This is a genomic window from Bordetella tumulicola (assembly GCF_965138755.1).
GTDB lineage: Bacteria > Pseudomonadota > Gammaproteobacteria > Burkholderiales > Burkholderiaceae_B > Bordetella_A > Bordetella_A tumulicola.
Window position 1 is genome coordinate 58,471 of record NZ_CBCSFP010000013.1, and the last position, 95,473, is coordinate 153,943.

Below are 95,473 nucleotides of genomic sequence, written 5' to 3' on the forward strand. Positions count from 1 at the left end.
TCCGAGGNCGCCTGCATGCGNCCGAGCCGAGGTGATGGGCCGGCCGGGCCACAGCGCGCTAACAGGAACTCGCGATGGTGACTTGCCTCGGCGGGGAGAGCGATGCCGCCCAGGTTGGGCGAGCCCGCTAGACCTTCATGACAAAGGGATCCTGAATCTCGTCGCTGGTCTCACACCACACGCTTTTGGTCTGCAGAAATTGGTCCACCGATTCCATCCCGTTGACGCGGCCGATACCACTATCCTTATAGCCGCCAAAGGGCGAATTGAACGCCAATGCCCGATAGGTGTTGACCCAAACCGTCCCTGCCTGCAATCGCTTGGCCATCGAATGCGCGCGACTGAGATTCTGCGTCCATACGCCCGCGGCCAAACCGAATTTCGTGCTGTTGGCCAAAGCCACGACCTCGTCATCGTCATGAAAAGGCGTGACAGCCAGCACGGGCCCAAAGACCTCTTCCTGCATGATCGGGTTATTCGCGCTCAGGCGATGCAAAATGGTGGGCTCGAAAAAGTAACCTCCCTCCAGCCCCGCCACGGACGTGCGCCGGCCACCATGCAGGGCCTCGGCGCCGGCCTGCAAAGCACTGGCTACCATCGTTTCATTTTTCTGTAGCTGCGCCGCCGTCGCGGCCGGACCCATTTGGGTATCGGCAGCCAGGGGATCGCCCAGGCGAATCTGCTTGACACGCTGCACCAGGCGGTCCAGGACCTGCTCATAGATGCTGTCATGCACATAGGCGCGCGACCCCGCAATGCAAGTCTGCCCCGCGGCCGCAAAAATGCCGGCCAACAGCCCGACGACCGCGTTATCGATCAAGGCATCGCCAAACACGATATTCGGGCTTTTTCCGCCCAGCTCCAGCGTGCAACTGGCCAGGCGCGCGCCAGCGCGAGACGCGATGTGACGTCCCGCTGCATCGCTGCCCGTAAAACAAATCTTGGCGACATCCTCATGGTCGACAAGCGCCGCACCGGCCTCGCGTGCGCCTGTCACCACATTGATCACCCCCGGCGGTATGCCTGCCTCTCCAGCCAACCGGGCCAACTCAAACGCCGAGGCCGACGTCACCTCCGACGGCTTCAACACGATGGTGTTGCCCGCGGCTAAAGCAGGTGCGCAACTCATGATGGTCAGAAACGTCGGCGAATTCCACGGCACGATCACCCCCACCACACCCAGGGGTTCGCGCAACGTGTAATTCAGCACACTGGCGCGCTCCAGCGGAATGACACGGCCTTCGATCTTGTCGGCCAGGCCGCCAAAGTAATACAGCCATTCTTTCACCACCGTCGCCTGCGCCTTCATCTCGGCCAGCAGCTTGCCGTTCTGTGCCGACTCCATGCGCGCGATCGCGTCGGCCTGACCGGCGATCTTGTCACCCCACGCCATCAGCAAACGTCCGCGCCGCGTCGCCGACAGTTTTCCCCACGGGCCTTCCAGTGCCTCGCGGGCCGCCTGTACCGCTGCGTTGACGTCTTCGCTGCCAGACTCGGCAAACGTGCCCCACTCCTGGCCATTCGCGGGATTGATGCTGGTAAACGTGCGCCCGCTTTGCGAAGGGATCTGTTGCCCTGCAATGAAATTCGTAAAAGACGCGAGCTGGGATTGCTGTGTTTGCATGTCAGTTGTCTCTCGAAAAGGGTTGGAAACGTCGGGGGCGCCACGCGTGCGGAAACAAAACCACCGGCTGCTTAATCTGGAACGATACCAGCAAGGCATTTTCACCACCTGACGTGTTGTTTGGGAATGGTGACTTGCCTTGTCGTGCGGGCGCTCCTTTTACAGCTTGCCGGAGATTCCCGCTTCTTGGATGATCTTGGTCCAGCGCGCCTCTTCTTGTTTCACATATTCTCCCAACGCGTCAGGTGAGCCCACATTAGCGACCAACCCTTCGAGCGCTAACGCTGCCTGAAAATCTTTGTTGTCGGAGACCTTCTTGATGGCGGCATTCAATTGATCGACAACGGTCTTGGGCGTGCTTTGCGGAACAAATACGCCGTACCAGCTATCGACAAAGTAACCTGGCTCGCCCGACTCCGCGACGGTCGGCACACCAGGATAGGATGGCGAACGATCTTTGCTCGTCACCGCCAGCGCGCGCAATTGTTCGTTCTTGACGTGGCCGCTGACACTTGCCGATGTCGAGAAGATCATGTCAATCTGCCGCCCCATCAAATCGTTGATCGCTGGGCCCGCTCCTTTATACGGCACGTGCAGAATGTCGACTTTGCCCAGGCTTTTGAAAAGCTCACCCGCCAAGTGCGCGGAGGTGCCATTTCCGTAGGACCCGAACGTCAGTTTGCCTGGATTGGCGCGAGCATAAGCCAGAATATCCTGCACGCTCTTGAACTTGGACTGGGGCGACACCACCAGGACGTTGGCCGATTTTCCGATCATCGCCACCGGCGCAAACGCCTTGTCCGTGTCGTAGGGCAATGTCTTTTGGATGGCAGGATTCACCGCGTGGGCAAATGTCGCCATCAGCAAAGTATAGCCATCTGGCGGGCTATTCGCGACATTTTCCGTGCCGATGATAGTGCTGCCCCCGGGCCTGTTCTCGACGATAACGGACTGACCCAACTCGTCCGTCAAACCCTTGGCCAGTTGACGAGCGACGATGTCGGTACCCCCTCCTGGCGTGAACGGCACCACAATACGCAAAGGTCGTTCCGGGAAGGCAGCTTGCGCCAGGGGGGCCACCATGGCGGCGACTGTCAATAGGGCAGCGGCAAGGCTTCGAACTCGTCGCGCCGAAGTTTGGTCGGTTTTCATGCGTTGTCTCCTGATTATTTTGCGCCGTTTGATCGCAGCGCATAAGAAAAGTGTAGGAATGACAGGACGGCCTGCCACCCTGGCAATTTCACCTGACGGAATTAGTCTGCTGCCTGTTTGAGAACCGCGATGCCGTCGGCAGCGCATACGCCTTGCCCCAGGGGCTTGACGAACAAGGGATTAATCTCCGCCTCGATCAGTTGGGCCTGCAATGCCTGTGCCATATGGGCAAAGGCAAGCACAGCCTCGATCAGTGCCGGGACGTCGGCGGGCTCGCGGCCGCGATAACCATTGAGCAAAGGCCAGGTTTTCAAGCGCTGTAATGCCGCCCTGACCTGCCCCGCTGTCAGCGCCACGCCGGCCTCCGGCAGTAGCAGCAGCGTGGTATCACGAACCAATTCAGCGACCACGCCTCCCATGCCCAACAAAATCGCGGTTCCCAGCGGGTCCTTGTGGACACCCACGATCACTTCGGCAGCTCCGGTCACCATTTCCTGTACGAGAAAGGCAGTGGGCGAGTGACCCGTATGTCGCTGCACATCAGCAGCCATCTGTCGCAATCGCGGTATGACGTCCTGCGGCGCAACATTGACAGCCACACCGCCAACGTCGCTCTTGTGAGTGATCTCGCTAGACAACAGCTTCAACACGACGCGAGACCCAAACCGTTTCGCAGCCTCGGCGGCCTGCTCTTCGGAGTGCACAACGATTTCCCTAACACCCGGCACGCCAAACCTGGCGAAAAGCGTCTTGGCCTGAACTTCGTCCAGCGAGCCGTGCTCGGCACAAATCAGAGGCGCCTGCGCCGCGGACGTGACAGGATCCGGTTCAGGCAATGACTGGCGTGTATGGACCTGCCACATGGCCGACAAGGCAGCGCTGACGCTCTCCGGTGAGTAAAACGCGGGAATGCCGTAGCGGCTGAGCACCTCGGCCGCCTGAGGCGCGTGCGGACTAATGTAGGCCATCAGCGGCTTACCGCTCAGCGCGAGTGAATCCTTCAACGCACCGGCCATCAACTCCGGCTGTGCGACTGCGGACGACCCCACGATGACCACCATCGCATCGTACTGATCGCTCTCCAACACAATACGGATCGCGCTACGCAATAAGTCTGGCTGCAAGCCCGCCAGCGTCACATCGATTGGGTTTCGATCCAGTGCGGCATGGTCGCCCGTTTGCAGCGCCCGCAATGCCTCACCGGTACGCGTATCAGGCGCAGGCAATTCGAAACCCGCCACACCTAGGCAATCGGCCACCAACGTACCTGCACCTCCCGTAGATGTCAGGATCGCCATCCGGCGCCCGCCAAGCTCACGCTCATTGGCCAGGGCGACAGGAATATCCAGCAAATCGGAAAACGTCTGCGCTCGAATAATCCCTGTTTCTTCGAATAGCGCGTCATACATGCCGTCGGAACCCGCCAGCGCGCCCGTATGCGACACGGCGGCCTGGGCGCCAGACTCTGACCGGCCGATTTTGAACGCGACAATCGGTTTGCCCAAACGGGCGGCCTTGCGTGCTGCGGCGCGGAACGTACTCGGATTGCGGATGCTCTCGACATAGAGCGCAATCACGCGGGTTGCGGGGTCGTCAGCCAGCGCATCGATAAAATCAGCCAGATCCAAATCGACTTCGTTGCTGGTGGATATCAGCTTGGAGAACCCGACGCCGCGCGCCGCCGCCCGCGACAACAGCGCACCCAGAATTCCACCACTTTGAGACACCAGCCCAATGGCGCCGCTCACAAACTGATCCACCTCCAACGCACCACTGGCTGACAGCGTGATTCGGTCCGTCAGGTTGACCAAACCAATCGTATTGGGTCCCAGTATTCGCATGCTGCCGGCCGCTGCGCGCAACTCGCGCTGTCTGCGAACGCCGTCTTCGCCAATCTCTGAGTAGCCACTTGCAAGAACAATAGCGGCACCGGTACCGATAGCGGCCAGCTCGCGAATGGCTTGCTGCGTGCGCTCTGCGCTCAACAGCACAATGGCCACGTCCGGCGCTTCTGGTAAGGCACCCACTTCAGGGTAGCAAGGCAGGCCATCGATCTCAGTTGCCCTGGGGTTAACGGGATAGATCCGCCCTTGGAAACCGTGCTTACGCAAGTAAGCAATCGGCCGCCCTGACGTCTTTGCCGGATCAGCCGAGGCCCCAACGACCGCCACACTGCGAGGCTGCAGCAATTTTTGCAGGCCGCTCATTTGGATTCCTTTTTTGCCTGGGCCATCTTCGCCAGGAATGCCGTCACAGACTCACGATGCTCGCTGCTGGTGTAGCAGATGCCCTGCGCCTGGCTACCCATGGCAAAGACCTGATCCGCCGTCAGTTCAGAACTCTGGTCAAGAATTGATTTGCTCAATGCAAGGGCCGTAGCTGAACCTTGCGCAAGTTCATTGGCCCAACTTTGTGCGGCGTTTAGCTCATCACCAGCGACCGCAAGCCGATCAGCAATACCCAGCTTGAGCGCTTCCTCGGCTTGCACTTTCCGGCCGGAATAGATCAATTCCTTGGCCCGGGCAAGGCCGACTCGGCGCGGCAGGAAATACATGCCGCCGCCATCGGGAATCAGGCCTCGGGCGATGTAGCTCCAAGTGAACGTTGCATTCTCGGATGCCACGATGAAATCGCAGCTCAATGCAGTGTCTGCACCTAGTCCGGCAGCAGCACCGTTTACCGCCGCAATCGTCGGCTTGGGCATGCGATACAGCAGGCTGACGGCATGATGCACGCGCTGTTGTCGAGACCAGCCATTAAACGCCACCTCACCTGTCGGCGCATCCATGCGGCGCTGCATCCCAGCAATGTCGCCACCGGCGCAGAATCCCTTTCCCTCGCCGGTCAACACCAGGGCCTTGACAGCACGATCCTGCGCAACGGCCTCCAACGCGTGGATCAACTCGGCACGCATCGGGTCGCTGATCGCGTTGCGCTTTTCCGGCCGGTTCAGCGTCAGTGTCGCCACTCCTTCTTGCGTTTGAAGCTTAATGAATTCGTAGTCCGCCATTTCTAGGCTCCGCCTCCGTGAGTTTGCCAGCCACAATCGTTACGTTTCTTGTGCTGGATATGACGACACAGTAAGCGTTACAGTGTGCGCAAACATCACCCCATTTCCATAGAATGGAATTGCATGAAAACCGTCCGCCAATCCAAACATCCGCCCGACGACGCTCGCCAACGCTTCGATGGCGTCAGCCAGAATCGCTCGCTAGAGCGTGGTCTGGAGATCCTTCGTGCCTTCAAGCCGGGCACTGATCTGCTGGGAAATGGAGACATTGCGGAACGCACCGGGCTGGCGGCGGCTACGGTCAGCCGCCTTACGCAAACGCTAGTCGTCAGCGGCTTTCTGGAACACGATCGCCGAGCTCGCGCATATCGGCTTGCTGCGCCGGTGCTCAGCCTCGGCCACGCAATGCGTGCGGCGTCCCCTATTCTGAAAGGCGCCACACCACTGATGCGTGACGCATCCAACAAGCTTCGCGTGAATGTTGGTCTGGCCAGCGCAGACCGCAGTGAAATGGTGTATCTGGAATCTATCCGCTACAACGTCAGAGCTTCCCTACGCACCATCGTCGCTGGCCAGCGTGTCCCTATCGAACTCACCTCGCTTGGGCGCGCCTATCTGGCTACGCTAGACGCGGCAGCCCGCAGCGTGTTGCTGGGTGGAATAATGCGCGGCTATCGCAGCGCGTCTTGGAAGCCGATTCGCGCAGAGATTGAAAGGGCGATCGAAAAAATCGCCTCTGTTGGCTATTGCCAAGCATCCTGGCAACCAGGAGTCATTGCGTTGTCCACGCCGCTAGAAACCCCTGGTGGGCAGCCGCTAGCGCTGAATTTAAGCCTTATTACAGCCGAAACCGCCTCATCCATTGAGCGGCAGTATGCGCCGACGCTCTTAGACCTGAAGAAGAGAATCGGCCATGAGCTTAGCCGCCAGGAACTGGCCGGATTAATCCCTTGATCTGACAGGCTGATATACGTTGATGCGGCGTAGCGCTATTGAGACGTCCCTGTCCGGTGCCATGGCCGCGTTGGCCTGTTTGAGGATCGGGCAGTCCCGCGCAGCGGGACCTCGGCCCGTGCTTATGGGCCGAGCCGAGCCGATCTGGCCANCGTGGCCATACCACCGGACAGGGACTCACAGCAGTAGCTTGCCCTCGATGCCGAATGCCCATGGTCAAGTCCAGTAAGGCATGACCATGACAAGTCAACGTGGCAGCACCAGTGTGAATGGGAAGATAACGCGAGCCGAGGTCCGTCGTGTGTAGGCGGCGCCGGCNTNNTNNGANACGGGCAGCCCCGCGCAGCGGGGCCGAGGCCCCTGGTTGGGCCGAGCCGTTTCGATTACGCCGGCGCCGCCTACACACGACGGACCTCGGTGCATTAAGAACCAACACCCTCTACGACTTAGCCATCCCCCGCATACAAGCAAGATAAGCCTGATCAATGCGCCCCCACAGCGCATTCCCACGATCCGCGCCAACCTTCTCAAGCGAGCGCTTTAACCGCAGCAAATTCCCACGACGCTGCCGATCAGAGACACCGCCCTCTGTACCGCGGTCGAAATCGATAAGCCAAACTTGCCCCTGCGGATCAAGCAGAACATTAAAAGCGTTCAAATCCGCGTGCCAGACACCCTGGCGGTGCATCGCGGCGATCGCAGTCGCCACAGGCTCCCAGACGGGCTCCTCCAAGAGATGAGCTAGCGGGCGGACATCAGGAATGCGTTCAACGATGATTGCGGCCCGATATGTCAGGCCCTCGCGCCAATAAGCCGCCGCGAGCGGCGTCGGGACCTTTAGGCCCCTTGCTCGCATCGACGCCAGCAAACGGTACTCGCGGAAACTGCGGGTGCGGGACTCGCCTTGCCACAAATAGGCGTCCCGGCTGACGCGAGCGGCCAGGCCGCCGCGCCGGTAGCCACGTAACACGCCTTGCCAGCCCTCACCGTCGACAAACCAGGCGGCCTGGCGGCCACCCGCATCGACGGGGCGGGCTCGGTCACCGTAACTGGCGGGATCAAGTAAATGCGGATCAGGGGGGCCCAGGCGCGGGTCACACAGCATCGCGCCTGTGGACGGTGCGTTTTGCCACGCCAGGCGTTGGGCACCGGACGCATCTTGATCGTGTTCAATCGTCACGATTGCGCATCCAGTCGGCCACGCCATAAAACGCCTCGAGCAGACGATCGACTAGTTCGGGCGAAAATCCCTCGTCTTGCATCGCGCGTCCCATGCAGGCCACCCACTGGTCTCGCTCGACCCGGCCGATAGAGAATGGCAAATGACGTGCTCGCAGCTTGGGATGGCCGTACTGCTCTATGTAGTAATTGGGACCGCCAAAATAACCGCACAGGAACAGGAATAGCTTGTCGCGGGCCGAGTCCAGGCTGGGGCCATGGACGCCCCGCAAAATAACGAAATCGGCCTCCATGTCCATCAAATCGTAAAAACGATCGACCAGAGACCGAATCGCGGGCTCGCCGCCCAGCGTTTCAAATAGCGTAACGGAGGTCTCGAGCGTCTCGGCCTTCGGTTGAACACGACTGGCAGTCATCAGATTTCTCGCAGAGCCGGCACAAGGCAATAGTCCCACCGGCAACAATTCAGAACAGGATAGATCTCCATCAGGCCTCTCTCAGCGTCAATAGGGGCGGCGTACGCAGCACGCCGCGCAGGGCCAAGGCGGCACCGCCCCAAGCGGCCAGCATGCCGACACCGATACCGACCAGCCAGGGCCAGAGGCTCAGCGTGATCTGGAAATCAAACACATAGACAGAGAGCGCCCAACCGATGGCGCTGGCCCCGGCGGCCGCCAGCAGGCCCGCAAGGCCGCCCACGGCCAGCACTTCCAGTCGTTGGGTACGCGCCAATTGGCGACGTGTGGCGCCCAGCGAGCGCAAGACGGCAGCCTCGCGGATACGTTCGTCGCGGGTAGCGGTCAGTGCTGCCGCCAGGACCAGGATGCCCGCCGCGAGCGTAAAGATGAATAGCACTTGTACCGCGGTAATCACTTGATCCAGCACAGACTGCAGCTGATTCAGGATGGATCCCACGTCGAACACGGTCAGGTTCGGGAACTGCCGGACGAGCTCGCGTGGCAGCGTGGCCTGCTCGGGTGGCAAATGAAAGGACGTGATCCAGCTTTGTGGCATACCCTCGAGCGCCGAGGGTGACAGCACGGCGAAGAAATTCACTTGCATGGAATCCCAGTCCACGCTGCGCGTGCTCGCCACGGTGACCTCGACCTGCTGGCCGGCAATATCGAAGGTCAGCACATCCCCCACCGCCAAGTGCAAAGACTCCGCCAGACCCGACTCCAGCGACACCTCGGGGGCATCCGGATTCAGCCAGCGGCCCTGCTCGATCTGATTCGCGGCGGGCAGATTTTCCCCGTATGAAAGATTGAATTCGCGGTCGACGAGCCGTTTCGCACGCGGGTCTTCGTAGTCGTCGGGGCCGATCGGGCGACCATCGACAGCTATCAGGCGCCCACGGATCATCGGCCAGAGCGTCACGTTATTTAAGTCATGTGCGCTGAGAAAATCCTGCACCGCCTGGCGCTGATCCGGTTGGATGTTGATCAGAAATCGATTGGGCGCATCCGGGGGCAAGGTGCGTTGCCAGCCTGCGACCAAGTCGGTACGCGTCATGGTCAACAGCAACAGGGCCATCAAGCCGATCGCCAGTGCGCAGACTTGGGTGATCGTTGCCGCGCGTCGCCGCACGACCCCCGCCAGTGCGAAACGCAGGGTAGGCATGCCCGTTACCAGGCCGCGCAGCCGCGCCAGGCCCAGGACACAAAGCCAGGCGACCAGCGCAAAGGCGCCAAACGCCCCCAGGAAACCACCGGCCACCACGGCACCCAAGCGGACATCACCGGCAAACCACGCGATCAGTAAAGCGAACCCCACGGCCCCCAAGGCATAACCGATAGCACTGCGCGCCCGCACCATGTCGGCATCGCGACGCAGTACTCGTGCCGGCGGGACGTGGCGCAACTGCGCCAGCGCGGGCCACGCAAAGCCCAGCAACAGCAATACGCCCGTCACCAGGCCCTGCAAGGCAGGTATCGCCGACGGCGCGGGCAGTTGGGTATCAATCAGATTGCCCAGCGCCAGCACCAGGCCCTGATGCACGGCAAATCCCAGCAGACCGCCCACGGCCGACGCGAACAGGCCGACCAACGTGAACTCCAGCAGCAACATGCGCGTCACCTGCTGCTGAACCGCCCCCAGGCAGCGCATGATCGCGATGCCATCACGATGACGCGTCATAAAACGCCCCGCCGCCAGCGCGACGGCCACCGCGGAAATCAGTACCGCCAGCAAGGCCACCAGAGACAAAAACCGCTGCGCGCGGTCCATCGTGCGCTGGACTTCGGGGCGACCGGACGCCACGGTTGCCAATTTTTGTCCGCGTTGCAGATGCTCGTTCAACCACTGGGAATACGATGTCACCGCGTCGGGCTCGCCCGCCGCCAATAGGGCATAACCGATGCGACTGCCCGTCGCGATCAGGCCAGTGGCGGGCAAGTCGTCGGCGCGCATCATCACGCGCGGCGCCACGTTCACGAACTGCATGCCCCGGTCGGGCTCATAGGTAATGACACGCGTCACCCGCAACCGGCTATCGCCCAGGCCGATCGTGTCACCTACCTCAATGCCCAAGAGCGCCAGCAACTGGGCATCCGCCCAGACCGTTCCCGCCGCCGGGATATCGCGCGTGTCGGCGCCCCCGGTATAGGGGTCGTCGGCGACCTTCAGGCTGCCGCGCAGCGGATAGCCCGGCTCCACCGCTTTGAGCGAGACCAATTGTGCGGCATCGCCGACGCTGGCCATCGACGGAAACTGCCAGGTGCGGGACACCTCCAGCCCCCGTTCGCGCGCGGCGTCGAAAAAATCCGCCGCAATGGGTTCGTCCGCATCCAACAGCAGATCCGCACCTAACATCTGGCCGGCGTCGCGCTCCAGCGCCCGGCCAACCCGGTCCGCCAGGAATCCTACGCTGGTGACCGCGGCCACCGCAACCACCAGCGCCAGCACCAGCAGGCGCAGCTCACCCGCGCGCGTGTCGCGCATCATCATGCGGGCGCCCTGGCGTAATGTGGCCAAAAAACCGGGACCGCGCCGACGGGAAACGCGCTCGGTGGACGGCAAAGAAGAGGAGGAGTCAGGGAAATCCATCATTTCGCAATGGTAACCAATCGGCGTTTCAATGGCCGATTGTCAGGTGAATGCCGCTATGATGCGCGCTGGGCGTAACATGCGACCGAGAATATTAGATCTCATTAACACAAGGAGAAGACACCATGCGCAAGACTTGGCTTGCCGCCACGATTTTTGCTGCCTGCGCCGCTACCGCTGCGCTGCCCGCCGTTGCTCAAACCCCTCTGAAAATGGCCTACGCCCTGTCGACCTCGTCCCATTATGGGGCAGGCGCCGACGCGTTTGCCAAGTCTATCGAAACGGCCACCAACGGCCAGTACAAAGTCGAACAGTTCGCCAACAGCGCGCTGGGCGGCGAACGTGAGGTCATCGAAGGCCTGCAAATCGGCACCATCGACATGGCCATCGTCTCGACTGGCGCCACGTTGAACTTCGTACCAGAGACCGGGGTATTCGACATTCCCTTCCTGCTGCGCGATCTGGACCATGCCCGCAAGGTGCTCGACAGCAAGATTGGTCAAGACATGCTCGCCAAATTTCCCGACCGCGGCATCGTAGCCCTGGCCTGGGGCGAACAAGGGTTTCGCCACTTGACCAACAACGTACGCCCGGTAAAGACCCCGGCGGACGCCAAGGGCCTGAAGATCCGCACCACCGAAAACCCGATCCATATCGCGGCTTTCCGCGCGATCGGCATCCTGCCCACCCCCATGGCCTGGCCCGAAGTCGCCACCGCCTTGCAACAAGGCACGATCGATGGCCAGGAAAACCCGCTGTCGGTGATTACCTCGGCCAAGCTGTCGCAGATCCAGAAACACCTGTCGCTGACCGGCCACGTCTACGGCCCCGCGCTGGTACTCATGTCAGCCAGCGTCTACGACGGCCTGTCTGACGAAGACAAAGCCAAGTTCAAAGCAGCTGGCAAGGCCTCGGCCCAAGCCATGCGCGATTACGTCGACGACATCGAAAAAACAGGTGTTGCACAACTGCGCAAGGAAGGCATGGAAGTCACCACTGACGTCGACCGCCCCGCTTTCGCGGCCCTTGTGGAAACGGTCTACCCCGAGTACTACAAAAAGTTCGACAAAAAGCTGATCGACGCGATCCGCGATACGAAATAATCTGTCCCCCCGGCATGGCGAGATTGTCATCACGACATCTGCGCCATGCCTGCTTCACTTTGTTTCCCTCACGTCCGCATTCGGAATTCACCATGCGTATGCTTCGCCTTGCCGAAAGCACCTTATTCAAGGTGGTATCGGTCCTCGCCCAAATTCTGCTCGTCGGCGCCGCACTGGCCGCTTTCTATCAAGTCATCGCCCGATTCGTGCTGCAGTCGCCCGCCGACTGGAGCGAAGTCCTGACGCGCGCCTTGCTGATCTGGACCGTGTTCCTGGGTATCTCGCTGGCCTTTCGCCGTGGCGCGATGATCAGCGTGGAACTCCTGCACAACCTGCTGCAGGGCCCCCGGCGACGCCTGCTGGAACACGTCATCGCGATCGTCTGCGTGGTCTTTCTGGTGTTCCTTGCCTGGGTCGGCGGTCAGATGACCTATCGCGTTCGCTTTCAGAACGTACCCAGCCTCAACATCCCGATCTCCTGGATTTATGTGTCGATCCCGATCGGCTGCACGCTCGCGGCGATCGCGGTATTGACGCGCTGGTTGCTCGGCGCCGACGAACCGGCCCCCGTGCGCAACGACGCGCAAGGCTGATCTTCCTCATTCCTCTATTGCACAGTATCCGGGCCTTCTGCCATGTCCCAATTAATGCTCCTTACGATGCTGATCTTCTTCGGGCTATCCGTACCCGTCGCGATCGCCATCGGCTTGGCCAGCGCTACCGGCGTCTCCATCGCCGGCCTGCCCTGGCTGGTTATCGCCCAGCAACTCTACGCCGCGCTCGATAAATACCCGCTCGTTGCCGTACCGTTCTTTATCCTGGCGGGCAACCTCATGGAGGCCGGCGGCATCTCGGAACGCATGGTCGAATTCGCCAAAAGCGTCGTAGGCGGCATTCAGGGCGGCCTGGCCTGCACCTGCGTGTTGACCTGCATGATTTTCGCGGCGGTCGCGGGCTCGAGCGTCGCCACGACCTTTGCGGTGGGCGCCATCCTGATCCCCGCCATGGTGCGCCACGGCTACCCCGCGCCGTTTGCGGCCTCGCTGCAAGCCAGTGCCGCCGAGCTCGGCGTCATCATCCCGCCATCGGTACCGATGATCCTGTTTGCCGTCTCGACCGACACCTCCACCGGCGAACTCTTCATTGCCGGTATCTTGCCCGGTGCCCTGATCGGCATCGCCCTGATGGTGTACGTCTGGCTCTACGCCAAGCGCAATGGACTGGGCAAGCGCGACGGAGAAGACCGCCTGCCGCTCTGGCCCTCATTCAAGCGCGCCTGGCTGGCGCTACTGATGCCCGTCATCATTCTGGGCGGGATCTACGGCGGGATCTTTACCCCCACCGAAGCCTCGGTCGTCGCGGTCATGTACGCGATCCTCGTCGGCAAATTCGTCTATGGCCGACTGAGCTTTCGCACACTGTCGCAGACCCTGCACCGCTCGGTGATCTCGACCTCGGTGATCATGTTCATTATCGCCAACGCCGGCGTATTCAGCTTTCTGCTCAACCGCGCGGGCGTGCCTAACGCACTGGGGACCTGGCTAGGACAGATCTTTCACGACGAGACGATGTTCCTGCTGGGTGTCAACGCCTGCCTTTTCATCATTGGCATGTTCATCGAAACCTCGGCTTCGGTCGTGGTGCTGGCGCCCTTGCTGCTGCCCGTTGCCATCCAGTTCGGCATCGATCCCGTGCACTTCGGCATCATCATGGTGGTCAACCTGGCGTTGGGCATGATTACGCCACCCTTTGGCGTCAACTTGTTCGCCGCATGCGCGGTGGCCAAGGTACCACTGGAACGCTTGATCAAACCCTTGATACCATTCGTATTGGTCGTCATTGCCTGCCTGATGGTAATCACGTATTGGCCAGGTCTATCGCTGGGGCTGCGGGATCTGGTCTACGCCAAATAGCCCGCTTGTGTTGCCTGTACGATGACTGTTCCGTTCCCCATCCGCCAAGAGTGCCCCCCCGGGGCCTGTATTTGCGATCGTGACAAATTGCTCGAGGCGCCTGGCGGGGACATTCGTATCCTGAAACTGACGCGCGACGAGGAAAAAAAACTCGTCGCGCGCCTGGAAAACCTCAGCAGCCTGGATGATCTACGGCACATGCAAGACCGCATGCACGCCTTGCTGGGGATTTCACTCACCGTCGCGCCCGGTCCGAACGAGGTCCGCACGGTGCGCGGCCTGCAAATCGAGATCGCCAATCAGCCGGGCCTGTGCAACAAGACCCGGCAGACGATTCCCGCGGCGATACGGCGCGGGTTGGACCGGAACCCCGAAATCGTTTTTGCGCTGCTGGATTCCTATGACTTGCTGGGTGGCAACTAGGCCCGCCCCTCAATCCACGCGAATATTCACGGACGACACCACCTTGGCCCACCGGTCAATTTCGCTCGCGATGAAATCCCGCAGCTCGGCCGGCGTACTCTGAGTCGGCATCGCGCCTTCTTTTTCAAAATGCGCGCGCAACGCGGGCGACGCCATCGCCTTATTGACCGCCGCATTCAGCGTCTCGACGACCGTCTGCGGCGTTCCTGTGGGCGCCATCAATGCATTCCAGGTATTGATATCAAAGCCCTTAAAGCCATCGAGCTCCCCCAACGCCGGCACATCGGGCAACTGGGATGAACGCTCAGGCGTCGTCACCGCCAATGCCGTTAGATTATTGGCCCTGACCTGCGAGATCGCGCCGGGCAACGTGGCAAAGCTGAACTGTGCCTCGCCCGACATCACCGCCGTATTCGCCATCGCCCCGCCCCGATAAGGCACATGGACCAAATCCAGATCGGCTTGCTGCGCAAACATCGCGCCCGCCAAATGCACAGGCGAACCGTTACCGCTTGACGAATAGTTCAGTTGACCCGGCTTGGATTTTGCCAACGCGACCAGATCATCGACGCTCTTGACCGACAACGTCGGGTTTGCAATCAACAACAGCGGAATCGATGCCACCATCGCGACAGGCTCAAACCCTTTTATCGGGTCGTAGCCCAGCGTTCGCTTGTACAAAGAGGGATTAATCCCATGGCTGGCGACGGTCGCCATAAACAACGTATAGCCATCAGGCGTAGAACCCTGTACATATGACGCGGCGATATTTCCCGCTGCGCCCGGCTTGTTTTCAATGATGACCGATTGCTTGAGTTCCTTGCCCAACTGCTCGCCCAGCACGCGGGCCAGGATATCGGTCGTGCCGCCCGCTGCATAACCCACCACAATGCGAATGGGCTGATCGGGATAGGCCGCCTGCGCCACCGGCAGCTGGGCGACCACGCCCGCCAACGCTATCGTCGCGATGGCGATCCCCTTTCTGGAAATTCCTCTCATGGTTGTCTCCGAATGTCTTTTTATGAATGTTGAACAGGTCTGACCGATAACGCGACAGCCTGGGGACTTACGTGCCGGTAAAATCTGGTTTACGTTTTTCGGCAAAAGCCTTGCGCCCCTCGCGATAGTCGTTACTCTCGAAGCACGCCATGACCAGTTGCTTCATCGCCTGCGTATCGACTTCCGCGCCTAATTGCTGCATCTGGCGAATCATTTTTTTGCCGGCAAACAGGGTCAGAGGAGCATTGACCGAGATCTGAGAGACATAGTCCTGAACCGACTGGTCCAGCTCGCTGGCCGGCGTCACGTGATGCAGCAAGCCGCGCGCTTGCGCCTCATCGGCGGTGTAGCGCGCCGCTGTCAGGAAAATCTCCAGTGCGCGCGCGGGGCCGACAACCGTCACCAGATTACGAATCGCGGTCATTCGATAACCCAAGCCCAGCTTGCCCGCCGGAATGGCAAAAGTGCTGTCGTCGGACGCGATACGCAGATCGCAACACAATGCAATATTCAGGCCACCGCCGATGCAGTATCCCTTGATACGCGCGATGGTGGGTTTGTCGTAATCGTAGAGCGCCAACTGCGCGGTTTCCGCGACCTTTTCGTAGGCCTGCACCGCCTCTTCGCCCGAGCGCAGCTTGTCGAACTGCGAAATATTGGCGCCACTCACAAACGCGCGTTCGCCGGCTCCCGTCAACACCACGACACGTATTTCGGGATCTTCCTTCAGGGCCTGCAAGGTTTGTGGAATCGCATCCCACATGTCGTAGGACACCGCATTGTGGCGTCCCGGGTCATTGAACGTAATCCAACCCGCCGCCCCGCGTTTTTCGACAATCAGATTTTCCGTGATGCGGCCTTGCAAAATGCGCTGCGTGCTCATGAGTGTTTTTCCCTGATCGATGATCTGCGCCCCATGTCACGCGACACTCGGCGAAAGAACGTTATAAAAACTATTCAGATTTCGTCGCGGCGTCTTGCAATAGCGCGCGCCGGCGTTGCATACCATTTGAAAGATGCTCACGCATCGCGGCGCGTGCAGCGTCACTGTCACGCGCCACGATCGCATCAAAAATGCGATGATGCTCCGCCTCGATCTGCGCCACGCGATCCGTGCCGGCGCTGGCGTACCGCAACGTGCGTACCGCATCACCAATGGCCCGGCCAAATAGCGACAGCAAACGAACAAAGTACGGATTATTCGTCGCCTGACAAACGACCATATGAAAATCCAGAGCGCGATCGGCACCATGGCGCCAATCCGCACCGGCCGCATCCACGCGCAACAAAGCCTGTCGCAACGTCTCCAACTGGGCCTCCGTGCGCTGCTGCGCCGCCAGTGCCGCCGCGCCCGCCTCGATCTCCACGCGCAATTGGTACACCTGCTCCAGGGCGTCGGCGTGGAGCAAATCGGCCGGCAAAATCTCGAAATTGTGCGGCCCCGGTTCCGACGCGACAAAACTTCCCACCCCGCGCTTGGTCTCGATATAGCCGGACAGTTTCAGGCGGGCAATCGCCTCGCGCACCACGTTACGGCTCACGCCGAACGATTGAGAAAGCTCCAGCTCAGTCGGCAAACGTTGGCCAGGTTCAAAAGCCTGGCTGACGATTTTTTGACGTATCTGCTGCGCAATCTCGTCGGGCAAGTTGTCGGGCCTGTTCAGGCTATCGAACAAAGCAGATTCAAATGCAGGTTTGGGATTGGCCATGACAGTCCTGGAAAAGCCGCGAGTCGAACGTCGCGTACGGGGGGCCTGATGGTGTCACACGGCACCCGCGGCGCGCAAACGATCGCACGCTGCCGCATCCAGACCTAGCCAGTTCAAAATTTCGTCCGAATGCGCCCCCGTTTCCGGGGCCGCGTGCACCGGCGGCCGTTCAACGCCGTCAAACACCACAGGTGGCGCCATGATGTCGATATCGCCGCGCTGCGGATGGGCCACCCGTCGCGTCATCGCCAGATGCCGCACCTGCTCGTTTTCGAACGCGGCGTCCATCGACAAGATCGGCCCGCACGGCACGCCGGCGGCATTCAGGCGCTCAATCCATTGCGCGCTCGTACCGGTCATCGTGCGTGCAATGATCTCCCGATTGAGATCAGCGCGATTCTCGACGCGCAGGCCCGCCGATGCGAAACGCGGATCGTCATTGATTTCCGGCATGCCCAGCACATCGCATAACCGCGCGAACATACTGGATCCCATGGCCGCGATGTTGATATAACCATCGGACGTTGGATACACGCCCGTGGGCGAACTAGTGGGATGATCATTGCCCGACTGGCCAGGCACCTCGCCATCGATCAACCAGCGCGTTGCCTGAAAATCCATCATCCAGACCTGGGCCTGCAATAGCGACGTATGCAACCACCGTCCCTGTCCCGTGCGCTCCCGATCCAGCAACGCCATCAGGATACCGATGGCGGCGAACAGGCCCGCACTCAGATCCGCAATGGGAATCCCGGCCCGCATCGGGCCCCGCCCCGCTTCCCCCGTCACCGACATCAGTCCGCTCAAGCCCTGGGCAATCTGATCCAGACCGGGTCGATCCGCATAGGGCCCGTCCTGGCCAAACCCCGAAATGCTGGCATAAACCAAACCCGGATTGATCTGACGCAGGGACTCATAATCAATACCCAGCTTGCGTTTGACCGACGGACGATAGTTTTCCACCACCACGTCCGCCCGCTTGACCAGTTCCAGGAAGATCGCCTTGCCCTCCGGGTGCTTCAGATTCAACGTCAGGCTGCGCTTATTGCGATGTGTATTCTGATAATCACTGAATTTCGCCGCGCCGCCCGGCTTGTCGTCCTTAACCTCGCTCGGCTCTTCGATCTTGATGACATTCGCCCCCCAGTCCGCAAACTGGCGCACCGCCGTCGGACCAGAACGAACGCGGGACAAATCAAGCACGGTAAAGCGATCCAGCGGGGCAAAAATCATGACTGTTGTCTCGATTGTTATTTGTAGGATGTTGGACATCCTACTTATATCGATCGTGGCTTTACATCATGGAAAACCCTAAATAACCACCGCCCGTCGGTATAAAACATCGACGGGCGGTGGCCATACCGGACGAACAAACAAAACCAAAACCTAACCGTGCCCGCCGAGATACGCCTCGGCCAACTCGTCATTTGCCGCGATCTCCTCTGCCGTGCCCTGCGCCACGACGCGACCACTTTCCATGACATAAGCGCGATCTGCCAACGCGAGCGCCAGGCCCGCCATTTGATCCACCAGCAAAATGGTCATGTTCTCGTCGCGCAGGCGATCCAGCGCCGCGAACAACTCGGCGATGATTTTCGGTGCCAGGCCCAGTGACGGCTCGTCCAGCAGCAGCACACGAGGACGACTCATCAGGCCGCGCGCGACGGCCAGCATTTGCTGCTCTCCCCCGGACAGCAGACCCGCACGCTGATGCAGTCGCTCGCGCAGTCGCGGAAAACGTTGCAGCATGGTTTCCACGCGGGCTTCGCGATCCGTGGGATCCAGAAACGCGCCCAGGCGAATGTTATCCAACACCGAAAGCTCCGGGAACACCTGTCGGCCTTCAGGCACCAGGACCAGACCCAGGCCGACAATATCCTCGGCGGCACGACCCTCCAATTGATGACCATCGATATGCATCGCGCCCGACTGACTATGATGCAAGCCGGCCAACGTACGCATCAAGGTCGACTTGCCGGCGCCATTGGCGCCTAGCAGCGCCACCATTTCACCGGCACGCACCTGCAGGCTAATGCCATGCAATACCGGCTCCGCACCATACCCCGCCACCAGACGATCAACCCCCAGCAATTCCGGACCGGGCGTGCGCGAGTGGTCCGATTCGCTCACGCGGGCATCGAGCGACTCGCCCAGATAGGCCTGCTTGACCGCCGGATCATTTTGTACCTCGGCAGGCGTTCCCACCGCCAAACGCTTGCCCGCGTCCAGCACCACCAATTGATCCGAAATCGACATCACCAGGGCCATGTCATGCTCGACCAAGGCAACGCCCACGCCCGACTCCGCAATGCGGCGCAACAGCGCGGCGAGTTGATCTTTGTCTTCGCGTGACAAACCTGCCGCGGGTTCGTCCAGCAGCAGCACATCGGGATCCGTGGCCAGCGCACGCGCGATTTCGACCAAGCGACGATCCACGTGCGCCAGCGCGGCCGCGCTGATCTGAGACGAGCCCTGATACCCACAAAAGGCCAAGAGCGCCCGCGCGCGCTGACGAGCCGCATCCCCGCGAAAACGACGCGCGGCAAACAAGCCCCCCAATCGGCCTCGGCTCATCGCCAGCGCCACGTTGTCCTCGACACTGAGCGTGCCGAATAATTGCGAGGTCTGATAAGTGCGTGCAACACCCTTGCGGGCAATACGAAACGCGGACAAGCCCGTCAGCGCATCATTCCCGAGTATCACCTTGCCGTCCGACGGACGATAAAAACCACTCAACATATTCAATGCCGTGGTCTTGCCCGCGCCGTTCGGGCCGATCAAACTCGTCACGGCACCATTGGGTACCCGCATCTCCAGTTCACTGACGGCACGCACGCCGCCAAAGGTGATCCCCAAATCGTGTGCGGCCAACACCGCTCGCGCACGCCGTGGCAAGGTCAGCGAACCCTGAACGGCCTTCTCGCGCACGGGTTCGATCGACGTCTGAAATTTGCCGTAAACCTGCCGCCACAATCCGACCAAACCATCGGGTGCGACCCATAGCACCAACAGCAACATCGCCCCAAAAAATAGCAGACGATAGCTTTCCAGCGAAGCGAGCAACTCGGGCAATACCCCGACGATCAAAGCGCCAACAAGCGGTCCCGCGATCGTACCTGCACCGCCGACAATCACCACGAGGACGAACAAGATCGACTGCATGAAGCTGAAGGTCTCGGCGGTCACAAAGCTGGACAACGGCGCAAACAACCCGCCCGCCAGACCTGCCGTGGCTGCCGACAAGGTAAACGCAATCACCTTGATCACCAGCGGATTCAATCCGATCGACTGCGCGGCGGTCTCGCTATCGTTGACGGCCCGCATCGCCGCCCCCCATGTCCCTCGCGACAAGAGGTGATATCCGATCAGCAGCACCACCACCGCCGCCACCGCCAATACCGTCACGGTTTGCTCCGGTCCCCAACTGGCTACCAGCAGCGGCGGCATGATGCCCATGATGCCGCTTTGCCCACCGGTCAGATCGGACATCTCTACAATGGCGTGCTGCACGATGAAGCTGAATGCAATGGTGACCATTGCCAGATAAGGTCCCTTGACCCGCAACGCGGGCAACGCCAGCACCGTCCCCAGCGCCGCCGCCAACACGGTGCCCGCCGCCCACGCCGACCAGAAATCCCAACCCGCCTTGGTCGTCAAGATCGCGACGGTATACGCACCAACGGCATAAAATCCCACATGCCCGAAAGACACTTGGCCGGTCAGCCCCAACAACACATTCAGGCCGATACCCACGATCGCAATCAAGGCAATATTGGCCAGCACGAACACGTAGTAACTATTGAGCGTAAACGCCAACATCAGCGTCAGCGCCGCAATCACCGCCCCCACCGCAAGAGATTTGAGTTTCATACCTTCTTGACCTCGGCCCGACCAAACAATCCATTGGGCCTGACGGCCAACACCACAATCACCAGTGCGAACGTAATAATCTGCGTATGCCCCGAACCCAGCGTGACGGTGATAAGCGCCTCGGCCATACCGAAAATCAGACCGGCGAACATCACGCCCCAGGCACTGGAAATCCCCCCCAAGATCGCGACTGCAAACGCCTTGAGGCCAAACAACGTACCCATATCGGCATTCACGTTAAACAGCGGTGCGATCAAGATGCCCGCCACGCCGGCAAACAACGTGGACAGCGCAAAGGCCCCCGCCACGGCACGCTTGATCGGAATCCCCATCAAGCGCGCCGCGTCACGGTTTTGCACCACGGCCAACAGCGCCGTGCCCCAGCGGGTACGCCGAGCCACCCCATGCAAGGCGGCCGCCAGCGCAAATCCAATAAACGGGATCAGCAATTGCAGCGGATAAACACCAAAACCCAGTCCAGCCACGTCAATGGGTGCCACGGCCAGGGGCGAAGGCAGGCTGCGCGGTTCCTTGCCAAAGGTATGCATCACCACGTTATCCAGCACAATGCCCAAGGCGACGGTAGACATCAGCCATGCGTTGGATCCGCGCGACGCAAACGGCCTGACCGCCAGAAACTCCACCAGCAGGCCATATAGCGCGCAGCACAGCAACGCCAGCACGATCGCGGGTGCCATGCCCCACCCTAGTGTCTGAGCAAAGGTAAAACACAGCACCGCCCCCAACATCATGGAGCTGCCCTGCGCAAAATTGACGGTTCCCGAAACCGAATAGGTCAGATGAAAACCCAGTGCCATCAGACCGTACATACTGCCCAGGCCCAGGCCACTGATTAGCGCCGCGACTAACTGCATTGCATGCTCCGCTAATGGCCTTAGTTCGCCTGCCCGACGGGCAGAATGCGGTTATCAATGAACTGTGCCCAGACATAGTCCTGCGCCGTCAGCGCGTCATGCACGTCAGGCGAGAACGGTTGCCGGTATTGCTTGATCAATCCGTCGTAGTGGCCGATCTTGTAAAAACCGTCGCGGATCGCCTCACCGTCGGTCGAGCCCGCCTGCTGAATCGCCAACGCGGTCAATTGCATCGCGTCATAGGCGTTCGCCACGCCAACGGCCGGGGTGATGTCCTCGGGTCCCTTGATATTGGGATATTTGGCCTTGAGCGCGGCCACGACCTTCTCACCCACGGGCGACTGTTTGCCAAAGAAGCTATAGGTCTGCACAAAATGCACGTCTTTGGCATTGGGACCTGCCAACTCCGTAAAGCGACCACCCGCGGGGCCCCAATGCGATACGACAGGCACCTTCCAGCCCATGCGGTCCAGCGACTTCACGACCTGGGCCGATGGGCCCACGTTGCCCACCATCAACAAGGTGTCAGCACCGGCGGCCCTCAGACGTGTCAACTGCGGTACCACGTCTACGTCACTACCCTCGAACTTCTCGCTGCCCACCGGCTTGATCCCCTTTGCGTCCAGCGCGGCAACCAGGCCCTTTTGGTTGGACTCGCCCCAGGGATTATTCACCATGATGAGGCCAAACTTCGCGCTATTGAAGGTCTTTTGCGCGTAGTCCACCATGCCGACATCGACGATCTCATCGACCGCCGATACGCGGAATACATAATTGGATTTGGCGCCGTTCTTCGTGATCGGCGTGCCCGCGGCCCAGGGACCGATGAATGGCATCTTGGCCTGATTGACCAGCGGGACAATCGCCAGCGAGACCGGTGTATCCAGCCCGCCAAAAATCGCCGCCACTTTTTCTTTGTAGATCAATTCACGCGCGGCGACCACGCCCTTGGCCGGGTTCGCCTCGTCGTCACGGCGCACCAGCTCCAGCTTGCGTCCCCCGAGCAAGCCACCCTGTGCATTGATTTCGTCGATCGCGATGATCATCCCTCGCGTGATGGCTTCCCCAGCTAGAGCCGACTGCCCGGACAACGCAGTAATCAAGCCGATCTTGATCGGCTCGGCGGCCTGAGCGCTTGCGCCCAATCCCACACAAAACAAAGCAAGGGAAGAGCAAACAAAAGTGCGACGAGAAAAGCGAGACATGGGGTGCTCCCAAAAGTGGTCGATGGCAAAGGCGCGAAAGCCGCCCTGCCCTCCACTCAAGCAAAACCCATGCCAATTAAAAATTTTGTTGCCATCCTGGCATGGTGTTTGCTTGTTCTCGTATGAGTTTTTGTCGTCAATCTCTGGGGTTCTATTGACGACAATCCAATGAATTCGTCAGGACAATAAGGCGTGGATGCCTATCGCATCACGCCTCGATGTCCATCACGATTTCAGTTTCTATGCACCACATCGGCGCAATCCGTGGGAGAAAACGATGCACGACGCACCAAACCCGAACATGCCCGTCAGCACGACTGACCCCGGCGCCCTGGTCGACGCCTACTTGATCACGCTCATGAAACCGGACCCCGACGGCGCGCGTCGCTATGTCAGTCCCGACCTGCGTATTCGTTTCACGGGTGGACGCGCCATGCGCGACCCCTCGGAGTGCACCGCCTTTAACAAGGCGCGCTATGCATGGGTAAAGAAGCGTTTTGAATCCACTGACGTCGTGGCCGGCGCCACCGACACACATGCCGTGGTCTACAACCGCGGCACGTTGTATGGAGAATGGCTCGACGGGACTCCTTTCGAAGGCAATCGCTACGTCGACCGCTATGTCGTCAACCATGGCCTGATCACAGAAATGGACGTCTGGAACGACAGCGCCGAATGGATGTTGGTCCGGGCAGGGCTCGCCACACAATGACGCGCCCAACACCACTGTCAATGCACACCCAGCGGTGAACACCGCGATACACAGATCCTCCTACTCACGATGAACAGCGTATCAACGACAGATACCCCATTCGGACCGCTCAACAGTCATGATCGCTTCGACTATTCCCCGATCCACGGCCGACCTGACTATGACTGGCCACAAGGCGCCCGATTAGCCGTCTATCTGGGATTCAATCTGGAACACTTCGCATTCGGCAGTGGCATGGGCGCGAAACTGGGAGCCAGTTTTGGTGAGCCCGATGTGCTGAACTATAGCTGGCGAGAGTACGGCAATCGTGTCGGCGCCTGGCGCTGCCTGGCGTTATTTGACAGCCTGCGCCTGCCCGCCGGGATCGTAGCCAATACGGCGATCCTCGATCACTGCCCCGAACTCATCCAGGCGTGCATCGCGCGCGGCGATGAACTGATCGCGCACGGGCACACCAACGCCGAACAGCAAGGCGCCTACTCCGAGGCCGTGGAACACGCGCTGCTGCGCCACTGCGCCGAACGCTTTGAACGCGTCGCCGGCGTACGCCCCGGCGGCTGGTTATCCCCCTGGATTGCCGAATCGCGCCTCACCTCGGATCTGCTCGCCGAAACCGGCTACCGCTATACCCTGAACTGGTGCCACGATGACCAGCCTACCCCACTACGCACCCGCAATGGATCCCCCCTCTGGTCAGTGCCCTACCCCCAGGAAGTCAACGACATCCCCATGATGGTGGCGCGCCACATGGATGCCAAGGACTTTGCCCAACTGATCATCGACAACTTTGATGAAATGCTTGAGCAATCGCGCCATCAGCCGCTCGTCATGGGCATTGCGTTGCACCCTTATCTCGTCGGACAGCCTTATCGCTTGCGGCATCTGCGCCGCGCCCTGGCCCACATCGCCGAGCACCGCGATCGCGGCGAGGTCTGGTTCACCACACCGGGTGCGATCTGCGCCCATGTCGATACGCTTAAATCAGGAATCACAAATGACAGCCGCTCCCGTTGAACTCGCCGTTTTGCCTTTTGAAGATACCGTCGGTGCCTGGGTACCGCATGGGCGCTTCGTCGTCCCACCTTCCGGTAACGGTCCGTTGGACGGCCTGAACTTTGCCGCCAAAGATCTGTTCGATGTGGCGGGCCAACGCACGGGCGCGGGCAATCCCGCCTGGCTCGATACCCACGACCCAGCCACCGAGCATTGCCCGCTCGTCGCCCAACTGCTGGCGGCTGGCGCACAGTTGTACGGCAAGACTGTGACCGACGAACTCGCCTACAGCATCCACGGCGAGAACATCCACTATGGCGCCCCACTCAACACTCGTGCTCCAGACCGCGTCACCGGCGGATCATCCAGCGGGTCTGCGGCCGCGGTCGCCGCCGGTCTGGTCGATTTCGCGCTGGGCACGGATACAGGCGGATCAACCCGCGTGCCCGGCAGCTACTGCGGATTGTGGGGCCTGCGTACCACGCACGGACGCCTCAGCGCCAAAGGGGTTGTTCCCCTTTCTCCGATGTTTGACACCATGACCTGGTTGGCCGCACACGCATCGGTATTCAAACGCGTCGGCCAGACTTTGCTGGCCGGCGCCGACACCCGCGCCTGGCGTGGCGCCGTCGTGCTGACCGATGCCTGCGCCCAGGCAGACACGGTATTCGCCCCGCTCATCGACAAGGTCGCTGACGCCCTGAAAGGCCGCTTTTCTCTGCCTGTCAGTCACACACTCTCGTCGGACACGCCCCTGGAAATCTGGCGGCAAACCTATATCACCCTGTCCGCCTACGATGCCTGGCAAACACATAAAGACTGGATCACCGGTACGCGCCCTGCCTTTAGCCCCGCCATCGAGGGGCGCTGGCAAGCCGCCGCCCGGATCAGCACGCACACGGCGCAGAAAGCGCAGGCCACGCAGGCCAGCCTGCGCCACCAAATTCGCGCGCTCCTGGGTGAGGATCGCATTGCCATCCTGCCCTCCGCCTCCAGCGCCGCGATTGCGCGTACGGCGGCGCCCAACACCGTCGACACGATCCGCACCAATACCTTTCGCATCACGTCGATCGCCGGCCTTGCAGGGCTACCGCAGGTCAACATCCCCTTCATCGATGTCAACGGTTTGCCCGCCGGCGTATCGCTGCTAGGTCCCGCCGGCAGCGACCTGGCGCTCATCAGCCTGGCCACCGAAATCGGTGTGCAACTCGGCGCCGTTGGCACCCAAGTCGAGTGAATTTTTTGAAACGAATCAAACGATGAAAAAACATTCGGACGACACCGAGACACGTATCTACCAAGCCGTCGTCAGCGGTGTCATGGGCCAGCGCCTGCGTCCCGGCACCAAGCTGCCGGAAGCTGCACTGTGCGAGCTCTTCGGCGTAGGTCGCAGCATCGTGCAAAAGGCCCTTCATCGCCTCGCTCACGACCACGTCGTCGAACTGCGGCCCAACCGCGGCGCGATCGTCGCCATGCCCACCCGCGAAGAAATCGGCAAGCTCTTCGAAGCCCGCCGCGCGCTAGAGGCCTCCATCCTGCCACTCGTGACCCAATGGGCCACGCCAGCCGACTACGCGTTACTGCGCCGCCAATTGCGCGACGAGCACCGTGCCATGCACGACGTGCCGCAAACCGAATGGGCGCGCCTGGCTAGCGATTTTCATTTAAAACTGGGCGAGCTGTCACGCAACCCGCTCCTGGCGCGCTATCTAATGGAGGTCATCTCTCGCTGTTCACTCGTCGTGGCGATCTTTCAGCCGCCGGGCAACGCGCACTGCGAACACGACGAACACGTGCGTGTGGTGGACTATCTAGAGCAAGGAAAGATCGCACAAGCAGTGGTCGAAATGGATCACCACCTGCGAGAACTGGAGTCACATATTCAATTGGTGGAGGATCAGACGGAACTGAGTTTGGCGGATATGTTGGGGATGACTTGAAGGCGATCTGCCGCTAGCCCCTATCTGATCTGACGACAGATTCGAGCGGTGACGACGTTTATGCCGACGCGTACTCAACAGCAGACCTGCAAGCCCCTCAAAACATTTAAGGACCATTCTGGGCAGCACACGCCCCTCGCGACAACCCCCAGGCATGAAAACTGCGGCACGCCGTTGGCCCTGCCGGCGAGCGGGAATTCCTTCATTCCATTGCAGCGAGGAAGGCACCAATGAAAGAGGCGGAACGCAAACGCATCGGAAAAATTGTCGTCACCTGGATCAGCGCAATTTTGTTACTGACCGCTTTGGCACTGGTCATGCGTTGGCTGAACGGTTGACCCGTCAGGCACGCTACGTGCGTGGGCCAGACGACCACCGACTTCACAAGGTCCGCCCATGCCGACGCTGTCCGCACCCGAGTCCGATTCCCATGCTGATCTAGTCGTTGCCTACCCGCGACGGTTGGGCGCTTCCGCACACGAAATCGCCAGTCATCATGCATTAGCCAGCAAATTGGCCAATTTACTGGGGTGTGCATGCGCCGTGGACTATGAGCCTGACCAACAGTCTCACCGTCGCGCTGACGAGAAAATCTACTATGTACCGAATACGACGCTAAGCAGTTCAGCCGCAGCCCGGCTTTCCATTCATAGCGAAGCGGACTTGTATGGCGGGGTCGTGCCCTACGAATTCGTCGCCACCAAAGCCATCACGCACCCTATGTTGAACGAAGCGCATGCGTCCCCACCCGCAGGCTGGTCCCCCCAGATGGGCGCGCGATTGAAGGATGCCGTACTGGCCGGATACACCGTATTTTCAATCGAGGACGCCCTGCATGCCGGTGCCCTGCTGCTACGCAGCGGAGCAGCGCGCATCAAACCGGTGCAGGCCACGGCAGGCCGCGGTCAGGTGAAAGTAACTGACGAAGCCGGGCTACGCGAGGCGTTGCGTGCGCAAGACGAGCTCGAGACGGCCCAGTTCGGACTGGTACTGGAAGAGCATCTGGACGATGTCGTCACGTACAGCGTCGGCACCGTACGCTTGCCCGGCATGTCTGCCAGTTACGTCGGCACGCAGCAACTGACCCGCGATAATCAAGGCACTGCGGTCTATGGTGGCTCGGACATGCTGTTCGTACGTGGCGGTTTCGATGCCCTATCGGCACAGCATTGGCCCGCCCCGCTACAGCACGCTATCGAACTCGCGCGACGCTATGATGCGGTCGTACAGGAATGCTATCCAGACTTCTTCGCCTCGCGTCGCAACTATGATGTCGCCGAAGGCCTGGGCGCGGCGGGTGAGTGTCGGCGTGGTGTGCTGGAGCAGTCGTGGCGGGCCGGTGGCGCGAGCATGGCAGAAGCCTGCGCGCTCGAGGTGTTCAGTCACGACCCTGACCGTCAGCGAGTCCGCGCGCGCACGACCGAAAGCTACGGCGACGATGACTCAAGACCCCCCGAAGCCAGTATCGTCTATGACGATGATGATCCCCATGTAGGCCGCATCAGCAAATCAGCCGGAGTCGTATCGCATGGCGACACATAGCGAGCCCATTTCCATCGAAGTAGAGGGCGTGGACTTGTCCGGCACCTTCTTGTCGCCAGAGACCAAGATCCCCGGCGTGCTGTTCATCCATGGCTGGGGCGGCAGCCAAAAGTTCGACTTGGTGCGCGCTCGCAACATTGCCGGCCTGGGCTGCATCTGCCTGACCTTCGACTTGCGTGGCCATGCCGCCACGGAGTCTCAGCGCTCGCGCGTGTCGCGCAGCGACAACTTGCGCGACGTCGTGGCAGCCTACGACCAGTTATTGCGCCATCCTTCGATAGATAGTGAAGAGATAGCGGTCGTGGGTAGCAGTTATGGTGGTTATCTGGCGACCATCTTATCGACCATGCGTCCTGTGAGATGGCTGGCCTTGCACGTGCCGGCGCTCTATCGCGACGAGGAATGGGATCTCCCGAAAGGCTCGCTCAGCCGAGACAGCCTGGCGGCGTACCGCCTGACACAAGTGACGCCGGACCAGAATCGCGCGCTGGCCGCGTGCGAAGCTTTTACAGGGGATGTGTTAATCGTGGAATCCCAGCATGACACCTTCATTCCGCATTCGACCATCATGAATTACCGCTCCGCCTTTCTCCGCGCCCATTCGCTGACCCATCGCATCGTCGACGGTGCCGATCATGCATTGACCGACAAGGTAGCCCAGCGGGCCTATACCTCGATTCTGCTGAACTGGGCCACCGAAATGATTGTCGGCGCTCGGGTAGGCGGCGAGGCGGCCGATCATTAAGGGTCGGCCAATCCCGCCAAACTATTCAGATCGGAAGCAACCCGTGACCCCGCCCCCGCGAGACACCGGCCTGATTTACGTCGATGATGGACGCCCAGGCTTTACGCGTAAGCGCATGCCGTCGGGAAAGTTTCGTTATCTGGATCTTCGGGGCAAGCCCATCGTGGATTCCGATGTCATCCAGCGCATTGATGCATTGGCGATTCCGCCCGCCTATACAGAGGTATGGATCTGCCCCTCGGCCAACGGCCACCTGCAAGCCACGGGACGCGATGCGCGTGGTCGCAAGCAATATCGCTACCATTCGGACTGGGTGGCCGTGCGCGACGCCGGCAAGTACGATCAATTACTTGATTTTGCGGCCAGCCTGCCACGCATCCGCCGTCGAGTGATGCGTGATATGCATCTGCAGGCGCTATCACAGGACAAAGTACTGGCCGTATTGGTGCGCCTGCTGGAAATTACACTGATCCGTATCGGCACCCGCGAATATGCCCGCGCCAACCATTCCTATGGACTGACCACGCTAAAACGCCGCCACACCGCCGTGACCGGCGGGCGGCTGCGGCTGCGCTTCACGGGCAAAAGCGGCGTGGCGCACGACGTTACCGTCAATGACGCCCGCATTGCCCGCATCGTGAAGCGTTGCATGGACCTGCCTGGTCAACAGCTGTTCCATTACCGCGACGCCGAGGGGCAGCCCCGGCCGATCGATTCAGACATGGTCAATACGTATTTGAAAACCGCCGGCGGCGGGGGCTTTACCGCCAAGCACTACCGCACGTGGGCGGGTTCAGTACAGGCCTTCGCTCTGCTGCAGGATCAGCCGGCTGCCGATGAGGCACAAGCAAAACGCACGCTGGTTCAAGTGGTAAAGCAAGTCGCGGAACGCCTGAGTAATACGCCGGCGGTTTGCCGGAAGTGCTACATCCATCCAGCGATTCTAGAAACTTATCTGCGAGGCGCGCTGCCGGCTCGTACGCCGGCGCCGACGACGCCCCGTGGCCTGAATGCCGACGAACGACGTTTGTGGCATTTTCTGCGCGGTTATCAGCCCGATCGACCGTAGCCCGGCGCTACAACAAATGCGAGCGCGCATTCTTGGCATGCGGCTTGGGTTTGGCGCCGTCAGCCCAATTGGACTCATCCTGATTGTCGCGTACGGGCCGACTGTCTTTGGCGGCTTCATTGGGTGTGCGGGCATCGGGGACGGCAGGTTGGCGCGGCACGTCGACCACATCACGCGGCGGAAGTATTTTGCCGTCAGCAGACGATTCAGGACGAACAGTCTTGCGGGGTGTACCTGGCCGGGCGGACGATTCAGAAGACGTGCCCTGAGCAGGCTTTCGAACGTTTCCCATGAAGATCTCTCCGTATCAAGGGGTGCCGGGATGGGCGGCCTGAGGCTCGGACTGCGGCTCGCGCTGTGGTGGAGTCAGCGGGTCGAAGTCCTGCCACTTGCCGTTCATCCAGCGCCCGTTGGCGCGTTCTACATCGGTGCCACCCGCCTCACGCAACAGGGCAACGGCACGGGATTCTTGGTCGGGCCGAATGTGCAACGCCAGCAACACACCGGCCTGGCGTACTTCGGGGTGACTGACGCGCTCGGTATTCCCCCGGCGTTGGCGGCGCCCTTTGCCAACCGCCCACAGGGCACCGGCCAGCGCGCCGATATAGGCGCCCACCCCGCCCGCCGCCGTCACGACGATCGCCGAAGGATCGAATTGCAAGACGATAATGCCGCAAATCACCGCGAATAAGATGCCTAGCACTGCGGCGCCGATCACCGCAGCGACGGACCCCCCATGCGAATCAGGATCCGCCGTACGATCGCCGCCGATGGGATACCGCGCATGCTCTCCCGCGATGCCGACATAAAACGTATGGATATCCTCGTCGCGAAAGCCCGAGTCGTAGAGGTTCTGCGCTGCGGCCTCGGCTTGCTCGAAAGTCTGGAATCGCGCGGCAACAATCAATGACATCATGGCCTCCTGCTAGCGAACATTGGCGTTGCGCATAGGTACGCAATTCTCGTGCCTGAGGCAGATTAGCGCCGTTAATGGGTATATCTACCCACGCAGACGCCTGCCGTACCACCACCCACCGCGACGCCACGCCTGTCCGGTTGCGGCGAACTCGTTGCCGCGTCCCTCACTCCGCATCGAGGGACCAATAGCACTCCGGTGCCGCGTCGTCGCCATGCCCTGGCGTCAGCCCCAGAGGCTCCAGCTGGCTGGCATAGGCGGCGACCGCTCGGGTTTTACGCCCGCCGTCGTAGGGCGGACCCGCTTTGGGCGTGACCTGGATGTGCTGCGCCCGTAAATCGGCCAAACGCTGCTGTACTAATCCGGGCTTGCGGCGATACAACGCTTCTTCATAGGCCAGCCAGGTGTTATGCATGGCCTGCCGAAACAGCCGCCATACTGTCAAGGCCGCGTCCGACACCCGCAGATGATCTGCATGAAACAACCCCAACGGCATCAGTACCACAGTGGGCCGCAACGTGGTCAGCGCCGTGGCCAACATGCCGGTAATCCGGCCGGTCTCGCGGGATGCGCCTTCGTATTGACTATCCAGTAAACCCAAGCCCAATCCACGTGCCCCCAGAATTTCCATGGCGGTACGATTTTCCTCATGGCGAGCCATGACCGCCTGATCAGCGCGTTCGAATCCGCAACGTCGGTCCCAATCCGGCAACGGCACAGTACTGGGCGGTACGCCTGAATACACCGTCAAGACCGTGCTGCCCGGGTACGTCGCCAGCCAGGCGCCGCAACTCAGTACGGCGTCGTCAAAATGCGGTGATATCACCACGGTGTTGCCCTGCAAGTCCATCCGCAACTCCGTTCAGTGACTGACAACGGCCGCGGCATCCCGAACAACGTCTGACGGATGCCGACGAAAATACTCGATCGTGCGCAATAAACCGGTGTGCAATAACGTAGAAGGCTGCCAGTTCAAGCGATCACGGGCCAAAGTGATATCGGGACAGCGCTGCATGGGATCATCCTCCGGGAGGTCGCAAAGTTGCATGGGCACTTGTGTCTCGGTCAGCTTGCACACCAGCTCGGCCATGCGCAAGACCGTGATCTCGCACGGATTGCCCAGATTGACGGGCTGGCTCAAGTCGGCGGGACTTTCCATCAAGCGAACCAGACCGTCCACGAGGTCGTCCACGTAGCAGAATGATCGAGTCTGGCTTCCATCACCGTATATCGTCAGCGGGCGGCCGGTCAATGCCTGGACAATAAAATTTGAAACGACGCGACCATCGTCGGCAGCCATGCGTGGCCCATAGGTATTGAAAATACGCGCGATTTTGACGGTCACGCCGCGACGATGGCCGTATTCGGTAAACAGTGTCTCGGCACAACGCTTACCTTCGTCGTAGCACGAACGCGGGCCGACCGCGTTCACGTGCCCCCAATAGGCTTCGCGCTGCGGATGTTCTAGTGGGTCGCCATAAACCTCACTGGTCGACGCTTGCAAGATACGCGCTCCGGTGCGGGCCGCCAGTTCCAATAATTGGGTAGCACCCTCAACACACGTGCGCAGCGTGGCCACAGGGTCGGCTTGATAATGTACAGGCGAAGCCGGGCATGCCAGGTTATAAATGTGATCAACCTGAATGTCGTCCGGCAGCGGCAGCGCGATATCCTGACGCAATATGGTCAGATTGGGATGTGCAGTCAACTCGGCCAGGTTCTCGCTGCGTCCCGTATGAAAGTTGTCTACGCAGACGACTTCTGCGCCCTGCAACAACAAGCGCTGGCACAAATGCGACCCCAGGAATCCGGCCCCGCCGGCGACAAGCGCTCGCGACGCGTTGTTTATGTTGTCTTTCATGATGTCTCCGTCAACGTCGTAAACACCCGGTTCCAGTCGGCTACAAAGCGACTGATCGAAAATCGCCGCAATGCCGTACGCCGACCGGCCCGGCCCCATTCGCGCGCGAGTTCAGGATCTTGCAACAACTGCCGCAAGACTTCGTGCAACCGCTGCGGCCGGCTATCCACGTAACCGTCCCGGCCACTGGTAATGACGCAGGGCAATTCGGTGGCCGCAAAGCCCACCACCGGCAACCCGCAAAGCATCGCCTCGACCAGCGACAAGCCCAGGCTGGCATAGCGCACGGGGCTAAAGAAGCAGCGATAGCGCGCCATGAACGCGGCCACTTCCATGTTGGGAATTTCACCTAGTCCTCCGGCGTCTTCCGAGCCCATGCCAATCAAGTCCATGGGCACCTGCGCCGCTGCCTCGGTGTAAAGGTCTGCGCCGACGCGGCGGCCCCGCCGCATGAGATGATTGACCACAACAATGCCACGCGCCAGATCGCCGCGATATAGCAGGCCCGGATCTGGCAAACCGTGTTCAACCACGCGTTGAGGCATGCCGCCCGCGTCCCACATGACGGCGTTGTACGGCGTCACGTGCACCAGCAGACCCCGTTCGTGCCGAAACTCATGGACCGTCTCTGCGGCCAGCAGTGCAGGAGGATTGTGTTCGATATAGACACAAGGCAGCCGCCGCTGCACCTGCGACAACAACATGGCGGCATCAGCAAGATTCTCGCTTGACTGGTACACCACCAAATCGATATCCAGGTCGCGTATCTGTTCGGCCGGCACACCGTGCACATTCGTTCCCCAAGGAATTTTGGTGCCCAACGCGCCATAACCGGGTTTCCCGTCAACGGTCTGGGGCACATAGAAATCATGGGGCGCCTGCGTCAGCGAATACAGATAATTTCCATGGACGTGCCACACCAGAATACGCAATCTCTCGAAGTCATCAGGATGCGACATGATGAAGCTCCTGGAGTTGACGTCGCACTCGACCCAACACTGCGTCGGCCGAGACGCCGAGCGCACACGGATGCCCGATCGGACATACTGCGTGACTGCAGGGCCGGCATGGCACATTGACGGAGATGACAGTATGGCGACGGCTATCCAGCGGCGCCCAGCGTCGTACGTCGCTGCCGGACGCGATCACGACGCTGGGGGTGCGCATGGCGGCCGCCACGTGCGACATGCCGGTATCGTTGCAGACCACCAGACGGCATCGGCCCACCAGCGCCGCCAGTTCGCCTAACGTCGTTCGGCCACACAGGTTTGCCACTCGTGTGCCGCAATCGCGCGCCACCAAGGCGACCAGTTCGGCTTCTTCGTCGGTACCGGTCAGCGCCACCTGCCAGCCCTGCACCACCACGGCGGCAGCGACCTGTGCAAACCGCGTCAGAGGCCATCGTCGTGAGGGCAGCCGAGCCCCCACGTGCAGCAACACGGTACGTTGCGGATTCAGGCCCTGCTCGGCAATCAGGGCGTCCGCTGCCGCCTGTTCGCATGACGATAGCGGCAATTCCAGCGTGGAATCGAAGGCCGAGATACCCAAATAACGCAACAACGCCAGGTACCGTAATGGTTCGGGCATCCGGTCGGGCCACACCATGCGGCTACCGGGCACCGATTCAGCCCGGGTCGGCACAAAGCCCGCCCATTGACGCGCTCCCAGGCAGCGTGCGATTTCATTCGAATGCTTGCCACTGCCATGAAGTTGCAACGCCACATCGAAACGACGGGCGTGCGCCTCTCGATAGAATGCCGGCAAGGCCCGTTCACGATGGGTCTGCTCGGGAAAATCCGCCGTGCCGGGAAATTCCAACAGTTCATCGACATAACGGTCAAAGCGTTGCACGAATTCGCGGGCGTTCGGCAAACCAATCAGCGTAATATGCGCGGTCGGAAAGGCCTGTCTCAGCGCACGCAGAGCCGGTACGGCGCACAGCATGTCTCCCAATTGCAGCGCGCGAAATACGGCGATGCGGGCTGGCTGGCCCAAGAATCCGGTCGGCACATTCATCGGGGCTTCTCCAGCAGATACGAGCCGATCACCAACGCATCCAATGGCGACGTCCAAAAGCATTCCACCGCGTCGCGCGGCGAGCAGACCACGGGCTCGCCTCGTGTGTTGAATGAGGTATTGACCAACACCGGCACGCCGGTACGACGTTCGAAAGCCGCCAACAAATCGTGATAGCGCGCATTCTGGTCGCGTCTCACTGTCTGTACCCGGGCGGTACCGTCGATGTGTCGCACCGCGGGGATTTGCGTTGCGCGCTGCGGCAAGACGTCATAGACGAACAGCATGAACGGCGCGCACAGCGGCTGTTCACCGCGCGCATCAAACCACTGTGCGGCTTGCTCTTCCAGCACCACCGGGGCCACGGGCCGAAAGTCTTCGCGGTCTTTCAGGCCATTGAGACGGGCCTGCATGCCACTATCGAGCGGTGACGCCAGAATCGATCTCGCTCCCAGCGCGCGCGGTCCGAACTCCATGCGCCCCTGAAACCAGCCCAGAATTTTCTCTTGGACGAGTAGTTCCGCCGCCTCTTCGGCGACGTTATCCAGCTTCCGGAAAGCCAGCCGCGACCGGTAGAGAAAGCGTTCGATCTCGTCGTCATCATAGGCAGGTCCGAGATAGGCATGCTCCATCGTCCAACGACGCTCTCCCCCGCGTTGCTGATAATCGACGTACAACGCGGCGCCCAGCGACGTGCCCGAATCGCCCGCGGCCGGCTGCACCCACACGCTATCGAACGGACCATCGCGGCTCAGACGTGCGTTCATGACGCAGTTCAGGGCCACCCCGCCCGCCATCGACAAGTTGCGGGCGCCGGTTTCGCGATGCAGCCAGTTGGCCATGTGCATCGCCGTCTCTTCCAGCACATATTGCAACGAGCTTGCCAGGTTCTTGTGATGCGTCTCGAACGGTGCGCCGCGCTGGCGTGGCGGACCAAAGCGCTCTTCTAGCCGGGCGGGCTCCAGATGATAGCCACCCTGATCGTCCAGCTGCACAATGTCGCGCATCTGTCGCTGGTATTCAGGCTGGCCAAATGAAGCCAGCGCCATCACCTTGTACTCGTCAGAGGAATGCAGAAAGCCCAGGTAGCGAGTGATGTCTTCGTATAAGAGCCCCAGCGAATGCGGCAGTTCGATCTGCTTAAGGCGCGTATATTTTCCCGCACTGAACACGCCATAGCTGGTGCTGGCGCGCTCACCGCGGCCATCCAGGGTCAGCACGGCCGATTCGTCGCAGGGTGCGGCCAGAAAAGCGCTGGCTTCGTGACTGAGGTGATGGTCCAGGAATATCCAGCGCGACAGAACATGATCGAGCGTCAAGCCTTCGAAGCGCGCCTTCAGATGGTGAGGCACGCCGTCCATCAACTGGCGCGGCGCATTCAATACGTAGGCGGTGAACAGCGGATCCCAGGGCGAGCCCTCGTGCGGGCGTGCCGGCGCGCTCGAGGGCTCTAGCGGCAACACGATTTGACCGCCCGTCTGCGGAGGATCCGGGAGTAGCGCAGGATTGAATGCATAGACGATGTGGTCGACGTCGCGCAACGCGATACGCCCTTCGGCTAGACAATAATCAATGGCGTGATAGGGCAATTGCCAGGTCGAGAAAGGTACGGGCCGCTTGCCATGCTTGATACGTGTAAAACGCTCTTCCTCGGCCGCCGCCAGCACAATTCCATCGCGAACCAGCGTGGCAGAACAATCATGAAAAGCGGCATTGATTCCCAATGTGTACATGGTGAGTCCTCTCGTCTGTGCTATAGCCGTCGGACGGCCACGCGTGCCTGTTTGCCCGCCCCGTCGTTCGCGCGTCAGTCATGCCATCTCTCGGCCCACGTCTTGCATCGCCCATGCAACATGACGCGCGGCCTGTTCCAAGTTCGCTGCATGCACGTCGGGGTGGCGCCAATGGCCCGGCCGCCACTCCGTCTCGTTGCCGACATCCAGCAATACGGTGTGGCAACCCGCGCGATTGCCGGCCTCCACGTCGTCCAGAATGTCTCCGATGAACCATGAGCGCCCCAGGTTTATCTCGTGCTCCCGCGCTGCCCGCAGCAGCAGCCCAGACTGCGGTTTGCGGCATGTGCAAACGCTGGCGTAGGCGGTCATGCGACCCTGGGGATGATGGGGACACCAATAAAAATCCGCCAGGCGTGCGCCCGCGGCCTCAAACATGCTGGCCAGACGCTCCCGCACACCCGTCAGTTCCTGGAGATCAAAATAGCCCAGCGCTACACCCGGCTGGTTGCTGATCACGATCAGCGGCACATTCAACGCGGCCAGCAGGCGCAGTCCTTCCCGGGCACCGGACGCATAAACCATCCGTGCGGGATCGACGTTGTACGGCTCGTCGGCCAGCACCGTACCGTCTTTATCCAGGAATATCGCCGGGATCAAGGCCATGAGGTTTCCTTCATGGGCAGCACCATAACCTCCGGCACCACGGTCTCGTCCGGCTGGGTCAGCACAAAACGCACCGCGCGCGCTACGTTTTCCGGATCTTGCAGGCAACTCGTGTCGATGTCCGGAAAACGATCCAACAGAAAGGGGGTACGCATGCCACCGGCGATGACGGCACTGACTTTCAAGCCCATGCCGCGCAGTTCCGCGTGCAGCGCGTGCGATAGCCCCATCAGGCCCCACTTCGACGCATGGTAGGCACTCGCGTTGGGCCAGGCACGCCGCGCTGCCGTCGAGGCGATATTCACGATATGGCCATGCGGCGCCAGCCTGTTCTTCGCCAGCTTGGCCATCAGGAACGGCCCCGTCAGATTGGTGCGCAGCACGCGCTCCCAGGCGGCGACGTCCAGTTCGTCAATAGACGCGGTGACGTCAACGCCTGCGTTGTTAACGACGGCATCCAGTTTTCCATAACGTTGGATGGCCAAGTCCAGGGCGGCGGCAACCTGTTCCTGGTCACCGACATCCATCGTTGCCGCGCAAGCCGTTGCGCCACCCTCGGTGAGGCGATGCGCGTTTTCGTGGGCGCGGGCTTCGTTCAGGTCGGCTATCACGATGCTGGCGCCCTCGGCAGCCAGCATGTTGCAAATCGCCGCGCCCAAGCCGCTCGCGCCCCCCGTCACCAGTACCACACGTCCGTCCAGCGTTTCGCTTTCCCTCATCATTTTCTCCGTATGACTGCGCAAAGCGCGGACGCGGCGCGCCCGCACTACTTGAAAAATCCGCGGGCGCCCTACCAGTACGGAGGCTGATCGTAGTACTCGTAAACTTCTTGGGCCCATTGCCTCTCGCCCATGCTGGGCCAGTGGTCTTTATCGAAACCGGTGGCATTCTTCAGTCGATCTTTGGCGACGTCGAGAACGAAGCATTTTCGGTCCGTATCGAGCACCAACGCAGTCCACGGAACCGCATACAGCTTGTCGCCCACACCCAGCACGCCACCGTGCGACAGCACGGCATATGCAATACGCCCGTGCGGAACGTCCAGCATGATGTCCTGGATGGTGCCGAGTTTTTCATTGGCCGGGTTGTATACGTCGTTTCCGGTCAGCGTATCCGCTGCCATGACTTCCGGTCCAGGTCCGTCAGCGGTGGCCCTACCCTTGCCTATGATGCGGGCCTGGTCGCCCGCGCGCTGACCGATGGTGTCATTACTCATGATAAGTCTCCGTCAAAAATGGGATGGAATATTCGTCATTCCATCCGCGTCATACCGGGGTGGGTAATGCCGGCTATCCGAATATGGTTCTGGATGTCATTGACGCCAAGACAATCGTCCGCGCAATCCTCGACAGCGTGTTTGATGCCGCGGTTCGGCACTGTGCCTTCCAGTGTGACGGTGCCGTCGCTGACCGCAACCGAGACATCGCTGACATCCAGGCCGCTGTGGCTCAGCCGCTCACACACATCTTCGCGTACTCGTTCGTCCGACCGTACGTAGCCTTTCGGGGTGATGCGCTGCGATTTATGTACGGCATCCTGGTGCGAACCGTATCGGGAATCCGTAGCGCTATTCCACCGACGCTGCGCATGTCCCGGCATGTCGTCGTCACTCATATCGTCGCCATAACGCAGTTGCTGGCGCTGCCAGCGCGGGTCTTCACCATAAAAACCGCCATAACTGCTTTGGCCTGGATCGGCGCTGCGGCTACGCAGTTCCTCGAACTGCCCGGCCTCTCGCGTTCCGGGATACTGACCACCCTGTTCGTACGGTGCGCCCCGGCGATTAGGCCGGCCGCCCACCGGTTCGGCGGGCCGTTCGCCATACCGCCGACCATACGAAGGCTCTTCGCCGCCCCATCGGCCGCTCTGGCTGGTTTGATGCTCGCGGCGATAGCGGTACGCATCATCGCGCTCTTCGTCCCATTGGTCCGGCCGACGACCAACATCGTCGGCGTAGTAATGCCGTGGGGGCCGATTTAAATGTTGCATAGTGTGCCTCCTGCATAAACCTACGGCGTGCGCCAGAGGATCCGGCTCGCCGATAAGCGACACCTAAGCAATCGGTGTGCCGCGTCGTCCATTAACAAAAACTTGGCCAGAGCCGGCGGCACTTTTTACATACCGCAGTAAGAAATCGAGCATCCTCGACGCGTTACAGCGCCCGATCCGGTCGTGTGGCCGAGCGCAGCATGGCCGCCGCCGTGGCAAGCAGTTCGCGGGGATCTACCGGCTTGGCCGCATGAATCTGAAAGCCCGCCAGCAGCGCACGCAAGCGGTCTTCCGGTCCGGTATGCCCCGACAGGGCGATGGCAGGCATTCGAGACCCTAGAGACACGCCGCGCTCGGCCTCCATTTCGCGTATACGACTGATGACCTTGTAGCCTTCCATATCTCCCAGCGAGATGTCGCATACAAGCAAATCGGGCCAGGCGTCCGGGGCCGCATGCTCCAACTCGGCCAACACCGCTGCGCCGCTGGCGCAGGCGCGCACCACGGCGCCGCGATCGGTGAGCACCTCGGACACCAGATCGCGCGCATCCTCATGATCGTCGGCCACGATGATCACCGCACCTGTCAGATCGATGCCCTCGACCTCGGGCGCGGTGACAAGCAATTCATCAACGGCACGCAGCGGAAATTCCAGCTCATACGCCACGCCGTCCGAAGGCGTGGCGCGGGTGCGTAACAAGCCCCCCAGTCGCTCGGCCTCGGCTCGTAGCTGGGCGGGATCCACCGCGGCCATGCTGCGCAGCACTTCAGGTTCATTCTCACCGGGTATCTGCGCGGCGGCCTGATCCGGCACCGGCCGTCCATCCGCAATGGTCAGACGGGTCAATGGCCCTTCTCGGGCCAGCCGCAACTCGACGCGTCCGCCGGGTGGTGTCACAGCGACAGCATGCGCGTACAAGGTCCAGATCAGTTGCTGCAGCGCACTCGGGTCGCCGGTAATCCGTGCGGCTTCGCTGGCGATTTGCGTATACAAATTCACGCCCTTGGCCTCGAGCAAAGGACGTGCAGCATCCATCACCCCCGCCACCAGTGCCACCAGATTCACCGGCTGACGGCTCAGGCGCGTCGCCGTCGCCTCCAGGGCATTTTGCTGACGCTGCAGATTCCACATCTGGGCGTATATCCCCTGGCGGGCCAGCAATTCATCATGCGCGCCCTGCTCCACCACACGACCATGCTCCATGACCAGGATGACATCGGCGTCGACAATCGTCGATAGCCGGTGGGCGATGATTAAAGTGGTGCGGCCTTGGGAGATGCGCGTCAGTTCGGCCTGTATCGCGCGTTCGGTGCGCGTATCCAGCGCCGAGGTGGCTTCATCAAACACGATAATGGGCGGGTTTTTCAACAGCGCGCGAGCAATGGCGATGCGCTGACGCTCACCCCCCGACAATTTGACTCCTCGTTCGCCTACCCGTGTGTCATAACTGGCCGGAAGGCTCGTGATGAAGTCGTCCACGCGCGCACCGCGTGCGGCTTCGATGACAGCCGCACGACTGGTTTGCGGATCGCTGTACGCGATGTTATAGGCGATCGTTTCGTCAAACAGCAACGTATCTTGCGGCACAATGCCCAAGACGCGACGCAGGCTTGCGGGGCTCACATGACGCAGATCCTGCCCATCAATCAGTACGCGACCACTGTCGGGATCATAAAAACGGAACAACAGTCGCGCCAGGGTCGATTTTCCGGAACCGCTGCCGCCCACGACCGCAACCGTGGCACCCGCCGGAATTGTGAAGTCGACGTTCCACAGAATCTGCCGACCGGGCTCATAACCGAAACTGACATTTTCGAAAGCCACTGTGCCTGCGCGCACTTGCAACGGCGGCAACGTACCCTCGTCGCCGGCTTCCGGCTGGATCAGCAGCAGCGCGCCCACGCGCTCCGCATTGATGAGGGCTTCCTTGGCTTGACGAAAGATCAGGCCAAGCGTGTTCAGCGGCAGGCAGATCTGGATAATATATGCGTTGACCAGCACCAGATCGCCCACGCTCATGCGGAAATCCACCACCTGCTTGCCGGCCAGCAACATCACCGCCCCCACGCCTAACGCAATGACGCCGCTTTGCGTGACATGCAAGACAGACAAAGAGCGCTGATTGACAATGCCTATTCCCACCCATTGCTTCAAGACGCTACTCAGGCGATTCGATTCCAATGACTCGTTGGCATACAGTTTGACGGCTTCATAGTTGAGCAAGCTGTCGACCATTCGGCCGCTGGCCTGGGAATCCAGTTCATTGATCTGACGCTGGAATGGCGCGCGCTTTTCGGTGAGGATCATCGTCACGATGGCATACGCGGTGAACGTCATCGCGACGATCGCCGCAAACCATAGGCTGTAGCCCGACATCAGGATGATCAATACGGAAACGATCTCGACCAGAGTGGGCAGCAGTGTAAACAGCGCGGTACCCAGCAAAAACCCGACACCCGCGGTGCCGCGCTCGACGTCACGAGCCAGTACACCCGTCTGGCGCGATCCGTGAAAGCGCGCGCCCAGCCGGTGCAAGTGCTCGAACATACGTACCCTGAAATCCGCTACCGCCGCCTGGGTGACGCGCACGAACACCACATCGCGCAATTCGGTAAACAGACTGCCGGCGAAACGCAATAGTGCGTAGCCCAGCAAGAGAAATACGGGAATGGTCAGCAACGTGCCTTGGACACTCAGGGCATCGACAATGCGCTTGAGAACCGCCGGCACCGCCACCATCAGCAATTTGGCGACGACCAGCAATATCACCGCCACCGCCGTACGCTGGCGATGGGCCCAGAGCGCCTGCAAAATGCTGCGGTTGACTTCCTGGCGTGCGCGGGCAGCGCTGCTGTCTTCAGGCATAAGGTGACGTGCAAAGGCGCCTACGCGCCCTTGCTCTATTCAGGGTCGACCTGGGCCAGTCCGCCGTTAACGGCGCCAATGATCCGATGCCAGGCAGCAGCCTATCGCGACCCCAAGGACAATGGCCAGTCCGGCCGTCTTCCATGCGTTGCCATGCACGTAATCATCCGTGGCCGTGGAGACTTGCCGGCAACGCCCCGCAGCGGAGCGCTCCCAATCCTGCGCATGCTCGCGCGCCGCGTCGAGCTGGCGTTTCAGACGATCGCGTGCTGACTCAATCTCGGTGCCGCCATACGAGGCAGTAGAGCGCAGCAGGTCTTCGACCCCTGAAACGAGCTCGCGCAGGCCGCCCTTCATGCGATCGGTCGATTCGTGACGGCGATGGGTATACAGACTCATGAATAACTCCTTGTGTAAAACCGCCGGCCCGCGCCGGCGTATCTGTACGTTCGGCCACGCAAGTGCTGTGCCGCGGTGCAGCGCCAACCGGGTTCAGTCGGCCTGACGGCTACGTGCTTTGGCGATGGCCTTGAACGCATGGGCCACGGCTGCGGCAAACGCCTCGTCGTACCACGGATTTGCGCCGCTGACGCCCACCACAATGCCTTCAACGCAGACACTCCCCCAGACAGCGCCATCCGCCTGACGCAGTAAATGCGGGCGCGTTTCGCAAACCGTGTGGCTGTCCAGGCCCGTACGCCAGGAGATAGCCGCCTTGGCGCGCGCATAGTCCGCATAATCAGCATCCCAGGCTGACCGATCTCCGACACTTTCTTCATATAGGATCGATTTTTCAAACGCATCGACTGTCGGGCAGGAAATCGGATCCATGATCACGATATGCAGGAACCCGCTTTCTCCGACGCGCCGATCCGTCATGGCCGCGACGATCATCGGCATGACCATCGCCACAGCCCGCAATGCGGTATCTCGATCGGCATGGGCGGCCCTATCCATCGGGGTGTCGCCTCGCATCAAAGCTCTCGCGTCGCGCGTCGCCAAGCGGCTTCGAAGGCGTCATCCTGCCAGCGGTCGATCCCCGGCGTCTGCTGTGGATCGAGACCGGGCATGGGATTGGGAATGCTGTCAGGCGGATACGGTTTCCGCTCCGGGGCGTGATCCGGGGTGTGTTCGGGCGCATCATCGGAATGGCGCGGCGGATCTTTCACCGGGTCGGCCGGGGATGAAGAGGGTGCGCGGCTATCCGCCGCAAAGCGACGAGGTGGCGGTGAAATCATGGCATGACTCCTTCAATAACAATAAATAGCCAATAGGTGGGGAGGTGAATTTCACCCCGCCCACCACTGTTTGAGCGTCGCGCGCAACGCGGCTCCGCCGGACGCATCTTCCTGGCGCAGTGCTTTTACATAGTTCTGCACCTGCTTGAGCGGCACATGAGGCGGTATGAGCGGGACTTCGGGATCGGTCACCATCTCGAGCACCACGGGACGGTCGGCCTCGATGGCGCGCTCCCATGCCGCACCAACGTGATCGGGGTTATCGACACGAATACCTTCCAGGCCCAGCAACCGTCCGTACTCGGCATAGGGAAATGTCGGCAGCAACTGCGAATCCTTGAAACGCGGATCGCCGCCCATCAGACGCTGTTCCCAAGTCACCATGTTCAGGTCGCCGTTATTCAGCACCATCACGACCAGCGTCGGATTACCCCAATCGCGCCAACGATCGGCGATGGTAATCAGTTCGTTCACGCCGTTCATCTGCATGGCGCCATCGCCCACCAGGGCGAATACCGGGCGATCGGGGTGTGCCAGCTTGGCCGCCAATGCGTAGGGAACCCCACTGCCCATGGTGGCCAGTCCGCCCGACAGCGACGCGGCCATGCCCTTGCGCAGGCGCAGGTGCTGCGCATACCAACTGGCCGCCGACCCCGAGTCGCAGGTAATAATGCTGCGGTCCGGCAGCCGCGGCGACAACTCCCAGAACGGACGCTGCGGATTCAAGGGTTGTGCCGGCACCATGGCGCGCGCCTCGACAGTTTTCCACCAATGGGCCACGTCCTTTTCAATTTTGTCGCGCCAACGGCGCGACTCTTTGCGCTGCAGCAACGGCGCCAGCGCCTGCAAGGTGGCCTTGCTGTCCCCCACCAAGCCTTGTTCCACGGGGTATCGCAGACTGATCATGCGGCCGTCGCGATCAATCTGTACGGCGCGCGCCTGGCCCTCGGGAGGCAGAAATTCCCCATAGGGAAAGGCTGTCCCCACCATCAACAAGGTGTCGCAATCATTCATCATGCGCCAACTTGGCTGCGTGCCCAACAGCCCGATCGAGCCTGTCACATACGGCACGTCATCCGGCACCACGGCTTTTCCCAATAACGCTTTGGCAATGCCTGCCCCAAGCAAATCGGCCACGTGCAGCAGTTCGTCGCCGGCGTCCCGGGCGCCAGCGCCAGCCAGGATAGCCACCCGCTCACCCTTGTTGAGAATATCGGCCGCGTTTTGCAACGCAACAGCAGCCGGCACCCCTGCATGAGAGGTAAAGCCGATACCGGTATTCACGGTCCCGTGCTCGCGCGGAATATCCGGGACCGCAGGTAAATCTTGCACATCGTTGGGCACGATTACGCAAGTGACGGCGCGGCGTTCCATCGCGATACGAACAGCGCGGTCAATCAGGTGCTTGGCCTGCACCGGGCTCGCGGCCACATGTACGAAATCGTGAGCCACGTCCTTGAACAAGCTGATCAAATCGACTTCTTGCTGATAATCGCCGCCCAGCGCCGTGCGGGCCTGTTGACCCACCAGGGCCACGACCGGCTGATGATCGAGCTTGGCGTCGTATAGACCATTGAGCAGATGAATCGCGCCCGGTCCCGAGGTCGCCATACAGACGCCCACCTGGCCGGTGAATTTGGAATGCGCGCAGGCCATGAACGCGGCCATTTCCTCGTGCCGCACTTGGACAAATTCCAGCGGCTCGCGGGTACGCCCGAATGCGCCTATCAGCCCATTGATACCGTCGCCCGGGTAACCATAGACACGGTTAATGCCCCATTGCGCCAAACGCGACAAAATAAAGTCCGACACCGTTTGCATGCCTGCTCCCAGAGAGGATTTCCATGGGAGCAACGACAGCAAGCCTCATGCCTGTCGGGGCCCGGGGCTAACGGTCAGGGGCCTGCGGCTTTCCGTCCTCGCCGGCGATCACGTGTCCGGCCTGCGTGTATTCTTCGAGCCGGTTATAGAGGGTCTTGGAGCTGATGCCCAATACGGCAGCCGTTTGCTTCTTTACCCCACCGCAACGTTCAAGCGTTGCCATGATCAGGCGGCGGTCGGCCTCGGCCAGCGTCACCCCCAGTGGCACGGTGACGCGCGCCGTCTGGCTGCCGCCATCGGGCGCGATCTGCGGCTGCAGCGCATCGGCACTCAGAATGCCGTCTTCGGCCAGGATGTAAGCCCGGCGCACGTAATTCTTGAGTTCGCGCACATTACCCGGCCAAGCGTATTCTTGAATAGCCTGGCGCGCCTGCTCGGAAAATTGCTTTTCTTCGCCGTATTTCTTATTCAGCGCATCCAGGAAGCGATCGGCCAGGAATGGGATATCGGTGCCGCGATCACGCAGCGGCGGCAAATCGATGGGAAACACACTCAGTCGATAGTACAAATCCTCACGCAGCTTGCCTTCCTGGATGGCCTGGCCAGGATTACGATTGGTCGCTGCCACGATGCGAATGTCGCATGCGATTTCGCGGTGCGTACCCACACGCATAAAGCGTCCCGTCTCCAGTACCCGAAGCAATTTCACCTGTAGATCCAGCGGCATCTCGGTCACTTCGTCTAAAAACAAAGTACCCGAATCGGCGCGTTCGAAATAGCCCTTGTGCTGGCGGTCGGCCCCCGTAAAGCTACCGCGTTCATGGCCGAACAACTCACTCTCAATCAAGTTCGGAGAGATCGCACCACAATTGACGGCAATGAAAGGTTTGTTGCTGCGGCTGCTGAGCTTATGAATGGCGTGCGCCGCCAATTCCTTCCCGGTGCCGCTTTCACCAATGAGCAGCGTCGTCACGTCCGTAGTAGCCACGCGCGACAACTGCGTAAACAGGCGCTCCATGGATTCGGACTGCCCCAGTAGCTTGCCAAAGCGCCCCGGTTCCTGGAACGGCGCATCATCAGTTGTAACACCGCGGTTGGCCGCAACACGCGTCAGAATTTCGCTCAAGCGATCCATGCACACCGGTTTGACCAAGTAGTCGGTCGCACCCAGACGCAACGCTTCAACGGCGTTGTCCATACTGCCATAACCGGTGATCACCACCACCTCGGCATCCGAATTCGGCATGCGACTGAAAATATCCAGGCCGCTGTCGCCGGTCAATTGCACGTCGGTCAGGACTAAGTCGGGCGGCTGGCGCTGTAATTGGATCACCGCATCTTTCATGGTGGCGGCCTGCGCGACCGAAAAGCCATGTTCGCGGGCGATTTCAGCCAAGATATCGCATACCGCCGCGTCATCGTCCAGTACGAGCAAATGAGGCATGTTGACTCCGTTACAAGGTCAAACGGTGGCAGAGAATCAAGCAGTCTCTTTCAAACTCAGAATACCTCACGGCAATGGGGTGCGGCACGATTTTTGCCGAATATCCCAACAACGTTTGCCAAAGTTTTCACATGGTTGCAATTGAGCGCGGCCGCTGTCGTATGATCATCTGAGTACGTTAAACAAACGCTACAGAGATCGAACCTGGGCCGAACCCGGCCCCGATTTTTCGGGGGTATATATGCTGGCAATCTCGCCTGCTCAGACCAGATCGTCGACCACGCGGCGGCAGCCAGAACTCTTTTCCGACATGTGCGATCGGATGCAAGAGTTTGGCGTACAAGTCGGGCTTGCGGCCCGCAGTGACGCCACTGTTTTCATCACCGGCGAAAGCGGCACGGGCAAAGAAGTGGTCGCGCGCGCCATTCATGACGGCAGTGATCGCGCCACTCATCCGTTTACTGCTGTCAATTGCGGCGCCATCAGCGATTCCCTGGTGCATGCCCAGCTATTCGGCCACGAGAAAGGCAGCTTTACCGGCGCACTGAGTCAGACCACCGGCTACTTTGAATCGGTTTGCGGCGGCACGCTGTTTCTGGACGAAGTCACCGAGATGTCTGACGCCTTACAAGTGCAATTTCTACGCGTACTGGAAAGCGGTACTTATCAACGCGTGGGGGGCACGGAATTGCTGCAGGCCGATGTGCGTATCGTGTGTGCCACCAATCGCGATCCGTTTGCTGCGGTGGAACGCGGCGAACTGCGCCAGGATTTTCTGCATCGCCTGCTCGTCGTGCCCTTGCGCGTACCCCCGTTACGGGAAAGGGGGGACGATGTTCGCTTGCTGGCGCAACGTTTTCTGGATGAACTGAATCTTACTCATCAGACGAACAAGCGCTTCTCGGCGCACATGATCGACGCGTTGACGATGTATGACTGGCCTGGCAATGTGCGCGAGTTACGCAATGTCGTCCAACGCGCGTTCATTATGTCGGATGCGGTGATCGAATCAGAACTCCCGCCCCGCGCTCCGACGAGCGCGCCGCACGATGTGAACAACGGCACACTATGCTTCCCCGTGGGCACGCCCCTGAGCCAGGCGCAGCACGATGTCATCTTGGCCACGCTGGCGTATCACGACGGCGATAAGCAGCGCACCGCTGACACCCTGGGTGTCAGCCTGAAGACACTCTACAACCGTCTGGGCGCCTACGGCGCTGACGCTAAAACTCCCTCCCTCCCCTCGGGCTGACGAGTCAAAACAGCCACGCGGAACACACCAGGTACGCCGCTTGCTCGGTTTTCCACTGCGTTCGTAACGGGGGACCGCGTGTGCAATGGATGACAACGTTTAGCCTGGCCGGCAGCCCTGTCTGGGCCTGGCTGTTGACCGCGCTGCTAGCGGCGGCATTGCTGGTCGCCATGCGATTGGGATTAGGTCTGGTAAAGACGCGGCTACAACGACGGCTGGAGGCTCGCGTGCGGCCGGGAATTTCTGCCGCACTCGAGATTCTGGAGCGCACCAGTTGGCTGGTCCTGTGCCTGATCGCAGCGTTGCTCGCGGCGCGCATCACGGGCGTCATTGCCATTTGGTCAGTGGCGGCCTCGCACCTGTGGTTTGTATTGACCGCTCTGCAAATCGCACTGTGGATAGACCGGGCCATATCGATTGGCATGGTCCGCGCCCTGATCGGTCGTGTGGGCGGCCAAGCCGTCACGGCGATGCTTCTGGCCCTACTATTGAGGATCGTGCTGTGGGCCATGACCATACTGGCCATGCTGGACAACGTGGGTGTCAATATTACGGCACTGATCGCCAGCTTGGGAATTGGTGGTGTCGCCGTCGCCCTGGCGGTTCAGACGATACTCAGCGATCTGTTTGCTTCCATCGCCATCGGATTGGATAAACCGTTCGAAGTTGGAGATTTCATCGTATTCGGCCCAGTGGCAGGCAGCATAGAACATATCGGTCTGAAAACGACGCGTATCCGCAGCTTGGGCGGCGAGCAAATCGTGTGTTCTAACACTGAGCTCCTCAAGCAGACCATTCAAAATTACAAGCGCATGCAACAACGGCGCATCGTGTTCGGGTTCACTTTGTCGTACCGCACATCCCCCGATTGCGTCGCGGCCATACCGGACATCGTACGCCGCCGGATCGAGGCCGAGGGCGACGCTAAATTCGACCGAGCGCATTTCGCCAGCTTTGGCGAAAACGGCTTGGTGTTCGAGGCGGTCTATTACGTAATGACCGCTGATTACAACCATTACATGGACATTCAGCAGCGAATCAACCTCGGGCTGCTGCGCGACCTGGGCAGTGCCGACGTGGCATTCGCCATTCCCGAGCGGCGCGTGCGGGTGGCACGCGATCCGGCCCCCCAAAATGGCCCAACAGAGGCATCGTCCGAACCGTAACGGACGCAACTTGCCAGACGGGTAATTCGGGGCAGTGGTTTCGCTGAATCCCAGGTTTATGGCATGCCGGGCACGCCGCTTGCGTACTTGCCAACAAACCGTCGCCTTCTCAGGCGAACGGTACGCGAACGGTACGCGAACGGGAGCAGTCATGGCGCGAACGAGAAGCTTGATAGTGACATCCGAGGCATTTCCCCTGGCCAAGAGCGGCGGCCTAGGCGATGCGGTGACGGGCATGGCGAGCGCGCTGAGCGTGGCAGGCACGGACGTCGGCATACTGATGCCTGCCTACCGGGGCGTGCTGGACCGTGTGGTGGGGCTGCGTCACATTGCGCATCTAGCGGGTATGCCCGGCGGCGAAGCCACGCTGGTGGGTGCCCTGTGCCCTGAGTCGGGCCTGCCCGTTTACCTATTGTGCAACAACGCCCTGTACGACCGTGAAAACCTCTATCTGGATGAAAACGGAGAGTCCTATGCGGACAACGCAGTGCGTTATGCCGCGCTTGCTCACGCCGCGGTACGTGTGGCCACGGGCCTGCCGAACATACGCCGACCGGATATTCTGCATGCGCAAGACTGGCATGCCGGGCTGGTGCCGCTACTGGTGCGCGCGGCAGGGCTGCGCTACGTCAAGACGGTGTTCACCGTGCATAACCTGGCCTTTCAGGGGGTGTTTCCATTGTCTTGCGCCCGCCAACTCGGCGTGCCCGATAGTTATTGCACCGAAGACGGCATCCGCTTCTTCGATCAATTGAATTTCCTGAAGGCCGGTCTACGCTACGCCGACTGCATCACCACCGTCAGCAAAACCTACGCGCGCGAAATCCTGACACCCGAATTCGGGTGCGGGCTAGACCCTCTGCTGCGCGCCAGGGCTGCCGACTTGATGGCCATTCCCAACGGTATCGACGATACCTTGTGGAATCCGGCTCATGATCGCTATCTGGGCCACCTGTCCTATAGCGCCCGCAATCTCACCAAAAAAACGCGGGCCAAGGCCGCACTGCAAAAAGCCTTTGGGTTACATGTGGACCAGAATGCTCCATTGCTGGCCATGGGTAGCCGTTTAACGCATCAAAAAATGGCCGATGTCGCGGCCCAGGCTTTGCCCGACGCATTGCAGCGCCATCCGACCCTGCAAGTAGCCATCATTGGCCGCGGTGATTACCAGTATGAGCGGGCGCTGGAAGCGCTGGCATCGCGCTACCCCGGACGCTGCGCGGTGCGCATTGGTTACGACGAAAGCACGGCCCACCGATTGCATGCCGGCGCCGACATGCTGCTGCATGGCAGTCGCTTCGAACCTTTCGGACTGACGCCCCTATATGCGATGCGCTACGGAACGATCCCTATCGGCTCACGCGTGGGTGGCCTGGCCGATACGATCATCGACCCCGGTGGCCAGGAAGCAGACCGGGTAATGCTGGCAGCCACCGGCGTCCTGTTTGACGGTGATCGCGCCCAGGATATGAGTTTGGCCATCGATCGTGCACTGCGTTTGTACCGCCAACCTGCCGTGTGGTGCAGTATGCAGCGCAATGGCATGGCCTGCGAATTCAGTTGGAGAGCCGCGGTGCGACCTTACCTGGCTTTGTACGACAGTTTGGTGAGCGCCACGCCGCGCGGTCAAGTTCCCGCGCCGCTGATTCGCCCGTTGCCCGTACCGGCGTATACGCGCCGCGCGAATAATGGCATCTCCGTTCGGACAGCATACTGATCATCGTGACAAGTATGGAGAACCGCAAGCACCGTCCCAGCCTATCGTCCCCGTCGTCCGTGCCGACGCAAGAGCCATTGCGTATGTATTACGCGCGTGGCGCTGAATTCAATACACCAGATACCGATCTGGCGCGTCCATGGGATGCGCTGTGCCAACGGGTGCGCGACGGCGGTTTCAATGCCTTGCTCGTCGAACCGCTGTGGCTGCGCCCACGCGGCGGCACCTGGTCAGCCGCGCCGCTGGACCCTGATCAGCCCGATTCCCGTCTGGCCACAGACGCAACACTGTCTGAATGGCTGCAGCGTCTAGCGTTCAGCGGTGCACATCATGATTTGCCGGTATACATGGATCTGGTATTGGATCGTATTGCGGTAGATTCGCCTCTCATTGAACGGCATCCCGACTGGTATCTCGCTCCGGCCGACGATCCCGCCCGCGACCCACGCAGCGCATTGCAAGCGCGTGGAATTCGCCATTTGCGCGACGGCGCACTACCCCAGGGCTTTTTGCACGACTGGATCGAGCGATTGACACGATGGCTGGATGCCGGACTGGCGGGGTTTCGCATCAATGCACCTCAGCGCGTGGATGCTGACGACTGGCACGCGTTGTTGATGCCGTTACGCGCTGCCTTTCCGGATGGGCGTTTCCTGGCCTGGACGCCGGGACTGGATCCACAGCAACTCGAAGGATTGCGCGCGGCGAACTTCGACGCCGTCTTTTCTTCGCTGCCATGGTGGGACTTCCGGTCGACGTGGTTGGCCGAAGAACACGCGCGTCTGCGCGCGGTCGCGCCCGTCATCGCCGTTTCCCCTGAGTTGCCGCCCGCGCTTTCCGAAGCACAGGTTCTGCGCGGACTGTGGGCAGCCGCCATCAGCGGCGACGGCATTCTGATCGAGGGCGGACTCGACGCGCGGCAACGGCTGTATCAGCAACTCAACGCCTGGCTACGCCGCCAGCCAACCGCCGGACCCTTGCGTAGTGCCGCGGGGCAAGACGGAAGATGTACCGTATTGGTGCACCACGATGCCTGGGTCAAGGACGCCGCCTTGGGTGCGCGGGTACTGTTGGCCAACCCCATGACCGACGCACCGGCACGCGTGGACTGGGAACATATCGGTCGTCTGCTACCCGCCGGCGTACCGCAGCACGACGCAGTACCGCCTGCCATGCGCTTACGCGGCGAGCAACTGGGGCCCGGCGCGGCGGCGGCATTCACTGTCGAGCCGCTCACGTCGGTGCAGGCCCCAACCCCCGAGCGTTCTCCCGGCTCGCGTACTCAGCGCAACCCCCGGATTGTCGTCGAGAACGTAGCCCCGGCCGTTGACGGAGGGAAGTACGCCGCAAAATGCGTGGCGCAAGACGTCGTGCGCGTACAGGCTGACATCTACACCGATGGCCACGAAAAGCTCAGCGCCGAGGTACTGTGGCGTGCCGTCGATGAAACCGACTGGCACGCGGAGCCGATGCGCGCCCTGTCCAATGATCGCTGGGAAGCGGCCATCCGGCCATTGCGCATTGGCCGACACGAGTTTGCCATCAGCGCCTGGTATGACACATGGCAAACATTTTGCACGGATCTCAAAAAGAAGCATGACGCCGGGCAAGATCTGACGGCGGATCTGCTGGACGGCGCGGCTCTGCTGCGCGACGCGGTGGTGCGTGGTCGCAAAGCATCCGTCGAGGTTGCGGTATTGACTCCGATCACGCTTGCATCGCAGCGCCTAAGCGATCAGGCATCCCACGAGCAGGTTGAAACGCTGTTCGATAGCCCTCTGTCAGCGGCTATGCAGGCAGTCACCGATAAGCCTTTCCAGTATGTCAGTCCAGCACCCTATCCGTTATGGGTAGACCGACGTGCCGCTTGCTATGCCAGCTGGTATGAAATGTTTCCCCGCTCGCTAGCGCCCCGGCCGCAGATGCATGGCACCTTTGACGACGTGATCGCGCGTCTGCCGGCGGTGCGCGACATGGGATTTGACGTGCTGTATTTTCCGCCGATTCATCCGATCGGCCACAGCCACCGGAAAGGGCCAAACAACAGCCTGGATTGCCAGGAAGGCGACGTCGGTAGCCCCTACGCCATCGGCGCGGCGGAGGGAGGCCACGATGCCATTCACCCGGAATTGGGCTCATTGTCCGACTTCCTGCGTCTGGTCGAACGCACGCACGAACACGGCATGGAAATTGCCCTCGATTTCGCCATCCAGTGCTCACCCGATCATCCATGGCTGGCGCAGCATCCCGACTGGTTCGACCGGCGCGCCGACGGCACGATCCGATATGCCGAAAATCCACCAAAGAAATATGAAGACATCGTGAATGTCTCGTTCTATAAAGGCACCGGGCGACGTACTCGAAAGTCATCGCTATGGCGCGCTCTACGCGATATCGTACTGTTCTGGGTCAACCACGGCGTGCGCATCTTTCGCGTAGACAATCCACATACCAAGCCTTTGCCGTTCTGGGAATGGCTGATCGGCGAGGTCCAGGGCCAGCATCCAGATGTGCTGTTCTTATCAGAGGCCTTTACGCGCCCCAAGATGATGTATCGCTTGGCCAAGATTGGGTTCACCCAGTCGTATACCTACTTTACCTGGCGCAACACTCGGCGCGAACTGACGGAGTACCTGCAAGAACTCTCGACCTCGCCGGCAGCCGATTACTTTCGCCCCAATTTTTTTGTCAATACGCCAGACATCAATCCGTACTTTTTGCAAACGTCAGGTCGGCCGGGTTTCTTGATTCGTGCCGCGCTGGCCGCGACGACGTCGGGATTATGGGGCCTGTATAGCGGGTTCGAATTATGTGAATTTCAGCCTATACCGGGCAAGGAGGAATACCTGGACTCCGAAAAGTACCAATTGCGTCAGCGCGATTGGCAAGCACCCGGCAACATCATTGCGCAGATCACGCAGCTCAATGCCATTCGCCGCGCCAATATCGCCCTGCAAACGCACCGCGGTTTTACGCCCATCGACACCGGCAATGATCATGTTCTGTGCTTTTGGAAAACCACACCATGTCGCAGCAATGTCGTGCTGGTCGCCATCAGCCTGGACCCACACCATGGACAGAACATAAACATGGAGGCGCCCTTCTGGCTATTCGGCCAGCCCGATGACGGTCAATTGCATGCCGACGATCTGCTCAGCGGCAAGCGGGAATACTGGCACGGCAAATGGCGCGACATTGCGTTGCATCCCGAGCAACCTTACCGCCTTTGGCGCCTATCGGTTCACGATTGATACGCGGAGCTTTTATGCCACATGCACGATCTGTCCTCCCGTCGCCACAAGACACGCCGCTCTGGTACAAGGACGCGGTCGTTTATCAGCTGCATATCCGCTATTTCTACGATGCCAACCACGACGGCATCGGTGATTTCGAAGGGCTGACCGCCAAACTCGATTACATTGCGAACCTGGGCGTGGACACGATCTGGCTGTTGCCCTTCTATCCCTCGCCCAGGCGCGACGACGGCTATGACATCGCCGACTATCGCGGCGTCCATCCCGATTACGGCACGATTGCCGATGCGCGCCGCTTCGTGCGCGCGGCCCACGCGCACGGCCTGCGGGTGATTACAGAACTGGTGGTCAACCATACGTCCGACCAGCATCCCTGGTTTCAGCGCGCGCGACGCGCCCGTCCGGGCAGCGCAGCCCGCAATTACTATGTATGGTCCGACGATGATCAGGCCTATTCGGGCACACGCATTATTTTCTGCGATACCGAAAAATCGAACTGGACGCGCGATCCCGAGGCCGGCGCCTATTTTTGGCATCGCTTTTATTCGCATCAGCCCGATCTGAATTATGACAATCCCCAGGTACTGAAAGAGATTATTTCGGTCATGCGGTATTGGCTGGATATGGGCGTCGACGGCCTGCGGCTTGACGCCGTCCCCTACTTGGTAGAGCGCGAGGGCACCAATAACGAAAATCTGCCTGAAACCCATCAGATACTGCGCCGCATCCGAGCTGTCATTGATGCCGAGTATCCCGGCCGCATGCTGCTGGCCGAAGCCAACCAATGGCCCGAAGACGCCCAGCAATATTTCGGCAATGGCGATGAATGCCATATGTCCTTTCATTTTCCGCTGATGCCACGCATGTACATGGCCATTGCGCAGGAAGACCGCTTTCCCATCACCGACATCATCAGGCAGACGCCGGAGATTCCCGCGACCTGTCAATGGGCCATTTTCCTGCGTAATCACGACGAACTGACGCTGGAAATGGTGACGAGCGAAGAACGTGATTATCTCTGGAATGTCTATGCTGCCGATCCTCGCGCCCGCATCAACCTGGGCATTCGGCGCCGGCTTGCGCCGCTGCTGGAGCGCGATCGCCGCCGTATCGAACTGATGAACAGTCTGTTGTTATCGATGCCCGGCACGCCGGTGCTGTACTACGGCGACGAACTGGGCATGGGAGACAACATTCATCTGGGCGACCGCGATAGCGTGCGTACCCCCATGCAATGGTCGCCCGACCGCAATGGTGGATTTTCCCGAGCCGATCCCGAACGTCTGCCTCTGCCGGTGCTGATGGGGCCCTTGTACGGCTATGAGGCGGTCAACGCAGAGGCCCAGCAGCGCGATCCGCATTCACTGTTGAACTGGACTCGCCGCATGGTGGCCCAGCGCCGGCAGTCGCGCGTTTTCGGACGCGGTACGTTGAGATTTCTGTATCCGGGTAACCGCAAGATCCTGGCCTATCTGCGCCAAGACGATGCGAGCACAATCTTGTGTGTCGCCAACCTGTCCAACACCGCTCAACCGGTAGAGCTGGACTTGACAGAGTTCGCCGGCAAGGTTCCGGTGGAAATGCTGGGCGAAAGCCCGTTTCCGGATATCGGCACATTACCGTATCTGCTGACACTACCGCCTTACGGTTTCTACTGGTTCAATCTGAGCGCCGAACATGCGTTGCCCGCCTGGCATGCGCAGCAGCCCGAACAAATGCCCGATCTCATGACGCTGGTGCTACTGGGGCGCGATGGCTTCGCGCTGACAGATTCATCGCGACACGCGTTTGAGCACGATGTGCTGCCCGCCTTTTTGCAGCGGCAGCGATGGTTTCCCGCCGAACACCGTATCAACGTGGCCCGCCTGGTCGCCTATACGCCCCTGGCTGATGGCGACGTCGAACAATATTTGATGACCGAACTGGAAACCGGCACGGGTAGCGCTCGCACACGTCTTCATGTGCCGCTCTCGGTGATCTGGGGGGCCGCGTCCCCGCAGGATTACGTACTGGCGCGCATCCGCCGTGGCGCCGCTGTGGGTGTGCTGGCCGACGCTTCGCGCCAAGAGGGGTACGTGCGAACGCTGGTGGCGTCTCTGCAATCCGGGCATGAGCCACATACGGCGGCCAAGTCGTCCTCGGCTTTATGCTTCTTTCCCGAAGCCGGATTGCGTACCATGGAGTTACCGGCCGACGCACCGCTACAGTGGCATAGCGGCGAACAAAGCAATACCTCCGTCACCGTGGGCGACCAGGCTGTTCTGAAAATCGTGCGTCGCCTCGAACCGGGAATGTCCCCCGAAGTGGAAATGTCACGCCATCTGACCCAGACCGGCTACGCCAATACCCCGGCGCTGCTGGGCGAGGTCGCCCGCCGGGATGCTGATCATTCGATGCGTACACTGGCGTTATTACATGCCTATCTGGTTCATGAAGGCGATGCCTGGACGTGGACGGTCGACTATCTGAAACGCGCGTTGGACGACACGCTCGCCCGCCATGCCAGTGTCGACGCATTCGACGAGGCGCTGGCAGGCTACACCACCGTAGCCAGCACGATAGGACGCCGACTGGCTGAGTTACACAATATACTGGCCAGCCCCTGCGATGATCCCGCCTTCGCGCCACAAATCGCTACCGCAGATGACGCCCAGGCACATGCCGACGCCATCATCGCGATGCTGGACCGCGCGCTCGTTTTGCTACAAGGGTTGGAGTCAACCCTGGACGCCACTGCCCGCGCCTGCGCGGCCTGGCTGCGCGAGCATCGCGACCGTTTGGCTAAACAGCTTACGGAGATGACGCAGGCTGAAACGGGTGCCATGCAATTACGCATTCATGGAGATTTCCATCTCGGCCAGGTATTGCTGGCGCACACCGACGCCTATCTGATCGACTTCGAAGGCGAGCCGGCCCGACCGCTTGCCGAGCGGCGCGGCAAGACCTGCCCGATCAAGGACATAGCCGGCATGCTGCGGTCATTCGATTACGTCACGGCAACCCTCGGTCGCAATGAACCGCTGGGCACCGTGACGGCGCCGGTCCCGGATGACAGCACGGGCGGAGCCCTCGGCGAAAGCCCGCCAGACCGCCGCAGCACCCTTCTGCCACGATTTCGCACACGCGCGGCCGACGCGTTCATGCAGGGCTACCACGCGGCAGCCGACCCGGCGCTTCGACTGCCGCCCGAACGCGAACACGCGCTGCTGCAGGCTGTGCTGATTGAAAAAGCCGCATACGAGATCTGCTATGAAGCCCTCCATCGGCCTGACTGGGTAGCCATTCCGCTGTGCGGCCTGGCCGAACTGGCACGTACCCAACTCATGGCAGTTGCTATCGATCATGAGGAGCACCGCCCATGAACAAAACGGTAAAGGTCGCCCCCCCCACGAGCCTCACGCCTTCAGTACAAGAAGCGTTGCTGGCGGGCCACTATCCTGACGCGTTCGGCGTGCTGGGTCCGCACAGATTGAATGGCCGCACACTCCTGCGCGTGCTGATGCCGGGCGCGCTAGGTGTAGAGGCCGTATTCGCCAACGGCGCCACGCTGTCCTTGCCTCCCATCGGCAATGGCTTCTATGAAGCCGACATCACCAAGCACTGTCACGATGCGCCTGCCGATTATCGGTTGCGTATACGCTGGTCCGGTGGAACCGAAGATATTGACGATCCCTACGCTTATGGTCCGCTACTGGACGATTCGCACCTGGGCATGTTCGCACAAGGTGCGTGGCAATATGCCGCACCGTGCCTAGGCCCGCACCCGTGCAAGGTCGCCGGTGTGACCGGTGTACGTTTCGCGGTATGGGCCCCCAACGCTCGCCGCGTAGCACTGGTGGGCGACTTCAACGGCTGGAACGGGCTACGCCACGGCATGCGCCTGCGTCATACCGCCGGCGTCTGGGAAATTTTCGTGCCGGGCGTGGCGCCGCATAGCCGCTATAAGTACCAGATATTGGGTGCCGACGGCGTTACTATGCAGAGGGCCGACCCCATGGCGCGCCAAACGGAAGCACCACCCGCGACCGCATCCGTCGTGCCTGACGCAACGCCTTACGCCTGGAACGATGCAGCCTGGATGCAAGGACGTGCCTCGCGCCAACGCCCCGATGCGCCATTAGCCATCTACGAAGTCCACGTGGGCTCGTGGCTGAGCGATCCCAACCCCGCGCCACTGTGGGACCGCTTGGCCGAACGCCTGCCCGCCTACGCGCGCTCGCTCGGATTCACCCATATAGAACTGATGCCCATCATGGAATATCCGTTCGGCGGCTCATGGGGCTATCAACCACTGAGCATGTTCGCGCCCAGCGCCCGCTACGGGACACCCGCGGATTTTGCGCATTTTGTCGACGAATGTCATGCGGCCGGACTAGGGGTACTACTGGACTGGGTGCCCGCCCATTTTCCCAACGACACGCATGGGCTGGTCCGATTCGATGGCACCGCGCTGTACGAATACGCCGATCCGCGCGAAGGATTCCATCCCGACTGGGACACCATGGTCTACAACTTGGGGCGCAACGAAGTAAAAGCCTGCATGATCGCCAGCGCGCTGCATTGGTTGCGCGATTTTCATATCGACGGACTGCGCGTCGATGCCGTCGCGTCAATGCTATACCGCGATTACAGTCGCGCGCCGGGCGAATGGATTCCGAATCGGTATGGTGGTCGGGAAAATCTCGAGTCAGTCGAGTTCCTGCGTGAACTGAACACAGCCGTCGCCGCCGAATGCCCCGACGTCATCATGGTGGCCGAAGAGTCCACGGCCTGGCCTGGCGTCACCGCGCCCGTCAGCGACGGTGGGTTGGGTTTTGACTATAAGTGGAACATGGGCTGGATGCACGACACGCTGCGCTATATGCGTCGCGACCCCGTGCATCGCCGCCACCATCATCACGATGTCACTTTCAGCATGGTGTACGCCTATTCCGAGCGCTACATACTTCCCCTTTCTCACGACGAAGTAGTACATGGCAAGGGTTCGCTGTTGGGCAAGATGCCGGGCGGGCACGCCGACCGCCTTGCTCAGTTGCGTCTCTATTACGCGTACATGTGGTCTCACCCCGGCAAGAAACTATTGTTCATGGGCGGTGAAATCGCGCAGGAAAGCGAATGGAATCATGATGCCGCCATCGACTGGCGCCTGCTTGATGATCCCGCGCCGCGCGGCGTGCAGCGGCTCATTGCGGACCTGAATCGTCTCTATGGCGAGCTGCCCGAACTGCATCGACGCGACACGGATCCGTCGGGTTTTGCCTGGATGATCGGCGACGACCAGACCAACAGCGTGCTGGCCTTCGTGCGCACCGACGGCCAGCATTACGTGCTGGCGGTATGCAACTTCACCCCCGTGGCACGTCACGACTATCGCATCGGTGTCCCGCTGGCGGGAAGCTGGCGGGCACGGATCAACACGGATGACGCCATTTATGGGGGTACCGGACTGGCAGAACCTATCCTGGCTAAGACGGATGACGCGCCTGCCCACGGCCAGGCGCAATCGCTATCGCTGAGCCTGCCGCCATTTGCGACGCTGCTGCTGCGTCACGAAGGATGACTATGGCTGACTCGATGCACCACCGACTGACAGCGGGCTCCCCTTACCCATTGGGTGCCACCAGCGATGGCCTGGGTATCAACTTCGCCGTGTTCTCCGCTAATGCGACGCGCCTTGAGCTCTGCCTGTTCGATGAGCGCGGCCGCAGAGAATTGTGTCGGCTGGCACTGCCCGAGTGCACCGACGAGATATGGCACGGCTATCTGCCCGATGCACAACCCGGGCTGGTATACGGCTATCGCGCGCATGGCCCCTACGACCCCCGCAATGGGCATCGTTTCAACCCACACAAACTCTTGCTCGATCCGTATGCGCGCCGCTTGACGGGCGCGCCGCGCTGGTCGGACGCGCTATTCGGCTATCGGATGCAACATACCAAGGCCGACCTCAGCATGGATCGACGCGACAGCGCTATCGCCATGCCCAAGGCCGTCGTCGTCGACGACTATTTCGACTGGGGCCGCAGTGCCCCGCCAGGCACTGCCTGGAATGACACCGTGCTGTATGAGGTGCACCTGCGCGGCGCCACCATGCAACGCGAGGATCTACGCACGCCCCTGCGCGGCACCGCAGGCGCCCTGGCCGATCCGCGCTTTCTGGACCACCTGCACCGCCTTGGCGTGACCGCCGTCGAATTGATGCCCGTACACGCATTCCTGCAAGACCGTTTTCTGATCGAGCGGGGTCTGCGCAACTACTGGGGGTACAGCACCCTGTCGTTTTTCGCGCCTGAGCCGAGCTATGTGCCGCAAGGCGGGCCCAATGAACTCAAGCAAGCCATACGACGTCTGCACGCCGCGGATATTGAAGTGATCCTGGACGTGGTCTACAACCATACCTGCGAAGGCAGCGAGCTGGGACCCACCCTGTCATGGCGCGGGCTGGACAACGCCAGCTATTACCGATTGGTTCCGGGTGATGAACGCTATTACGTCAATGACACCGGCTGCGGCAATACCCTCAATATCTCGCATCCTCGCGTATTGCAAATGGTAATGGACTCGCTGCGCTACTGGGCGTGCACCTATCGCGTGGATGGTTTCCGTTTTGACCTGGGTGTCACGCTCGGGCGCGAAGGCACCGGTTTCGACCCTGGCTCGGGTTTCTTCGACGCCATCCTGCAAGATCCGCAGCTGACACGGCTGAAATTGATATCCGAACCCTGGGATGTGGGGCCCGACGGCTATCAATTGGGCCAACATCCACCCGGTTTCGCCGAATGGAATGATCGCTTCCGAGACGGCACGCGACGCTATTGGCGCGGCGACGACGGTATGACAGGCGAGTTGGCTGCACGACTGACGGGTTCCCGCGATCTGTTTGATCGTCGGCATCGGCGCCCCTGGGCCAGCATCAATTATGTCGCTTCGCACGACGGTTTTACCCTGCGCGATGTCACCAGCTATGCCTGCAGCCACAATGAGGCTAATGGCGAAGAAGGCGCTGACGGCCATGGAGAAAATTTCAGTGCTAATTGGGGCCATGAAGGTCCGACCGACGACGATCGGATTCTGGATTTGCGCTCGCGGGTGCAACACGCGATGTTGGCGACCGTACTACTGGCCGATGGCACCCCCATGCTGTTGGCGGGCGACGAGTTCGGCAACAGCATGGGAGGAAACAACAACGCTTATTGCCAGGACACCCCCGTCAGCTGGCTGGACTGGCAGGATCTGGCGACAGATCCTGGCGCGTCATTGGCGCGCTATACGGCACGCCTGATTGCCCTCAGACGCGCCCATGCCAGCCTGCGCGCGGCCCGTTACGGCGACGCGGGCTACGAAATCGCACCCGGCATTGCCGCCCTGTCGTGGTTTACCGAGCACGGCCAGCCAATGGATCCGCCGGCCTGGGAAGACGCCGAACGCCGGACGCTGGCGATGCGCCGCGCGGCGGCAAACGATGACCATGAGGCGAACGTCACCTTGCTGCTGCTCAACGCCGGCGACGAACCCGTCAATTTCCAGTTGCCATTGCCAACGCTTGCCTGGACCATCGAACTCGATAGCGCTCAACCTTCGCGCCCTACGCAGCCCGCCGATGACCAAGCGCAGGAAGTGGCGGCACACAGCGTGTTGGTGTTAAGCGCCCAGACCCCCAGAGGTACGCCATGAGCGCAACGCCTCCCTCTGCCACGATAGATAGCGCCGCGTCGCCCGACCAGCTGCCCGCGCCGCTCAACGACGCCACGCCGATGTTTGGCGCGCAGGTGATGTCCGATGGCACGACATGCTTTCGGCTGTGGGCACCGTCGGCGCCGCCCTCCCTGGCGCTGGAAATCGAGGGCTTAGCACCTATCCCGCTGCGGCCTGATGCGACGGGATGGATACACACGCGTGTCGACTGCCCGCCCGGCGCGCGCTACCAATACCGGCTCGACACGCAACGAACCGTGCCGGATCCCGCGTCGCGCCGACAAGCCGATGACGTGCATGGTCCCAGTATCGTTACCGCATCGGGCGGCTACGCGTGGTCCCATCCGGACTGGAACGGCCGTCCTTGGGAGGAGGCCGTCGTCTACGAAGTCCATGTGGGCCTGGCGGATGGCTACGCCGGTTTGCAGCAACGCCTGCCAGCGCTGGCGGCGCTTGGCGTCACCGTCGTGCAACTCATGCCTATCGCCGACGTTTCTGGCCAACGAAACTGGGGCTATGACGGTGTGTTGCCCTTCGCGCCAAATCCCCGATATGGCACACCGCTGCAGTTGAAGACGCTGATCGATACGGCGCACGGACTGGGAATGAGCATCATGCTGGATGTGGTCTACAACCATTTCGGCCCTGATGGAAATTACTTGGCCCTATACGCCCGGGAGTTCTTTCGCGATGACATACAGACCCCTTGGGGGCCAGCCATTGACTTCCGGCGACCACAGGTATGCCGCTACTTTGAGGAGAACGCCCTCTATTGGCTGACGGAGTACCGCTTCGACGGTTTGCGGCTTGATGCCGTGCATGCCATCGCCAATCCCGAATGGCTACCCCGCCTGGCACATTACGTACGCAGTCATATTCCTGCATCCCGGCACATTCATCTGGTTGTGGAAAACGACGACAACCGGGCCTCGCTGCTGCGGCAAGGCTACGATGCCCAATGGAATGACGATGGGCACCATGTGCTGCATCATCTGCTCACAGGCGAGACGCACGGCTACTACGCCGACTATGCAACGGAACCTACCGCTATGCTGGCACGCTGTCTGAACACGGGTTTCGTCTATCAGGGACAGCCCACGTTGCGTGATCCCGCACGACGTCGCGGCGAGCCCACGAGCGGCCTACCCCCCACCGCGTTCGTGCTGTTCCTGCAAAACCACGATCAGGTCGGCAATCGCGCCTTTGGCGAGCGCCTGCTGACACTTGCCAACAAGCGTCCCGCCGCCCTGCGAGCCGCCGTGGCGCTGCAACTACTGACACCGCAAATCCCACTGATATTCATGGGCGAGGAATGCGGCTCCGTAGCGCCGTTCCTGTACTTCACAGATTATCGCGACCCGACCCTTGCTCAAGCCGTACGTGATGGCCGACGACGGGAGTTCGACTTTGGCATTCGCGGACAACAACCTGCGAGCCAACCGCTACCGGATCCCAACGAAGCGGCCACCTACACGGCCAGTTACCCGTGGGTAGACACCCCCGACTCGACGCAGTGGCACGAGTACTATCAGGCCTTGCTGGCCGTGCGCCAGCACATGATCGTCCCCCGCCTGGCCGGCACCCACGCCGAAGCGGCCTACGTGTTGGGCTCTTCGGTGGTGGGTGCACATTGGCGCATGAGCGACGGCGCGCGCCTTTCACTGTATGCCAACCTGGGCGATCAAGACGCCGACTCGCTGCAACTTGAGCCGCCCAGCGATACCGCTGTCTTGCTATTCCAGAGTGTTGCCGGTGCATGCGACGCCTTGGCTCGCGCATGCTTACCCGCCGCTTGCACCGTGTGCCTATTGGAGGAAGCACAATGAGCGCTGGCATGTCCGCCGCCGACCCCCTGACCGAGCTGGCAGAAGCCGCTGGCGTGGCAACGCGCTGGACAGACGCCAGTGGCAAGCCCCGAGGTGTCTCTGCCGATACGCTGCGCGCCGTACTGCGCGCCATGCACTTGCCTGCCGACACGCCGGCACAAACCTACGATAGCTTGTCCGCCTTGAGCGAACCTGTAACCACGCCGCCCGCACTGGCCGTCGTCACCACCGGTAGTCGCCTGCGAATACCGGGCGTGCGTCGTCGCCGTTACCGTATCCAATACGAAAATGGCACTTGCGCAGAGGGCCAGACTAATCGCGATGACGACCACCTCAGCGTGCCCGTGCCAGACAGCCCCGGCTACCACCACCTTGAATTGGACGGCTATTCGTGCAGGCTGGCCGTAGCACCGTCACGCTGCCCTACACCCAAGCAACTATTGCGGCAGGATCCTCCGCGCGCTTGGGGCATTACGGCGCAAATCTACAGCTTGCGTCACGCTGACCCGCTCCGCCATCCGGCAGCGGGAGGTTATGGCGATTTCGGTGCGCTGGGTGAATTGGCCGGCGATGCGGCCCGGCTGGGTGCCGATGCCCTGGCTATCAGCCCGGTACACGCCATGTTTAGCGCCGAGCCGGGCGCCTGCAGCCCCTATTCGCCGTCGAGTCGGCTATTTCTGAATGTGCTCTACGCCGACCCGGGCGCCGTATTCCGTGCTGACGAAGTACGGACTGCCATGGCAGCCATCGATGGCGACGGCCGCGCAGCCGCGCTAGAGCGGGCCGCACTGATTGATTGGCAAGCCGCAGGCACGCTGCGGCTTGCATTGTTGCGCAAGCTATACGACAGCTTCGACCGCGCGGCACTGGCTCCGCGCGAGGCCTATGCGCGCTTTCGTCAGGCAGGTGGCGACGCGCTGCAGAACCACGCGGTGTTCGAAGTTCTTCATGCTCGCCACACCACCGATTGGCGAAAATGGCCCGATGCCTTGCGCGATCCACGATCATCGCGGACGCGCGGCTTCGGCGCGGCCCATGAGCGCGAGGTCGGCTTTCACATATTTGCGCAATGGTTGGCGCGCACCAGCCTGGAACGCGCGCAAGCCAATGCCCGCGATGCCGGCATGCGTCTTGGCCTGATTGCCGACCTAGCCGTGGGCACAGATCCGCGCGGCAGCCACGCGTGGAGCCAGCAGGCCGACATCATCGAAGGTCTGTCGATCGGCGCTCCCCCCGATCTCCACAACCCGACAGGGCAACAATGGGGTTTGGCCGCGTTCTCTCCGTATGCGTTGCGCGAGCGCGGCTATGGTCCCTTCATTGAAATGCTGCGCGCCGTACTGGCCAGCACGGGCGGAATACGCATTGACCATATCCTGGGCCTGGCACGTCTGTGGGTGGTGCCGCCCGGCGCAACGCCGGCCGCGGGCGCCTACCTGCGCTACCCGCTGGACGATATGCTTCGGCTGATCGCCCTGGAAGCATGGCGGCACCAGAGCCTGGTGGTGGGAGAAAACCTGGGTACCGTCCCCGCCGGTTTCAACGATCAACTGGCGCAGCACGGGATTCTGGGCACTAGCGTGCTGTGGTTTCAGACCGAACCGTTGTCGGCGGTATCGTCATCCCACGGCCATCCAGCATTCCTGCCTCCCCAGAGCTGGCCAAGCGACGCGATTGCCATGCCCGACACCCACGATCTACCTACCGTGCGTGGGTGGTGGGAAGGCCGCGATCTTTATTGGCGCGAACGGCTGTACCGCGAACCCGACGGCACACACGCTGAGCGCCTATGCCAAGCCCGGCGCACGGCTTTGTGGTCCAGCCTGCGCGCAGCAGGCTTAGTACGTGGAAACGACCCACCGAGCGACCCACCGATCACAGCTGTTCTAAGCTTCGTGGCGGCCACTGCAGCGCCACTGATGCTGGCGCCACTGGAAGATCTGGCCGCCATCGCCGAGCAGCCCAACTTGCCCGGTACCATTGCCCAGCACCCCAACTGGCGTCAGCGCTTGCCAACTATGCAGTACGGTCTGCTGCATGACCCCGCGCTACGCGCCCGCATCCAGGCCATCAAAGCCAACCGGAGCGCGCCATGACGCCACGCGCCACCGCCCGACTGCAACTGCACGCCGGCTTCACACTGGACGATGCACGCGCGCAAGTTCCCTACTATGCACAACTCGGCATCAGCCACCTGTACATCTCACCGCTCAGCACCGCACGCTGCGGGTCCACGCATGGCTACGACGTCACGGATCACAGTAGGGTGAATCCCGAGTTGGGCGGAGAAGCCGCCCTACGGCAGTTGGTTGCCGCCCTACGTGGTCACGACATGGGACTGATCGTCGACATCGTGCCCAACCACATGGCGGCCGATTGCGCCAATCTCTGGTGGCGCGATGTACTAACCCATGGGCCGGCCAGTCGCTACGCCGACTGGTTCGATATCGATTGGCACCCGGCGGATACCGCGCTGCAGGGCAAACTGCTGCTGCCGCAATTAGCACAACCGTATGGCGTCAGCCTGCGGGCCGGCGATATCCAACTGAGATACGATGCCATCACCGATACCTACGTCATCGATGTTGCGGGCACCCGCCTGCCGTTGGCCACAGGTACCGAACCCGTTCAGGTGGCACCCGGCACCTTGCGTGAATCGCATGACCCCGCCGACCAAGCAGGCCTGACCCGGCTGCATCAACTACTGGAACGACAGCACTATCGGCTGGCGTGGTGGCGCACAGCCGCCGATCAAATCAATTGGCGACGCTTCTTCGAAATCGACACACTGGTGGGCGTGCGGGTCGAACAACCCGCGGTGTTCAAGGCCGTGCATGCGTTGACACTGCGGCTTTATACCGAGGGGCTGATTGATGGCGTGCGTATCGATCATATCGATGGTCTAGCCGACCCGATCGGCTATTGCCGCCAACTGCGCACAGCGCTGACAGCTCACGGCCAAAATCGGATGGCCGCCGGGCTGCCGCGTGATCCTTACCTGATCGTCGAGAAAATCCTGGCTCCCGGAGAAGTCCTGGATGGACGCTGGGATATCGATGGCACAACAGGTTATGACTTCATGGATCAGGCAGGCGCGCTGCTGCATGACCCTGCTGCCGCGTCCGTGCTGATCCCGGCGTGGCAGGTATTGGCACAAGACGCCCGGCCCACGGCCCAGCAGCTTGAAGGGGTGCGCCTGCACATGTTGTCGCGCCACTTCGCGGCCGAGCGCCGTGCGCTGGTGCGCGCGTTTTTGCGCCTTGCGCGACAAACACTGGAAACACGCGATTGGAGCGAAGACGCCATCGACCGCGTGCTTACCCGCCTGCTGGCCGCCTTTCCGGTGTATCGCACCTATGCTGATCCGCAAGGTCGCAACGCATCCGATCAAACCTATTGCCAGATCGCGGCAACGCGGGCGCGGCATTTGCCGGGCCCCGCCCTGTCGCAGGCCGACGTTGAACTGCTGGAGCAGATCGATCGCTGGCTGGCCGGCGGCACCGCCCAAGACGACGCGTGCGTGGCCGTGCGCCGATTCCAGCAGTTGACGCCGCCACTGGCAGCCAAAGCGCTCGAAGACACGTTGTTTTATCGTTACGGCCCCATTCTGTCACGCAACGAAGTCGGCGCGTCACCTGATCAGTTCGCTCTATCGGTAGCTGATTTTCACCGTGCCTGCGCGGCTCGCGCACGCCGCTTTCCCGCCGCCATGCTGGCCACCGCTACCCATGATCACAAGCGCGGCGAGGATGTCCGGGCTCGCCTGGCCGTGCTGACAGAGGCACCGCTTGAATGGCTACGCCATGTCCAACAATGGCTGGGACCGCCAGGCGATCCGCCAACGGCGGCAGATCGCTACATGCTGCTGCAAACCCTCGTGGGCGCCTGGCCGCCAGAGCTCGATCCGGCCGATACAACAGGCGTGGACCATTTTCTGGATCGCGTACGTGCCTGGCAATGCAAAGCCGTGCGCGAAGCCAAGCAGCACTCCAGCTGGACCCAACATAACTTGGCATACGAATCGGCTTGCGACCAGTACTTGAGCCGCCTACGCGAGCCAACCGACACACACCCGCCGCGACTGGGTGAAATCGCTGCCTTTGCCGAGCGCCTGACGCCCGCCGGTCTGGTCAACAGCCTGGTCCAGACGACCCTGCGCATGACCGTGCCAGGTGTGCCGGATTTGTACCAAGGCACGGAATTCTGGGATTTCAGTCTGGTCGATCCCGATAATCGCCATCCTGTGAACTATGAGACCCGGATGGCCGCACTGATTAATGCTCCCGCGTCGATTACGGGTGGCGACACCCTCACGCAAGCCGGCTGGCGATCGGGGCGGATAAAGCAACACCTCATCCGCTGCCTGCTGCAACGGCGCGCGGCTTATCCGTTACTGTTCCAGCATGGCTCGTATCTGCCACTGTCCGTGCATGGCGCGCAGGCCGTCCATGTACTGGCCTTCGTCCGCAGCCATGAAGATCAGCACTTGCTGGTGGTGGTGCCACGTCTGTGTGCCTTGAGACTGGCTCAGCCGACGCAAAATAGTCAGGCGCTCGCGTTCTGGGCAGACACCCGCATACGCCTACCGACCGGGTTGACGCGCCTATCCTGGCGCGACGTGTACAACGACGACGTGCTACGTCCCGATGTCCATGGCTGCCTGGATCTCGCCCAACTACTGCAAGACGGGCCCGTCAGTGTCCGGCTCGCTTAAGGCAGACCGGCTTCGCGTTGACCGGGATAAGCCATCCAGCGCCGACGCGTCGGACACATTCTGCTCAAGCATCCCACGAAGCCGTCGGATCAACTCGCCCACCGAAAACGGTTTCAGAATAACGTCCATTCCTTCACCCTGGAATTCGCTACCGTCCACGACATTCTCGGCGTAGCCCGTCATAAACAACACCTTCAATTCCGGACGGGATTCGCGCGCGATATCCGCTACCCGGCGGCCGTTCAAGCCGGGCAAACCCACGTCGGTGAGGAGTAAATCTACCTGCTGGGTATCGGCCAACAGACGCACACCCGCCTCACCGTCTGACGCGGTCAAAACGCGCACCGGCATCGCCATCAAGCTTTCGCGTATCATTTCGCGCACATTGGTGTCGTCTTCGACCAGCACGATCACCGCGTCGGCGGGTAGGCTATCAATCTCAGAGGCATTGCGACCCGCCCGACGCGCTGAATTCGCCGGCGGCCCTTCATAGCGAGGCAGGTAGAGACGAACCGTCGTGCCCTGATCAGGTGCACTGTCGATCGTGATCAGTCCGCCCGCCTGTCGCGCAAAGCCGTAGATCATCGACAGACCCAGACCGGTTCCTTCCCCCATCGGCTTGGTCGTGAAAAATGGCTCGAAGGCGCGCGCCAATACCTCTTGCGGCATTCCGTGTCCCTGGTCTTTGACATGCACCTCGATGAATTCGCCCGGCCGCACATCGGGATACTGGTGCAGAAAGTCCGCGTCGAGCTGGGTGTTGACCGCCTGCACCGTCAAATGACCGCCATCCGGCATGGCATCGCAGGCATTGATGACCAAATTCAGCAACGCGCTCTCGACCTGATTGGAATCGCACTTGACGATATGCAGGCCGGGCTCGGCCAGGCAAGTCAGCGTAATACCCTCGCCCGTATAACGGCGAAACAGGTCCTCCATCGAGGCCAACGTAGCTGCCATGTCCAGCGGCTTAGGATTGAGCGGCTGCCGCCGCGAAAAACTCAACAACCGCTCGGTCAGACGTGCGGCGCGACCGGCAGAATCCATGGCCGTCGCAATGAAGCGATTGGCTTCATGGTACTTGCCGGTATCCACCTTGCGCTGAATCAGATACAGCGCCCCGCTGATCCCCTGCAGCATATTGTTAAAGTCATGTGCGATCCCACCGGTCAACCTGCCCACGGCCTCCATCTTCTGCGACTGCAGCAACGCCGCCTGGGCTTGGCGCAGTTGCTCGGCCTGCAGTTTGAAGTCGGTATCGTCGCGGCCCACCAAATAGAAACTGTCGTGAGCCCATGTGATGGTCCAAGTGATCCAGCTATAACTACCGCTTTTGTTCAACAACCGGCTTTCCAAGTGCCGCACCTTCTGGCCGGCCTCCTCGTTGAGCAGCAGGTTGTCTCTGATGTGAGGTAAATCTTCCGGGTGAGCGAGATCCCCCAGAGGCATCGCCAGGAACTGTTCCTGCGTCCAACCTAAAATCGCTCGCACGGCCGGGTTCACACTGACAAATTGTCCCCGTGCGTTCGCCACCGCAAGCAAGTCGGGCGACAGGCGCCAGATCCGATCACGCTCGGCGATGGCCGACTCGACGCGTTGCTCGAGCACACGGGCATACTGCGAGCGCTCGACGGCATCGCACAGGCGCTCGGCGACCTCCTCCACAAACGCAGTATCCGGCCCTTTCAGGCGACGCTCGATATGGGATTTCACGTACAACATCCCGGTGGGCCACCCCCAGCGCCGCAATGGAATGGCGATGGCTATCGGACCGGCCTCGCCCGACTGACTCGCCAGCAAAGGCGACAAATACGCCGTTCGACTGTTTTCATACGCCTGGAAATACTCATCGCCTATTTGATCCGCGGTAATGCCCTCGCCTTCGGCCTTCGCTTGCTCCGATAGCCAATGTGTCGCCACGCGGGCTGCATCGGTGCCCACGTCGAACTCAAGAACAGCGACCACACTCAGACCCAAGTATCGGCCTAACGCCTCGCATGCAGCATGCTCAATGTCGACCTGCTGATGAATTTCGCGTAATTGATCGACCACGGACAGAAGAAAATTCTTGCGATGCTGCTCCGCCCAAAGCTCGCTCTCGGCCGCCTTGCGAGCCGTAATATCCAGCACCAGCACCGTGATCCTGTCCGATTGCGCTTCTTTATGCACGTGCGCCTCGTACCAGGCATCGCGACCCTGATGGGGCGCGGCTAGTTCGAACTGTGCCGACACGCCTGTTTCCACCACGTGGATGAAAGTTTCCATGACCTGCTCGGGCATGTTCGATATTATTTCGCGCAGCGAATGGCCCAGTGTATTGCCGGAATGCAGGCCACTTTGCTGCTCAAAGGCCGGGTTGACCTCGAGAAACCGAAAGTCCGTGATCACGCCCTGCTGATCGCGCATGGCTTCAATCAGAAAGAAGCCTTCTTGCATGCGTTGGAAAATTCCATGCCAACGCTCGCTGCTTTCCCGCAGCGCCTGCAAGGCGCCATGACGCTCGATAGCCAGCGCCACAGTGCGCACCACCACTGCCATGGCGTCGATATCTCGCGGTGTCGGCATGTGTTCGACATCGTAGTAATTCGAAAACACACCAAGCAGCCGACCGTCAGTGCCTTTGATGGGTGTGGCCCAACACGCTCGCAAATTGTGCCGAAGGGTCTGCTCGCGCCAGGGACTCCAGTGGGGATGCGTGGCAACATCATCGACATACACGGGCGTACCGGAATGGGCAGCGGCACCCCACGATGCCGCAGTGGGCAAAATCGGTACGCCATCGATAGCCGCCAGGAACTCTGCGGGCAGTGTAGGTGCTGCCATATGGCGTAAACGGACGCCAGCGTCGTCGACCGACATGACCGACGTTCGAAGATACACACTGGATTGCTGCTCAACGGCACGCAGCACATGGTCGATGACATCGGGCAGCGGCACGCCATCCGCAATGCGCTGCAGCATGATGCGCTCTTCTTCGAGGCGAGCGCGCGTATCGGCCCAAGGATTGCACACCTGATCGTGCTTGGTGAACATTACGCCCTCGTACACAAACCGGCAGAGACTGTCTGCACGTTTTTCTACCACATTTTTTCAAGTATGCCTGGATTGCGCCAGAAACAACGTAACACCACGCAACGCCCTACTACCTAGGTCGGCTAGCAAACAGCATGCCCGATCCTCTACCTCAATGGAGACAAGCGGACGAACATTTTTCGCCTGTCGGTAAAAAGTAAATCAACGCGACACGCGCCGCCCTTCAGAAACGTCGGGCACGATTTTTGCCTGACTTTCCTGCTACGCATATCGGAGAGCCACATGCCAAGTCAGGACGCGCACGCTCGCGGCAGCGCCACAGTCAAATTATTGACGGTCAACGTCCACAAGGGGTTCACGCTCTTCAATCGACGGTTCATTCTGCACGAATTGCGCTCGGCCCTGCGCGATGCACAACCTGACATCGTATTCCTGCAGGAAGTCATCGGCTCACACCACCGCCATGCACGACGTCTGGCGGCATGGCCCGCGACCTCGCAATACGAATTCCTGGCCGACAGTCTCTGGAGCGACTTCGCGTACGGGCGCAACGCGGTCTATCCTGAGGGAGATCACGGCAACGCGGTGCTCTCGCGCTGGCCGATCATTGAGCACCACAACTACGACGTTTCGGTGGGCACCCATGAAAGTCGCGGCATACTGCATAGTCAAGTTCGCCACCCCGACGTGGCCGACGATATGCATGTGGTCTGTGTGCATCTGGGCCTTCGCGAAGCGCACAGGCGTGCCCAATTAAATCAATTGTGCACGCTGGTAAATAAAATCGATAACAACGCGCCCGTGCTGGTCGGCGGCGACTTCAACGACTGGCGTCGGCGCGCCAGCGACATGCTGACGGACTGTTCGATGCGCGACGTGTTTCGTAGCACGCTGGGGCGCGAGCCGCGCACGTTTCCAGCCCGGTGCCCGTTACTGGCGCTAGACCGCATTTATGTGCGAAACGTGATCTCGGCTCGTCCGGTGGCCCTGGCGTCGCGGGTTTGGCGCCATCTGTCGGACCATGCGCCGCTCGCGGCCGAGGTACGACTATGACCTCCACCTGGCGCCAGGGCAATACGGTACGTTTGTTGGAAAACGGCGAGGAATTCTTTCCCCGCGTGTTCGACGCCATTCGCGCGGCCCACACGGAAATCCTGCTGGAAACCTTTATTTTGTTCGACGACAAAGTCGGACAGGAATTACGCCAAGTACTGATTGACGCAGCGCGTCGCGGTGTTGAGATCGATCTTACCGTGGATGGCTACGGCTCCGATTGCCTGGACGACGCCTTCATCGCCGGCCTGACCGAAGCCGGGGTGCGTTTCCATATTTTTGATCCGCGCCCCAGAATGCTCGGTTTTCGTGTTAACGCGCTGCGCCGCATGCATCGCAAGGTAACGGTGGTGGACGAAAAGATAGCCTTCGTCGGCGGCATCAATTATTCGGAGGACCATCTTGGCGACTTCGGCCCCGAAGCCAAGCAAGACTATGCGGCTGAACTGCACGGCCCCATTGTCGAAGACATCCGTCACTTCGCCTACGCGGCAGTGCATGGTGGACAGGAACGACGATTAGGCCGCCGCCTGAAGACTTCGCATGGTCCCCAAGGCCAAGGCGCAGCGCTGTTCCTGACGCGCGACAACGACCGCCACCACAACGACATCGAGCGCTCTTACCGTGCCGGTTTTCGTATCGCTCGACACGACATCATTGTCGCCAATGCCTATTTCTTTCCCGGCTACCGACTGCTGCGCGATTTGCGCAACGCGGCGCGACGCGGCGTTTGTGTACGATTGATACTACAGGGCGAACCCGACATGCCGATTGCAAAGCTCGCGGCCCGCACCCTGTACGACTACCTGCTGTCGGCCGGCGTCATGATCTACGAATATTGCGAGCGGCCGTTGCACAGCAAGGTGGCCTGCATCGATGACGAGTGGGCCACCATCGGCTCCAGCAATCTGGATCCGCTCAGCCTGGCCCTGAATATGGAGGCCAATGTGGTGACGCGCGACGGTGCCTTTACGGCGGAACTTCGCGCGTCGCTGGAAAAACTGATCCAGGGTCACTGCCGCCGTATCATGCCGCGACACGGCGTAAAACGTGTACTGCGCCGTCTATGGTTCGGGGTGGCGATCTATCACGTGCTGCGCCATTTTCCCGCGTGGGCCGCGATGCTGCCGTCTGGCCGTGCGCATTTGCAAAGCATCGATCCCTCCCGCACCTCAACACCCACCAACGAGCGCAACCATGACTGAATTTCGTCGCTCGTTTCTGCGTTCCACCTGGCGTCGTATGCGCCACTTCTGGAAGCGCACACGGCGAGTCTGGACTGGATTATTCATGGTGGCAGCCATCGCGCTATTGGTGCAGTTGGCGCGCGACGTTCAGTGGCACGAGGTCTGGCGCCAACTGCAAGAGATACCCAACTCAGCCTTGCTGGAGAGCGCCTGCCTGGTGCCAGTAGCCTACCTGGCCTATACCGCGTTCGACCTGATCGGCCGCGCCTACACCGGACACAAACTGGGCACCGGGATAACCATGGCCGTCGCTTTCGTCAGCTACGCGGCCAATCTTAATCTGGGAGCCTTGGTGGGCGGGATCGGCCTGCGCTTTCGCCTGTACGGCAAGCAGGGACTGCGGGTATCCGTAATTTCCAAGGTGTTGGCGATGAGCATCTTCACCAACTGGCTAGGCTACTTGTGGTTGTTCGGTGTGCTGTTCGCGCTACGGCAGGCGCCCGCCGCGTGGCATCTGAGCCAGACCATGCTGCAGATAGCCGGCGTCCTCATGCTGATCGTCGCCTCGGGCTATCTCTCGCTAAGCGCATTTTCGCGCCGCCGGCACCTGCGCGTGGCCGGGCGTCACATCCCGATTCCCACCGTGCGCGTTGCCTTGCTGCAGTCCGTGTTATCGGTCATCTGCTGGGGCGCCATCGCCGGCATTCTGTATCTGCTGTTTGAAAGGCAGGTGTCTTATACACAAGTGCTGGCCGCGCTGCTGCTCAGCAGTATTGCCGGAGCGCTGGTTCACATACCCGGCGGTGTCGGTGTGCTGGAAGCGGTCTTCGTCGCCATGCTGGCGCCCGAAGTTTCACAGGTACAAGTCTTGGGTACGCTACTGGCCTATCGCGCCACGTTCTACTTGGCGCCTCTGGCTTTGGCGCTGGTGATGTACGCCGTGCTCGAAGCCCGTCCCGGAAAATCTCCAAACGACCGCGCGATCCACACGAAATAGACACTACGTGCATCCAACCGTTTCAATTCAGGAAAAAGTCAGCTTTATGAGCGCTCAATGAAGGTTATCAGATCAGATCACCGGGCGACGCGGCAGCAATAGCTGCCGCTTGCGCCGGCCCGCCCCTTGTACAGGATGCGACATGGACACTCTGACTCACGATACTCCCCAAGAACACGATGCGCCGCACGGCTGGCGGCGCTGGCTGTTCGCGACCAATCACAAAGACATCGGGACGATGTATCTCATCTTCTCGTTCGTCATGCTGCTCGAAGGAGGCGTACTGGCCCTGCTGCTGCGCACTGAGCTGTTCGAGCCCGGTTTGCAATTCTTCCAACCCGAACTGTTCAACCAGTTCACCAGCATGCACGGATTGATCATGATCTTCGGCGCGATCATGCCCTCGCTGGTCGGGTTTGCCAACTGGATGATCCCGATGCAGATCGGTGCGGCGGACATGGCCTTTGCGCGCATGAACAACTTCAGCTTCTGGCTCCTGCCCGTCGGGGCGATGATGCTGACGGCATCGTTTTTCGTACCGGGCGGCGCCACCGCCGCCGGCTGGACGTTGTACGCGCCACTGTCGGAGCAAATGGGTCCGGGCATGGACTTGGCCATATTCGCCCTGCATATCATGGGGGCCTCGTCCATCATGGGGGCCATCAATATCATCGTCACGATCCTGAACATGCGTGCGCCGGGCATGACCCTGATGAGAATGCCGATGTTCTGCTGGACCTGGCTGATCACCGCTTTCTTGCTGCTCGCTGTAATGCCGGTGTTGGCGGCGGCGGTCACCATGGTGCTGACTGACCGCCATTTCGGCACCGGCTTTTTCAATGCCGCCGCCGGCGGCGATCCTGTGCTGTATCAGCACGTGTTCTGGTTCTTCGGCCACCCCGAGGTCTACATCATGATCCTGCCGGCGTTCGGCATCATATCCATGATCGTGCCTACCTTCTCGCGCAAGAAGCTGTTCGGCTACGCTTCGATGGTCTATGCCACGGCGGCCATTGCGGTGCTGTCGTTCCTGGTATGGGCGCACCACATGTTCACCACCGGCATGCCCGCCACCGGTCAGTTGTACTTCATGTACGCCACCATGCTGATATCCGTTCCCACCGGCGTAAAAGTCTTCAATTGGGTGGCCACCATGTGGCGGGGGTCGTTAAGTCTGGAAACACCGATGCTGTTCGCGATCGGCTTCATCTTCGTGTTCACCATGGGCGGTTTCACCGGCCTGATCCTGTCGATTGCCCCGATCGACATTCAGGTGCACGACACATATTACGTGGTCGCGCACTTCCATTATGTGCTGGTGGCCGGTTCGCTGTTCGCGCTGTTTGGCGGCGCCTACTATTGGGTACCCAAGTGGACGGGCCGCATGTACAACGAGAAACTGGGAAAAATCCACTTCTGGTCCACGCTGATTTCGTTCAACGTCACGTTCTTCCCCATGCACTTTCTGGGTTTGGCCGGTATGCCGCGTCGTTACGTTGACTACGCCGCGCAGTTCACGACCTTCCACCAGGTGGCGACGATCGGGGCATTCTGGTTCGGCTTGTCGCAGCTCTTATTTTTGTATGCCATGTTGACCTGCTATCGAGGCAAAGGCACCGTGGCTGCGGCCAAGCCCTGGGAAGGCGCCGAAGGTCTGGAATGGAGTGTGCCCTCGCCGGCCCCGCACCACACCTTTACGGTTCCGCCGGATATTCACTAGGCGGATACTCATGCAATTGGGCCATCTATTCCGGGGTGTGCCGGCGTCGACACGCCCTTGCGACGACACCGTCGTCGCTACATCGACCGACGTCGAGCGGCACTGGGAACTGAAACGCAACTGTTGCGTCACGCCGCGTCAGTTTCTGTTGGGTATGGCAGGCACCGCGGGAATCGCCCTACTGATCAGCTTGATCTTCAGTTGGCGGGGTCTATGGCTGGTCGCGTTCTACGGCGCCCTCGAGATCGCGCTCATCGCGGGCGCCACGCTGTCCTTTGCTCGTCACGTCCGTGATGGAGAAACGGTGACGTTGTTGACCGATGGCCGCATGGTCGTGGACGTTTACACAGGAAGCGACGCAACGCGTCATGTCTTCAACCGCAACTGGGCACGGCTCGTGCGACTGCCTGAAGCGCCAGACACACTCTGGCTGCACTACGGCACTGTTCGCCTGCGGCTGGCTCGCCATGTACCGACCGAACGGCGCCGCCATATCGAGAGCGAATTGCGACATTCGCTGCCTTGGCGTGGCCCTCCGGGATCGTGCCAGGGCACGAACGCGCGCTACACGGGAGATCCAAATGTACGTCCGATTGAAAAAACTACACGATCAGGTCATGGTCATCACCGGCGCCAGTAGTGGCATCGGCCTGGCCACAGCCCGAATGGCTGCTCGCGAGGGTGCCAAAGTCGTGCTGGCCTGCCGCAACCAGCAGGCCCTGGACGAGATCGTCGCCAGTATCCGCGCTGAAGGCGGGGACGCTTTGGCCGTGCAGGCCGACGTCGGCGTCGAGGCCGACCATGATCGCATCTTGAACACCGCCATCGAACACTACGGCCGCGTCGACACTTGGGTCAACAATGCCGGGGTATCCATCTTCGGACGCCTCGAAGAGGTGCCGATGGATGATCAGCGCAAGCTGTTCGAAACCAATTATTGGGGCGTCGTATATGGCTCGACCACCGCTGTCGCACATCTGAAGAAACAAGGCGGTGCGCTGATCAACATAGGCAGCGAGGTATCGGACCGCGCCATTCCCCTGCAAGGGGCCTATTCCGCATCGAAACACGCCGTCAAGGGTTATACCGACGCGCTGCGCATGGAACTCGAAACGGAAGGCGCGCCAGTGTCCGTCACCCTGATCAAGCCGGCCTCGATTGCCACCGGCTATTCCGAACACGCCCGCAATTACATGGACGTAGAGCCTCGCCTGCCGCCGCCGCTCTATGCAGCAGAGACCGTCGCGCGCGCCATCCTATACGCCGCGCAGCACCCGCGACGTGACATTTACGTAGGCAGCGCGTCAAAAGCCATGTCCTCCATGGGTCAACGTATGCCCTCGCTATCCGACCGGATGGCAGGTTGGCTGATCCGTCACCAGCGTAGCGATAAGGCCGCTACCGAGCGCCCCGATGCGCTGTACGACGCCGGCACTCCGTCACAGGGCGACACGGGCCGTGAAGGTGTCGACGTACCGCACGTGCGCAAACGCAGCGTGTACGCCCATCTTTCCACCGGCGGCCGCGGCCTGGTGTGGGCAGGCGCGGCGGCTCTGCTCTGCGGCACTGTCATCGGTGCGGCACGCGGTCGACGTTGGCACTAACGGCTTTGTCTATGACCCCTACGGCGAGCCTGATCCTGGTGCTGGTGGGCATCGCGCTGATGGTCGCCGAGGTGCTCACTCCCGCTCTGGGACTGCTTGGCATCGCCGGCTTGGCATTACTTGCGTCCGGATCTCTGTTTTTATACGACACGCAGGCCGGCGACTTTGCCGTGTCGGTACCTTTGGTAACGATCACGGTTGTCATCGGCGCTCTGCTGCTGGTATTGATTGCCTTGGTAGTACGACGCGCCCAGCGCCGGCGCGTCAATTTCGACCACAGCACCCAGCCCGGTGAGTCCGTCGAAGTCTTGTCTTGGCAAGGGCGCGAAGGGCTGGTGCGCGCTGGCGCAGAAATCTGGCAGGCGCACGCCGATATACCTTTGGCTTGCGGCCAGCCCGCGGTCATCGTATCGCGCCGGGGGCTCATCCTCCACGTACGCGCCGCGGACCTGACCCAAAAGGAACTCCCATGACTCTCATCGCCTATATCATCGTGGCGGCACTGCTGATACTGCTCGCCATATCCATGATCCGCATACTGCGCGAGTACGAGCGCGGCGTTGTCTTCACCCTGGGGCGCTTCACTAGCGTAAAGGGGCCAGGCCTGATCATACTGATCCCGGCGATACAGCAAATGGTGCGGGTCGAGCTACGCACCATCGTGCTGGATGTTCCCACGCAAGACATCATCTCGCGGGACAACGTATCGGTAAAAGTAAATGCCGTACTGTATTTTCGGGTCGTCGACGCTGATCGGGCGGTGATTCAGGTCGAACACTACATGGAAGCCACCAGTCAACTGGCACAAACGACACTGCGGTCCGTCTTGGGCAAGCACGACCTGGACGAGATGCTGTCCGAGCGCGACAAGCTGAATGCCGACCTTCAGGAAATCCTCGACCGGCAAACCGAAGACTGGGGCATCAAAGTCGCCAACGTAGAAATCAAACATGTGGATATAGACGAAAGTATGGTGCGCGCCATTGCCCGCCAGGCCGAAGCCGAACGCAACCGTCGTGCGCGCATCATTAACGCCGAGGGCGAAGAGCAAGCCGCCGAAAAACTGGTCGAGGCCGCACGCGTATTGGGCCGCACACCCGAAGCCATGCAACTTCGTTATCTGTCCACTTTGTATGACATCGCCGGCGACAAGAGTTCGACCATCGTATTTCCCGTTCCCATCGATCTACTGCAACGCATATTCGAGCGGTCAGACAATCCGCAATAGCGGCCCGGCAGGCCGCGCCAGAATCCACGACGCAACCGCTTGCCGACCCGCTGGGCTGCCAGATTTTCATTCTAGGGTTGGTTTTCGACCGTCTTTGCTGCATTCTCCGCGATGACGGTCCAACGCAACCCGACCTGCAGCGTCCGTGCCTCCTCCAGGCGACGCTGCAGTGTAGGCAGTACGTTGGCAGCGTAGGCTCGAATATCTGGATCGTTGCTGTTACGCACCGCACGTTTGAACAGTGCCACCACCGCTGACTGCCCTTGGACTGCTACTTTCTCCAGATACAGCGCGTCAAACGCCGCTGTCGGGGCACTCTTCAACTCGGCCAGCACAGCTTGCTGCCCTGCGCCCACCACGCTCGGCACGGCACGCGACTTGGCGGCGGCAACCGCTAATAATTGTGCACGGGCCGCAGCTTGATCGCCGAGGACCGCCCGAGCATAGGCCCGTACGTCCTCGCTCGAGGCCCGTTGCAGGGCCAGGTCTCCCGATCTCAGCTCAAACAAGCCCGCTCGAATGACGGCTTCCATAAAAAGTCGGTCTTGATTATCCAGGGCGACCGACGAAGCGTATGCCTGAATGCCACCGATGACTATCGCGGCAGTCGCCGCCGCGATAGCGGTCATTTTCCAAGGACTCATATCGTTCCCCTGGGGATACCCGCCGATCGCGGGCTGAAACGGCATAGCAACCGACGTGCCCGAGGGCTGGGGCCCTCGGCCCAGCACCTCGCCTCACGAGCGATTGTCTACTGGCGGCGCATCAGGGGTCTGTCGCCCCGGATCGCGGAAGTCTTCCGCGTCCACGCCTGGCGGAATACGTATTTTTGCGCCGGCGCGATTCGGATCGGCAGGGCGATCATTCAAGGTGCGGTCGGTATCGCGACGCCGCATGCGTTCGTCCTCTTGCTCGCGCCGACTGGAAGGTGAAGTCGGTGACGAGGCTTTATCGGAGTCAGACATGGCGATCTCCCAAATCAAAGGCATCCGTTTAAAGGTAATTAATTAAAAACACCCATCATGTCGCAATTTTCGTTCCAGCCCCCGCACCCACGGCACGAAACTTGCAGTGCATTTGCTCCGCGCCCTGTGGCGCAGTCTCTCTGCCTAAGGAGCACACCATGAACTTGTCTATTCTTCGAATCCCGCTCTTTCTCACTCATGCTGTGCCGCGTCAACCCGGCCTGGGCCCCAGCGACTCATCGGACTCGGGCAGCGATCTGCCGGGCTCGGCTGGCGAACATGACACCGACTCACAGGGCACAGGGGAACGCGAAAGCGTAGAGCCGTCGCTAGAGGACGACAGCGGCGCCGACATTGAGACTGATCAGATTGTCGACGAAGACGAGGCGGGCGTGGCCCATACGCGACCCGATCCCATACGCAACGGCGGCGACGCGCAATAAATCTCACTTGGCCGGCGATGCCCGACGGCAGAGACGGCTTCGTTTCACCACAAGGAGAACGATAATGGACGTCAACTGGTCAGACCTCTTCCGGCTGACCGTACCGCCGCTAGAATTAATCATCCGCGGTACGGTCATGTATTGGTTCATATTGATAGTGCTGCGCATGGCTGGCCGGCGCGACGTAGGGTCGCTGGGTATCGCGGACATGTTGGTACTGGTGTTGATCGCCGACGCCGCGCAAAATGGCATGGCGGGCCAGTATCAGTCCATTACCGACGGCGCCATCCTGGTTGCCGTCATCGTGGGATGGGTAGCGCTGATTGACCGATTGACCTATTTCATGCCGCGACTGGGCACCTTGCTCAAGAGCGACAAGGTCTGCCTCGTACGCGACGGTCAGATCCTTCGCCGCAGCATGCGGCGCGAATACATCACGCCGGCCGAATTGATGAGCGAACTGCGGCAGCGCGGCATCGAAGATCTGTCGGAGATCCGCCGTGCCTATATGGAGCCTGATGGCAACATCAGCGTACTGAAACGGCATGGGAGCTCCTGACCCGTCCGATATTCAAGCAGCTAGCCCCTGCGAATGCGCAATGATCGTCGCGGGGGTGCGCGCGGTCGCCGTCAACTCGTCGTATACCGTCAACAGATCCCGCCCCACTTGGTGCCAGGTGAACAAGCGCCTGGCGCGTCGTGCACCGGCTCGACCCATTTCCCGACACAGGCTGGCATCGCCCGCCAGGTATACCAGACGTTGAGCCAACGCCTCGGGATCTCGCGCCGGCACCAGGAATCCCGTCTTGCCATCTTTGACAGTGCTACGTATGCCTCCGGTATCTGATCCCACGACCGGCTTGCCGCAGGCCATGGCTTCGACTGGAGTGATGCCAAATGGCTCGTACCAAGGCGTCGTCACGAACACATCGCTGGCGCAGTAATAGCAGCTCAGATCCTGCCGGTCTTTGCGTCCCACAAAATCCACAAACGGCGTCACCTCGGATTGCGCCGCCACGCGGTGCAGACGCGCCAACTCGGGGCTATCGCGTTGATCTCCACCCACCACACACAGACGGGCTGGCACACCATGCAAGCGGCGCAGCAAACCCAACGCCTCAATGACATTATCGACCCCTTTGCGCGGCACCATTCGACCCAGCTGCAGGATGTGGAATTCCCCATCTTGCCAAGCGAGCCTGCGGCGCGCTGCACGGGTATCGATGAGGGACATTTCCTGTGGATCATAGCCACACGGCACCACCCGGATACGGCGAGGATCCGCATCATACAAATTCAGCAAGTCCCGTCGGTCTTGCGGGCATTCCGCAATAATCCGGTCGGCCTCACGAACAATGTCACTCTCAATCTGAAAACGGTTATCCGGAAAGCGATCCGCTTCGCGTTGATGCAAACGCCGCACGCGCCCCAACGCATGAAATGTCACCACCAGGGGCACACCATAACGCTGTGATACCGCCAGACTGGCCAGCGCCGACATGAAAAAATTCGCGTGCACCACATCGTAAGGCCGTGTCTGTCGACCGAAGTGCCGCAACAAGAAGGCCCCGAAATCGTCCATATAAGGCAAGAGATCCTCTTTGGGAACGTAGCGCGCAGGGCCAGCGGGTACGTGAATCACCCGGATTCCCGCCTGCCACATCACCTCGGACGGCAAGAGTGCATCGTCCCTGCGTGTGAAGATATCAACCTGATGTCCCGCCGCGGCAAACTGGCGCGCCGTTTGGGCCACGTAGATATTCTGACCGCCGCTATCCACACCGCCGGCCAATGCCAATGGCGACGCATGTTCACTGACAATCGCAATCTTATTCATGAGGGATTCTCCATACGGGAAGCTGGCCCGGCGATCCGGGGACGATGCGCCGGAGGCTGCTCGACGCTTTCGGCCCAAGAAGCAAGCGGTATGCCGCCTCTGCCCTCGTCCTACCGGACCAACGTCGTCGCGCACTTCTTACACAAGCCCGTAAGAAAAGCCTGAAACGATCAGCAGAACAAGGTTGAGCCACGGGCGCCAAGCACCTGGCATGGATTTTGCATGGCTATCTGAGTGCCCATTGAATTTATGCCGCCCCAAAAAGGAGATCACGTTGATGCACACCGCTCATGAGTTGCGTTTGCACCAGCAAACCGCCCTGACACCCCGCCTGCAGCAGTCGGTCAAACTACTGCAGATGTCAGCCCTGGAGTTCAACCAAAAGGTACAGCAGGCGCTAGTCGAAAACCCTTTCCTCGAAGAAGATGAGGAAACCACCGCTGCCTACGCTCAAGATGATGGCGGCGACGGTGCCGCCCTTTCTGCCGAACCTGCTCCGACCGTGGCGCCCTCTGTTCCGGTCACCGACAGCCATCTACCGGAATATTCGGGGGACTATCCGATTTCGCATCGCACCAATGACGGCGCGCTTATGGACATGGGACAGTGGGTAGGCGCCTCGGTATCGCTGCAAGAGCGACTGAACCAAGAGCTGCGTACCTATCGCTTGTCTCCGCGCGACCGACTGCTAGCCCAGTACATCGTGCAGGCGCTTGATGAGGATGGGTATTTACGCCAGCCACTGCAAGAACTGGCCGACCACTCGGTTTTCAGTATCCCGCCCGACGAGAGCGAATGGCGCGCCGCACTAAGCTTGGTACAACAACTCGACGCGCCTGGACTCGCAGCGCGCGACTTGCGTGAATGCCTGACCCTGCAACTGAGAGGGCTGGACACTCAACGCCCCGGCGTCGCACTGGCGCGCCGTATCGTCGCGCAGCACCTGGACATTTTGGCTCGGCACGACTATGAAACCCTGCAACGCACGCTCGACTGCAGCGACAATGATTTGCGGCAGGCCTGCGGCGTGGTGCGTTCGCTCGATCCGAGGCCTGGACGAAGCTATGATCAAGCTCCTCCCGCCTACATTGTTCCCGACGTCATCGTACGCAAAGAAAACGGACAATGGCAAGTCCATTGCAATCGTGGCGCCGTACCGCAGCCGCGCCTGCACCGCGTCTACGCGGATCTGTTTCGCTCCACGCGCTATCGCGACCGCGGTCCCATGGCGCAAGAGCTACAAGAAGCACGTTGGCTGGTGCGCAATGTCGAACAGCGCTACAGCACCATCCAGCGGGTCGCCGAGGCCATCGTGCGTATGCAGCACATGTTCTTCGAGTACGGCCCTGTCGCCCTGCGACCGCTGATGCTGCGCGAGATATCCGCCGAGCTCGATATCCACGAATCCACCGTTTCGCGCGCCACGACCAACAAATATATGGCCACGCCGATGGGCATTCTGGAATTCAAATATTTTTTCTCGCGCGAACTCGCCACCGACACGGGCGGAACATGCTCCGCGGGTGCAGTACGCGCCCTGATCACCGACCTCATTGATAACGAAGACCCTCGTATGCCACTATCGGACGTGGAATTGGCAAGCAAGCTCGCCGCTGACGGCATCGTCGTCGCACGCCGCACGGTGTCGAAATACCGCGCGCAGATCAAGCGGCCGCCTGCCGAAATGCGGCGTCAATACTAAGGGTCACGCGAGATTCTCTGACGCGGACTGCAGACGGTGGTTTCGTACGATGGCAATGCTGTTGCGTGACGGCGGTGGGTTCTTTAGGCGCCACGGTCGGCGCGGCATAGGCCCGGCCGGCCTAATCGAAACGGCTCGGCCCAACCAGGGGCCTCGGCCCCGCTGCGCGGGGCTGCCCGTCTCTCAAAAGGCCGACCAGGCCTATGCCGCGCCGACCGTAGCTCGCAATGTCTCCCAGTATCCGCTGTTCTTTGTGCGTCGATCGACAGTTTTTGGTGTGTTGGCATTGCATCGTGCTAACGCAGGTCAAGGCGATTTCAGCATCGATGGCAAGCCACTACTGTGAGTCCGTGTGGTCTGCGGTGTGGCGGCGCCGGCCTTTTGAGAGACGGGCAGCCCCGCGCAGCGGGGCCGAGGCCCCTGGTTGGGCCGAGCCGTTTCGATTAGGCCGGCGCCGCCACACCGCAGACCACACGGACGCCTCAATAGCGCTCTTCGAAACAATGCAGCCCCAACGGCAGCATTACTATGCACGCCGTGTTGAAGTACGACGCTGGCTTACCTGGCTATTCGATATATCGCGTGCGCGGGTACAGGAATTGCGTTGCGACGGATGAAGCATTGTCTTTCGCACCCTCTTCTCAAGGAGCAGCCATGACCATTTCTCGCGTTGTCCACGGCCTGGGCGCCGTTATTCTCGCCACCATGCTGGCCGCCTGCGCCGCGCATGACGGGCACCGCAGCACCGGCCAGTACACTGATGACACCGCCCTGACCGCTCGCGTCAAGGCAGCGCTCGTGCAGGCCGACCGCGTGTCAGCTACTGATGTGCAAGTGGAAACCTATAACGGTGTCGTCCAATTAAGCGGTTTTGTCATTGACCAAGAAGCCGCCAATCAAGCAGTCATCGCGGCACGTAACGTAGATGGCGTCAAGGAAGTGCGCAATGACATCCAGGTACGTGCTCCCAGATAATCAACGAATGCGATAACAGCGAACGAGTCAGGCGCGTGGTGTGTCTGACTCGCCGCCATGTGGGGCAATCCACGCGCGCCTTCTAGCCGTTGACAATCTGCCCACCGTTCGGATGCATGACCTGGCCCGATGTATAGCTTGCGTCATCGCTCGCCAGAAACACGAAGCATGGCGCCACCTCATCGGGCTGACCAGGTCGTTGCATTGGCGTGTTCTTGCCAAATGACGCCAGGCTTTCCTCAGGAAATGTCGACGGGATCAAGGGCGTCCAGATCGGCCCCGGCGCGACCGCATTGACCCGAATGCCACGCTCGGCCAACGACGTGGACAGCGAACGGGTGAACGACACGACGGCTCCCTTGGTGGACGAATAATCGATCAGCTTGGGATTACCGTGGTACGCCGTCACCGATGTCGTATTAACGATGGAGGCGCCTTCTGACATCAGCGGCAGTATTTCTTGCGTCAAGCGAAACATGGCAAAGAAATTGGTGCGAAACGTGCGCTCGAGCTGCTGGCGCGTGATGGATTCGAACGACTCCATCACGTGCTGCTCGCCGGCGTTATTGACCAGCACGTCCACCTTGCCAAATTCCTTGCGCGCCAGCTCCACCACCTGCTTCAGGTGTGCTTCGTCGCCCAGGTCGCCAGCGATCAACACGCAACGCTGGCCCGTTTCGCGTACCAGTCGCTCAGTTTCGCGGGCGTCTTCGTGCTCTTCCAGGTAGGTGACCAGCACATCGGCCCCTTCCTTGGCAAAGGCGACCGCCACCGCTCGCCCGATGCCGCTATCGCCGCCGGTGATGACGGCACACCGCCCGCGCAGTTTGCCGGCGGCCAGGTAATTTCGTTCTTCACCCTCGGGGCGCGGAGCCATGCGGTCCTGCCGGCCGGGCTGGGCCTGTTGACGTGGCTTGCCGTCATCGCTGGCTTGCGGGGTGCGGTGAGTAGACATAGGGCTGATCTCCTGAATGCTGATTGAACTCGCGCGCCATCGCGCGTACGTCAGTCAGCCTCGCAAGCCTTGTGCCTAGATATATGACGGCATTAGCGAATTAGAGATCACACGTGACGGCGACGTTATTACCTTGGCGCCCGGTCATCACCATAGGCTATCGCGGTCGCTTATCAACCACCCGTCGTGCTTTGCCCGTCAGTGTCCGCTCGACAAACCCGCACTCCGCCACCCTCACCCGGGCGGTCACGCCGACATAGGACTTGACGGCCGCCTGCAGTTGCTTGCCTAGCGCCTCGCGCTCCAGCTCAAGCAAATTCGCAAACTCGTCTCGCACCTCGGTCAGGATCTCCAATTCGTCCAGATTGCCGGTGCGCGTCAGCACCAACTGATAATGCGGTGCCAGTTGGGCGATTTTCAGGACCTGCTCTTCGACTTGCGTGGGGAACAGATTGACGCCACGCACGATCAACATGTCATCGCTGCGGCCCGTGATCTTGCCGATGCGGCGCATGCTGCGCGATGTCGGGGGCAACAGTCGCGTTAAATCGCGCGTGCGATAGCGGATGATAGGCATGGCCTCTTTGGTCAAGGAGGTAAAGACCAATTCGCCGGACTCGCCGTCGGCGACGGGTTCGCCGGTGTCGGGATTAATGATCTCTGCGTAGAAATGATCTTCCCACACAACCGGACCGTCTTTGGTCTCTACGCATTCACTGGCTACCCCTGGCCCCATGACTTCCGACAGACCATAGATGTCTACCGCGTCTATCCCGCCCTCGTTTTCGATGTCTTGCCGCATTTGGCCAGTCCAGGGCTCCGCCCCGAAAATACCAATGCGCAACGAGCTTTGACGCGGGTCGATCCCCTGGCGACGTTGTTCTTCGAGGATATTGCAGAAGTACGACGGCGTCACCATGATGATGTCGGGACGGAAATCGCTAATCAACTGCACTTGCTTTTCAGTCTGTCCGCCTGACATGGGGATGACCGTGCAGCCCAATTTTTCCGCGCCGTAGTGCGCGCCGAGTCCACCGGTAAACAGTCCATAGCCATAGGCGATATGCACGAGATCTCCTCGCTTGCCGCCGGCGGCACGGATTGAACGCGCCACCAGGTTGGCCCAGTTATCGATATCTTGCGCGGTATAGCCCACCACGGTGGGCTTGCCGGTAGTACCGCTGGAGGCATGCACACGGGCCACCTGTTCGCGAGGCACGGCAAACATACCAAAGGGATAGTTCTCGCGCAGGTCTTTTTTAACGGTGAACGGAAACTTGGCGATGTCCGATAATTGCTTCAGATCATCGGGATGCACGCCCGCCGCATCAAATGCTTTCTTATAGTGCGGCACGTTCTGATAGGCGTGCGCCACCGTCCATTGCAGGCGCTGCAACTGCAACGCCTCGATCTCGTCACGGCTTGCGTGCTCGATAGGATCCAGTCCGGGTTTGCTCACGGTATTGGACATGGGTTTGTCTCCTGAAATGCGGGTCGGTTTGGGGCCGTTTTATCAACGTGTTCAAAGCGCGGCAATACCTGCGCATCGGCTGCGGTCAAGGTGCTGCCGGTGTTCCGACGATCTGCCCTTTAATGCGATACGAGCGCCCCCGGAACAACGCCAGCTGCCGCCCGTCCTGATTGGTAATGGTGACGTCGTAGACGCCGGTGCGCCCGGCCAGCGAGCGCTCTTGTGCGACAGCGGTCAGGACATCACCCGCGAAGCCCGGCGCCAGAAAATCGATCGTGCATCCCGAGGCCACGGTGCTGACGTTGCGCGAATTGCAGGCAAAGGCAAAGGTGCTATCGGCCAATGCGAACATAAAACCACCGTGGCAGGTCTGATGGCCATTGAGCATGTCAGAACGCACGGGCATCGTCAGGCGCGCATAACCCGGCGCGATTTCCACGATCTGCATGCCCAGGCTCTGGGTAGCGAGGTCAACCGCGTACATGGCGGCGCCGACGGTCTCGGCCAAGGCTTGTGGGTCGGCGGGTATCTCGAGATCGGCGACCGCGGGGGACAAGGACACTCGTTCGCTCATCATCGTCCTTTGAACTGAGGCTCGCGCTTGCCCATAAAGGCGGCGACGCCTTCGGCATAGTCCGCACTGCGTCCCAACTCGCGCATCAAGTCGCGTTCCAGATTCAGCTGCGTCTCCAGGTCATTCTGCAGGCTCACTTGCAGGGCCTGTTTGGTGCCGGCCAAGCCGCGTGTGGGTGCCGAAGCAAAATGCGTGGCCAGCTTGTCCAGGGCCGCATCGAAATCGGCGTCCGGCACACATTGCCAGATCAGGCCCCAGTCCTGGGCCTGCTGCGCGCTGATCTTGTCACCCAGCATCGCCAGTCCCATCGCGCGCGCGCGTCCGACCAGGCGCGGCAAGACATAGGTCCCACCCGTATCGGGAATCAGGCCCAAACGGCAGAACGACTGGATAAAGCTGGCGGACGCTTTGGCGATGACGATATCGCCGGCAAAGGCCAAGTTCGCGCCAGCCCCGGCGGCGATGCCATTGACACCAACCACGACGGGCATGGGCAATGCGTTCAAGCGACGTACCAGCGGTGCGTAGAACTTCTCCACCGTTTCCCCCAGATCAGGCGGGATACCGTCCGCCGCCATCTGGCGTTCACTGAGATCCTGCCCGGCACAAAAGCCACGCCCCATGCCCGTCAGGATCAGGACACGCGCACCGTCGTTCTCGACGCGGGTCAGTGCGTCGGCGACTTCGCCATGCATAGCGGCCGTAAAGCTGTTGAGCTTGTCCGGGCGGTTCAGCGTCAAACGCGCGATACCGCCTGACAGGTCAAACAAAATGCTCTGGTACGTCATGAGATATCACCTAGTCATACATGGCGGCGCGTCTGCACCACCCGGAATCGGTTGGACACGAATGCCGAATCAGAGAGCGCGGCGTTGGCTGACGGATTGGCACCGGTTCCATGAAAATCACTGAACGCCGCAGTCTGGTTCACAAAGACAGCGCCGGTCAAGTTCAGCGATAGCGCGACCCCCGAGACCTCTGCCGCATCCTGTATGTGGTCGGCCACCGTATCGTCGGTCGTGTAGGCGGAAAAAGACAACGCGCCATGCTGGATCACGCTGTCGCGTGCCAGTTGGATACTGTGTTCGGTCGAGTCCGTGGCCACCACGAACGCAATCGGCCCGAACCATTCCTTGCTGATATCGGGATTGCCGGCCTCGGCGCGCAATAACAAGGGGGTATGCACGCGCGCCCCCTCGAATTGAGGATGCGTCAGCGCCTGGCTATCGGCCAGCACGGGCAGGCCCAGCGCACGCGCCTGCTCAACGCGTTTGACGATGCCCTCGTTCTGAATCGCCCCGGTCAGTTCCACCACCTTGGCGGGATCCGCGCACAGCTTGTTGATGGCCGTTCCCAGTGCTGCCGCGACATCATCAAAACTGACCGGTCCCTCGGCCGTCTGAATACCGTCACGAGGCACGTAGATATTCTGCGGCGCCGTGCACATCTGTCCCGAGTACAGCGTCAGTGAGAACGCCAGATTGCGCACCACGCCTTTGAGGTCATCGGCGGAATCGATGATCACTTGATTAACGCCGGCCTTCTCGGTGTACACCTGCGCCTGACGCGCATTTTGCTCCAGCCAGTTGCCGTTGGCGCTGCTGCCCGTGAAATCAATGATCTTGACGCTCGGGTCCTGTGCCAATTGCTGTGCAGTATCGTCGCTGGCTTCGTGCGCGGCGAGCTGCACGACGTCGGGATCAAACCCCGCCTCTTTCAGCACTTCGCGAGCCACCTGCACGGTGAGGGCCAATGGCAAAATCGCAGCGGGATGCGGTTTGATGATCACCGTGTTGCCAGTGGCCAGACTGGCAAACAGCCCCGGATAGCCATTCCAGGTCGGAAAGGTCGAGCACCCAATCACCAGCGCCGTACCGCGCGGCACCACGGTGAAGCGCTTTTCCATTTTGATGGGATCGTTCTTACCCTGGGGCTTTTCCCAAAGCGCAACGTCCGGAATGCGCGCCATTTCCTGCCATGCATAGGCCACGGCCTCCAGCCCGCGGTCCTGCGCATGCGGCCCGCCGGCCTGAAAGGCCATCATGAAACCCTGACCCGTCGTGTGCTGCACCGCATGGGCAATCTCGAAACTGCGCTTGTTAAGGCGAGCCAGTATCTCCATCGATACACCGACCCAGACCCGAGGGCCGGCACGACGCCAGGTCTCCTGCGCGCGGGCCGCGGACTGCACCAGCCTCGCAGGGCGCACGCGCGGATACGTGATGCCCAAGGCAAAACCATAGGGTGATTGCTCTGCCCCTACTGTCCCATCGGCGCCGTCCAGTGCCAATGGAAACGCCTTGCCGCGCAACGCCTCAAATGCGGCGCGCCCGTCCTCATTGGCCGTCTCGCCATAGTTGCGTGGACTGGGCGACTCCGGAAACGGGCTCCAGTAACCACGGTCGGCGGCGGCGGCTACAGCACGCTCTAGTACAGGCTGATGACGTTCAAAAAAATCTGATGACACGAGCGAATCTCCCGGATAAAACTATTTCAGATAAGCGTTCTAACGTTGTTGCCCGCGCAACCCGCCACGCTCAAGTTTCTTGATCAAAATCCAACACCAGCCGATCAGTGACTGGAAAACTCTGGCAACTGAGCACAAAACCGCGCGCGACCTCGTAATCCTCAAGGGCGAAGTTCGCGTCCATATCGACCTCGCCTTCGATGACCTTGCAGCGACATGTCGAACACACTCCACCTTTGCAGGAGTACGGCAGCTCGACTCCCTGCGCCAGCGCTGCGTCCAGCACACTGTCCTTATTCTTGTCGATCACAAAACTGCGGCTGTGACCGTCTTGCACCACCGTGACCTGGCACTGTCCCTTGCCGGGGGCTGTTGGCGCCTCTCGTCCCGTACGCAGCGCACGGGGTCCACGTGGTGCGCCAAATAGCTCGAATTTGATCTGCGATTTGGGTAAACCACGATCCTGTAAATGCTGCACCACACTGTCGATCATGGTGTGCGGGCCACAGACAAACGCAAAATCGATATCGTCAGGCGACATCCATGCCGACAGCAGTTGGTCCACCTTGTCGCCATCCAGACGACCGTTGAACAACTCAATATCCTGGTTTTCCCGGCTCATGATGTAAACCAGCGAAAATCGATCCATGTACTGGTTCTTCAAGTCCTCGATCTCTTCGCGAAACAACACCGACGACGACGCGCGATTACCAAAGAACAGCGTGAACCGGCTATGCGGTTCGGTCGACAACGCGGTCTTCACGAGCGAAAACACCGGCGTAATCCCGCTTCCCACCGCAAACGCCACGTAGTGGTGATGGTTCTCCGGCGAAAAATCCACCGTGAAATTTCCCGCGGGCGGCATGACCTCCAGCAGCTGCCCCGGCTGCAGCTCGTGATTGGCCCAACTGGAGAACGCGCCCTCGTCGACCTTCTTGATTGCGACACGCAACAGCCCATCGCCTGGCGCAGAACAAATGGAATAGGAACGACGCAGTTCCTCGCCATCGAGCTCGGTGCGTAACGTCAGATACTGCCCAGGGCGAAACGCAAACTGCGATTGCAGCGCTTCAGGTAAATCGAAAGTCACCACTACTGCGTCGCGCGTATTGCGCGCCACCGAAGCCACTTTCAGGGAATGAAACGGAGTCTGACTCATGACGCAATACAGCCCTGCTCAGTGTGTTTTGAAATAATCGAATGGCTCGCGACATGCATCGCAGCGATAAAGCGCTTTGCATGAGGTCGAACCAAAATGACTCACCAGCCGTGTCTGCGACGAACCGCAATGCGGGCACGCCACCGTAGGCTGCGCCACGCGCCGGCTGATGCCGGAAATATCAATCGCACGCTCGACCGGCGCGGCGATGCCATAGCCTTTTAGTGCCGCGCGTCCCCGTGCGCTCATCCAATCCGTCGTCCAGGCGGGCGCCAGTCGCGTCTGCACGTGCACCGCCCTAACGCCATGATCCGCCAGCGTGCGCCGAATATCCTCGGTGATCTCGCGCATGGCCGGGCAGCCGGAATATGTAGGCGTAATCGTGACCACACAGGTCTCGCCCTGCCACGCGACATCGCGTACTACGCCCAGATCCACCACGGACAACACCGGGATTTCGGGATCGGGCACGCTTTCCAGCCAGGTCATGATCTGGCTCGGCGGCACCGTGCTGACGCTATTCACCACACCGCTCCTGGATGGGCGCGTGGCAGGGATTGCATTTCGGCCAAGACATAGCTGAGCGCCTCGGTATGGCGTCCCTGACGGCCGCCCTGATAGGCTGCGTGCCCCGCGTCTGCTTCGCCGGGTATCGTCAGCGTCGCCTCGTCCAGTACCTCACGCACATGCGCCAGCCACGGTTCACGCAAGGCAGCCAATTCACCGGCCACGCCCCGTGCCACCATATCCTGATCGACGGCATCATCGACAAACAGCTCACCGGTATAACGCCATGCGTCGTCAATCGCCTCCTGCATCTTGGCATGACTGACATCGGATCCATCGCCCAGGCGCACCACCAGATCAGACGAACGACGCACGTGATAAGTCACCTCTTTCAGCGACTTCTCGGCGATCGCCGCCACACGCTCATCGCTGGACTGCGTCAAACGCTGCAGCAAGAAGTAATGCCACACGTCAAAAAAGAATTGCCGCGCCAGCGTGTCGCCATAGTGACCATTAGGCCGCTCGACCAGAATCAGGTTACGAAACTCATGTGCATGACGCAGATACGCCAATGCGTCCTCGTCGCGTCCCGCGCCTTCGACCTCCCCGGCCAGTGTCAACCACATGCGTGCCTGACCCAGCAAATCCAGCGCAGTATTGGTCAGCGCCAGATCTTCCTCCAGTGCCGGGCCGTGGCCACACCATTGCGACAGACGCTGCGACAGAATCAGCGTGCTATCGCCCAAGCGCAACAGGTACTCGAATAACGACTTATCCATATCCGTGCCCCGTCACATGTGCTTGATTTCGTCAGGCATCGGAAAAAACGTGGGATGCCGATAGACCTTGTTATTAGCCGGATCGAACAACGGCTCTTTATCGGCCGGGCTGCTCGCCACAATGTCCGCTGCGCGCACCACCCAGATACTCAATCCTTCGTTGCGCCGGGTATAAACATCGCGCGCATGATTAATGGCCATTTCGGCATCCGGGGCATGCAAGCTGCCCACATGTTTATGCGCTAGACCATGCTGACTGCGGATGAAGACTTCCCACAACGGCCATTCCTTGCTCATGATGCATACCCTTCAGTATCGGACGACGAGCGCCATCCAGAAAAATTCGCGTCGCGCGTTCGGCTTGACGTACGCCTACGCCGCCTTGCGCTGCGCCCGCTTCTCGGCATATGCCACCAGGCCCTCACGCACCCAGGCCCCTGCTTCGTGTGCTTGCTGACGCGCCGCGAGACGCTCGCGATTGCAGGGCCCATTGCCCTTGATCACCGCATAAAACTCAGACCAGTCAATCTCGCCAAAGTCATAATGACCGCGTTCCGCGTTCCACTTCAGATCGGGATCGGGCACCGTCAGACCCAGATACTCGGCCTGGGGCACCGTCTGATCCACCATCTTCTGGCGCAATTCATCATTCGAAAACAGTTTGATTTTCCAGGCCATCGATTGGGCACTATTAGGCGACTCGGCGTCCGAGGGCCCAAACATCATCAACGCCGGCCACCACCAGCGATTGAGCGCATCCTGACACATCGCCTTTTGCTCGGGCGTGCCATGCAGACACATCTGCATCAGCAGGTCATAGCCCTGCCGCTGATGAAAGGACTCCTCTTTACAGACACGCACCATCGCGCGCGCATAAGGACCATACGAACAGCGGCACAAAGGAATCTGGTTGATGATGGCGGACCCATCCACCAGCCAGCCGACCATGCCGATATCCGCCCACGACAATGTGGGGTAATTGAAAATGCTCGAATACTTTGCGCGCCCCGTCAGCAGCTCGTCGACCAACTCATCGCGCGATACGCCCAGCGTCTCGGCAGCGCTATACAGATACAGACCATGCCCCGCCTCGTCCTGCACCTTGGCCAACAAAATGGCCTTGCGCTTGAGCGAGGGCGCGCGAGTGATCCAGTTTCCCTCAGGCAGCATACCCACGATCTCGGAATGCGCATGCTGAGAAATCTGCCGGATCAGCGTCTTGCGATACGCCTCGGGCATCCAGTCTTGCGGCTCGATTCGTACACCGTCGTCCACGCGACGCTGAAAAGCCTGCTCGGGACCGGAGAGCTGATCCGTGCTGCGGACCTGTTTGATACCGGTTTCGACTAGCTGCGCATACATATTCGTCTCCTGAACGGTCGCAACATGGCCCCAAAAAGCACCCACGCCGGTCGTTTGTTTGACTTGGCTTAAGACGATTATTTAATACAGAAAATTAATTGTCAAAAGTATTTTTGTATCATATCAGAAATGTGTATCATGTCGGGAATTCTGATATCCGGCCTGAATTTCGATGGCGTCCCCCCCTTTTTCACTGGGCCACTACGTTGCCCAATTACTCAAAGACGACCCACCCCGCGCCAAATCGCTGTGCGTCAGTCTCCTGGGCGACGCCCTCGCCTGCCATGGCGGCGCGATCTGGCTAGGCGGCATCATTGAATTGCTGGAGCCCTTGGGTATCAACGAGCGGCTCCTGCGCACTAGCGTCTTCCGCCTTGTCGCCCAAGGCTGGCTCCAGGCCGAACGCCACGGACGACGCAGCCTGTACCAACTCTCGGAACAAGGCCTGCGACGCACCGCGCATGCCTCGCAACGTATTTACGATGGCCCGGCGGCCGACTGGAACGGCGACTGGACACTCGTCGCTCTGCCCCGTCTGGGCAACAACGGCCTGACCGAACGCACCGAGTTGCGCCGCGAACTAGAGTGGGAAGGCTTCGCCATGATCGCGCCCGGCCTGTTCGCCCACCCACAAGCCGACGCCCACACCGCCCACGAAATCCTCGAAAAGCTCGGCATTCCCGACAAAGTCCTGGTCCTCTGCGGCCGCGACCTGGCGGGCGCGGGCGGCCTACCCATCGCGAGCCTGGCCCCCCAATGCTGGAATCTAGACACCCTGGCCGCGCAATACCATCACTTTTCCAGCCAACTCTCCCCCCTGGACAAACTGCTGGACCACCCTGCCGCCCCCGCCGACGCCTTCGCCGCCCGCATGCTCCTGCTACACACCTGGCGCCGCATCGTCCTGCACGACCCGCAGCTCCCCGTGCCCATGCTGCCCGAGCACTGGCCGGGCCACGCCGCACGCGAGCTCTGCGGCAAGATCTACTGGAAATTGTTCGACGCATCAGAACAGCATCTAAATGCCATCGCAGGCAAAGACAACGATCGCTACACGCCGCTTTCTAAACAGGTCTATGCGCGATTCGGGGGGCGTCCGGCTTAGTCGTTGCAGTACTTGCTGATGCGGGGGGTCTCTCTATTGAGACGTCCCTGTCCGGTGCCATGGCCACGGTGGCCTGTTTGAGGATCGGGCAGTCCCGCGCAGCGGGACCGAGGC

General features: G+C 60.7%; 81 protein-coding genes. 36 read left to right on the forward strand and 45 right to left on the reverse strand.

Going from position 1 to position 95,473, the window contains the following annotated elements; all coding sequences use genetic code 11:
* Nucleotides 1-127: 127 nt before the first annotated feature.
* From ACNAZS_RS23250 to ACNAZS_RS23265, 4 genes are all read right to left on the reverse strand, one after another.
* Nucleotides 128-1,624 carry an aldehyde dehydrogenase gene (locus tag ACNAZS_RS23250; protein WP_415792903.1) on the reverse strand — a complete coding sequence of 499 codons (1,497 nt, stop codon included), beginning with the start codon at nt 1,622-1,624 and terminating at the stop codon, nt 128-130.
* Between the two features lie 159 nt (nt 1,625-1,783).
* Nucleotides 1,784-2,776, reverse strand: a complete 993-nt coding sequence (locus tag ACNAZS_RS23255; protein ID WP_415792904.1) for a tripartite tricarboxylate transporter substrate binding protein — start codon at nt 2,774-2,776, stop codon at nt 1,784-1,786.
* A 101-nt stretch (nt 2,777-2,877) separates the two neighbouring features.
* Nucleotides 2,878-4,983 carry an acetate--CoA ligase family protein gene (locus tag ACNAZS_RS23260; protein ID WP_415792905.1) on the reverse strand — a complete coding sequence of 702 codons (2,106 nt, stop codon included), beginning with the start codon at nt 4,981-4,983 and terminating at the stop codon, nt 2,878-2,880.
* Entirely contained in the window at nt 4,980-5,786 is an 807-nt protein-coding gene (locus ACNAZS_RS23265) for an enoyl-CoA hydratase/isomerase family protein (RefSeq protein ID WP_415792906.1), read from the reverse strand. The genes ACNAZS_RS23260 and ACNAZS_RS23265 overlap by 4 nt, the downstream gene beginning before the upstream one ends.
* Before the next feature lie 123 nt (nt 5,787-5,909).
* Here ACNAZS_RS23265 and ACNAZS_RS23270 point away from each other — a divergent pair, with 123 nt between their 5' ends.
* Nucleotides 5,910-6,740, forward strand: a complete 831-nt coding sequence (locus tag ACNAZS_RS23270) for an IclR family transcriptional regulator (protein ID WP_415792907.1) — start codon at nt 5,910-5,912, stop codon at nt 6,738-6,740.
* Nucleotides 6,741-7,179: 439 nt separating this feature from the next.
* Here ACNAZS_RS23270 and ACNAZS_RS23275 read toward each other — a convergent pair whose 3' ends face one another.
* The 3 genes from ACNAZS_RS23275 to ACNAZS_RS23285 all read right to left on the reverse strand — a co-directional run bounded on the left by ACNAZS_RS23275 (nt 7,180) and on the right by ACNAZS_RS23285 (nt 10,967).
* Complete coding sequence (locus ACNAZS_RS23275) at nt 7,180-7,914, reverse strand: 3-deoxy-D-manno-octulosonic acid kinase (RefSeq protein WP_415792988.1); 735 nt, start codon at nt 7,912-7,914, stop codon at nt 7,180-7,182.
* Nucleotides 7,910-8,335, reverse strand: a complete 426-nt coding sequence (locus tag ACNAZS_RS23280) for a group II truncated hemoglobin (RefSeq protein ID WP_415792908.1) — start codon at nt 8,333-8,335, stop codon at nt 7,910-7,912. Before ACNAZS_RS23280 ends, ACNAZS_RS23275 begins: the two co-directional genes overlap by 5 nt.
* Before the next feature lie 70 nt (nt 8,336-8,405).
* Complete coding sequence (locus tag ACNAZS_RS23285) at nt 8,406-10,967, reverse strand: ABC transporter permease (protein WP_415792909.1); 2,562 nt, start codon at nt 10,965-10,967, stop codon at nt 8,406-8,408.
* Nucleotides 10,968-11,089: 122 nt separating this feature from the next.
* Here ACNAZS_RS23285 and ACNAZS_RS23290 point away from each other — a divergent pair, with 122 nt between their 5' ends.
* The 4 genes from ACNAZS_RS23290 to ACNAZS_RS23305 all read left to right on the forward strand — a co-directional run bounded on the left by ACNAZS_RS23290 (nt 11,090) and on the right by ACNAZS_RS23305 (nt 14,403).
* Nucleotides 11,090-12,067, forward strand: coding sequence for a TRAP transporter substrate-binding protein (locus tag ACNAZS_RS23290; RefSeq protein WP_415792910.1), 978 nt, complete (start codon nt 11,090-11,092; stop codon nt 12,065-12,067).
* Between the two features lie 92 nt (nt 12,068-12,159).
* Entirely contained in the window at nt 12,160-12,660 is a 501-nt protein-coding gene (locus tag ACNAZS_RS23295; RefSeq protein ID WP_415792912.1) for a TRAP transporter small permease, read from the forward strand.
* Between the two features lie 42 nt (nt 12,661-12,702).
* Complete coding sequence (locus ACNAZS_RS23300) at nt 12,703-13,980, forward strand: TRAP transporter large permease (protein ID WP_415792913.1); 1,278 nt, start codon at nt 12,703-12,705, stop codon at nt 13,978-13,980.
* Nucleotides 13,981-14,001: 21 nt separating this feature from the next.
* On the forward strand, nt 14,002-14,403 hold the full coding sequence (locus ACNAZS_RS23305) for a hypothetical protein (RefSeq protein ID WP_415792914.1): 402 nt from the start codon (nt 14,002-14,004) through the stop codon (nt 14,401-14,403).
* 9 nt (nt 14,404-14,412) lie between these two features.
* Here the strand turns inward: ACNAZS_RS23305 and ACNAZS_RS23310 are convergent, their stop codons facing one another.
* The 7 genes from ACNAZS_RS23310 to ACNAZS_RS23340 all read right to left on the reverse strand — a co-directional run bounded on the left by ACNAZS_RS23310 (nt 14,413) and on the right by ACNAZS_RS23340 (nt 23,061).
* Nucleotides 14,413-15,402 carry a Bug family tripartite tricarboxylate transporter substrate binding protein gene (locus ACNAZS_RS23310; RefSeq protein WP_415792916.1) on the reverse strand — a complete coding sequence of 330 codons (990 nt, stop codon included), beginning with the start codon at nt 15,400-15,402 and terminating at the stop codon, nt 14,413-14,415.
* A gap of 67 nt (nt 15,403-15,469) precedes the next feature.
* A complete protein-coding gene (locus ACNAZS_RS23315) occupies nt 15,470-16,285 on the reverse strand; it encodes an enoyl-CoA hydratase (RefSeq protein WP_415792918.1) in 816 nt (271 codons plus the stop codon).
* A gap of 70 nt (nt 16,286-16,355) precedes the next feature.
* Entirely contained in the window at nt 16,356-17,111 is a 756-nt protein-coding gene (locus ACNAZS_RS23320) for a FadR/GntR family transcriptional regulator (protein WP_415792919.1), read from the reverse strand.
* A gap of 54 nt (nt 17,112-17,165) precedes the next feature.
* Nucleotides 17,166-18,344 carry a CaiB/BaiF CoA transferase family protein gene (locus ACNAZS_RS23325; protein WP_415792920.1) on the reverse strand — a complete coding sequence of 393 codons (1,179 nt, stop codon included), beginning with the start codon at nt 18,342-18,344 and terminating at the stop codon, nt 17,166-17,168.
* A 153-nt stretch (nt 18,345-18,497) separates the two neighbouring features.
* The gene (locus ACNAZS_RS23330; RefSeq protein ID WP_415792921.1) at nt 18,498-20,981 is read right to left on the reverse strand and encodes a branched-chain amino acid ABC transporter ATP-binding protein/permease; all 2,484 of its coding nucleotides are present in this window, start codon (nt 20,979-20,981) and stop codon (nt 18,498-18,500) included.
* A complete protein-coding gene (locus ACNAZS_RS23335) occupies nt 20,978-21,856 on the reverse strand; it encodes a branched-chain amino acid ABC transporter permease (RefSeq protein ID WP_415792922.1) in 879 nt (292 codons plus the stop codon). Before ACNAZS_RS23335 ends, ACNAZS_RS23330 begins: the two co-directional genes overlap by 4 nt.
* Before the next feature lie 20 nt (nt 21,857-21,876).
* Entirely contained in the window at nt 21,877-23,061 is a 1,185-nt protein-coding gene (locus tag ACNAZS_RS23340) for an ABC transporter substrate-binding protein (RefSeq protein ID WP_415792923.1), read from the reverse strand.
* Between the two features lie 277 nt (nt 23,062-23,338).
* Here ACNAZS_RS23340 and ACNAZS_RS23345 point away from each other — a divergent pair, with 277 nt between their 5' ends.
* From ACNAZS_RS23345 to ACNAZS_RS23375, 7 genes are all read left to right on the forward strand, one after another.
* Nucleotides 23,339-23,773, forward strand: coding sequence for a nuclear transport factor 2-like protein (locus ACNAZS_RS23345; RefSeq protein ID WP_415792924.1), 435 nt, complete (start codon nt 23,339-23,341; stop codon nt 23,771-23,773).
* Between the two features lie 69 nt (nt 23,774-23,842).
* Nucleotides 23,843-24,787 (forward strand): polysaccharide deacetylase family protein, encoded by a 945-nt coding sequence (locus tag ACNAZS_RS23350; protein ID WP_415792925.1) that lies wholly within the window; start codon nt 23,843-23,845, stop codon nt 24,785-24,787.
* Nucleotides 24,768-26,003, forward strand: a complete 1,236-nt coding sequence (locus ACNAZS_RS23355; RefSeq protein WP_415792926.1) for an amidase — start codon at nt 24,768-24,770, stop codon at nt 26,001-26,003. Before ACNAZS_RS23350 ends, ACNAZS_RS23355 begins: the two co-directional genes overlap by 20 nt.
* A 22-nt stretch (nt 26,004-26,025) precedes the next feature.
* Nucleotides 26,026-26,706 (forward strand): GntR family transcriptional regulator, encoded by a 681-nt coding sequence (locus ACNAZS_RS23360; protein WP_415792927.1) that lies wholly within the window; start codon nt 26,026-26,028, stop codon nt 26,704-26,706.
* A gap of 396 nt (nt 26,707-27,102) precedes the next feature.
* Nucleotides 27,103-28,248: a DUF3182 family protein gene (locus ACNAZS_RS23365; RefSeq protein WP_415792928.1), complete on the forward strand. Its 1,146-nt coding sequence runs from the start codon at nt 27,103-27,105 to the stop codon at nt 28,246-28,248.
* Complete coding sequence (locus ACNAZS_RS23370) at nt 28,235-28,993, forward strand: alpha/beta hydrolase family protein (protein WP_415792929.1); 759 nt, start codon at nt 28,235-28,237, stop codon at nt 28,991-28,993. Before ACNAZS_RS23365 ends, ACNAZS_RS23370 begins: the two co-directional genes overlap by 14 nt.
* Before the next feature lie 43 nt (nt 28,994-29,036).
* Nucleotides 29,037-30,062 carry a DNA topoisomerase IB gene (locus ACNAZS_RS23375; RefSeq protein WP_415792930.1) on the forward strand — a complete coding sequence of 342 codons (1,026 nt, stop codon included), beginning with the start codon at nt 29,037-29,039 and terminating at the stop codon, nt 30,060-30,062.
* Nucleotides 30,063-30,069: 7 nt separating this feature from the next.
* Here the strand turns inward: ACNAZS_RS23375 and ACNAZS_RS23380 are convergent, their stop codons facing one another.
* The 17 genes from ACNAZS_RS23380 to ACNAZS_RS23460 all read right to left on the reverse strand — a co-directional run bounded on the left by ACNAZS_RS23380 (nt 30,070) and on the right by ACNAZS_RS23460 (nt 46,612).
* Nucleotides 30,070-30,354: a hypothetical protein gene (locus ACNAZS_RS23380; RefSeq protein WP_415792931.1), complete on the reverse strand. Its 285-nt coding sequence runs from the start codon at nt 30,352-30,354 to the stop codon at nt 30,070-30,072.
* A gap of 15 nt (nt 30,355-30,369) precedes the next feature.
* Complete coding sequence (locus ACNAZS_RS23385; protein WP_415792989.1) at nt 30,370-30,975, reverse strand: hypothetical protein; 606 nt, start codon at nt 30,973-30,975, stop codon at nt 30,370-30,372.
* Nucleotides 30,976-31,144: 169 nt separating this feature from the next.
* Entirely contained in the window at nt 31,145-31,828 is a 684-nt protein-coding gene (locus ACNAZS_RS23390; protein ID WP_415792932.1) for a PIG-L deacetylase family protein, read from the reverse strand.
* 12 nt (nt 31,829-31,840) lie between these two features.
* Entirely contained in the window at nt 31,841-32,839 is a 999-nt protein-coding gene (locus ACNAZS_RS23395) for a UDP-glucuronic acid decarboxylase family protein (RefSeq protein ID WP_415792933.1), read from the reverse strand.
* Entirely contained in the window at nt 32,836-33,798 is a 963-nt protein-coding gene (locus ACNAZS_RS23400; RefSeq protein ID WP_415792934.1) for a glycosyltransferase, read from the reverse strand. Before ACNAZS_RS23400 ends, ACNAZS_RS23395 begins: the two co-directional genes overlap by 4 nt.
* A complete protein-coding gene (locus ACNAZS_RS23405; protein ID WP_415792935.1) occupies nt 33,785-34,855 on the reverse strand; it encodes a glycosyltransferase family 9 protein in 1,071 nt (356 codons plus the stop codon). The genes ACNAZS_RS23400 and ACNAZS_RS23405 overlap by 14 nt, the downstream gene beginning before the upstream one ends.
* Entirely contained in the window at nt 34,852-36,588 is a 1,737-nt protein-coding gene (locus ACNAZS_RS23410) for a carbamoyltransferase family protein (protein WP_415792936.1), read from the reverse strand. Before ACNAZS_RS23410 ends, ACNAZS_RS23405 begins: the two co-directional genes overlap by 4 nt.
* Nucleotides 36,589-36,666: 78 nt before the next feature.
* The gene (locus tag ACNAZS_RS23415; protein WP_415792937.1) at nt 36,667-37,254 is read right to left on the reverse strand and encodes a D-glycero-alpha-D-manno-heptose-1,7-bisphosphate 7-phosphatase; all 588 of its coding nucleotides are present in this window, start codon (nt 37,252-37,254) and stop codon (nt 36,667-36,669) included.
* Entirely contained in the window at nt 37,245-37,973 is a 729-nt protein-coding gene (locus ACNAZS_RS23420) for an SDR family oxidoreductase (protein WP_415792990.1), read from the reverse strand. Before ACNAZS_RS23420 ends, ACNAZS_RS23415 begins: the two co-directional genes overlap by 10 nt.
* Nucleotides 37,974-38,044: 71 nt before the next feature.
* Nucleotides 38,045-38,470 carry a PRC-barrel domain-containing protein gene (locus ACNAZS_RS23425; protein ID WP_415792938.1) on the reverse strand — a complete coding sequence of 142 codons (426 nt, stop codon included), beginning with the start codon at nt 38,468-38,470 and terminating at the stop codon, nt 38,045-38,047.
* A 35-nt stretch (nt 38,471-38,505) separates the two neighbouring features.
* Entirely contained in the window at nt 38,506-39,243 is a 738-nt protein-coding gene (locus ACNAZS_RS23430; protein ID WP_415792939.1) for a BON domain-containing protein, read from the reverse strand.
* Nucleotides 39,244-39,406: 163 nt separating this feature from the next.
* Nucleotides 39,407-42,109, reverse strand: a complete 2,703-nt coding sequence (locus ACNAZS_RS23435; RefSeq protein WP_415792940.1) for an ATP-binding cassette domain-containing protein — start codon at nt 42,107-42,109, stop codon at nt 39,407-39,409.
* Nucleotides 42,110-42,175: 66 nt separating this feature from the next.
* Nucleotides 42,176-42,508: an ElaB/YgaM/YqjD family protein gene (locus ACNAZS_RS23440; RefSeq protein ID WP_415792941.1), complete on the reverse strand. Its 333-nt coding sequence runs from the start codon at nt 42,506-42,508 to the stop codon at nt 42,176-42,178.
* 93 nt (nt 42,509-42,601) lie between these two features.
* Nucleotides 42,602-43,066: a hypothetical protein gene (locus tag ACNAZS_RS23445; protein ID WP_415792942.1), complete on the reverse strand. Its 465-nt coding sequence runs from the start codon at nt 43,064-43,066 to the stop codon at nt 42,602-42,604.
* Nucleotides 43,067-43,083: 17 nt separating this feature from the next.
* A complete protein-coding gene (locus tag ACNAZS_RS23450; protein ID WP_415792943.1) occupies nt 43,084-43,347 on the reverse strand; it encodes a hypothetical protein in 264 nt (87 codons plus the stop codon).
* Nucleotides 43,348-43,398: 51 nt separating this feature from the next.
* Nucleotides 43,399-45,168, reverse strand: coding sequence for a thiamine pyrophosphate-requiring protein (locus ACNAZS_RS23455; RefSeq protein WP_415792944.1), 1,770 nt, complete (start codon nt 45,166-45,168; stop codon nt 43,399-43,401).
* A 67-nt stretch (nt 45,169-45,235) separates the two neighbouring features.
* Nucleotides 45,236-46,612, reverse strand: a complete 1,377-nt coding sequence (locus ACNAZS_RS23460; protein WP_415792945.1) for a sigma-54-dependent transcriptional regulator — start codon at nt 46,610-46,612, stop codon at nt 45,236-45,238.
* Nucleotides 46,613-46,934: 322 nt separating this feature from the next.
* Between ACNAZS_RS23460 and ACNAZS_RS23465 the strand changes: the two genes are divergently transcribed.
* From ACNAZS_RS23465 to treY, 10 genes are all read left to right on the forward strand, one after another.
* Nucleotides 46,935-47,864: a sigma-54 interaction domain-containing protein gene (locus tag ACNAZS_RS23465; RefSeq protein ID WP_415792991.1), complete on the forward strand. Its 930-nt coding sequence runs from the start codon at nt 46,935-46,937 to the stop codon at nt 47,862-47,864.
* 89 nt (nt 47,865-47,953) lie between these two features.
* Nucleotides 47,954-49,030: a mechanosensitive ion channel family protein gene (locus tag ACNAZS_RS23470; RefSeq protein ID WP_415792946.1), complete on the forward strand. Its 1,077-nt coding sequence runs from the start codon at nt 47,954-47,956 to the stop codon at nt 49,028-49,030.
* A gap of 151 nt (nt 49,031-49,181) precedes the next feature.
* A complete protein-coding gene (glgA, locus tag ACNAZS_RS23475; RefSeq protein WP_415792947.1) occupies nt 49,182-50,747 on the forward strand; it encodes a glycogen synthase GlgA in 1,566 nt (521 codons plus the stop codon).
* 14 nt (nt 50,748-50,761) lie between these two features.
* Nucleotides 50,762-53,998 (forward strand): maltotransferase domain-containing protein, encoded by a 3,237-nt coding sequence (locus tag ACNAZS_RS23480; protein WP_415792948.1) that lies wholly within the window; start codon nt 50,762-50,764, stop codon nt 53,996-53,998.
* Between the two features lie 14 nt (nt 53,999-54,012).
* Nucleotides 54,013-57,363, forward strand: coding sequence for a maltose alpha-D-glucosyltransferase (gene treS, locus ACNAZS_RS23485; protein ID WP_415792949.1), 3,351 nt, complete (start codon nt 54,013-54,015; stop codon nt 57,361-57,363).
* A complete protein-coding gene (gene glgB / locus ACNAZS_RS23490) occupies nt 57,360-59,561 on the forward strand; it encodes a 1,4-alpha-glucan branching protein GlgB (protein WP_415792950.1) in 2,202 nt (733 codons plus the stop codon). The genes treS and glgB overlap by 4 nt, the downstream gene beginning before the upstream one ends.
* A gap of 2 nt (nt 59,562-59,563) precedes the next feature.
* Nucleotides 59,564-61,675 carry a glycogen debranching protein GlgX gene (gene glgX, locus ACNAZS_RS23495; protein ID WP_415792952.1) on the forward strand — a complete coding sequence of 704 codons (2,112 nt, stop codon included), beginning with the start codon at nt 59,564-59,566 and terminating at the stop codon, nt 61,673-61,675.
* 80 nt (nt 61,676-61,755) lie between these two features.
* Nucleotides 61,756-63,522 (forward strand): malto-oligosyltrehalose trehalohydrolase, encoded by a 1,767-nt coding sequence (gene treZ / locus ACNAZS_RS23500; protein WP_415792992.1) that lies wholly within the window; start codon nt 61,756-61,758, stop codon nt 63,520-63,522.
* 8 nt (nt 63,523-63,530) lie between these two features.
* On the forward strand, nt 63,531-65,618 hold the full coding sequence (gene malQ, locus ACNAZS_RS23505; protein WP_415792953.1) for a 4-alpha-glucanotransferase: 2,088 nt from the start codon (nt 63,531-63,533) through the stop codon (nt 65,616-65,618).
* Nucleotides 65,615-68,236 carry a malto-oligosyltrehalose synthase gene (treY, locus tag ACNAZS_RS23510; RefSeq protein WP_415792954.1) on the forward strand — a complete coding sequence of 874 codons (2,622 nt, stop codon included), beginning with the start codon at nt 65,615-65,617 and terminating at the stop codon, nt 68,234-68,236. Before malQ ends, treY begins: the two co-directional genes overlap by 4 nt.
* On the opposite strand, the gene ACNAZS_RS23515 is transcribed toward treY, so the two are convergent.
* A complete protein-coding gene (locus ACNAZS_RS23515; protein WP_415792955.1) occupies nt 68,198-71,269 on the reverse strand; it encodes a PAS domain S-box protein in 3,072 nt (1,023 codons plus the stop codon). The two genes, treY and ACNAZS_RS23515, sit on opposite strands and share 39 nt — an antisense overlap.
* Before the next feature lie 282 nt (nt 71,270-71,551).
* Here ACNAZS_RS23515 and ACNAZS_RS23520 point away from each other — a divergent pair, with 282 nt between their 5' ends.
* The 8 genes from ACNAZS_RS23520 (at nt 71,552) to ACNAZS_RS23555 (ending at nt 79,058) form a co-directional block, all read left to right on the forward strand.
* Nucleotides 71,552-72,322: an endonuclease/exonuclease/phosphatase family protein gene (locus ACNAZS_RS23520; RefSeq protein WP_415792956.1), complete on the forward strand. Its 771-nt coding sequence runs from the start codon at nt 71,552-71,554 to the stop codon at nt 72,320-72,322.
* The gene (gene clsB, locus ACNAZS_RS23525; protein WP_415792957.1) at nt 72,319-73,527 is read left to right on the forward strand and encodes a cardiolipin synthase ClsB; all 1,209 of its coding nucleotides are present in this window, start codon (nt 72,319-72,321) and stop codon (nt 73,525-73,527) included. The genes ACNAZS_RS23520 and clsB overlap by 4 nt, the downstream gene beginning before the upstream one ends.
* The gene (locus ACNAZS_RS23530; RefSeq protein WP_415792958.1) at nt 73,520-74,506 is read left to right on the forward strand and encodes a lysylphosphatidylglycerol synthase transmembrane domain-containing protein; all 987 of its coding nucleotides are present in this window, start codon (nt 73,520-73,522) and stop codon (nt 74,504-74,506) included. The genes clsB and ACNAZS_RS23530 overlap by 8 nt, the downstream gene beginning before the upstream one ends.
* Before the next feature lie 142 nt (nt 74,507-74,648).
* Nucleotides 74,649-76,226: a cytochrome c oxidase subunit I gene (gene ctaD / locus ACNAZS_RS23535; protein WP_415792959.1), complete on the forward strand. Its 1,578-nt coding sequence runs from the start codon at nt 74,649-74,651 to the stop codon at nt 76,224-76,226.
* 10 nt (nt 76,227-76,236) lie between these two features.
* Nucleotides 76,237-76,866 carry a DUF2244 domain-containing protein gene (locus tag ACNAZS_RS23540; RefSeq protein ID WP_415792960.1) on the forward strand — a complete coding sequence of 210 codons (630 nt, stop codon included), beginning with the start codon at nt 76,237-76,239 and terminating at the stop codon, nt 76,864-76,866.
* Nucleotides 76,808-77,830, forward strand: coding sequence for an SDR family oxidoreductase (locus ACNAZS_RS23545; protein WP_415792961.1), 1,023 nt, complete (start codon nt 76,808-76,810; stop codon nt 77,828-77,830). Before ACNAZS_RS23540 ends, ACNAZS_RS23545 begins: the two co-directional genes overlap by 59 nt.
* Nucleotides 77,831-77,841: 11 nt before the next feature.
* The gene (locus ACNAZS_RS23550; RefSeq protein ID WP_415792962.1) at nt 77,842-78,303 is read left to right on the forward strand and encodes an NfeD family protein; all 462 of its coding nucleotides are present in this window, start codon (nt 77,842-77,844) and stop codon (nt 78,301-78,303) included.
* Nucleotides 78,300-79,058, forward strand: coding sequence for a slipin family protein (locus ACNAZS_RS23555; RefSeq protein ID WP_415792963.1), 759 nt, complete (start codon nt 78,300-78,302; stop codon nt 79,056-79,058). The genes ACNAZS_RS23550 and ACNAZS_RS23555 overlap by 4 nt, the downstream gene beginning before the upstream one ends.
* A gap of 71 nt (nt 79,059-79,129) precedes the next feature.
* On the opposite strand, the gene ACNAZS_RS23560 is transcribed toward ACNAZS_RS23555, so the two are convergent.
* Entirely contained in the window at nt 79,130-79,702 is a 573-nt protein-coding gene (locus ACNAZS_RS23560; RefSeq protein WP_415792964.1) for a DUF4142 domain-containing protein, read from the reverse strand.
* Nucleotides 79,703-79,795: 93 nt separating this feature from the next.
* The gene (locus ACNAZS_RS23565; protein WP_415792965.1) at nt 79,796-80,023 is read right to left on the reverse strand and encodes a hypothetical protein; all 228 of its coding nucleotides are present in this window, start codon (nt 80,021-80,023) and stop codon (nt 79,796-79,798) included.
* A 158-nt stretch (nt 80,024-80,181) separates the two neighbouring features.
* Between ACNAZS_RS23565 and ACNAZS_RS23570 the strand changes: the two genes are divergently transcribed.
* Nucleotides 80,182-80,466 carry a MatE family transporter gene (locus ACNAZS_RS23570; protein WP_415792966.1) on the forward strand — a complete coding sequence of 95 codons (285 nt, stop codon included), beginning with the start codon at nt 80,182-80,184 and terminating at the stop codon, nt 80,464-80,466.
* A gap of 64 nt (nt 80,467-80,530) precedes the next feature.
* Nucleotides 80,531-81,025, forward strand: a complete 495-nt coding sequence (locus ACNAZS_RS23575) for a DUF421 domain-containing protein (RefSeq protein WP_415792967.1) — start codon at nt 80,531-80,533, stop codon at nt 81,023-81,025.
* A gap of 12 nt (nt 81,026-81,037) precedes the next feature.
* Here the strand turns inward: ACNAZS_RS23575 and ACNAZS_RS23580 are convergent, their stop codons facing one another.
* A complete protein-coding gene (locus ACNAZS_RS23580; RefSeq protein WP_415792968.1) occupies nt 81,038-82,303 on the reverse strand; it encodes a glycosyltransferase in 1,266 nt (421 codons plus the stop codon).
* Between the two features lie 277 nt (nt 82,304-82,580).
* Here ACNAZS_RS23580 and ACNAZS_RS23585 point away from each other — a divergent pair, with 277 nt between their 5' ends.
* From ACNAZS_RS23585 to ACNAZS_RS23595, 3 genes are all read left to right on the forward strand, one after another.
* Nucleotides 82,581-84,005 (forward strand): RNA polymerase factor sigma-54, encoded by a 1,425-nt coding sequence (locus tag ACNAZS_RS23585; protein WP_415792969.1) that lies wholly within the window; start codon nt 82,581-82,583, stop codon nt 84,003-84,005.
* A gap of 49 nt (nt 84,006-84,054) precedes the next feature.
* Nucleotides 84,055-84,351: a hypothetical protein gene (locus ACNAZS_RS23590; protein ID WP_415792970.1), complete on the forward strand. Its 297-nt coding sequence runs from the start codon at nt 84,055-84,057 to the stop codon at nt 84,349-84,351.
* Between the two features lie 308 nt (nt 84,352-84,659).
* Nucleotides 84,660-84,980, forward strand: a complete 321-nt coding sequence (locus ACNAZS_RS23595) for a BON domain-containing protein (RefSeq protein WP_415792971.1) — start codon at nt 84,660-84,662, stop codon at nt 84,978-84,980.
* A gap of 82 nt (nt 84,981-85,062) precedes the next feature.
* Here the strand turns inward: ACNAZS_RS23595 and ACNAZS_RS23600 are convergent, their stop codons facing one another.
* From ACNAZS_RS23600 to paaA, 10 genes are all read right to left on the reverse strand, one after another.
* Nucleotides 85,063-85,935 carry an SDR family oxidoreductase gene (locus ACNAZS_RS23600; protein WP_415792972.1) on the reverse strand — a complete coding sequence of 291 codons (873 nt, stop codon included), beginning with the start codon at nt 85,933-85,935 and terminating at the stop codon, nt 85,063-85,065.
* Between the two features lie 157 nt (nt 85,936-86,092).
* Nucleotides 86,093-87,406, reverse strand: a complete 1,314-nt coding sequence (gene paaK, locus ACNAZS_RS23605; protein ID WP_415792973.1) for a phenylacetate--CoA ligase PaaK — start codon at nt 87,404-87,406, stop codon at nt 86,093-86,095.
* Between the two features lie 85 nt (nt 87,407-87,491).
* Nucleotides 87,492-87,962 (reverse strand): hydroxyphenylacetyl-CoA thioesterase PaaI, encoded by a 471-nt coding sequence (paaI, locus tag ACNAZS_RS23610; protein WP_415792993.1) that lies wholly within the window; start codon nt 87,960-87,962, stop codon nt 87,492-87,494.
* Between the two features lie 17 nt (nt 87,963-87,979).
* A complete protein-coding gene (paaG, locus tag ACNAZS_RS23615; RefSeq protein WP_415792975.1) occupies nt 87,980-88,768 on the reverse strand; it encodes a 2-(1,2-epoxy-1,2-dihydrophenyl)acetyl-CoA isomerase PaaG in 789 nt (262 codons plus the stop codon).
* Between the two features lie 14 nt (nt 88,769-88,782).
* Entirely contained in the window at nt 88,783-90,447 is a 1,665-nt protein-coding gene (paaN, locus tag ACNAZS_RS23620) for a phenylacetic acid degradation protein PaaN (protein WP_415792977.1), read from the reverse strand.
* Nucleotides 90,448-90,517: 70 nt separating this feature from the next.
* Nucleotides 90,518-91,606, reverse strand: a complete 1,089-nt coding sequence (paaE, locus tag ACNAZS_RS23625; RefSeq protein ID WP_415792978.1) for a 1,2-phenylacetyl-CoA epoxidase subunit PaaE — start codon at nt 91,604-91,606, stop codon at nt 90,518-90,520.
* Nucleotides 91,607-91,624: 18 nt separating this feature from the next.
* Nucleotides 91,625-92,095: a 1,2-phenylacetyl-CoA epoxidase subunit PaaD gene (gene paaD, locus ACNAZS_RS23630; protein ID WP_415792994.1), complete on the reverse strand. Its 471-nt coding sequence runs from the start codon at nt 92,093-92,095 to the stop codon at nt 91,625-91,627.
* A gap of 32 nt (nt 92,096-92,127) precedes the next feature.
* Nucleotides 92,128-92,892: a 1,2-phenylacetyl-CoA epoxidase subunit PaaC gene (paaC, locus tag ACNAZS_RS23635; protein ID WP_415792979.1), complete on the reverse strand. Its 765-nt coding sequence runs from the start codon at nt 92,890-92,892 to the stop codon at nt 92,128-92,130.
* A gap of 12 nt (nt 92,893-92,904) precedes the next feature.
* Nucleotides 92,905-93,189, reverse strand: coding sequence for a 1,2-phenylacetyl-CoA epoxidase subunit PaaB (gene paaB / locus ACNAZS_RS23640; protein WP_230664500.1), 285 nt, complete (start codon nt 93,187-93,189; stop codon nt 92,905-92,907).
* 75 nt (nt 93,190-93,264) lie between these two features.
* A complete protein-coding gene (gene paaA / locus ACNAZS_RS23645; protein ID WP_415792980.1) occupies nt 93,265-94,254 on the reverse strand; it encodes a 1,2-phenylacetyl-CoA epoxidase subunit PaaA in 990 nt (329 codons plus the stop codon).
* A gap of 172 nt (nt 94,255-94,426) precedes the next feature.
* Between paaA and paaX the strand changes: the two genes are divergently transcribed.
* Nucleotides 94,427-95,359 carry a phenylacetic acid degradation operon negative regulatory protein PaaX gene (paaX, locus tag ACNAZS_RS23650; RefSeq protein WP_415792981.1) on the forward strand — a complete coding sequence of 311 codons (933 nt, stop codon included), beginning with the start codon at nt 94,427-94,429 and terminating at the stop codon, nt 95,357-95,359.
* Nucleotides 95,360-95,473: the final 114 nt, after the last annotated feature.

Excerpts from the sequence above, each read along its gene's own strand:
- ACNAZS_RS23250 (WP_415792903.1), bottom strand. The coding sequence starts at position 1,624 with ATGCAAACACAGCAATCCCAGCTCGCGTCTTTTACGAATTTCATTGCA.
- ACNAZS_RS23255 (WP_415792904.1), bottom strand. The coding sequence starts at position 2,776 with ATGAAAACCGACCAAACTTCGGCGCGACGAGTTCGAAGCCTTGCCGCT.
- ACNAZS_RS23260 (WP_415792905.1), bottom strand. The coding sequence starts at position 4,983 with ATGAGCGGCCTGCAAAAATTGCTGCAGCCTCGCAGTGTGGCGGTCGTT.
- ACNAZS_RS23265 (WP_415792906.1), bottom strand. The coding sequence starts at position 5,786 with ATGGCGGACTACGAATTCATTAAGCTTCAAACGCAAGAAGGAGTGGCG.
- ACNAZS_RS23270 (WP_415792907.1), top strand. The coding sequence starts at position 5,910 with ATGAAAACCGTCCGCCAATCCAAACATCCGCCCGACGACGCTCGCCAA.
- ACNAZS_RS23280 (WP_415792908.1), bottom strand. The coding sequence starts at position 8,335 with ATGACTGCCAGTCGTGTTCAACCGAAGGCCGAGACGCTCGAGACCTCC.
- ACNAZS_RS23285 (WP_415792909.1), bottom strand. The coding sequence starts at position 10,967 with ATGATGGATTTCCCTGACTCCTCCTCTTCTTTGCCGTCCACCGAGCGC.
- ACNAZS_RS23290 (WP_415792910.1), top strand. The coding sequence starts at position 11,090 with ATGCGCAAGACTTGGCTTGCCGCCACGATTTTTGCTGCCTGCGCCGCT.
- ACNAZS_RS23295 (WP_415792912.1), top strand. The coding sequence starts at position 12,160 with ATGCGTATGCTTCGCCTTGCCGAAAGCACCTTATTCAAGGTGGTATCG.
- ACNAZS_RS23300 (WP_415792913.1), top strand. The coding sequence starts at position 12,703 with ATGTCCCAATTAATGCTCCTTACGATGCTGATCTTCTTCGGGCTATCC.
- ACNAZS_RS23305 (WP_415792914.1), top strand. The coding sequence starts at position 14,002 with ATGACTGTTCCGTTCCCCATCCGCCAAGAGTGCCCCCCCGGGGCCTGT.
- ACNAZS_RS23310 (WP_415792916.1), bottom strand. The coding sequence starts at position 15,402 with ATGAGAGGAATTTCCAGAAAGGGGATCGCCATCGCGACGATAGCGTTG.
- ACNAZS_RS23315 (WP_415792918.1), bottom strand. The coding sequence starts at position 16,285 with ATGAGCACGCAGCGCATTTTGCAAGGCCGCATCACGGAAAATCTGATT.
- ACNAZS_RS23320 (WP_415792919.1), bottom strand. The coding sequence starts at position 17,111 with ATGGCCAATCCCAAACCTGCATTTGAATCTGCTTTGTTCGATAGCCTG.
- ACNAZS_RS23325 (WP_415792920.1), bottom strand. The coding sequence starts at position 18,344 with ATGATTTTTGCCCCGCTGGATCGCTTTACCGTGCTTGATTTGTCCCGC.
- ACNAZS_RS23330 (WP_415792921.1), bottom strand. The coding sequence starts at position 20,981 with ATGAAACTCAAATCTCTTGCGGTGGGGGCGGTGATTGCGGCGCTGACG.
- ACNAZS_RS23335 (WP_415792922.1), bottom strand. The coding sequence starts at position 21,856 with ATGCAGTTAGTCGCGGCGCTAATCAGTGGCCTGGGCCTGGGCAGTATG.
- ACNAZS_RS23340 (WP_415792923.1), bottom strand. The coding sequence starts at position 23,061 with ATGTCTCGCTTTTCTCGTCGCACTTTTGTTTGCTCTTCCCTTGCTTTG.
- ACNAZS_RS23345 (WP_415792924.1), top strand. The coding sequence starts at position 23,339 with ATGCACGACGCACCAAACCCGAACATGCCCGTCAGCACGACTGACCCC.
- ACNAZS_RS23350 (WP_415792925.1), top strand. The coding sequence starts at position 23,843 with ATGAACAGCGTATCAACGACAGATACCCCATTCGGACCGCTCAACAGT.
- ACNAZS_RS23355 (WP_415792926.1), top strand. The coding sequence starts at position 24,768 with ATGACAGCCGCTCCCGTTGAACTCGCCGTTTTGCCTTTTGAAGATACC.
- ACNAZS_RS23360 (WP_415792927.1), top strand. The coding sequence starts at position 26,026 with ATGAAAAAACATTCGGACGACACCGAGACACGTATCTACCAAGCCGTC.
- ACNAZS_RS23365 (WP_415792928.1), top strand. The coding sequence starts at position 27,103 with ATGCCGACGCTGTCCGCACCCGAGTCCGATTCCCATGCTGATCTAGTC.
- ACNAZS_RS23370 (WP_415792929.1), top strand. The coding sequence starts at position 28,235 with ATGGCGACACATAGCGAGCCCATTTCCATCGAAGTAGAGGGCGTGGAC.
- ACNAZS_RS23380 (WP_415792931.1), bottom strand. The coding sequence starts at position 30,354 with ATGGGAAACGTTCGAAAGCCTGCTCAGGGCACGTCTTCTGAATCGTCC.
- ACNAZS_RS23385 (WP_415792989.1), bottom strand. The coding sequence starts at position 30,975 with ATGTCATTGATTGTTGCCGCGCGATTCCAGACTTTCGAGCAAGCCGAG.
- ACNAZS_RS23390 (WP_415792932.1), bottom strand. The coding sequence starts at position 31,828 with ATGGACTTGCAGGGCAACACCGTGGTGATATCACCGCATTTTGACGAC.
- ACNAZS_RS23395 (WP_415792933.1), bottom strand. The coding sequence starts at position 32,839 with ATGAAAGACAACATAAACAACGCGTCGCGAGCGCTTGTCGCCGGCGGG.
- ACNAZS_RS23400 (WP_415792934.1), bottom strand. The coding sequence starts at position 33,798 with ATGTCGCATCCTGATGACTTCGAGAGATTGCGTATTCTGGTGTGGCAC.
- ACNAZS_RS23405 (WP_415792935.1), bottom strand. The coding sequence starts at position 34,855 with ATGAATGTGCCGACCGGATTCTTGGGCCAGCCAGCCCGCATCGCCGTA.
- ACNAZS_RS23410 (WP_415792936.1), bottom strand. The coding sequence starts at position 36,588 with ATGTACACATTGGGAATCAATGCCGCTTTTCATGATTGTTCTGCCACG.
- ACNAZS_RS23415 (WP_415792937.1), bottom strand. The coding sequence starts at position 37,254 with ATGGCCTTGATCCCGGCGATATTCCTGGATAAAGACGGTACGGTGCTG.
- ACNAZS_RS23420 (WP_415792990.1), bottom strand. The coding sequence starts at position 37,973 with ATGAGGGAAAGCGAAACGCTGGACGGACGTGTGGTACTGGTGACGGGG.
- ACNAZS_RS23425 (WP_415792938.1), bottom strand. The coding sequence starts at position 38,470 with ATGAGTAATGACACCATCGGTCAGCGCGCGGGCGACCAGGCCCGCATC.
- ACNAZS_RS23430 (WP_415792939.1), bottom strand. The coding sequence starts at position 39,243 with ATGCAACATTTAAATCGGCCCCCACGGCATTACTACGCCGACGATGTT.
- ACNAZS_RS23435 (WP_415792940.1), bottom strand. The coding sequence starts at position 42,109 with ATGCCTGAAGACAGCAGCGCTGCCCGCGCACGCCAGGAAGTCAACCGC.
- ACNAZS_RS23440 (WP_415792941.1), bottom strand. The coding sequence starts at position 42,508 with ATGAGTCTGTATACCCATCGCCGTCACGAATCGACCGATCGCATGAAG.
- ACNAZS_RS23445 (WP_415792942.1), bottom strand. The coding sequence starts at position 43,066 with ATGGATAGGGCCGCCCATGCCGATCGAGATACCGCATTGCGGGCTGTG.
- ACNAZS_RS23450 (WP_415792943.1), bottom strand. The coding sequence starts at position 43,347 with ATGATTTCACCGCCACCTCGTCGCTTTGCGGCGGATAGCCGCGCACCC.
- ACNAZS_RS23455 (WP_415792944.1), bottom strand. The coding sequence starts at position 45,168 with ATGCAAACGGTGTCGGACTTTATTTTGTCGCGTTTGGCGCAATGGGGC.
- ACNAZS_RS23460 (WP_415792945.1), bottom strand. The coding sequence starts at position 46,612 with ATGCCTCATTTGCTCGTACTGGACGATGACGCGGCGGTATGCGATATC.
- ACNAZS_RS23465 (WP_415792991.1), top strand. The coding sequence starts at position 46,935 with ATGCAAGAGTTTGGCGTACAAGTCGGGCTTGCGGCCCGCAGTGACGCC.
- ACNAZS_RS23470 (WP_415792946.1), top strand. The coding sequence starts at position 47,954 with ATGACAACGTTTAGCCTGGCCGGCAGCCCTGTCTGGGCCTGGCTGTTG.
- glgA (WP_415792947.1), top strand. The coding sequence starts at position 49,182 with ATGGCGCGAACGAGAAGCTTGATAGTGACATCCGAGGCATTTCCCCTG.
- ACNAZS_RS23480 (WP_415792948.1), top strand. The coding sequence starts at position 50,762 with ATGGAGAACCGCAAGCACCGTCCCAGCCTATCGTCCCCGTCGTCCGTG.
- treS (WP_415792949.1), top strand. The coding sequence starts at position 54,013 with ATGCCACATGCACGATCTGTCCTCCCGTCGCCACAAGACACGCCGCTC.
- glgB (WP_415792950.1), top strand. The coding sequence starts at position 57,360 with ATGAACAAAACGGTAAAGGTCGCCCCCCCCACGAGCCTCACGCCTTCA.
- glgX (WP_415792952.1), top strand. The coding sequence starts at position 59,564 with ATGGCTGACTCGATGCACCACCGACTGACAGCGGGCTCCCCTTACCCA.
- treZ (WP_415792992.1), top strand. The coding sequence starts at position 61,756 with ATGTTTGGCGCGCAGGTGATGTCCGATGGCACGACATGCTTTCGGCTG.
- malQ (WP_415792953.1), top strand. The coding sequence starts at position 63,531 with ATGTCCGCCGCCGACCCCCTGACCGAGCTGGCAGAAGCCGCTGGCGTG.
- treY (WP_415792954.1), top strand. The coding sequence starts at position 65,615 with ATGACGCCACGCGCCACCGCCCGACTGCAACTGCACGCCGGCTTCACA.
- ACNAZS_RS23515 (WP_415792955.1), bottom strand. The coding sequence starts at position 71,269 with ATGTTCACCAAGCACGATCAGGTGTGCAATCCTTGGGCCGATACGCGC.
- ACNAZS_RS23520 (WP_415792956.1), top strand. The coding sequence starts at position 71,552 with ATGCCAAGTCAGGACGCGCACGCTCGCGGCAGCGCCACAGTCAAATTA.
- clsB (WP_415792957.1), top strand. The coding sequence starts at position 72,319 with ATGACCTCCACCTGGCGCCAGGGCAATACGGTACGTTTGTTGGAAAAC.
- ACNAZS_RS23530 (WP_415792958.1), top strand. The coding sequence starts at position 73,520 with ATGACTGAATTTCGTCGCTCGTTTCTGCGTTCCACCTGGCGTCGTATG.
- ctaD (WP_415792959.1), top strand. The coding sequence starts at position 74,649 with ATGGACACTCTGACTCACGATACTCCCCAAGAACACGATGCGCCGCAC.
- ACNAZS_RS23540 (WP_415792960.1), top strand. The coding sequence starts at position 76,237 with ATGCAATTGGGCCATCTATTCCGGGGTGTGCCGGCGTCGACACGCCCT.
- ACNAZS_RS23545 (WP_415792961.1), top strand. The coding sequence starts at position 76,808 with ATGTACGTCCGATTGAAAAAACTACACGATCAGGTCATGGTCATCACC.
- ACNAZS_RS23550 (WP_415792962.1), top strand. The coding sequence starts at position 77,842 with ATGACCCCTACGGCGAGCCTGATCCTGGTGCTGGTGGGCATCGCGCTG.
- ACNAZS_RS23555 (WP_415792963.1), top strand. The coding sequence starts at position 78,300 with ATGACTCTCATCGCCTATATCATCGTGGCGGCACTGCTGATACTGCTC.
- ACNAZS_RS23560 (WP_415792964.1), bottom strand. The coding sequence starts at position 79,702 with ATGAGTCCTTGGAAAATGACCGCTATCGCGGCGGCGACTGCCGCGATA.
- ACNAZS_RS23565 (WP_415792965.1), bottom strand. The coding sequence starts at position 80,023 with ATGTCTGACTCCGATAAAGCCTCGTCACCGACTTCACCTTCCAGTCGG.
- ACNAZS_RS23570 (WP_415792966.1), top strand. The coding sequence starts at position 80,182 with ATGAACTTGTCTATTCTTCGAATCCCGCTCTTTCTCACTCATGCTGTG.
- ACNAZS_RS23575 (WP_415792967.1), top strand. The coding sequence starts at position 80,531 with ATGGACGTCAACTGGTCAGACCTCTTCCGGCTGACCGTACCGCCGCTA.
- ACNAZS_RS23580 (WP_415792968.1), bottom strand. The coding sequence starts at position 82,303 with ATGAATAAGATTGCGATTGTCAGTGAACATGCGTCGCCATTGGCATTG.
- ACNAZS_RS23585 (WP_415792969.1), top strand. The coding sequence starts at position 82,581 with ATGCACACCGCTCATGAGTTGCGTTTGCACCAGCAAACCGCCCTGACA.
- ACNAZS_RS23590 (WP_415792970.1), top strand. The coding sequence starts at position 84,055 with ATGGCAATGCTGTTGCGTGACGGCGGTGGGTTCTTTAGGCGCCACGGT.
- ACNAZS_RS23595 (WP_415792971.1), top strand. The coding sequence starts at position 84,660 with ATGACCATTTCTCGCGTTGTCCACGGCCTGGGCGCCGTTATTCTCGCC.
- ACNAZS_RS23600 (WP_415792972.1), bottom strand. The coding sequence starts at position 85,935 with ATGTCTACTCACCGCACCCCGCAAGCCAGCGATGACGGCAAGCCACGT.
- paaK (WP_415792973.1), bottom strand. The coding sequence starts at position 87,406 with ATGTCCAATACCGTGAGCAAACCCGGACTGGATCCTATCGAGCACGCA.
- paaG (WP_415792975.1), bottom strand. The coding sequence starts at position 88,768 with ATGACGTACCAGAGCATTTTGTTTGACCTGTCAGGCGGTATCGCGCGT.
- paaE (WP_415792978.1), bottom strand. The coding sequence starts at position 91,606 with ATGAGTCAGACTCCGTTTCATTCCCTGAAAGTGGCTTCGGTGGCGCGC.
- paaD (WP_415792994.1), bottom strand. The coding sequence starts at position 92,095 with ATGACCTGGCTGGAAAGCGTGCCCGATCCCGAAATCCCGGTGTTGTCC.
- paaC (WP_415792979.1), bottom strand. The coding sequence starts at position 92,892 with ATGGATAAGTCGTTATTCGAGTACCTGTTGCGCTTGGGCGATAGCACG.
- paaB (WP_230664500.1), bottom strand. The coding sequence starts at position 93,189 with ATGAGCAAGGAATGGCCGTTGTGGGAAGTCTTCATCCGCAGTCAGCAT.
- paaA (WP_415792980.1), bottom strand. The coding sequence starts at position 94,254 with ATGTATGCGCAGCTAGTCGAAACCGGTATCAAACAGGTCCGCAGCACG.
- paaX (WP_415792981.1), top strand. The coding sequence starts at position 94,427 with ATGGCGTCCCCCCCTTTTTCACTGGGCCACTACGTTGCCCAATTACTC.